We start from the raw sequence: 115,343 nt of genomic DNA, 5'->3' as shown, positions 1-115,343 counted from the left end.
ATGCCTGGGTCAGGCGGTCTTTTTCGGTAACCGAAATATCTTTTGGGAAATTAGTTATAGGGTCGTAAAAGATACTTTTTTGAGGATCAGCGACTATGAGAGCAGCTAATTGAGGCACTACCTTTTCAGTTAAGGTCTTTGGTAATACATAACCACTGGTCATGCCCCGGCGCATATTGGCAACAGCAGTATCGGCCCATACTTGGAAACCAGCCATCCGTCCCAGAAAGTTGTCGTAATCTTTTACCGTTTTAAAAGGCTGGTTGCTGGCTCCGGACCCTAGTTGCGCCATGGTAAGCGGCAATCCCCAAAATTGGTTAACCGGCATTAGGTGTTCATTAAAACTTAAACCTTCCAGCGCCAATTGCATATCGCGTTTAAAAATAGCGTAGCTTAACTTTTCCTGCCCGGCTAAAGCAGCAGTGTCTAAATGGTTTAACTGATTTAAGTATTTGGAATAGAGTTCTTTCGTCTTGGCCCGATGTGCGGCAGATAAATCATTGGGAAGCTGGTCGTCATAACGGTTATCGGCAATAGCGGTGGCTTCTAATGGAAATAAGGGTAATCTTTCCTCGTAATAATTATCCAGGATACTGCTCAGTTTTAAGGTGGCAGTATTCTCTTTTGGTTTATTTTGGTTTTTACAACTGGTAAAGAATAGCAAGGCTAAACCAGCAGCAACTATATATTTCATAAAGATTAATTAAATATTAAAGAAATCTAATATCAGATAATTTTCCCAAAGCACCTATTCTTAAGAGACATCAATTTAGCAGGAGTGAAAGATAAATATATTACCGGGAGTTCCTGCGTAATTTCATAATAACTTATACCAAAAGCCGTTCAGTAGAATATTTAAATTATAATACCTTTATAGCTATGGTACCTGATTTGTTCAATCCCGTTAAAATTGCGTAATTTTGAGGCAATGGTATTAAGAGCGGAACACCTTATAAAAAAGTATAAGTCGCGTACGGTAGTAAACGACGTATCGGTCGAGGTTAATCAGGGTGAAATTGTTGGATTATTAGGCCCCAATGGAGCTGGCAAAACTACCTCTTTTTATATGATTACCGGGTTAGTGAAGCCTAACGCCGGTAAAATCTATTTGGATACAGAGGAAATAACAACTTTACCCATGTATCGCCGGGCTAAAAAAGGGGTAGGTTACCTGGCTCAGGAAGCTTCTGTTTTTCGCAATTTAACAGTGGAAGAAAATATTCTGGCCGTATTGGAAATGACCAATAAGCCCAAACAGGAACAGCGGGATAGGGTAGAGGCGCTCCTGGAAGAATTTTCGCTTACGCACGTTCGGAAAAATAAAGGAATGGTTTTATCGGGTGGCGAACGCCGGCGTACAGAAATTGCCCGGGCGTTGGCCGTAGATCCTAAATTTGTTTTACTAGATGAGCCTTTTGCCGGTGTTGACCCAATTGCCGTAGAAGAGATACAAACTATTGTAGCTAAACTTAAAACCAAGAATATTGGTATTCTTATTACCGACCACAACGTAAATGAAACACTTTCTATCGTAGACCGGGCTTACCTGTTGTTTGAAGGAAAAATATTAAAGTCGGGTACAGCAGAAGAATTAGCTGCCGACGAACAGGTGCGCCGCGTATACCTGGGTAAACATTTCGAACTTAAGCGTAAAGTTTAGGTTTGTTATAAAATATTCTTTTTCGGACAACCGAAAAAGGAATAATTGTGTACTAGGGACAAAACCAATCACTACGAAATAAAGCCTAATGGAAATAATTAATTCGATCATGACGTGGGTCATGAAAAAGCGTATACACCAGATTGATCTTTTTCGAAAATACCCCCACGACGTACAGAGCGAATTATTTAATAACCTCATCCAAACGGCTAAAAATACCGAATGGGGTCAAAAGCACGGCTACGCTGATATTACGTCTCCTGCTGAATACCGGCGGCGGGTTCCCATTTCTACCTATGAGGATCTTTTTCCGGAAATAGAACGGGCCATGAAAGGCGAGGCCAATGTGTTATGGCCGGGTACTATTTCCTGGTTTTCAAAATCTTCAGGTACTACCAATGCACGCAGTAAATTTATTCCGGTATCCAAAGAAGCCTTAGAAGACTGCCATTACAAAGGTGGTAAGGATATGTTATCTATCTATACCAACTTGTATCCGGAAACAAAGTTATTTACTGGCAAAGCGCTTTCTATTGGAGGTAGCTTGCGGGAAAATGAATTTAATCCCAATGCCCAATGTGGAGACGTGTCGGCTATACTCATGAATAACCTACCTATCTGGGCTGAGGTAGCACGTACTCCTCCGCTAAAAGTAGCTTTGATGGATAAGTGGGAGGAGAAGATTGAGGCTATGTTGGAAACAACCATACCAGAGAATGTAACGAGTATTTCGGGTGTGCCTACCTGGACCTATGTATTACTAAACCGCATATTAGAAGTTACCGGTAAAGATAATATTCTGGAGATTTGGCCTAACCTGGAGTTTTTTGCCCACGGGGCCGTAGCTTTTGGTCCGTACCGGGAGCTTTTCAAAAAGTTGATTCCATCTGATAACATGCACTATCTGGAAATTTATAATGCTTCTGAAGGTTTCTTTGGCATTCAGGACCAGGCAGGAACAGAAGATGAAATGCTTTTAATGCTAGACTACGGAGTTTATTACGAATTTATACCAGCCGATCAGTTCGAGGCAGAAGAGCCAAAAGCCATTGGGTTAGACGAGGTGGAGCTAAATAAAAATTATGCCTTGGTTATTTCAACCAATGCTGGTTTATGGCGGTATAAAATTGGCGATACGATTAAGTTTACCAGCTTAACTCCTTATCGCATTAAAATATCGGGCCGTACCAAACATTTTATTAATGCGTTTGGCGAAGAAGTAATTATTGAAAATGCCGAGGCTGCCATTATTAAAGCCTGTCAGGAAACAAATGCCATTATAAGTAATTTTACCGCAGCTCCCTTATACTTTGAAGGTAAGAATAGGGGCGGACACGAGTGGGTAATTGAATTTGCACAAGAGCCTGATAACCTGGATAAATTTAAATGGTTGTTGGATGAGACGCTACGGGAGATTAATTCTGATTATGATGCAAAACGGCAAAATGATATTGCCTTGCAGGCACCTGTTATCCATATAGCGCCTAAAGGTACTTTCCACAACTGGCTGAGCCATAAAGGTAAGCTTGGCGGGCAGCATAAAGTTCCTCGCTTGTCTAACTCCCGCGAGCATCTGGAAGAAATTCTACAGCTAATGTAAATTGAAGATTAGCTTGAAGTATTAAAAAGCAGCCTTTTCATTTATAGAAGGCTGCTTTTTATTTTGATAGAATATTCTATTCTAAGAAGCTACTTAAAAGGCCGCCTTCTTTTTGTGAATTTTGGCCACGCGGCATTAATGCTTCTATCAGTTTTTTCACCGGCATTGATTGAATCCAAACCCGGCCAGTACCGCTTAAGGTAGCTAATAATAAGCCTTCACCACCAAATATCATGGATTTTAAGCCTCCTGCCCGCTGAATATTAAAATCAATTCCATTTTCAAAAGCTACAACGCAACCCGTATCTACCCGAAGTGTTTCGTTATTAAGCCTTTTTTCTATAACCGTACCACCTGCATGAATAAAAGCTAAGCCATCGCCGGTTAAACGTTGTAAAATAAATCCCTCGCCACCAAAGAAACCGGCGCCCAAACGCTGGTTGAAATGAACGTTAATTTTTGTGCCTAAGGCGGCGGCTAAAAAGCCATCTTTTTGTACTACCAGCCCCTGTGGAATCTGGCTTAAATCAATAGGCATAATAGTGCCTGGGTACGGCGCAGAAAAGGCAACCCGGCTTTTGGGGCTATAACCACGATGGGTAAAATGGGTCATAAACAGCGACTCACCTGTAATCATGCGGGAACCCGCTGACATTAATTTGCCAAAAAAGCCTTGTTGTGGTTCCGAGCCATCGCCCATTTTTGTTTCAAAGGCAATGCCCTCTTCCATGTATACCATGGCACCGGCTTCAGCTATAACGGTTTCATGCTGGTCTAGCTCTACTTCCAGTACCTGAATATCATTGCCAAAAATCCGGTAATCTATTTCGTGCGAACGCATACGTTTCTTTAATATTAAGTTTGTTTAATATAATAGCAAGTATAAATACTTTCCAGGCAGTTCGCCACAAATGAGCCTAATTATTTTAACCTAGCTTTTTAAAGGGCGGGGTGGTGTTTCCGGATCATCATCGTCTGAACTATCCAGGAAATCTACTTCATTTTCATCACTATCTGCATTTTCTTCAATATGATACTCATCATCCTCCTCATCCCGGTTTACCAATTTTTTATCATAAACGTTTTTGTCCAGAAACTTATTTATCTGGTCAATATCGAAGTTTGAAGAAATTTCGCCTAGCGGATTTATTTTTATTTCAAAGCCTTCCAATTCTTTATGAACCCGGGCTTTTTTTTCAGATGTCTTCTTCTTTTTAGCCATTTTGTTATTCCAATTAAATCTATAAATAATAGCTTATAGGGTTGAAAGTTGAACCATAACCTCAATCTGCTTTATAAGCTAAACTGTATAAAACGAAAAAACCTGTTTCATGGATGAAACAGGTTTTCTTAATTAAGATATTCTGCAAATTTAAAATCTACTAGAATGAGGCAGGCTGTAATTTAACTTACAAAAGATTGCAGTTTGGTAGTTGCAGCTTCAATACGATGCTTGGTTTCGTCTTTGCCAATTATTTCAATAATAGCCATCAAGTCCGGGCCGGCCTCTAAACCCGTAATAGCTAAACGTAGGGCTTGCATTACCTGGCCAATTTTCATTCCTTTTTGCTCCAGAATAGTCAGCAAAAGTTGTTTTATGTTATCAGCTGTATAATCTGAGATAGTCTCTAATTGGTTCTTAAAGTCCTCAAATACAGCTACGGCAGCAGCAGTCCATTTTTTGCCAGCTACTTTCTCATCGTATTGTTCTGGCGTAAGGAAGAAATAAGAAGCTTCACGCCAGAAGTCCTGAGGGAAAGTAACACGTTCTTTCATAACACCGGAAATTTTAACAGCCTTTTCTTCGGAGCAGGAAATGTTATGTTCGGCTAAAGCCTGTAGTAAATATTGAGCCAGTTCGGTATCCGGTTTAGCACGTAAATATTGTTCATTATACCAACGCGCTTTATTGATATCAAAACGGGTTCCAGATTTACCAATTCGTTCTATGGAGAAAGCTTCTGCTAATTCATCCATGGTAAATAATTCTTGCTGCGTACCTGGGTTCCAGCCTAAAAAGGCTAAAAAGTTGATGAAAGCTTCGGGTAAGTAGCCACTTTCGCGGTATCCGCTCGATTTTTCGCCCGTAAATGGATCACTCCACTGTAATGGAAATACCGGGAAGCCTAATTTATCGCCGTCGCGTTTGCTCAGTTTACCATTACCATCTGGCTTTAATAATAAAGGTAAGTGGGCAAATTCTGGCATAGTGCTTTCCCAACCTAAATAACGGTATAGCAACACGTGTAACGGCGCTGATGGCAACCATTCTTCTCCTCGGATTACGTGCGTTATACCCATTAAATGATCGTCTACAATATTTGCCAAGTGGTAAGTAGGCATACCGTCCGATTTCATGAGTACTTTATCATCAATGGAGGAAGAATGTACCAGTACCCATCCCCGGATTAAATCTTTTAACCGGATTTCTTCTTTACGCGGTACTTTTAATCGGATTACATACGGCGTCCCGCTTTCCAGTAATTTCTTTACGTCGTCTTCTGGTAGCGTAAGCGAGTTTCGCATGGTGTTACGAGTAATGGAGTTGTATTGAGGAGTGGCTACCTTAGCAGCTTTCAAACGCTCCCGCATGGCATCCAATTCTTCAGCTGTATCAAAGGCATAATACGCATGACCATCCTGCACTAGTTTTTGTGCGTAGTCCATGTACATAGGCTTGCGCTCTGACTGGCGATAGGGCGCGTGCGGACCACCATGCACAGGGCTCTCATCCAATTTTATTCCACACCATTCCAACGATTCAAAAATGTATTGTTCGGCACCTGGTACAAATCTATTCTGATCGGTATCTTCAATGCGGAGCAACATTTTGCCGCCCATTTTTTTGGCAAATAAATAATTATATAAAGCAGTACGTACACCGCCAATATGTAAAGGCCCGGTAGGGCTAGGAGCAAATCTTACTCTTACTTCTCTTTCCATAATAAATAAGGTGCAGCCTTTGTAAATACTTGGCTGCTTTCAAATTTGGTGCAAAGGTACTAAACCAAATGGTTTTTTTCACGGATTTTAATATTCCTGCGGTTGCGACAAATATTGTTTAGGCTTAGGGAGTGGCAATAACCTATTATCTGGTTTACGTATCATGAGTAAAAACTCCGAAATTACTAGTTTTCAAAAAGATAATGTTATTTATAACCCCCAGAATATTCAAAGCTATATGGCACTTGTTCCGCGAAACGGTGCTTGAATTTTTAGAGAATAATGCTTTGGATAAAGGAGCAGCGCTATCTTATTATACCATTTTTGCCTTACCACCTATTTTAATCATTATTATTAATACCATCGGAATAATTTTTGGTCAAAAAGCTGTTTCAGGCGAAATTTATTATCAAATAAAAGGACTTATAGGGGCAGAAGGGGCCTATGAGGTGCAAAAGATGGTAGAAAATATTAGTAAGTTCAGTGGGTTAACTTTTGCCACCCTAATAGGAATTGCAACTTTACTAGTAACTGCTACCGGTTTATTTGTTACCATGCAAACCTCACTGAACGCTATTTGGGGAGTTAAACCAAAACCTAAGCGGGAATACCTTAAGTTAATTACCGACCGGCTTTTATCGTTTGCTATGATTTTAAGTATAACTTTCTTATTGTTGGTTTCCTTGATAGTGCATGCTTTGCTGGCCCGGGTAGGTAATTATTTACTTAACAATATTGGTGAAACGGCTATTATTCTGATTCACTTTTTTAATTCAGTTTTTTCGCTCGCCGTTGTTACCTTTTTATTCGCTGCCATATATAAGTTTTTACCTGATGCTAAAATACAATGGCGCGATGTATGGGTAGGGTCTATTGTGACGGCACTGCTTTTTACTTTTGGTAAGTATCTGATAGGTCTTTATTTGGGCAATAGTAATCTAGCTACCGTATATGGCGCAGCTGGTACGGTAGTAGTTATTTTAACCTGGGTGTATTACTCTTCTCAAATACTTTACTTTGGCTCTATTTTTACATTAATTTATTCCCGCAAATATGGCTCTAATATTTACCCGTCTGAATATGCGGTTCGGGTAAAAGTAGAGGAGATAGAGGCTGGTAAAACTGCTGTAAACAAAGAGCCAGGTAAATTTGAACAACCCGAGGAGTAACTTATTGTACCGCTATGCAGGAAATTTCTACATTAACATCTTTGGGTAAGCGGCTCACTTCCACTGTTTCGCGGGCAGGCGCATTTTCTTCTTTAAAGTAGCTACCATAAATTGTGTTAATTCTAACAAAGTTGTTTAGGTCTTTTACAAAAATAGTACACTTTACTACTTGCTCAAATCCCAAGCCTGCTTCTTGCAGAATAGCTTCTAAGTTCTTCATTACCTGATGCGTTTCTGTTTCAATGTCACCTTGTACTAAATCTCCGGAAGCTGGATCTAAAGCAATCTGACCAGATACATATAAAACACCATTGGCTAACACAGCCTGATTATAAGGGCCAATAGGAGCTGGCGCATTGGCAGAAGTAATAATTGTAGACATAGTATAATTGAAGGTTGATATAGGAATCCAAATGTACAAATAAAAGCTTGTGGTAACTCAAATTAAACAAATCACCAAGTAGAATTTTGAGGTAAGCCTACGGCTATAAAAGAAAAAGAGGAAGCAATTGCCTCCTCTTTACTGGTTTTTTATTTGATAACAGCTTATTCTACAGTTACCGATTTTGCTAAGTTCCGGGGCTGGTCTACATTACATCCACGCATAACGGCTATGTGATAAGAGAGGAGTTGTAACGGAATAACTGATAACAGAGGTACCAAGTATTCGCTGGTTGCAGGTACTTCTATAACATGTTCGGCCATTGCCGGAATTACCTTATCCCCCTCCGTTACAATTGCAATGATTCTGCCTTTTCTGGCCTTTACTTCCTGTATGTTAGAAACAATTTTTTCATAAGAACTATCTTTGGTAGCAATTACAATAACTGGCATGTTTTCGTCAATCAAAGCAATTGGACCATGTTTCATTTCAGCAGCCGGGTAGCCTTCTGCATGAATATAGGAGATTTCTTTTAGCTTTAGGGCTCCCTCTAACGCTACCGGAAAATTATAGCCTCTTCCCAAATACAGAGCATTGGTTGCGTCTTTTAGTTCTTCAGCAATTTCAATTACCTTATCATGCATTTCCAAAGCTTGCTCTACTTTCGAAGGAATATTCTCCAACTCAATCATAAGCGAACGCAGTTTACTTGTTTCGATAGTACCACGTTTGCTGCCAATAATCATGGCTAATAAAGTCAGAACCGTAACCTGAGCAGTAAAGGCTTTGGTACTTGCAACGCCAATTTCCGGACCGGCGTGTGTATAAGCACCGGCATGAGATGCCCGGGCAATAGAAGAACCAACCACATTGCAAATGCCAAATATGGTTGCACCTTTTTGTTTTGCTAATTCAATGGCTGCTAATGTATCTGCTGTTTCGCCGGATTGAGAGATGGCAATGACTATATCATCTTCCGTAATTATTGGGTTCCGGTAACGAAACTCAGAAGCATATTCTACCTCAACGGGTATACGAGCCAGATCTTCTATCAGGTATTCCGCTACCAGACCCGCATGCCACGATGTGCCGCAAGCTACAATAATGATGCGTTTGGCATTAACAAACTTATTTTCAAATTCACGGAAGCCACCCATAATTAAATGGTTTTGGGCAGCAATTAAGCGGCCACGCATGCTATCATGAATTGAACGGGGTTGTTCAAAAATTTCTTTTAGCATAAAGTGGTCGTAACCACCTTTCTCAATAGAATCAAGTTCTAACGCTAAAGTTTGAACATAAGGCGTAGTTGGAATATCTTCACGGGTTTTGATGTTAAGCTCCCCATCTTTGATGATGGCAATCTCATAATCATTAACATACACCACATTGTTTGTGTATTCAATAATAGGTGTTGCATCCGAAGCTAAAAAATACTCATCTTGTCCTACACCAATAACCAATGGGCTCCCTTTACGGGCAGCAATTAGTTGATTTGGTTCGTCTTTGGAAAGCACCACAATGGCATAGGCTCCCACAACTTCATGTAAGGCAAGTCTTACTGCTTCGTCTAATTTACAGTTATTCTCATCCTGGATATTTTCTATCAGGTTAATAAAAACTTCTGTATCTGTATCGCTATAAAAAGTGTAGCCCTTAGATTGGAGTAAAGTTTTTAACGTGCTGTAATTTTCAATAATGCCATTATGAATAATAGCAATGCGGCTAGAGTTTGAATAATGTGGATGAGCATTAGAATCATTAGGTTCTCCGTGGGTAGCCCAACGGGTATGGCCCATGCCTATAGTGCTGTGGGTATCTTTATCCGAAAGGAAATTTTCTAAGTCAGAAACTTTTCCCTTTTTTTTATAAACATTTAAGTTGCCGTTAAGTAAGGCTACGCCGGCGCTATCGTATCCCCGATATTCCAATCTCCGCAAACCTTTTAAAATTATTGGGCATGCTTCTCTATGTCCAATATATGCTACAATGCCACACATATTTTATTCCCGAATTATAAATAAATGGTAGATAAGTTATTGTTTCTCCGCTGAGTAATAAATTCGCAGCTTTAGTTGGTTAGGGGCAGTATTCAAAATAGTCTGCCGTAAGGTCTGATATGCTAAGATATCAATGGTTAATACTGAATTTCGATCGTAAGCCAATGAGCTAGGAGAAAGAATAAGTCCGGTATTTGATCTGGTTCCATTAACTAAAGCTTGTACATAATTCGTAATAGTGAACGTAAAGGTTTTAGTTTCGGAGTTATATGTAGCAGGGAATTGGGGAACAGCATTATTACCTCCAATAATTCTATTGCTTTTGCTGGTATTAAACAAATATGCAAAAGTAGAAGGTGTATTGGTTGAACTATTAACTACAGGTACTATTAGCTCAGCCCGATTTATTACAGCTTTATTGCCTATGGTTTGTTTTAATTTATTGAAATAAGGTAAGGTTAACTTTACCTTAAGCCCCACCGACTCTTGTAGGAACGCAAGATTATTGGTGTTAACTGCTCGTACAGAATCGCCTGGACGTTGTAGAGTAGCCAATGGAGTACCCGTCCGATTAACCGTTACCTGATTAAAATAATTGTTATTACTATTTAGTCCTAATTGATACCTGCCTTTAGTTGTACCTGTCTTATAGTAAATTTTAAGATAAGTGCTATCCGAATTTTGTCTGAAAACTAATGCGGCTTTTGCATTATTATCCGAGGTGATGGCTATTCCGGAAAGAAAGTTCACAAATGCTGCCTGGTTTGCAAATCCGCCTGTTCCGGCTTTAGTTATAACTTCTTTACCAAAATTATTATCTAAACGAACTCGGGCTGGGAAAGAACGTGCGACCACACTAGATGAACCAGAAGTGGTTACAGTAACTTTCTTACTAGCTTTGGGTGTAGGTTTAAAAGTAAGTGACCCTACAGGAGCAGATTCATGGTTAAGCTTACTATTGGTATAGTAAGTTTTAGTTTCCTCAAATCTTTCCTGTAACTTATGAATGTTTACGGTCAGGTTCTGGGTAGTATCGCCAAAATACTCATCATAATCCAAGGCTAATACTACTGAGTCTACAGTAGCATTGGCGGCATCTGGAATACCTACTCCCGGTAATACACCTAACTCTACAAATGTTTTAGATGATACAGTTCCAAAGTTTGCGTTAGAGAATTGACCAACATTAAAGCTTCCGCGCTTATAAGCCAGAACAGAATCAGTATCTAGAACAGTAGCTGCTCTAATGGTAAGCGTATCGATATGGGTGGTACCCAGCAATACATCTTGTCCGGCACCGTCTAAGCCAATATTATTGGGTTCTTCGCAAGCAAAAAAGGTAAATAAAATAAAAGTAAAAAGAACAGGAGTTCTAGTTAGCCAATTCATTATATAAATCGTAGTGCGCATCTAAAAAGTTTTCGTCAGAATCATTACTTATCTGCCGTGTTTTGGTATATTTTGTAAATAAAGCCGCAATATTTTCACTGAAGTTTTCTTCTTGCGGACGTACTACAATATCAGCATATTCCATGCCCATTTTTACGAAGCCTTCGAAGTCAGCAGTTTTTAAATGCGTTAACATGCTGTCTTCAATGTCCAGCATTTTTACCTTTTCTAATAGGTCACCTTCAAATTTGTGATCAAATCCATTGTTATAAACTGTAAACATAGATTTTGCATCTTTAAAAATAGGGTCCTTCTTGTAAGTAGTTTTTAAATACATTGGAATCAGGCCAGTCATCCAGTCGTTGCAATGTACAATATCTGGCTGCCAACCTAATTTCTTAACTGTTTCTAAAACGCCTTTGCAGAAAAATATTGCCCGTTCATCGTTATCCGCGTGAAATTTATTGTCTTTATCCACCAAAACGGATTTCCGATGGAAATAGTCTTCGTTGTCGATAAAATAAACCTGAAGTTTAGCATTAGGAATGGAAGCAACCTTTATTATTAAAGGTTTTTCTTCTTCTCCTACTGCTATGTTGATACCTGATAATCTTACTACTTCATGCAACCGGTTCTTACGTTCATTAATCAATCCAAACCGGGGAACAAAAATCCGGATTTCCATGCCGCGCTCCTGCATGCCTTGAGGTAACATTCTCAGGAATTCCGCTACCTTTGTAGTTTGTAAGAATGGATTAATTTCGGTTGCAGCGTATAAGATTCTTAGCTTTGACATAGGCTTGAAAAGTGTTGGTTGAAATATGCACAAAATTCGGCAGCACAAAATTACATAATTTTTATCATATTTTCAATTTTATTTGTTAGAATATACATTTGTGCTCTTTTCTAACAAATATTTTTAATCCGAGGCATGCAGATAATTACATCTCTCCGAGATATTAAAGAACAAACCGAGAAGCTGCGTAGTTCCGGTAAAACAATAGGTTTTGTACCTACCATGGGAGCATTGCACCAGGGACACTTAACTTTGCTGGAAACAGCGGCTGAACAGAACGATCTGAGTATCTGTAGTATATTTGTAAATCCGACGCAGTTTAACAATGCGGAAGATTTTAAGTTGTACCCTAGAATTTTAGAGAACGATATCGAAGCCTTAAAAAAGAGTAGATGCGCTATGCTGTTTGCCCCTTCTGTAGCCGATATGTACCCGGAAACATTGCAGCTGAAATTTGACTTTGGTGAGTTGGAAACTGTAATGGAAGGAAAGTTCAGGCCAGGCCACTTTACTGGGGTGGCCGCAATTGTAAGTAAATTATTTCATGCAGTTAGGCCCCATAAAGCTTACTTTGGTCAAAAAGATTTGCAGCAATACGCAGTTATTAACCGCTTAGTAACAGATTTAAGTTTCGATCTGGAACTAGTTTGTCATCCTATAATCCGGGAGGCAGATGGTTTGGCTATGTCGTCGCGCAACCGGCGTCTTTCAGAAGAGCAGCGGGAGCAGGCAACTCAACTGTATAAGGCTTTGCAATTAGCATCCGGATTGAGTAAAGCACATACGGTTGCAGAAGTAAAAGAGGCGGTAAGTAAGCACTTGCAGCCCTTTGCAGCAATTAAGCTGGAATATTTTGAGGTCGCCGACGTTAATTCTTTACAGCCCCTGGCGGAATTTGATGCTTCTGATAGGGTGGCCCTTTGTATTGCGGCTTACGTAGGAGAAGTAAGGTTAATTGATAATGTTATTATTTAATTAAGGTAAAAGGTTCATAAGCTAACATTAAATATGGCTGAATAATCTATCTTAAAAATACATACCTTTGCATTTTATTATAAAATAAATCAATGTTAATTGAGGTTTTAAAATCTAAAATACACCGGGTTAAAGTTACGCAGGCGGAGTTGCATTATGTAGGAAGCGTAACCATCGATGAAGATTTAATTGATGCGGCCAATATGGTGGAGAATGAAAAGGTAACCATTGTGAATATAAACAATGGGGAGCGTTTTGAAACGTATATTATAAAAGGTGAACGGGGTACGGGTACGGTTTGCCTGAACGGACCAGCTGCCCGAAAAGTGCAGGTAGGCGATGTGGTAATTATTTTCTCTTATGGCCAAATCGATTTTAGTAAAGCAAAAGAGCATAAGCCAACCCTAGTATTCCCAGACCAGCACAACCGGTTGGTTTAAATAAGCAAGAATGAAAAAGTTACTGGATATTCTGAAATACGTTTTCTTATTCGGAATGTCATTTTTTTTAATGTGGTATGCTTTGAAAGGTATCGACCTGAAGCTGCTGCAAAATCACCTGCAGGAAATAAACTATTTCTGGTTAGGTATTTCCCTTTTAGTAGCGTTGGCTGGTTTTGCCAGTAGGGCCTATCGCTGGAAGATGCAGCTTGCGCCTATTAGCACCAAAGTTTCATTTAAAGATACTTACCATGCTACCATGATTGGTTATTTAGCTAATCTGGTATTGCCCCGTATGGGAGAAGTTTTTCGGTGTACAATTTTAAAGCGAAGTAGCGATATACCTGTACAAGCCTCCTTTGGTACTGTAATTACAGAGCGCCTGCTGGATATGGTTATGCTGCTGTTGTTAATGGGCTTAGCCTTTCTGGTTGAATTCGAACATATAAACACTTATTTCCTAAGCCTGCTTTCCGATAAATATTATTCTATTCAGGAAAATAAAACCTTGCTTTATTTATTAGTAGGTTTTGGTATAGGCGGATTACTGGTAGTAATTTTCTTAGCAGTTTTTTATTTGAACCAACTACGGGAAATCAGGTTTTTTCAGAAAGCAATAACGCTTATAAAGGGTTTCCTGGAAGGTGTTTTTAGTTTAAGTAAAGTTAAAAATAAGCCGGCTTTTGTGGCGCATACTATCTTTATTTGGTTCTCTTATTATTTAATGGGGTATTTGTCTTTTTTTGCTTTGCCCGCTACCGCCCATTTAAGTCCATTTGCTGCTCTGTCGGTACTGGTTATTGGTAGTTTGGGTATGAGTGTACCGGTGCAAGGGGGAATAGGCGTATTTCATATAATGGTAAGAAGTACTCTATTATTATATGGAATATCAAAAGAAGCTGGTATGGCCTTTGCGCTAATCAATCATACTTCTCAAACTTTAATGGTAGTTCTGTTAGGGGGAATCAGTTTTTTATTAAGTTTAATAAAATCTGGTAAATCCAGTAAGGTTGTAGCAGTGCCCACCGATTCTATTTCTAATGAAATCACTGTCTAAAATATTTGCCCGGGAAGATCTAGTAAAGCAGGTAAAAGATTGGAAAGCGCAGGATAAAAAAATTGTTTTTACAAACGGCTGCTTTGATCTGCTTCATTTAGGGCACGTAGATTATCTGGAGAAGGCGCGTTCTTTAGGTGACAAATTGATAGTAGGCGTAAATACAGATGCCTCAGTAAGTCGTTTAAAAGGCCCCCACCGCCCATTGCAAGACGAATTGTCACGTGCTCGTATCATGGCATCCTTATTGTTTATAGATGCAGTAGTATTATTTGATGAAGATACTCCGTATGAGCTGATAAAAAGTTTGCTGCCGGATATTTTAGTAAAAGGTGATGATTATAATATTCAAAATATTGTTGGTCATGATATCGTTTTACAAAATGGCGGCGACGTTAAAACCATTAGACTCGTAAAAGGGTATTCAACATCAGGTATCGTTGAAAAGATAAAAGCACAAATAAAAGCATAAAGAAAATGGGTGGAATATATTTAATCATGATCGTCTTCATGTTAGCTAGCATGGCAGTTAGCTGGACCTTGAAGAGTAAGTTTCGGAAATATTCGGAAATTGGTTTGCGTTCAGGCCTAAGTGGCCGGGAAGTAGCCGAGATGATGTTGGCAGATAATAACATTACTGATGTTCGGGTTATTTCAACCGAAGGAATGTTAACAGATCATTATGATCCAGGTAAAAAAACTGTAAACTTAAGTGAGGGGGTTTATGCCTCCCGTAGCGCGGCCGCGGCGGCAGTAGCTGCTCACGAATGCGGACATGCGGTGCAGCACGCTACTGCTTATAGCATGCTTAAGTTTAGATCGGCAATGGTGCCAGCCTTAAGTGTAGCTTCGCGGTATATGCAGTGGATTCTGTTAATTGGTATTTTCATGATCCAAACAACAATAATTCCTTTGGCAATTGGGGTAGCTTTATTTTCACTTACTACTATATTTAGTTTTGTTACTTTGCCAGTGGAGTTTGATGCCAGCCGTAGGGCTTTGGCCTGGATGGACAGCAGAGGAATTGTAACAGCTCAGGAACATGCTATGGCGAAAGATTCTTTAAAATGGGCTGCTATGACGTACGTAGTTGCCGCTTTAGGTTCCTTAGCTACGCTGCTGTACTATGTGTCTATATTGTTAAGTGGTAGTCGCCGAAGCTAATTATCGTATATCATAAAATAAAAAAGCTGCCTTAAATCTTAAGGCAGCTTTTTTATTTTATACAATTGTGTAAAACAATAAAACTTTGGTATGGGCGAACTAGTAGATATAATATATAATTAATTTAATATTTTGGTGTAAGCCTAATCTCAAAAGCCTGTTTTATGCTATTTGACCTAACAGAAGAACACATGGCTGTACAAGCAGCAGCCCGTGATTTTGCTCAAAGTGAATTATTGCCAGGAGTAATTGAGCGCGATGAGCAGCAAAAATTTCCAACTGACCAAATTAAAAAAATGGGGGAGCTAGGCTTTTTGGGCATGATGGTCGATCCTAAATATAATGGGGGAGGCATGGATAGTATTGCCTATGTGCTGGCAATGGAAGAAATTTCAAAAGTAGATGCCTCGGCTTCGGTGGTGATGTCGGTAAATAATTCTTTGGTCTGTTGGGGATTGGAAAAATACGGCACAGAAGAGCAAAAGCAGAAGTATTTAACCCGGTTAGCTGCCGGCGAGGTAATAGGGGCTTTTTGTTTATCAGAGCCGGAGGCAGGCTCAGACGCTACCAGTCAGCATACTACTGCTGAAGATAAAGGCGAATATTACCTGCTTAATGGCACCAAGAACTGGATAACTAATGGTAACTCCGCTTCGGTTTATTTGGTTATGGCGCAAACCCATCCGGAGCTGAAACACAAGGGGATCAATGCTTTTATTGTAGACCGCGATACGCCCGGTTTTGAAGTGGGACCCAAAGAAAATAAATTAGGTATTAGAGGTTCAGATACCCATTCTTTAATGTTTACGGATGTAAAGGTACCCAAGGAAAACCGTATTGGCGAAGATGGATTTGGATTTAAGTTTGCCATGAGTGTTCTGGCTGGCGGACGGATAGGGATTGCGGCTCAGGCCTTAGGGATTGCGTCTGGCGCCTATGAGTTAGCGCTTAGATATGCCAAAGAACGCAAAGCCTTTGGAACTGAAATTGCGAAGCACCAAGCCATACAATTTAAACTGGCCGATATGGCTACCAATATAGAAGCAGCCCGTTTGCTGTGCTTTCAGGCAGCTGCCGATAAAGATGCCGGAAGAGACTATACAAAATCGGGTGCAATGGCCAAATTGTTCGCTTCGCAAGTAGCTATGGATACAGCCGTAGAGGCTGTGCAAATACACGGAGGATACGGCTATGTGAAAGAATACCATGTAGAGAGGCTTATGCGCGATGCAAAAATTACCCAAATTTATGAAGGTACCTCAGAAATACAGAAAATAGTAATATCAAGAGAGATACTAAAATAGTAGAATTTGATGATGTTGAAATAGTCCTGTAAAAGGTTGAAAAAAAATATGCTTAATTTTATAAAAATCATGCAATAAATTTTGAAATATTAAAAGATTTATTTTAGATTTAAGCTTCAAAATATAACTTTACAGCAAAATAATTAAAATAGATACATCATGGAAGATTACAATAAGGTTATTGAATCGTTAGGCGTTCGATATATCAAATCTAAGAACCTGATATTGCAGCAACCATTTACGGTGCGTAATTACTATGATGTAGGAAATAATATTATATTACTACATAAAGGTACCATTGCATTTGGTGACGAGAAACATGTTGTAGAAGAAGGTGAAATGCTTTTTGTTCCTGGCGGACGAAGTACTAAAATTTATTACGGTGATTTGGAAAGCCGTACCATCTCTAACGATGATTTGATTTCCAACCGGGATAAGTTCTTTAAAAGTAATGCTGATCTAGACTTAATCGGGGATGCAGAAGAAAGCCATAGCTTTGTTTCCTTTGAAGCTAAAGTATTTGATTCGGTAAACTTTTTTGCTTCTCTGGATGTGCCGGCATTTCTTATTTCTCATAACTCTAAATTAGCTAACTTAGTAATTAAAGTTATTGAAGAAAGTTTGCAGGACTTACCTGGTAAAGAGCGGTTGATTAATATTTATACTGAGAATATTGTTGTAGAAATTGTACGCTACATACTACGTAACCGTATGTTTGTGGAGCAATTAGCTACTAACAGTACTTATTTCAAAGATCCACGCCTGATTGATTTATTCAACTATATCAAAGAAAATATTGGCGGAGACTTATCTAATAAGGTATTATCCAATGTGGCTAATGTTTCGGAAGATTATGTAGGCCAGTATTTTAAAATGTTAACGGGTATTAATCCGCAGGATTACATTGAATACCAGCGGATGGAGCGGGCAGTATTTTTGCTTCGTACGACGAAGAAAAGTATTCGGGAAATTGGGAAAGAAGTTGGGTATAAAGATACCGCTTATTTCTGCCGCCGTTTTAAGATGATGTTTGGTATTCCAGCCGGTAAAATGCGTCGCCGCGAATCAGCTACGAATATCTAATTCAGCATTAAAAGTTTTTACTACTTCAGAAACCTCGGCTATAAAGTCGGGGTTTTTTTCTATCTGGGTACCTACCACAATAATGTCGGCACCGGCGGCTAAGGCCGTACTCGCTTTTTGTACGGTATTTATACCGCCTCCCACCAATAAGGGGACATCAATAGCTTTTCTCACGGCCTGAATCATTTCGGCAGACACAGCATGTAAGGCACCGCTGCCCCCATCCAGGTAAATTAACTGCATCCCTAATAATTCGCCGGCTAAGGCGGTGCTGGCAGCTATTGCTGGTTTGTTGTGCGGCAAAGGTGTAGTGCCACTCATATAAGAAGCGGTAGTCTGTCTTCCGGAATCAACCAGGATATAACCCGTAGGAAGCACGGCTAATTTACTGGCCTTAAGCATAGGTGCAGCAATGACGTGTTGGCCGATTAAGTATTCCGGATTGCGGCCGGAAATCAAGGAAAGTAATAAGATGCCATCGGCCTGAGTATCTATGTGTAAGCTGCTGCTTGGAAATAAAATAACCGGGATAGAGGTTTCCTGCTTTATTTGCTTAATTAAAGATGCTTGGGTATTCTGGGTAATTAAGCTGCCGCCCACCAGAATATAATCAACCTGATGGGTATTACAAAGTTTAATAACATCCGAACAGCCTTGGCTATCAAGGTTGTCCGGATCTAAAAGAACAGCTAAAGCTTTCTGTCCTGATGTGTATTTCTTAATTTGTTCTAAATAAAGTTTGCTAAATGGCATTCTCTTGCGGATGGGAGAAATCAGTTTCTTTTACTCCCGCTTCTGTTGATGTGGCAATATCGGCATTTTTTGGCTCCTGCAGGTACTCTTCGAGTTTTTTGGTAAGGTAAATTAAAACAAATGCAGTTACCTGCTGCGATATTGCCTTTCCCATTTCTGATTGGAAGAAACCTTTGGCTGTTTCTTTGACCACTGATGGTTCCTCGGCAACGGGCTGATGAAAACCTGTGGAGCTGACAACCGGATCGTGGAAAACATCGGCATAATTAATGCTTCCATCTTCATTCACAATATGAGCATCAGAAATATGAGCAGCATTCAAGGGTAAGGTTTTATAGGTGGGAGCCGCCTTTAAACCTTTAGAAGCTTTTCTTTTTTTTTTGCCCTTAAACATAGAGGTAATCAGCCACACCCCTGCTAAAGCACCTCCTGCCATTAGAACCGTTTTTCCTACTTGCTGGGACTGATTCTTTATTTCTGATACATCGCTTAGCAATGCATTTCTATATTCTTCTTTTTGCCTTTCCAGAAATTCTTTCTGGCTTTCAAAAAGTGGGTTATGTATTTCACTCATAACGGCTCGTTTCTTTTATCCTGTTTATAAATTGTATTATCGAAAGTTTTATCAGCTACACCCTGGAATACTTTCTTGTCTACTCCCATAAAGAAAATAATAAATAAGATAATGTAGAATAAGGTTACTATTCCAAATCCCCAAAAATGGCTATCTAATAAGTCATTCAATAAAAGAGCAATAAAAATATTTAAGAAAATAAGTGCCATAAAGGCAGCAAATCCTAACATAATAGCATGTAGTAAACCTACAAAGCTATTCTTCAGTTTCATCTGAATTTCCAGCTTTATTAAATCTATACGTGTATCAATATAGCCCATCAGGTTACTGATCATGCTATCAGTGCGAGAATTTTTTTCTTCACCCATCATAGTTTTATTTTATTTACAATTAAGCAAATGGTCAGATCGTTTTTCGGTCATATTATAATTGTCTGTAATATATTAGAGAAACCCTATTATATTCAAAACCTGTATTACGAATTTTGGCATAGATTGTCTGAAATTTTGCGTAAATTAAGTAATTCAACTAAATCTGGCTTTTCGCTTGAATAATAATTATTATAAAATATTAAATGTGCCGGCCACAGCCACTGCTCAGGAAATTAAACTGGCTTATAAAAAGCTGGCTATTCAATATCATCCTGATAAACACCAGGGAAACCCTTATTTTGAGGAAAGGTTTAAACTAGTTAACGAAGCATACCAGGTATTATCAAATCCGCAGAAACGCGCTACCTACGATCTCCGGCTACAGTATTTAATTCAGGTAAAGCTGCAGGAGCAGTTTCAGCAACAACAGCGGTACCGATACCAGGGGCCTATCAGGCAACCTGCCTCGGTTTCAGAACGATATTACCGGAACATTCCCAAAGCAGGCTTTATTAAGAAAGATTATTATATCCTGGCAGGTATCTTTGCCGGCATATTACTTTTTTGTGCGCTCCTAAAATTTGTGATGGATCATATTGCGGCTAAAGATAATTACCAGGAGGCGCTATCGTATATAGAGCAGGAGAAGTGGAGTACTGCCCACGCTTATTTATCGGAAGCCATTCATTTTAAACCTTCCTATAGCGAAGCCTATTTTAAAAGGGCTTACATAGAGATGGAAGTAAGAAAAGACTATAAAGCAGCCTTGTCTGATTTAGATGCCGCCATTACTTATGCTCATGATAAGTTGCCGCAGATGTATTACCTCCGGGGTAAGTGCCACGAAGAATTAAGGCATAATTTAGTTGCTGAGCTGGATTTGGGTCAGGCAATTGCACAAGATAAAAAATTTGCGTTGGCATATTACGATCGTGGCATGCTGAGGGCGAGTGCCTTAAATAAATATCCGGAGGCTATTCAGGATCTAACTAATTTCCTTAAATTAGAAATGGCAGATGCAGAAATGCAAAATAAAGCCTTGTTTTACCGCGGGTTTTGCTACTATTTAACGCAGCAAAACAAAGCAGCAATTAAAGATTACCGGGTTGCCCTGAAACAAGAGCCCAAGAATGCCCGCTTATATTTCCTGTTAGGTAAAGCTCAGGCCGAAACCGATAGTACTGCAGCAGCCTGCCAAAATTTTTATCAGGCATTTAATTTGGGTTATCAGGCTGCCTACGGCGATATTCAACAATATTGTGTTCAATAATTAATCCTCCCAAATTGCAATATAAGGAGCCTCATCACCTTTGCGGTAGCCTCTAAACATTAGTTCGGTCTCAAACTCCATTGCAATGTCGCCGTTTGGCGTTAAGGCAATCAAATTCCGGTCTTTTTCTATTTTATCTTTATATAACCGAATAGCTTGGGCTGCCGCTTCTGTAATAGATAGTCCTTTGTATTTTACCAGTGCATATACTTCATGCGCCACGGTGCCTCTTATAATGCTTTCACCGTCGCCGGTACAGGAAACAGCACACACTTCATTGTTTGCGTAAGTGCCGCAGCCAATAATCGGGCTGTCTCCTATGCGCCCTTCATGTTGGCCGGTAAGGCCACCGGTAGAGGTAGCAGCAGCTAAATTGCCATGTATATCTAAGGCTACAGCACCTACTGTATCTTTACTGGTGTGTTTTAGTTGGTTCTGTTTTTGTTTTTTTACATCTTCTAATTTTTCTTCGGTGGTAAAATAAGCCTCTGGCACTATTTGCAAGTTGTGTTCTTTGGCAAACGCAGTTGCTCCATCGCCACCAATTAAAACATGCTCACTTTTTTCCATAATAGTGCGGGCAAGTTTTATAGGATTTTTAACTGATTTAACTCCTGCTACTCCTCCGGCATGTAAGGTTTTACCGTCCATAATGGCGGCATCAAACTCATGGCTTTCTTTTATGGTTAAGGCGCCACCCTTACCGGCATTAAATAATGGATTGTTTTCCATAGATATAACAGCCGCTTCCACGGCATCTATAGCTGAACCACCAGCTTTTAAAATTTGATAACCGGCATCTAAAGCTTCTTCCAGCCCTTTTCTATATCCTGCCTCTTTTTCCGGGCTTATATCTTCGCGGGTTTTATCTTCTGCTCCGCCATGTATAACAAGTACAAAGTTTTGGGCCATAGTTTTACTTTTAGGGTAAAGTGGTAAAAAATGCTTAATACAAATGAACCTAATACGCGGAGTATTATTGGACGTTCCCGGATAAGTACGGAATTACATCCGTATAGCCACTTAAATACCTTGAAAGGAGAAGAAGTAAGATCAACTGACATATTCTTTTTTGCTTATTGGGGTTGAAAGGCTGGGAATTAAAGTAAAGGAAAAATAGGTAGTAAATTTTAGATAAAATTAGCTGGTTCTATTATTAGAATAAGAAATAAGGGGTGAAATGCCAGCAATTAAATTTTTAGATTCAGTTTTAAAGGTGAATTATAAACTAACTATTGAGAAGGTTGTCTGGGAAAAAAGGGCATAAAAAAACCTCCCAGTTTTTACTAGGAGGTTTTTTTCAGTTGGTGGTGATGATTGGAATCGAACCAACGACACAAGGATTTTCAGTCCTTTGCTCTACCAACTGGAAACCCTATTTGCAGTAAATAGAGGTCTATTTTCGGCGAGTATCAAAGCCGTGCGCCAACACATGCGACAGAAACCTAAAAACCTGTCACATGTTCACAGATCCAAAGATTGTCAACCTGCATGATCTAAGTCAGCGGGCTTACATCACCTTTTACTACTCCGGTAAGCGTTACCGGTTCTACAACGGGAAAGCAATAGGAATCAATTGTATGCCCAATAACTGCGATACACTGGCAGCACGAGAGCGGTTGTTAAAGCAGCTAGTCCGAGGCTATATCAAAGCGCTCCTTTCGGGATGGACCCCGGAGGAGGTTAAAACCCCAGTACAGAAGCAACCACTTATTCAATTGCTCAACCAGGTTGCTCAGGATATTGAAGGTGGTTCATACAGCAGCGTTTATCGCCGGGATATCCTGAAGGTGGTTGAAAGTTTCTCTGATTTCCTGGTGGCTGAGGACCGGAAAGGTGCGCTACCGGATGAGATCGTTACCGCAGATATAGAGCGCTTCTTAAAACGGTTTTCCTCTTCCGGGACTTATTACCAGAACAAACGTCGAACCCTTGGGGCGGTTTTTTCTCGGCTTCTAAAACAAGGATATTGTAAGACTAATCCAGTGCTGGAAACGACAAAGCGTAGAGCGAAAGCGGTGCTGCATCAGGCTTATACTCCCGAGCAACTTGCACCGGTATTGCAGTATTTAAAGGAAAATTTTCCGCACTTGTACTTGTGCGCTTTATTGATGTACGGGACTTTATTGCGGCCCCACCGGGAGATCAGGTTGCTTAAGCGCAAACATTTCGATGAACACTTTACCTGCTTCTCTCTTGACGGGAAAGAGAACAAGAGCGGCAGGATCAGAAGTTTGCCGATACCGGATTTTGTCCGACAAGAATTGGTGGAAAGATGTATTGGCGATCTCTTGCCGGATGAGAATATATTCACCAGGTGCTTGGAGCCATTCAACGAGTGCTATTTTAATACCATGTGGTCACGTGCGAAGACGAAGATGCTAGATCTTGGATTACTACAACCGAAGCAGACGTTATATAGCTTCCGCCATGCAGCATCGGTAAACGTGTTTACGAGAACCCAAAACCTGAAGCTGCTCCAGCAACTGCTCGGGCACTCCAATCTGAATACCAGCTTGATCTATTTGCGAAGTATCGGCGCAATACAGGTAGAAAGCTCAATGATGCCGGAGTTGTAGAAAAGTATTCGCCGGCACTGTGAATTGGATTTTGCACCCGGGGGTTTGCGATTCCTGCCAAATTTGAGCCATCAATTGCTAGCGCGATCAGGGGCAGGCAGGCAGATGGTGATGAAGGTGTCTTTACCGGGGGTGGAGTCAACCTCCACAGTCCCGTCAAGGAGTTTGACCCGGTCCTGGATGGTGCGAATGCCTATGCCCCTGCTTTGGCTACCGTCTTCGGTACTTCCCCAATCCATGCCTTTGCCGTTGTCCCGGGCCTCCAGGTAAATATGTTCCTGGTCCCTGCTCAACTCCAGGTTCGCCTGGGTGGCGCCCGAATGCCGTACAATGTTATTGATCAGTTCCTGACCCATGCGGTAGATGGCCTTCTCCAGATGGTCCGGCAGTCGATCTGGGAAGCAGTGGCAATCAAGCTTAATCCCGGATACGGAAAAGTGCTTGCAGAATTCCTCAATCGCATGCTGCAGGCCAAATTCTTTGAGCAGGATGGGTACCAGTTCATGCGATACCTTCCTGGTCTCCACAATTGCCTCGGTAAGCAGGGACTCTGCCTTCTGGAGGGCTTCTGCCACCGCGGGTTCCTGCGCCTTGGGCGCATCTAAATCTACTCTTGCCAGGCTGAGTTTGGCGGCGTAGAGGATTTGCCCCACCCCATTGTGGAGGGATTCCGAGATACGCCTACTTTCTTCTTCCTGGGCCTCCAGGATGGCTTTCAGGAGTTGCTGCTGCTGCTGAAGGCGCATAGAGAGGTTCTCCTGCTCCAGCCGCTTCAACTCCGATGTATCCATGTCTACCCCCAGTACTTTTTCGGCTCCGCCCGAAAGATTCTCCTGTACGATTGCTTTGATTTTAAGCGTCACCTCCTGCCCGTCCACTGAGATCCGAATTGTTTCTTCAAAAGATTGCAGGGGCTTTACTATATCCTTAACAATCTTTTCAGCCTTTGGCAGGTCTTCTGAAATGACAAAATCCAGATAGATTTGCGGCCTCACCGGTTGGCCTGTTGGTAGATTGAACAGGTGGTACATGCCCTCGCTCCAGTCGAAACCGCCCGTGGCCACGTCGTACTCCCAGCTGCCCATGCGAGAAACCTGCTCGGCTTGTCGGAGCAGCGTATGATTTTTGGCCAGTTCCTTTTCGGCCTGTTTCCGGGAGGTAATATTCAGGGTGGTCATCACCAGCCCGTCATCAAGCTTGACTAATGTACTGGAATACCACTTATCCAGACCTTCGTACCGGTAAGGGTGCTCACAGCCGGCCGGTTCGCCAGATTCCACTACCCTGAGCATCAACTCAAACATTTCTGTCTGTTTGATGCCGGGAAACTCCTCTGCAAAGTGTTTCCCTTCCAGATCAGGGCGGTTGGTTTCCCGTTGCAGCTTTTTATTGGCCAGCTGGATGCTGAAATCCTGAATTTCCCCGTTTCCGTCCCGCACGGCCTTCAGCACCGACATACCTATTAAAGAAGTGTCAAATACGGATTGCAGCAGGGCGGTGCTTTCCATTAATTCAATTGTGCGTTGGGCTACTTTCTGCTCAAGCTGGGTACGGTGTTTCTCCTCAGCTACGCGCAGGGCTTCCTCGGTGCGTTTTCGCTCGGTGATTTCGCTGAAAACAATGGCGACTTGGCGGCTTTCCTTGCCGCCGAGGCGAAAAGCATAGCCGTCATACCACCTGTCATGGAGTCCTGCGACGCGGTTGCTGTAACGGGTGGGCTCGCCGGTCAAAGCCACTTGGCCGTGTGTCTCTATCCAGAATTGTTCAATTTCGGGCACGAGTTCCCGCGCTGTTTTTCCGGCGGCGTTTTGGAGTCCGGTCAGTTTTCCGAATGCGGGATTGCATTCAAGGATGCGAAAATCAACGGGTTTATTTTGCGTGTCAAAAAGCATCTCTATAACGGCATAGGCCTCATCCATGGTCTCAAACAGCGTGCGGTAACGTTCTTCGGAATGGCGCAGCGCTGCATCTGCCCGGTGGCGCTCCAGGAATTCCGCGGCTGTCCAAGCCAGCATGTCCATCAGGCGCAGCTCGTGGTCGCTTGGCCGGTGCGGCTGGCGGAACTGGGTGCTGATGACGCCTATTGTCTCATCAGAGCGGCTCGTCATGGGAGTGGACTGTGCGGCCCGGATTTCGTCTGCGTAGGTGGCGGCGCCAGCATCAGTGCCTGCCAATCCTTCAAAACCAACGGTTTCTTCTATGATCAGGCGCTGCCGCTGAACACGCGTCACCTCGCATCCATTTTTCAGGCCCTCGTAGCGGAAGAAGGAGATAAAGGGGCTGTCATCTGGGTACCCTTGCCAGACGAACATCTCCATTCGCTTCCTGTCATCGCTGAGGAACTGCACGCAGCCCCGGTCGGTACCGGTGAACACGCAGGCCAGGGCAAGCACTTCCTGGAAGGCCACCTTTACGTCCGTTTGCTGTGCCAGTTTGGACTGCAGCTCATAGAGCCGGCGCATCCCCGTGAGGTCTGCCGCCAGGCTTGTCTCGCTTACTTCCAGCCTTTTCCCGGGCACCACCTGTTCGGCTGCGTCCTGGGCTGGACCGGCTGCACTGCCTGGGCCATTCTGTTCACTAAAGTATTCTGTAATCACTTTTTTGTTATGAAGGTTCTTTTTACAATAGGCGCCCTGGGAGTGGGGCCACTGGCACTAACATCCGGGGGAAATAGTCCCTCCGGATAAGGCCCTATCTGGGTAGCTCTATGAAGAAGGTGCTGCCCTTCCCCTCCGCGCTCTTAAACCATATCCTGCCGCCGTGCCACTCTACAATGGTTTTGATGATGGACATGCCAAGTCCCACCGAGGGCTCCCCCTTGATGCCGGGCCTTCTGGCGCGGGTGAACTTGTCGAATAGGGTGGCGTGGTATCTCTCGGGGATGCCCACCCCCGTGTCGGCCACCGTCACCAGCACCGTCTCTCCTTTGTCCTCCAGGGCTACGGTGATCTGGCCTCCGTCAGGGGTGAACTTGATGGCGTTAGAGATGAGGTTGTTAATGACCTGCATGAACTTGTTGTCGTCCACCTCCAGGAACACCGGCTCCCCGGAGGCGTGGAGCCGGAACGTCTTGCCCGTCAGCTGCTGGGTGGCCAAGTACTCCTCCATGGACTCCCGGATGGCCTGCGCCAAGTCCACCCGGCGCCGGATGAGCTTCACCTCGGAGGACTCCAGGAACTCCTGCTTGATGAAGTCCTGGATCAGCTGCACGCCCTGGCGGCTGCTTTTCTCAATGATGCCGATGATCTCCCGGGCGCCCTCCTCCTTGCCGTCGCCCAGCATCTGGGAGAGGCTGTGGATCATGCCCAGGGGGCCGGCCAGGTCGTGGGAGAGGATGTTGAGGATGGAGTTCTTCTTGTCGGAGTACTTCTTGAGGGTGTCGTTGTAGTGCTTCTGGGCGGTGACGTCGCTGACGTAGCCCATGACGTAGGAATGGTCCTCCGACAGGTGTGGGCAGACGCAGACCCACCTCTCCCTGCCGCCGTGGGTACGGATACGGAACTCTGCGTCCTTGATTATCCTTCCATTAAGCACATTGCGGTATATTTTCCGGACGTAGGCCAGGTCCTCGGGGTGAACCGTCTCCAGCAGGCCTTGGGGGTTGTCCACGGCGCTCCGGCGGGTCTGGGACCAGACCTCCTCGAAGGCAGGGTTGAGGTAGGAGAGCCGCTGGCTGGCCACCTCAAAGGAGAAAATCACTTGGTCACTGCCCTCGGCCAGTGACTCCAGGAAGCCGGGTGCGGGGTTACTTGATAGCATGCGTTCTTGGAAACGCTGTTATCCCGTGGGCCGCCTCTGCCGAATATACAACTATCTACCTAGAATAGTTCGCTTTTCATTATTCTTTTAAGCCTAGGGCGAAGCACGCACCATATGGGAAGTAGTATATACTGCTGTTTCATATCAATTCGGAAGTCAGTGGTTTGTGATAGAGCCTTTGGAGGCTCACCCATGAGCCTATCCTTCCTTACACCATATGATGTAAAAAGCCGGTTTTGCTGTAATGTTCAGAAAACCGGCAAAAGAGACACGCAAGGGTTTAAATTTCTAGCGTTTAAACTCTCTCAGTTTAGGAACCAACTGGCACGGCCTCCGTCCAGTGCATGCTGCACCTGTGAGGCGAAATCCAGCGCGTTCACTGAGCGGTCTAGGAACTGATCAATGTAGGTCGACTTATTTGCCCCGGTAAACAGGTTGTATAAGCGCCACAGGTTAATATTCCCATCTTCCTGTCGGCAAAAGCTTGCATCCTTGTAGTAGTCCTGGCATACCGAATTCAGCTGGGAATCACCGTACAGGAGTGCCGGGATTGCTTTCTTTTCTTCCGATGGGAGATATTGGTACATGCGGCAACGGCCCAGCAAATGAGCGAACTGCTGCTCCGTGATAGAGTAACCGGTCAGCGCCTGCATCTGTCTAAGGTGCCGGTGCTGGTCATATTGATCCATTAAGCGGTAGATGGCACTTCGTAATTGATCCAGGCTCGCTACCTTCAAATCTGCCTTGTACCCATCAGTACGCACACAGAGGTTGGTGCAAACCAGGTTCTTAAAACCAATGAATATCTTGAAATGCTCGGCCGCCCCTTTTTTATTATAGAGGTTGTCCAGGTTATAGGCTTTCACACCGCCTACCATCAAGGTTAGCCGGTTGCCATCAATATCATCCATAATGGTTGGTATTTCGATGCAGAACATAGCCCGCTCATAATAGATGGTGCGTTCCCATTCCAGTAGCTGACTGGCTGGTTTATCTTTGGCTTCCGGTATGCGGCCCTTAATAGGGTGCGATACCCGTATCTGTGGCTGGAGAATGGTCTCTCCCCGGAAAAGATCCTGTACCGCATCCTGAGTAGCCAGGATAAAATCCGACTGGCTAATGAGCGGCTCATTATCCTTAACAAACACCGGGATAATGTGGTTATGCTGTATATCCTGGAAGGGAACAGCTGTCGTATTGGCCTCTATAAAAGCAGAAGAGCTGGATTGTTGGTCCAGCTCTTGATTAATTGTTCTAATCGAATGATTTTGTGTTCTAGCTAGGGCGTGTATTAGTTCCATGGTTGTTGATTGTTTGGTTTAGTAATTGATTGGTTAGTGCCGTTGATTGCATGATATATTGTTTCTGCTGCTGGAATACCGGCATGAGCGCTTCTTTTTGCTCCTCATTGCACCGGTAATAGATTGCCGTTAGCTCCGGGAGGCTGGCGCATTGGCTAACCTGCTGCTGGATGGCCTCATCGTCTAAAGGCGCTGTTTCAGAGTGGCCGCTTGTGCACCATGCTAGAATTTGCTTGCCGGTATCTTCATTTAGCCGGAAAGGAGGTTTATCCATAAACAGGCGGGTACGGTCTTTGGATGCACTGGCATTATGCTTGAGATCCAGCTCCAGCACCACCGTGAATTCGTAGTCAATGCCATCCCGCTGGATAGATTTCATGCCTAACTTCTCAGGAACCTGTTTACCATTCTTCTCCGAAAGGGCATATTCTGTTTTCGACCGCACCGTAGCAATGATGTGACAAGTTGATTGAAGGATCCTTTCGATGAAAGCTGAGTGGCGTGGTGTGACTTTGCTCCAGGCGGTAAACGAGTTTCCTGGAAGACTGGCATGGTAGTCCAATAGGTATTCCCATTCGTGGGTAATACTGTCCAAAATGATAACCTCCATGCCCGCGCTTTCACAGGTTTCTATTGCCTGAATGAAGCGCTCTGGTGTACACGGTGGTGAAAGGTGTAATACATTATACGCTCCTAAGTCGGAATAAAGATCCGCTGACCGGTTCTCGGTATCAACGATGGCGACCTTTGACCATGAACCCGCTATGCCGTTAGCTATTAATAAGGCACTCATAGTTTTTCCTCCGCCGGCAGGAGATTGTAAGAGCAACCGGATCTTGGACCGCTTGCGATTGGCTGGTTGTAATTGCATACGCTGTGGTTTAAGGTTGAAAAATGAACAGACTGGATTATTTGGGGTGTGGCAGGTTCCGTTTGCTAGGAAAATACATGGCTACAGGGCGCCAGAATTAGATTGTGCCATTGAAACACCGGGGGGGTAGGCGTCGGGCGAGCGAAGGGGCGGGGTGTTTGGCTAGGTACCATACACGCGAATGCGCGTAGTAGATTTCACTTGTCGGATAAATAAGCCGTTCTTTCCGACAGGATTAAAGGAACACGGTAGCTATTACATATATTACCAGTCAGTCGGGTTGTTCCTGACTTGTGGGATTGGAATATTAGCCCGTATAGGGAGAGCATACTCGTGAGCGCGCAACTCGAAATTGGGTACCCGTACGTAGGTAATGACCACTTATCCCCCTAATAAAAAATAGATAAGTGGTCAAAGTGGTAAAGCTGCGGCTGCGCTGCATATCTAGGAAAGTGTGAAGTTCTTGTGTGTTTATGTTTAAGGTGAGAATGAGCAGGCAGCATGGGCAGGCAGCTGGATTTTATTATACGTTTTATTTAAGGGGGTTTTATCCAAGGAAACGGGCAGGATCAAATGTGGTAAGGTCTTTTATGGTCATGGTTACCGTTACCTTCCTGGGATTGTCGGATATTACTTCCTGTGCCCTTTTGCCACTCTTTCTTTTTACAACGGTAGCATAAAAGAGCTTAAACATCCGGACTGCAATTACTGGGCTGTCTAGCTTGGTACCCAGGTGGGCTTCTTCAAAAACAGCGTTAAGCCTTTTTAGAATTTGCTCTGGGGTATACCTATCACCAACCTTGAAGTGGCGGTTCATTCTTTGTTTAAAAGGATGACTTTCATCGTAAGCGGCGAATATAGCGGCACTTTTAAAGGTGTTCCATGCTCTGGCGTCACCCGGGTTATAATGGTTTTTTAAGGATTCTAGCAGCTGTTCCCCGTCTATAAATTGGTAGAGGGCCTCATATTCCCTGATAATCTTCTTTTGTTGTTCTGGTAAGGTTGGGTCAGTCAGTAAGAGGGAAAGCTGCGCGCTAGAGTTCGTGGTTCTGAGTAGGTTGATGGCTTCTTCTGCATTTCGTTTCCTGATCTCGCCATCCTTCTTTAGGTCATGCTTGATGGCGGTTTTTGAATGAGAAACGTGGAAGCCTATTATATTATTATTTTTGCCCAAAAGGTCCTTTAGCGACACCGCGTCCTGGTAAACTTCCTTGTTTACCCTTATGGTTTCTAGGCAAGCATCTACGTTGAAGTAGGATATTTGAGGTTTACCATCCGCGTCTAACCGTACCAAGGAATACTTTAAATGGCGGGTCCTTTCTACCACCAGTTCTCTGATCTTTTTTATACTATTTTTAAGTACGGGGTTATTTCGGAAATTCATTTCGAAGCACTCGATCGCTTTGATCTCGTCAACCGCGGCACTTATTAAAGATTTTTCATCTACGGCAGTGATCTCTTCCGGAAGCTCTTTGCTTGTTCCATAAATCACAGTTTCCGAAAGTAGGCCTGGCCTTGATCTTCCGGCAATTTGCTTAAGTTTATGGTCGGATAATGCGGTTATCGGGGATGTTGGGTCTGAGATAGACACCAGGTGATAACGCTCATCCAGGTCGAATCCATTGAAATAGGCGGAGGTAAAGAAGGTTACCTGGCCCGGGAGCTGCTCATTTGTGAGCTCAGCGAAGTATTTCCCTACCCTTTCCTCGCTACTTGTGCTGCATAATATTTTAATTTCGGCAGGAGAAACAACGCGGTCCTTTTCTAACTTCTGCGCTAACCCACGGCAACCTGTTACAGAATTGAAGGCGATGGCAATTTTTTGGCCCGGGTTTGTTTGAAGTTGTTCTTTGATATGGTCGAATGCTGAGCCAGAAACATTATCGGTGTAAATAAGCGCGATATCCCGGCCAACCGGGGTTTCATACTGTATAATAGTTTGATGTTCATGCTCAAGTTCTGGATCGGAGAACCCAAGCGGCGTGGCGGTAACCAATGCTCGATTGGTTTGGGGAAACTTCTTGTAATAGTCCAGGCTCTTTTCCATACTACCCCTGAACGCTGCGTCGTTTTGGAACGCGTCGATTTCATCAATCATCAGGAAGTAATCGCGGTATACGTTTTCACCAATCGCTTCAATAACGCGCGGAAGGCTATCAGCCACTACTATCAGCTTCTTATGTTTACCTCCGGGGCTATCAATATACGCTTTAATCTTGTCGTTGGTAACCTTTTGATTAAATTCTGGGGTAGGACTACCAACATACAAGGAACCCGGCGTTTTCTTTGCTTTTCGGGACGCAGTTACCCTAATCGGTTCAACAATAATGGAGTTCCGCTCGGAATTCAATTCCAGAGTGGTAGCGCCTATTCCGGTTTCTGTTTTATTTACTATGCCAGCGGGTAGGAAGTCAAAAACTTCGCCCAATTTAGCGCCATTTTGCAATATATAGGTTGAGGTGCTTTCTCCTCGGCTAACTTCAATGATCTTTGGATTACGTTCGTCCATGTTTTACTTCTTCCTACGCAAGGGGTCTCATATTATCTTGACGTTCGATAAATTCTGTTGGCCGGAATGCTTCCTATACCTTGTCAATCTTGCCACTTAATTCTTCGGTAATTAAATCGTTGGGGCTGGTTTGATCAACCCTAAATTACACAGTTGGGCTGTGATTTGCTATACCCGACAGGTGATTTTTATTGCGTCGTTTTGCACCAGCCTGAAAGATAGCGAATTGCCTTAGAGGTAGCATTAATGGAGAATCGTTAACGGGTATTGTGCGCCAAAATATGCGCCAAATTGCTCCAGCGGTTATGCTTTATTGGGGGGATAACGTATATTACATACGTCTCATGTGTAATGTCGCACGAACACTCATGCGGTCGTAAAAAGGGCATAAAAAAACCTCCCAGTTTTCACTAGGAGGTTTTTTTCAGTTGGTGGTGATGATTGGAATCGAACCAACGACACAAGGATTTTCAGTCCTTTGCTCTACCAACTGAGCTACATCACCAACTGCTTTCGTTAAAAAGTATGCAAAAGTAAGAAGTAGGAATATACTGTGCAATAGTATCGCAAAATAAATTTTTAATCAGAGCAAAAACATGGCGGTTTTCTTTACCTTACGTACTGCAAAAATATAACTGTAAAAGGCCTATGATCAGCAATATACTCTTTGGTGTTATTACCTTTTTTGCAGCATTTTTTTTTATTTGGCAAACCAAAAAAATTTCTAAAAATATTAAGTTGGGCCGTGATTTAGCTATTGGAGGCAATAGATCGGAGCGGGTTAATAAGTTATTGCTGGTTGCTTTTGGTCAGCAGAAAATGTTTAAGCGGCCATTCCCGGCCATCTTGCATGCTTTGGTTTATGTAGGTTTCCTGGTTATTAATATCGAAGTATTGGAAATACTTATTGATGGAATATCTGGTACCCACCGGGCTTTAAGTTTTTTAGGGCCAGCTTATGATGTGCTTATGGCTGTTAATGAAATACTGGCCTTTCTGGTAATAGTGGCCTGCGTTATTTTTTTAGCCCGTCGCAATCTGGTAAAAGTGCCCCGCTTAACTTGGGGGGCAGAGATGCGCGCTTGGCCCAGGTTAGATGCCAACATTATTCTAATAATTGAAATAGTATTGATGAAAGCCTTATTTGCTTTTAATATTGCCGATCTGAAATTGCATCAATTGGCCGGGCAGGAGTTAGCTGGTAGTTTTCCTATTAGCGGTTTATTGGTTGATATTTATGGCAATGATATCGATTATCTGGAAGTTGTACGAAGTGTTGGTTGGTGGCTGCACATTTTAGGCATTTTTGCTTTCTTAAATTACCTGCCCAGCTCCAAGCATTTCCATATTATTATGGCTTTTCCTAATGTGTATTACTCGCGGTTAGAGCCCAAAGGAAAATTTTCTACAAATGAGAGCATTACCCACGAAATAAAAGCTATGTTAGATCCGGGTTACCAAATGCCAGCTTTACCTGAAGGAGCCGAACCAGCCAAGTTCGGAGCCAGGGATGTGGAAGACCTTACCTGGAAAAACTTAATGGATGCCTATACCTGTACGGAATGTGGCCGCTGTACCAATATGTGCCCGGCTAACATTACCGGTAAATTATTATCGCCGCGTAAAATTATAATGGATACCCGCGACCGGATGGAAGAAAAAGGCGAACACCCGGCTATTTTCCGGCCCAACCATTACCGGGAATTGGGCGAAGAGGGGGTGAAGGTAACGGAGGAGAAAACGTTGCTGCGTGGCTATGTTACGCCGGAAGAACTATGGGCCTGCACTACCTGCAATGCCTGCGTAGAAGCGTGCCCCGTGAACATAGATCCGTTATCATCCATTGTAGAAATGCGCCGGTATTTGGTTTTAGAGGAATCGGCCGCGCCACCAGCGTTAAATGCCATGTTTACCAACATCGAAAATAATGGGGCGCCTTGGGCTTTCTCGCCCTCCGACCGCCTGAACTGGGCTGATAATTTATTTATCCAGGAGAAAGCCGATACAAAGGCAGGCTAAAGCAATGCCAGAAAGCTAAATAAGTTAATAAACAAAGGAAGAATGGTGCAGTTGTTTTAAGTAGCGTAAGCTTACTTAATTTAAAACAAGTTATAATGAAAGCTATTCAATACCTTTTTTGTTTAAGCCTGCTTATGGTTGGTGTACTACTTTTTCCGGGCTGTACTACCGATCAGGAGGATGGTGTTTTGCCCAACATCGATACGTTAACTGAACTGACGGTTAAACCCAGTAAAGGAAAGGTTAACGAATTAGTAACGGTAAGTGGTAAGCATTTTGGGAATAGACCGGCTAATATAACAGTACGTTTTAACGGTGCGGTAGCCGAGGTAATGGAAATGAATGACAGCACCATTATTACAAAAGTACCGGTAAATGGCAGTACCGGTAAAGTATCGGTGACTAGAGAAAGCGTAACACTTACCAGTACCCAGGATTTTATCGTACTTACCGGCACCTGGACCCGCAAAAAGGATTTTCTGGGAGAAGCCCGTGGTAACGCCTTAACCATCTCGGGCGTAAATTCCGGTTTTCTTACTTTAGGCGGTTCGGGTGATTTTACTGAAAAGGATTTTTGGGAATACCTTCCTGCTTCCGATGTGTGGATTCAAAAGAATGATTTTCCAGGCCTGAAAAGGTTAGGCGGAGTTAGTTTTACCATTGGTAATAAAATTTACATTACGACCGGGTTTACGTATTGGCCTTTAGGTTTCAAGAACGATTTTTGGGAATATAATACCGAAACCGGAACCTGGACAAAAAAAGCCGACTTTCCGGGAAGTGGACGCATACATGCCGCAGCTTTTGTTTTAGATAACAAAGGTTATATTGCCGTTGGCAGGGGTGAATATTTTGACCCGGAAGTGAAAGATATGTGGGAATACGATCCAGCAACGGATAAATGGACCCAGAAAAAGGATATTCCGTTTAATACCTTAGAAAGCGCAATAAGTTTCAAGCTCGGCGACAAAGCTTATGTAGGAGGAGGTTATTATTTTGCTGGTACTGAGAGCATCAAAGAGTCTTATGCGTTCTGGCAATATGAACCCAATAAAGATTTATGGACTGCGTTACCAGATTTCAATAAAGAAAAGAAAAAATTTTCGCTGGCCTTCGTCCTGAATAATACGCCTTACCTAATGGAAGAAAATGGAAACTGCTGGCAATATAATGTAACCGCTAATCAGTGGCTAGAGAAAGCGCCCTACCCGGGTGGTACCGGGCGGAATACTTTTGTAGTAAATAACAAAGCTTATGTAATTGAGCTAAACAGCCGTAGCTTGTATGAGTTCAATCCTGAATAAAAGAAGAGCGATTCGGTATTAGAAAATAGGCTTAAACTTTCTACTTTTAGGATTGGGCTTTGAGCTAAACTTAATGGAAAACAAACGACAGATTACCGTACCTACTATGGCTGATTACATGGCCAGAGGCGAAATGCCGGAGATATTATTCTGGGTAGGCTGTGCGGGGGCTTTTGACGATAGGTATAAAAATGTAACCCGGGCATTTGTGCGTATCCTGGAACACGTAGGAATTAAATATGCTGTTTTGGGTTTAGAAGAAAGTTGTACCGGCGATCCGGCAAAACGGGCTGGAAATGAGTTTTTGTTCCAGATGCAGGCGCTAACCAATATTCAGGTGCTGGATGGGTATGGCATAAAGAAAATAGTGACGGCCTGCCCACATTGTTTTAATACGTTACTAAATGAGTATCCGGCTTTAGGTGGTAATTATGAGGTAATACATCACAGTACCTTTTTACAACAACTTATTGATGAAGGCAAAGTACGATTAGCGGAGGGCGGTGAATTTAAGGGCAAGCGCATTACATTTCATGATTCCTGTTATCTGGGGCGGGCTAATGGCATCTATGAGGCTCCCAGAGCGGTGTTGGCAGCTCTGGATGCCGATTTGGTAGAAATGAAGCGTAGCCGGGCGAGTGGCTTATGTTGTGGTGCCGGCGGGGCACAAATGTGGAAGGAACCTGAGCCAGGCTTGAAAGATATCAATATAGAGAGAACCGAAGAGGCCCTGGGAACCGAAGCTGCAATAATTGCTTCGGCTTGTCCGTTTTGTATGACGATGTTATCGGATGGCGTAAAAAATAAGGAAAAAGAGCAGGAGGTTAAAGTCTTTGATATTGCCGAACTAATTGCCTCAGCCGAGGGTATTAATACCTAATTACCTTTAGCAGAAACGGCCAGTTTTAAATAAAATTTTGTAATTGCGGTAATTAACTTTTGCTTTGAGTATATTTTCTATAAACTTTCGCTTACATTAAAATTTAAAATAAAGCCGTGGGTTTTCAGTCATCGGCAATTAAACATATGTATATTCCTTTTCAGCAATTACCAGCCAATTCCCGGGTTTGGATATACCAGGCCAGCCGTAGTTTAACCGATGCCGAAATAGAAAGCTTACAGCCAGCTTTACAAATATTTTCGGTGGAGTGGACCAGTCATGGCCAAAAACTTCAGGCATCTGCCCAAATATTTCATAACCGCTTCCTGGTTATTGGCAATAATGAAGATGTAAATAGCCCGAGTGGTTGCTCAATTGATGCCTCCGTTCGGTTTGTAAAGCAACTGGAGGAATTATTAAACGTATCGTTCTTTGACCGTACGCAATTAGCTTTTTTACAAGGCAATACCGTAGCCGTAGTTCCGTTAAAAGAAGTAAAAGAAGGCGTAAATGCAGGTGTCATCAAGCCAGATTCGCTATACTTTGACAGTACTATAAACACAGCCGGACAAGTATTGCAGGAATGGCCAAAGCCCGCAAAAGAAACCTGGCTTTCCCGGTACTTCTAAATGTATTAATAACTGAGTATATACTATAAATAGTAATAATATTGAAGCTTAATTATACACTAAATATCTCTACTGCTAAATTAATGGTATCCAAAATTTATTTAGTATTGGTAGTGCTATCCTTAACTGCAATGGTAGGCTGCAGCTCCCTCTCCAATGTGGGCCGGGCCGATAAATACTTTGCGCGTGAGGAATTTGAACCAGCCGTAAGGTTTTACCTGAAGGCAGTAAAAAATAAACAACGCGATGGTATTTTAAACCTTAAGCTGGCAGAAGCTTACCGCCGATCAAACCGCATCCAGTTGGCAGAACCTTATTACAAGGCAGCTTTGGATAACGGCGTTAAAAGAGAAGATACCAACTTTTACTATGGCATGGCGCTGCGGGCGAACGGGAAATACGATGAGGCTGCTACCCACCTGGCCCAATACCTGCAGATAGGTGCCAACCAAAAATTTTTAGATCAGGCAAAACTAGAAATTCAGAATTTAAAAGCCTTACCTACGGTATTAAAAAACAAGCTTAACTACGAAGTTATTCCTTTGGATCACATAAATTCCGAAGCGGCAGATTTTGGGGTAAGTATGGCCGAAGGAGAAATAATATTTGCTTCATCGCGGGGAGCAGGACCAACCTTTAAAGGTAATGGTCAGGGATTTACGGATTTATATGGTTTTAAACCAAGTATCTCTACTGATTTTCTGGGAACCGGCTCGGTACGTAAGTTGGATAATATGCTTAACCTTTCGGGTATACATGATGCGGTGGCTACCTTTTCGGCAGATGGTAAAACGGTGATTTTTGCCCGGGGCAATGAAGGAACTCGAAAAGGCCGTCAGAACGTAGATTTATTTGTCTCCCGTTTCCGGTCTGGAGCCTGGACAGAACCTCGTGCCCCTCGCCTTAATAGTCCGGATGCCTGGGATTCTACTCCTTTTTTAGCGCCTGATGGCAAGACCTTGTATTTTGCTTCGAACCGGAAGGGCGGACAAGGCGGAACTGATATTTACAGATCTGTTTTAGATGCCAGTGGTAATTTTTCTGCTCCCGAAAATGTGGGAGCGCCCATAAACACACCCGGTAACGAAAGCTTTCCGTCTGTAGGTCCGGATGGTACCTTGTATTTTGCCTCTGATGGCCATTTGGGCTTAGGTAAACTAGACCTTTATAAAGTAGAGAATAACCAGGTAGTAAATTTGGGACCCGAAATAAATTCTACAGGGGATGATTTTGCGCTTTATCCGGTAAGTGAGGATAGTGGGTATTTTTCTTCTGAAAGAGAAGGCGGCAAGGGGAGTGATGATATTTACTTCTTTAGAAAAAGTCCGATTAAACGGGTTGATTTTTGGGTGGATGTAAAAGTATTGGAGCAGTTACAAACCGGAGGCGGAACCAGGGAAATGGCTGATGTTCGGGTTACGTTATTAGATGCCCAGGGGAAACGAATAGAAGATGCCAGAACACCTGCTAACGGTTTGGTAAGTTTTGACTTAGATACAGCAAGTACCTATTCGCTGTTAGCTGAGCGAAACGGATATTTCGCTGCTCGTCAAGCTATCACAACGGTAGGTAAAACGCCATCTCAGGCTTCTTTAACAAAACCATTAACAGAAATTCGTTTATCGGCTACTTTAACCTTGAATCCTATTATCAAGAACAAAGCTATAGTGGTAGAGAATATCTTCTACGACCTGGATAAAGCTGATATTCGTCCGGATGCAGCCTTAGAGTTAGATAAATTAGTTCAAACGCTGAGAGACAATCCAAAAATCACCATAGAGCTAAGTTCCCATACTGACGTGCGTGGTAAAGATGCTTATAACATGGATTTATCAGAGCGGCGGGCAAGATCAGCGGTCGAATATATTATTTCCAAAGGTATTGAACCCGCCCGTATTACAGCCAAAGGTTACGGCGAAACCCGGTTAGTTGTTAAAAATGCAAAAACAGAAGAAGAGCATCAGCGCAACCGCCGTACAGAGTTTAAAGTAACCAAAATCGCTGAATAAGATATTACTTGTAATAATGTAAAGCCTCCCTGGGTAATTCCTGGGAGGCTTTTTTATTTATTTTTAGTCAGGGCTTTTAAGCAGGTTAATTTCTCTAATCTATTTATTATATTTCTACTATATAATTAGGTGAAGGTAAGTATCAGGCTAATTTAAATTTGCTTAAAATGGATTTATTAGGTTTTGGTAGGCTGGATACGAGCTTAAGGCTGTACTTATCTTTGATGGTGGCAATGCTGGTTGTGCCAATAGCTGCCTCTGCCCAGCATCCTATATTTAAAGGGTACGAGAATTTATTTACGCCTCCTCTTAACTATGTGGTATATCGGACTACTAGTGCAGTAAAAGTTGATGGGCATCTGAATGATAAAGCGTGGGAAGCAGCAGCCTGGACAGAAAAATTTATAGATATTGAAGGAAGCCTAAAGCCAGCCCCCAGGTTAGAAACAAAAGTGAAAATGCTATGGTCGGATAGTTGTTTGTATATAGCGGCCGAATTAAAGGAACCCCATGTTTGGGCTTCTTTGCAAAAACATGATGCCATTGTATTTCATGACAATGATTTTGAAATATTTATTGATCCGGATAACAATACCCATCAATATTTTGAGATAGAAGTTAATGCTTTAAACACCATCTTTGATCTATTTATGGCCAAGCCTTACCGTAATAAAAGCAGCGCCATGATTGGCTGGAACACGGAAGGCTTACGTTCTGCAGTACAAATACAAGGTACTCTTAATAACCCCACTGATACCGATAAAGGTTGGACAGTAGAAATGGCCATTCCTTTTCAAGCAGTTAGTTTAGGTAATAGTGCCAGTATTCCAACCGAAGGTACTCTTTGGCGCCTTAATTTTTCCCGGGTAGAATGGGATACTTCTATTGAGAATGGCCGGTATGTAATAAAGACAAATGCAAAGGGCAAAAAATTACCGGAGCATAATTGGGTGTGGTCTCCGCAAGGAGTAATAAATATGCACTTCCCGGAACGGTGGGGATATTTACAATTTAGTAAGAAAGCCTCTGGTACGGTTTCGTTTGCCTTACCTTATTCAGAAAAGCAAAAGGAATTCTTGTGGGCCATTTATTATCAACAGAAAAAACATTACCAGCAGCACAAGCGGTATGCTCCTTCTTTATCAGAGTTGGGGTTAGAGTCACTGGTCCAAGTGGGAGGGCAGGCAAATAAGTTAACCTTAGAGGTCAGTTCCCGTCAGTTTTTAGCCACTATAAAAGGTCAGGCAGCAGGTAAATGCTGGCAAATTGATCAGGACGGCTTGGTGCAGGTATGTGAGGAGTAACGTTAATCTAAAAATATAGCTTGTTGTTATGCCAGGATTGCTGCTTAAGATTCTTTTAGGTTTTCTTATGTTTCTAAACGTAGGTTCTGGATTTGGTCAGGCTACCAAGAACCGTGCTCAGAAGGGTAATAAGGCTTCATCACCTTCTATGCCTCAACTGGTTTCCCAAAATGGAAAACATACTTTTTATGTAGACGGAAAGCCATACCTGATATTAGGAGCCCAGATGTGGAATTCCAGTGGCTGGCCCGCCATATTGGATAAAACGTGGCCGCAATTGCGGGAGTTAAATTGCAATACCCTAGAAGTGCCTGTTTACTGGGAGCAAATAGAGCCACAGCGGGGGAAATTTGATTTTGCTAATCTGGATAAGTTAATTCTGGATGCGCGCCGGGAAGGGTTGAGGTTAGTATTGCTATGGTTCGGTTCCTATAAAAACGGGCAGTCGCAGTATGTACCAGCTTGGGTGAAGGAAAATCCGCAGGAATATCCGCGCATGGTAGATGGTACTGGTCGGTCAATAGGGGTTTTATCTAGTTTATCGGAGAAGAACAGAAATGCCGATGCCCAAGCTTTTACCGCTATGATGCGGCATATACGACAAGTGGATGAGCGTTATAAGACAGTTATCATGGTTCAACCTGAGAATGAGCCCGGCTCACTAGGCACGGATCGGGATTACTCAACTCAGGCTACTCAATTATTTAAAGAACAGGTACCAGCTAAACTGGTTTCAGCTCTTAAAAAACAACCTGGTAGCTGGGAGCAGGTATTTGGTCCGGAAGCGGCCGAGGCCTTCTCTGCTTATCATATGGCTGTTTATATCAATTACATTGCCGAGGCTGGTAAAAAAGAATATCCTTTACCCATGTATGTAAATGCCTGGATTAAAGAAAATCGTTTTGGCCGGGCAGGTGAGCATCCCAGCGGCGGACCTACCTCTAATATGCTGGATATTTATAAAGCCGCCGCGCCCGGCATAGATTTATTAGCCGTTGATATTTACCACCGAAATTATATGCAGTTCCGGGAGCTTTGTGAAAAGTATGGCCGGCCTGATAATGCGTTGTTTATTCCCGAAACCGGGCGGGGTATTGCTTTTGCCCGTTTCCATTTTTATGCCATTGGCGATTATAATGCTATAGGTGTGGCGCCTTACGGCATCGATCCTTTCCATGCTGATCCGAATGATAAACGGGATAAAGAAAAGCTGGATAATAAATTTTCGGGCATAGCTGCCAACTACCGGCTTTTACGTCCGGCTATTCCGTTGATAACTTCTTTGCAAGGAACTGGTAAATTGCAAGCCGCGGCTGAAGAAGATGGGTTAGGCGACGAATTACTGCATTTCAGTAATTACGATCTGCTGCTAACCTATGGATTTCCGACATATAAAGAACCTAAAGAAATGACCGGTCGGGTACTGGTTGGGGAGATAGGCCCAGATGAATTTATACTGATTGGATTCGATACAAAATTTCAGTTCCGGCCTAAATTGGGTTCAGGTTTTTCTACAGCTGAGTTTATATCGGTAGAAGAAGGCACCTTCAAAGATGGGGTTTGGCAGAAAATTCGAAATTGGAATGGCGATGAAGTATACCACTCTACACTGACACCGGAAGGCGTGATGTTAAAAATAAAACTCAAAGGCTTACAATCTGATAAATTTGATAACAAACCAAACTTTGAACGATAACTTATATGGGCACCAGTAATCATCAAAGTTTGGCCGGAAAGCATGTATAAAGCTGTTTTGTTCTTACCCGTATTATACGCCCTAATTTTCCTGCTTAACCTGGTTGTTAGTAGCCTTAAAATTATAATCAAATAGTTATCCCAGTTCAGTGATAGCACCACTTCACTATCTATTTTCTATGGTTACTGTTTGTCCAGCTCTTCCTGCCGGGCTAAATACCTTTAGTTTAATAGTACCGGTAGCCGAAATAGGTTTTGAGTAGACAGCGCTCTGGGCTGTTGGTTCCAAACCGTTGGTGGTGTACCGGATAGTATAGCCGGGAAATTGCACATTGGCGGCAACCTGGTTATTGATAATTTTAGCGCCAGCAGTAGGAACCCGATATTGGAAGCCACCAGCATAAGTATCTAAACGGGCCAATTCTCTTTTGCCCACTCTGTTAATAAATTCTGACCAGGCCTGAGCATACAAGGTTGTACTTTTAGCGGCATTTTGTTCGGTAGCCCATTGTGGGTCTTTGGCCCAGGCACGTTCGGCTACGCCCAACAATTTAGGCAGCATTTTGTATTCAAACTGTTCAGGCGAGCGGTTGGTCTCTGACCAGAGCGGCGCTTCCATGCCCACAATATTTGCTTTGCCTTTAGCGGTTAATGCTTCGCGACTTTTAATAGTAGCCGGATTTAGCGGATTGCCGCGATCATCTTCTTTTAAGTTTTTGAGGTAATTGTAGGGTATAAAATAAAAAGGTTTGTCTATATCAACGTAGCCGCCCCAATATTGTCCGGGCTCGGTAGAAGAGGTATTATAGGCCAGGTCTAAGTACAAATGGGTAACGCCTGTGAGAATAACTTTATAACCAGCGTTGGCCATGCGGTAAGCTAAATCTTCGGCCCCGGAACCGGGGCTGTTTTTCCAGACATTCACCCGGAAATTTTGGTTAGCAAAAGTAGGGTTGGTAACCCAGGTTACCCGTCCATTTTGTTTTACTTTCTTTAGCCCGATTTCTTCCCATCCCGATAAAAACAAATTACGCACTTTTAGCATTTGGTTGATTTTATCAAAATAATAGTACCATAAATCGTCGGTAGTTTGAACGCCGGCATTTTTGCTGATTAATTGTTGCACGGATGGTGATTTTTCCCACACGCCGGCCGGCACCTCATCACCCCCAAAATGAATGGTAGTCAGTGGCGCATTGGCTTCTTTATACATAGCCCGTAATTCGTCTACCACCATTTCTAGAAAAGCGTAGGTAGATGGTTTAGCTACATCCATTACGTTGTCGTTCCAGTTTTGCACCGACCGGTAAATTGACTTGTCGTTTAAGTCGCGCAGAAGATAACGCTCAGCTTCGGCTTTTTTCCCTTCTTCAGATAAACGCTGGTAGCGGGCATCCATAGCTTTTATGGCAGCACGGGCATGTCCCGGCGATTCTATTTCGGGAATAACCTCAATGTGGCGGTCGCGGGCATATTTTAAAATATCTATAAAATCGGCTTTGCTGTAATAACCGGTACCGGTGGTGTTTTGTGCATCGGGCCCTGAGCCGTAAGAAGGGGAAATGCTGGTTTTATAATCAGTGGTGTGGGCCCGGGTGGCGCCTACGGTGGTTAGTTCGGGTAAAGAAGGTATTTCAATACGCCAGCCTTCATCGTCGCTGAAATGGAAATGAAAAACATTCATTTTATACAAAGCCATTACATCCAGTACCTTTAACACCTCTTCTTTTGTTTGGAAATTCCGGGCTACATCCATCATAAAACCACGGTAACTAAAACGAGGAGCATCTTTAACCTCTACGCCACTTATTTGCACTGAATTTTCTTTTCCGGAGAAGGCTGCTGGCGATAGCATGGTTTTAAGTGATTGAATGCCGTAAAAAGCGCCGGCTGCGGAAGAAGCAGAAATAAGGATTTGATTGGGATTAACAGTTAGTTCGTATCCTTCTCTGGCTAAACTTTCTTTTCTTTTTAAAACAATTGCCTTATCTGTTGCCTGGCTTTGGACAGTAGGTTTATTGCCTGTAACTCCTGCAAGACTTTCTGCCAACAAATCTGCTTCCTGCCTGAATTCCTTATCCGCTACAATTACTACTTCTTTAGTAAAAGTAAACGCATTGCCTTTTTCTACATAAGAAATAGGGGTTGGAAATACTTTAGGAAGCTGCTCGGCCGGAATATCTTTTATTTTGGCATTTTGATCGTAAATTTTAGCGGCCAGAATCTGGTCAGATTTAAGAAAATAATTACCAGTTTTAACTTCCAGAGCTACAGGTATGCCTTTATTGGGTGTTTTATCATAAACTAAATAAAAGCCAGATGGGAAATCCGTTATGTTCTTTACCCGACGGCTTGTTACTGCTATTTGGGTAGACTGACCGGCGGCTAAAGGTTTAAAGTTAGTGCTGGGCGTTAAATAATGCAGATCGCCGTTAAAATGCTTAATGGTACCTACCTGCTCGTCATCAGTTTTGATGCTGTGGCCATTATAAAACAGTTTCCAGCCGGTGGCGGGCAAAGTTTCTGTGGTACCATTGGTTAAAGTAAAAATAGCCTTAGTATTTCCCTGACTCTGAGAAATAGACGCGGGCAGTTCTATGGTTAAAGTAAAGCCTTTCGCTTCTGTTGCGAGATTAGTACTTGCCTCGGTTTCGGTATTAGCATCTATTTCCCTAGCAGCTTCGGAGCAGCCAATAAAGGCCATCTGACAGATTAATATAGCAATGAAAACTACTTTTTTCATGTAGAAAGGTTAAATAGATAATTTTTTACAAAAAGAGAACAGGCGCAGCTTTAAACCCGAATGTATACTTTCCTTTTATCCAAGTAATAGCCGATAACCCAAAGCAGTATAACAAAACAAATTGCAAAAAATAGCGATCCATTTTCGGGCGGACCGGGCACTTTAGCGGCAATGTTTTCGTAAAACCAACTCCAAACCGAAATAGTCCTGGGCTCACCCGCCGTATTTACTCCGTTACTGATGCGGATAAGACTAATAATATTGGGAATTAACCCGCTCAAAGCATAAATAAATAAGGGGTTCTTTCCAAACACATCAAAAAAGCGCGTCCACCAACTCCGCCTACTTCTTACTTCTATAAAGTAAATAAGAGTGGCTAGTAAGGCAATGGCTAGTCCGGATGTACAAACTACAAAAGAACTCGTCCAGATTTTTTTATTTATCGGGAAGCTTAAATTCCAGAAATAACTTAGGATCATTAAAATAACGGCAGAAACAAATAAAACAGTAATAGTTTTGTAAACTGGCTGAAACGAATTTTCGCTTACTTCTTCATTATTTATATCTTGGTCTCCTCTGCTGCGGATATAATCCCCAACCAAAAAGCCAATAATTACCTGAACAATGGCGGGCAAAGTACTCATTATTCCTTCCGGGTCAAAAGCTATTCCTTCGCCGTGGTACATGTGGGGTTCTCCCAATATATGTTTATCTAAAGCAGTTCCAAACCATCCTTCCAGGCTGTACGGATCAGTAGGATTACCAAGCCAGCATAAAATCCAATAAAGCAGCAATAAAGCAGCGCCAATATAAAAGGCTCCTCTGGCTTTGGCATAATATATAATTATAGAGGCGAAGAAATAACAAAGTGCAATCCGTTGCAGCACCCCAAGAATACGTACCCCACCTAAGTCACCATCCTTTTGCAGGTAAGTCCATTGCTCAAATACCAGTTGCCCGTCTTCCCAGCGCACAAACGGAAACCAATTCAAGAACAAACCTATCAAAAAAATGAAAGCGGTTCTGGTAATTACTTTCCGCCAGAAAACAGCATCCCCGGCTTGTTCCAGGCGCGGCATTACAAAAGCCAGGGCGTTGCCTACCGCAAATAAGAAGAAAGGAAAAACTAAATCGGTAGGAGTAAGGCCGTGCCAGGAGGCATGCTCCAAAGGAGAGTAAATATGAGACCAGGTACCTGGGTTATTTACCAGAATCATAAAAGCTACGGTAGCTCCCCTAAAAACATCAAGGGAATAATAGCGCTGTTTCAGCATATATTTAAGAGTGAAGAAGAAAAGATAAAGTCATTGTTTTACAATATATATAAATGAAATAATTTGCCTTTTAAATTTTAATACTTCTGTTTTAAATTGGCAAATAGATTTGTTTGTCTCCTGAGTTTTAGCTAGATCCATAAGATCTACACCTAAATACAATTTTCGTAATTCAGATTCATGTAATTAGGAGAAATAGTAAATTAAGAATAATATTTAAGGAAAAACCTGCAGGAAAGCTTCATATTGATGAGGCTTTCTTATTTTTGCAGTCTAGTTAGGGTATTAGCGTCTGAATAAGCTAATTACTTTTGTCTAAAATCTCATAATGGAAAAAAATCGCTATCTCCGCCGTGGTGTATCTGCTTCGAAAGAAGATGTACATGCTGCCATCAAAAACATTGATAAAGGGATATTTCCCAAAGCATTCTGTAAGATTATTCCGGATATACTAACCGGAAATCCGGAATATTGCAACATCATGCACGCGGATGGAGCTGGTACTAAGTCTGCTTTGGCTTATTTGTATTGGAAAGAAACCGGCGATTTATCGGTGTGGAAAGGTATTGCCCAGGATGCCATTATCATGAATATAGATGACCTCCTTTGTGTAGGAGCTCTGGATAATATTTTACTTTCTTCTACCATAGGCCGAAATAAAAACTTAGTGCCCGGCGAAGTAATTGCCGCTATCATTAATGGTACCGAAGAAATACTACAAATGCTACGGGATAACGGCATTGGTATTTATAGCACTGGTGGCGAAACCGCTGATGTAGGCGATTTAGTTCGGACAATAATTGTGGATAGTACCGTTACAGCTCGTATGCGGCGCGACGAAGTAATTTCGAACCATACCATACAGCCTGGAGACGTGATCGTAGGCTTTGCCTCTTATGGACAAGCTACTTATGAAACGGAGTATAACGGCGGCATGGGCAGCAATGGCTTAACTTCAGCCCGGCACGATGTATTTGCAAAATATTTAGCGGCTAATTATCCGGAAAGTTTTGATCCGGGAGTGCCCCAAGATTTAGTTTACTCCGGTAAATATAAGTTAACAGATGTAGTAGAAGAAGTAGGCGTAGATGTAGGTAAATTAGTGTTGTCGCCTACCCGTACGTATGCGCCGGTAGTAAAAGAAATTCTGGAAAACCATCGGGCCAATATCCATGGCATGGTGCATTGCAGTGGTGGTGCTCAAACCAAAGTACTACACTTCACCGAAAAGGTACATATCATTAAAGACAACCTGTTCGCGGTGCCGCCTTTATTCCGGATCATTCAGGAAGAAAGCCAAACCAGTTGGCAAGAAATGTACAAAGTATTTAATATGGGGCACCGGTTAGAGATTTATATTAATGAGCAACATGCCCAAGATTTAATAGATATTGCTGCCCGCTTTAATATACCAGCCCAGATAGTGGGCAGGGTAGAAGCCAGCGATAAAAATGAATTGACCATCACAAGCCCATTTGGCGAGTTCAAATACTAGTCCTGCCAATTAAAATATAAAATTAAAAAGCCGGAAGAGCAGGGTTTTTTCCGGCTTTTTAATTTTTACCTTCACATACCCCTTTCCTGTTCAACCTGCGGGTATGTGTGTATCAGGAAAAAGCATTTTTTGTAACAGCTAGCACTCTTCTTACAATAACTTTTACCAGCATTTGCTAGTTTAAGGCCGCCACTTCCCACTGGTTTAAGATGTGTTAAATTTAAAAATTAGAAAAGGTAAATATTTGGCATAATACTTGAATTCTAAAAGCTATATGCCATAAGCTTTACACTTTTAATTTTAAATAGCATGAAATCTTTAGTGGTCTTATTCTTCGGAATGTTTCTATGGACCCAGCAAGCCTTAGCCATTCGGGCAGATGTTACGTTTGCTTCCCGTCGGGGGGAACCTTTCCAAATAATTTTTGACGGTAGATTAATCAATCCGCGGGTAACGGACCGGATTATTTTACAGGATATTCCAGCCGGATACCACGAGGCAGAAATACGGTTCCCGGACCGGTTTGGGGCGCTGGTGCATCGTACCCGTATATTTCTGGAGCCTGGTTTTCAAACTGATTTTATGGTTCAAATTACTGGTCGCAGACCCCGGGTATTCCTTAACAAAGTAGGGCTGTATCCTATCAATGGCGGAATGGTGCCGCCACCTCCTCCTGTTGCCCGGGATCCCTATCCGGTACCAGTGCCTCGTGATCCAAGACCAGGTGGGTATGACGACAGGTATGATGACCGTTACGAACGTGGCAACTATCGGGCAGAGGTAATGCGGGCGGGCGAAGTAGACCGATTACTACGGACCTTGGAAAGTAAACCTTTTGATGATGGCAAGATGCCTATTGTAAGGCAGGTATTAAGCGAAGCTACTATTTATGCGGAAGACCTGAGCAGAATTTTGAGAATATTTAGCTTTGATAAAAATAAACTGGAGCTGGCTAAAATGGCTTATAACCGGGTTCATGACCGCCGTAATTTTTACCTGGTGTACGATGCTTTTACTTATGACTCTTATGCGAGAGAACTACAAAGATTTGTAAGTGAAGTAAACCGGGAATATTAATTCAATCAGCATAAAAAAAGGTCCCCGCTAGTTAATAGCAGGGACCTTTTTTTATATTTTTTAGAAATTTTAATTTATAAAACTATCGTAACCGATCAACCGAACGAACTAAATCTTCATCCCGCTTAATAAACCGGTTGGCCAGCGAATTAACAATAAGCCCTAATATAGGTAAATAGAAGCCGGCCTGGTACTTGCCAGGAGTGTCAGTTTTGATTAATTCATCACCTATGTAAGAAGAGTAATAGAAAATAGTACCTAAGAGTGCTGCTAATAATAAGGTGTTCAATAAACCTAATTTTATTTGGGTGAAGCGGTTTTTATACTGGAATATTTCATAAAGAGCTACCAGGGCTACTAAAATAGCTAAAGCACCAATAACCATTGTATTGGTATTAATAGAGCTGGTAGCTACCGCAGTAGCACTATCCGTAACAGCAAGGGGTTCTGCTGCCAGAGAGAAAGCTCTTAGTACTACTTCCTCACCTGTTTGGGGATTAGTTTTAGCCCATAACGGTAAAAACAGAACACTAATCATGGCAATGACCAATATCAATAGGAATACACTTTGAATTCTTTGTATCATAATATTTCTGGAATAATTAACGGTGCAAAAGTAGAGAAACTGCTTTAAAAGAAAAACTTCTGGCACAACCTAAAATTTCGGTACGAAAATTCCAAAAGTGGGTTCTGATCCGGCTTTTTACCTTTTTGCGAAGGCAGTTGCTTAGAAGTTGTATCTTTGCATTAGTTATGCGCTATTTTTTGGAAATTGCTTACGACGGCACCGATTACCACGGCTGGCAAATGCAGCCAAATGCTCGTACGGTGCAGGAAGTTTTAAATAAATCCCTTTCAACTATTCTGCGTCAGCCCATTGAAACCGTTGGTAGCGGACGTACAGATACCGGCGTACATGCCGGGCAGCAGTTTGTGCATTTTGAGATAGCACAAGAGTTGCAAAATAATGCTTTTTGTCACCGTCTGAACCGGTTATTGCCAGACGATATTAGTGCGAAAAAGTTATATCAGGTTGGACCGGAAGCCCATGCCCGTTTTGATGCCATCGCCCGGACCTATGAGTATCGGATAACGCAGGTAAAAAATCCTTTTCTGCAGCGATATGCATATTATTTAAATCGTCAGGTAGATGTAGATAAGCTAAATAAGGCCGCTGCTTCGTTATTACAATTTGAAGATTTTACCACTTTTTCCAAAGTAAAAGGAGATACCTTGCATTACCGGTGTCAGATGCTGGAGGCTAATTGGCAACAGGAAGGGGAAAATTTACTATTCACCATAAAAGCCAATCGGTTTTTGCGGGGCATGGTGCGCCTGGTGGTAGGCACCTTACTGGATGTAGGTACTGGTAAAATATCGATGGATGATTTTAAGAATAAAATTGCTGCCCAGGACCGAAAGCAGGCCAGCGGAGCCGCTCCGGCAACTGGTTTATATTTAACCCAGGTAACATATCCGGAAGGTTATTTTGAACAACAGCAGGAAAAGTTTGAGCAAACCAAAGCAGCTGCTACTGAGGAATAAGCACTCGGAACCTTTAACCAGTAGAAATAAATCTGTAAAAACTTTTCTGCGGTAAGTGCGCCAAGTGGAAAAACTTATAATTTATTAAAACAAACTTACTACTTACTTAGTAGTTTTACCACCATAGTTCCTAACCAACATATTTGGTTCCGACTATTTTCAGATTAAAAGATTAAGCTCTTGGAACAATCGACGGGAAAGAAAACAGGTCAGGTTTTTGATTTGCAGACGCTGAAGCGGTTGTATGCTTTTGTACTTCCTCATAAACGTATATTTTACTTTATAATATTTCTTACTATTGCTTCGGCTATACTAGCGGCCATTCGCCCTTTCCTGATTCAGTATACCGTGGATAATGACATTATGGAAGGCGATATGGCGGGCCTGAACAAAATGTTTATCTGGCTTGCCGTTTCGCTTATTGTGCATGCCTTGGTACAATATTTACACACTTACTACTCTGGTTGGCTGGGGCAGCACATTGTACGTGATATCCGGATATTATTATACAAACATATTCTCAGACTTCGTCTTAAATTTTACGACCGGACACCTATTGGTACCCTGGTAACCCGAAATGTATCGGATGTAGAGCAGCTGTCGGATGTATTTAGTGAAGGGTTGGCGGCCATGTCCGGCGATGTGCTGCAACTGGTGTTTATTCTGGGGTATATGCTGTACCTCGACTGGAAATTAACGCTGGTAAGCCTGGCTACCTTTCCGCTGTTATTTGTTAGTACCTACATCTTTAAAGAAAAAGTAAAGTCTTCCTTTCAGGAAGTGCGTACGGCAGTAGCTAACCTCAATGCCTTTGTGCAGGAGCATATTACCGGGATGAACATTGTGCAGATATTTAACAATGAAGAACGGGAAGAAAAGAAATTTCAGAAAATAAATGCGGAACATACCCAGGCGCAAATTCGGGGAGTGTTGTATTATTCTATTTACTTTCCGGTAGCTGAAGTTATTGGCGCTACGGGTACTGGTTTATTGGTTTGGTATGGTGCCCGAGGTGTAATAGATGAACAAGTTACCTTAGGTACTCTGATTGCATTTATCATGTACATATCTATGTTCTTCAGGCCAATCCGGCAGATAGCCGATCGCTTTAATACTTTGCAACTAGGCGTTGTAAGTACAGAACGGATTATCAAACTATTAGATAGCCAGGAATTAATTTCGGATACAGGAACCCATGCGCCCGATACAATAAAGGGTGATGTGACTTTTGAGCGGGTTTGGTTTGCTTATAACGATGAAGAGTATGTGTTACGGGATATTTCATTTAATGTAAAAGCCGGTCAGACAGTTGCTTTTGTAGGGGCTACCGGTGCCGGGAAAACATCTATCATTAATTTGTTAAGTCGATTTTATGAAATTAATAAAGGGTTAATCAAGGTTGATGGGGTAGACTTAAAAGATTTTGACTTGGATGTTTTGCGCAGCCATATTGGAGTGGTATTGCAGGATGTATTTTTATTCTCAGGGTCTATTGCTGATAATATAACCTTGGGAAATCCTAAAATTACCCGGGAGCAAATATGGGAAGCTGCTGACCTGGTAGGTGCCCGTAAATTTATTGAACGGTTGCCCGAAGGGCTAGATTACAAGGTGATGGAGCGCGGGGCTACCTTGTCTGTAGGGCAGCGGCAGCTTATTTCTTTTGTACGGGCGATGGTTTATGATCCTAAAATCATTATTCTTGACGAAGCAACCTCCTCCGTTGATACCGAGACAGAAGAGCTAATTCGCTACGCCATTGATAAATTGATGCAGGGCCGAACGTCTGTTGTGATAGCGCACCGATTATCTACTATTCAGAAAGCCGATAAAATTATTGTGTTAGATAGAGGAGAGATCAAAGAAGCTGGCACCCACGAAGAATTACTACGACACGAAGGGTATTATGCTCAGCTTTATCAGATGCAGTTTATTTAACTCTATGGCCGCACCTGATAGTGGGGTAAATGTATAGGCTGGAATTGTGAAGCCTGATTTTAAATTCTTGAAAAGAAACAAAGGATAAATTTTAAATTAAGTGAGTAGAAAATTTCTAATAATTATGTTGGTCCTGACGGTGGTAGCAATTGGATGCTATGCCTATTTAGGAGGATTGAACAAGCCCGCAATACAAATAAAAACCTCTCAGAAAAGAATGGTGGCCGGTAAAGAGTATGCTGGGCCTGCCAATAGTAATGAGTTAGGTCGGCTATTTCAGGAAACTGTCCGGCTGGTGGAAGCAAAAAAGTTGCCCAATACCATGGCCAATATTTATTACAATAATCCGGAAAAACGGGAAGATAGTATAAAAGCCTTTGTAGGCGTGCTAGTAAGCGATACTACCCAGACTTTACCAGCTGGCTATAGTCTGCGCTATTTACCTGAAACCAAAAAAATTGTGCAGGCTAGTGTAAAAGCCCATTTTATATTAGCGCCCAATAAGCTTTATCCGGCTTTGTTTGAATATATTCAGGAGAATAAGCTGAAAACGAAAGATGAGTTTTTAGAATTTTTCGGTCCTGATAATCAGGCAACGCTGCAGGTAGAGATTTTACCCTAAGTCTATTATTCTATTTTATCTCCTGCTATTTACTAGCTTTATTAAGATTTAATTAAAATTTTAACCTTCAAATTTGGGGATTATATAATTATGCTATATAATTAAACTCTGACAGGAAAATTTCCTGTTTTATATTTAAATCTGCCTATTTTATTAAAGTCTTATAGCATGCTTAATATTGGAATAATAGAAGAAAAAGCAGCTTATAGACAGGAGCTAAAAAAGTATCTTAATGCTCAGGATGATCTTGTTTGCTCCGTGGCCACATCCTCTGTTGACCAATTTATTAAATTATCAACTAAAACAAGATCTGATTTTTACATTCTGCTGTATACGTCTGTTAAAAATACCATACCGCTTCAGGTTGCAACCTTAAAAAGATGTTTTCCGGAAGCTGCCGTAATAGTTCTAGCCGATGAAGAAGAAACCAATGTTATTATAGATGTCTTTCGGGCCGGAGCTTTGGCATTTTTACAAACTACTACTTCTTTTGCCGATGTTAGAAAGGTACTAACAGGTATTTCTTTAGGAGGGGCTTATATGTCGCCGTTTATAGCCCGAAAAATGGTTGATTTTTTACAAAATCCGGTTGCCGAGCAAAATTATGATCTAACTAGTAGGGAAAAGGAAATTATAACTTGCTTAACACAAGGGTTAAGCTACAAAATGATTGCCGCTCAGCTTTGTCTTTCTCTGGATACTGTCAGATTTCATCTCCGGAACATCTATAAAAAGTTACAAGTTAATAGCAAGTCAGAAGTTATTGCTAAAGTTTTAAAGAAGGACCTTCTTGTTAATTAATAGTTTAGCTTATTAAGCTAAAAAGGGTATTTTATAATTATCTAAGTATTAATTAAATATTTCAAATACCTACCCAAATATGTAGGTTGACTTAACAAAACCTTTTATTTAAATTTACTACTATTAAATTTAACTATTCAAGGAACAAAAATCCACTAAATACGTCCTTGTTTAGGCTAACTGTTTAAATTGTAATAATATGAAAACAAAAGGTACATTTTTAAGCTTCATTTCTACCGAGAAGAAAATGCGGAAAGAGCAAATGAAGGCTAAAGCGGCAAATAAAAATACTAAAGTGCCGACTGAGCCTCAGCAAGAATCGAAAGAATTAGCATTCTAATTACAGCACTTATACTATTTACTAGAAGCTGTTTGGCATACTTAATCAGGTGGTAAAGGTGGGCGAATCCTTTATTTACTTGCGTTCTCGTAAATTGCCGGTAGAAAGTAAAAAGTAAAATTTAAAGAACAGGCCTGGTATATGATATACCAAGGCTGTTCTTTTATTCCTCTTCTAATTGCCTTCCTCTAATTTTCTTGTCCCTTCATTATAGGGCCTCCGCACGTGTGCTTAATTAGCAAAAACAAATCGTCCCTAACAGCTTTTCTGGAAAGATTAATCTTCATCCTCAAAGTCTTCTTTTTCTAAGGTGGAACAGTACTTATGTTAGTAACAGTATTCCATTCCTGCTTACGCTCTCACAGACACGCCGTTGGGAATTAGCAAATTAGTTTAAGCTTATTTGTGGTAGCTCAGGAAGAAATTAATAGGAACTTTAGGTATCTTTCATAGATAATACTTATTTTTATAAGTTTCTATTTTTATAAAATGTTTCTAAAGTTAAATAACCTGCTCTTGTTAGCAGTAGCTATTTTTATCTTTTTTAGTTGTCAGAAAAAAGAATCAGCAAAAGAACAATCCGCAGAAGAGGCTCCAGTTACTACCTTATTTACTTTATTACCGCCTGCTCAAACAAACGTTCATTTTACTAACTCATTGAAGGAGTTTCCGACAGCAAACGTTTTAACCTACCAGTATTTTTATAATGGTGGTGGCGTAGCCGTTGGGGATATAAATAATGATGGATTGCAGGATCTTTATTTTTCTGGTAACATGGTGCCCAATCGGTTGTACCTGAACAAAGGGAATATGCAGTTCCAGGATATTACTGAAGCTGCCGGCGTTGCAGGTAAAGGTTATTCCTGGAAAACCGGTACTACCATGGCCGATGTTAATGGCGACGGGTTGTTAGATATATACCAATGCTACTCCGGAAATATGCCCGATGAAAGCCTGACCAATCAATTATTTATTAATCAGGGTGTGGTAGATGGTCAGATTAAGTTTGTTGATCAGGCTAAAGAATTAGGATTGGCTGATATTTCTTATAGTACTAATGCTACATTTTGGGATTATGACCGGGATAATGATTTAGATTTGTTTTTGCTTAATCATAATCCGGAATTATTCCACGGGTTGGATGATGTTTCTTTTAAAGAGTTGCTAAAAAAATCCGATCCAAAAATGCGCCTTAAGCTTTTTCAGAACCAGGATGGAAAGTTTACAGATGTTTCTGATAAGGCTGGATTTAACAAATCACCTCTTTCGTATGGCTTAGGTGCAGGAGTAGCCGATTTTAACCAGGACGGCTGGCCGGATATTTATATTTCTAATGATTATTCCGCCCCTGATTTTCTATATATTAATAATAAAAACGGCACTTTTACCGACCAATTAAAGCAAAGCATTGGTCATATTCCCATTTATTCAATGGGTAACGATGTATCAGATATTAATAATGATGCCCTGCCGGATATTTTTACACTGGATATGCTACCGGAGACTAATAAACGGCAAAAGCTGCTGTTCTCTCCGGATAATTACGAACACTTTAACCTGCTGCTTCGGGTTGGGCTCCACAACCAATACATGCGCAACATGCTGCAGGTAAATAACGGCAACGGTACTTTTAGCGAAATTGGGCAATTAGCCGGAATTTCTAACACCGACTGGAGCTGGGCGCCCTTAGTGGCTGATTATGATAACGATGGCTGGAAAGACGTTTTTGTTTCCAATGGTTTTCTTCGTGATTTTACCAACATGGACTTTATTAAGTTCAAGAGTTCATATCTGCAAAATATGAATGGGCAGATGACAGCAGAAAAAGTAATGAACCTGGTAAATAATATTCCTGCTTCTAATGTAAATAACTACATATTTAAGAACAATGGAAATTTAACTTTTACGAATAAAGGCCAAGATTGGGGGTTTAATATTCCCTCTAACAGTAATGGCGCCGCCTATGCCGATTTAGATAACGATGGCGATTTAGATATTGTAACAAATAACATCAATGAGCCAGCTTTTATTTATCAGAATAAAAGTAACGAACAACTAAAGCATCATTACCTACAGGTAAAATTAACTGGGAACGGCAAGAATACAGGCGGTGTAGGAGCAAAAGTAATGATATATGCCAATGGGAAACAACAGTACCTGGAGCAAACTCCTAGTCGGGGCTTTCAATCGGGGGTGTCGCCGGTGCTGCATTTTGGTTTAGGTCAGGAGGCAACAGCAGATTCGGTAAAGGTTATTTGGGTTACGGGAAAACAACAAGTATTACGTAATGTAAAAGCTAACCAAATTTTAGTTTTGCAGGAAAAGGGTGCAAATACCATTTATAAACCGGCTCCTAAAACTAAACCGGTATATCAGGAGGTAACTTCGCCCATTAAGTTTGTAGAGCAGAAGAATACTATCAATGATTTTAAGCGGCAGCCTTTAATGGTAAATCCTATGTCGTTTCCGGGGCCGTGTTTAGTAAAGGCAGATGTAAATGGCGATGGTTTAGAAGATGTATATGTAGGTGGCGATGAAGGACAACCGGGAGCGTTTTTCTTGCAGAGTAAAGGGGGCAAATTTACTTTAAAAGCTAACCCGGCTTTTGCCGCCGATGCTAAATGCGTGGATGCTGATGCTATTTTCCTGGATGTTAATAATGATAAAAAGCTGGATTTATATGTAGCCAGTGGCGGGTATCATAATTTTATGCCCGAAGATGCCAGGCTGCAGGATCGCCTTTATATAGGTGATGGGAAGGGTAATTTTACAAAGAGTGAGGGATCGTTACCAACTATGCTGGTAAGCAAAAGTTGTGTGCGGGCCAGTGATATCAATCAGGATGGCTTTAATGATCTTTTTGTTGGAGGAAGAGTAGTACCGGGCCGTTATCCGGAAGCGCCCAGAAGCTATGTGCTTTTAAACGATGGCGCAGGTCATTTTAAAGATATGACGGCCAATGTGGCTCCTGCTTTACAACGGGTTGGTATGGTAACAGATGCAGCCTGGCACGATTTGAATGGTGATGCTAAAGCAGAACTTATTTTAGTAGGCGAATGGATGCCAGTTACAGTTTTTTCTAATACTAACGGAAAGCTTACCAATAACACCAATGCTTATTTTAATAAAACATATAGTGGCTGGTGGAATAAAATATATTTAGGTGACTTCAATCAGGATAAGCGAACGGATATAGTTATTGGTAACCTGGGGTTAAACTCCCAATGCAAAGCTTCGGATAAAAGACCAGCAGAACTTTTTTATAAAGATTTTGACGATAATGGCTCTATAGATCCTATTTTATGTTTTTACATGCAGGGCAAAAGCTACCCGTATGTTACCCGCGACGAATTGTTTGATCAGATAAGCATGATGCGTACCCGGTTCCCGGATTATGCCAGCTATGCCGATGCCACCCTTAAAGAAATTTTTACCCCAGAGGAACTTAATGGAGCTGTAAGATTGTCAGCTAATAGCTTGCAAACAACTTATTTTGAAGGGAATACGACTGGCAAATTTAGGGAAAAAGCATTGCCCCTAGAAGCACAAGTTTCTCCGGTTTATGCCATAACTACCTTGGATTATAATCACGATGGAAAACAAGATTTATTTCTGGGCGGTAACATGAATCAAGCCAGGTTAAGGTTTGGAAAGTATGATGCTAATTATGGTGTGCTTTTGGAAGGAGATGGAAGGGGCGGATTCAAATATGTTCCCCAGGCTAAATCCGGATTTAAGTTGCAGGGAGATGTACGCAGTGTTCTAAATATTAATGATCAGTTATTGTTTGGAATTAATCAACAAGGAATAAAAGCTTATAAAAGGCTATAGTGGTGAAGAGATTTTTATTTTTTATTTTGTTGGTGCAGGTGCTGGTAGGTTGTAAAAAAGAAGCGCAAAAGCAACCAGAATTTTCCAGTATCCAAATAAGCCAAGTCTTAGCTAAAATGACTGATTTAATGGTGAATGATGTTACCAATCCTCCATTAGCCTCCCGCTTTTTCGCTTATGCTTGCCTGGCTGGTTATGAGGTGGTGGTGCAGAATGATAGTACAGCTAAAAGTATGCACGGCCTTTTAAACCGATATCCAAATATACAAAAGCCACAAATAAATAAAGCGTATTATTACCAGCTTAGCGCGTTGCTGGCCATGATGGAAACAGCAAAAAAAATGCAGCCTTCAGGTGCCTTGTTTGAGAAGTATGAACAACGGTTTCTGGACTCGCTCAAACAAAAAGGTTTTTCGGAAGAGGTAATGCAAGCCTCTCTTGTTTATGCGCAGGATGTTAGTAAACAAATATTGGCTTATGCCAAAGCCGATAAGTACAACCGGATCAGTAATTATCCGCGCTATACACCCTCGCAAAAAGAAGGCGATTGGTACCCAACCCCGCCCGGTTTTTTTGCACCGGTAGAGCCTTATTTTAATACAGTCCGATCGTTTACCTTAGATACTTGTGCACAATTTAAGCCGGAAGCACCGGTAGCTTTTTCAAAGGATAAAAATTCGGAATTCTTTAAGTTACTGCAGGCTAGTTATGAAGAAGGGGTAAACCTGCCAAAAGAACACCAGGAAATTGCTGCTTTCTGGGATTGTAACCCTTTCGCCTTACAAGATAATGGGCATTTAATGGTAGGCTTGAAGAAAATATCACCGGGAGCACATTGGTTAGGTATAACCGGAATAGCCTGTAAACAAGAAAATGTAGATTTCGCTAAAGCCATGAAGATTCATACCATGGTGGCTGTTTCCCTGATGGATGGCTTTATTTCTTGTTGGGATGAAAAGTTTCGAAGTAATCGTATTCGTCCGGAAACAGCTATCCGGCAATACATTAATCCTGATTATAAGCCCTTACTGCAAACGCCTCCTTTTCCAGAGTATTTAAGTGGTCATTCGACCATATCTTCAGCCTCTGCTGTAATTTTAACGCATTATTTTGGCGACAATTTTAAATATCAGGATACAGTTGAAGTGCGCTTTGGCTTACCTGCCCGTAGCTTTAGTTCTTTTCAGCAGGCGGCCATTGAAGCAGGCATTTCCCGGTTTTATGGAGGTATTCATTACATGGATGCTATCAATAATGGCCGGAAGCAAGGATTAGAGGTAGGAGAGTGGGTGCTTACTAAAGTAGAAGAGAAAGCTAAACCGGCTATAGTCGCTGCAAAGCAGTACTAACCTGATCCTAATTTTAAACAATAAAGGCAAACTTCAAAAAAGTTTGCCTTTATTGTTTATTGCGGAGTAATGTTATAACTTTTTAGTCAATTCGGTGATGCGATTGCGTAATTCATCTATCTGGTTTTTGTTTTTCTTTACTTTCTCAATGGCATCCAGCTTTTCCAAGAGTTGTTGCATTTCCTGCAGGTGCTTTAACCGGTTTTTTGCCATTGTAATTGGATCTGCAGCTACTGGCGCTTTGTCATCCTTAAAGATATTGCCTTCGCCGTAAATGACCCAATGAGAATTGAGTTCTGGAATATTTTTGAGTACTTCTAGTAACTCATCCATACTATAGTTTTTACCAGCAATAATATTAGAAATTAATATTGCGGAGGTATTGGTATACTCACCCAAAGCAAAGATATCCATGCCTTTTATTTTCATAAAAAACTGGAGGCGAGTTCCAATCTGTTCTAAATTAGCGGCCATGTTTTTTGTTGTAAAACTGTATGCTCATACCTTAAAAACTTATACAAGGTTTAGGCGGTTGCCTATTACCCGATTCTTTTGCAGCAGCACCTGTTTAAGTATATTAAACGGAAATATAATATCTGCAAAGTTGTTATACGTAAAGAGTTTTAAAGTAAGTTATAAGTTAGTTAAAAAGTTACTTTTATGGTAGATTATTAGCCATGCATGCTAATATTTTAATTTAATAAACTTTCCTCAACTATTTAATTAACCGCTTCATATTTTTTAGGTAAAGAGTTTAACCTGTTGCAAAAGTTATTTGAAGAAAAAATTTTATTAAGTAACGGAAGTCTGAAAGTTCACTGCTAATTTTTTCTTATTATAAAATAAAATTGTCCTGTATTGAATTTACCTGTTGCGTTTTGCAGATATAAGCTTTTTACTTTAGGTCCCATCAAGGCTAATGCCTAATCAGGAGTAATATATTCTAATAAGAGGAGGATAGTTAGTAATTTCATATAGGAACACTCATAGGCACTAGGAATGCTTCGAGGAATGGAAAGTAAGAAATTTTTAATCTAGCTTTTGAGGAGATGTTGTGCGGAAAAAAATAATCTGAAATTCTAAAAACTTCAAAAGGAACCAGCTGGTTTATTGCTAAAGCTAAGACCTATTCCATTTCTTGTAGCCGGTTTAACAGGAGTTCTTTTAAGGCCATATATTTCAAAATTTCAGAAAAGCTACCTTCACTATCCAATTTAAAATCCAGAATTAGTAACGCTTCATGAATGGCCACCTTATCATTAATGCTACCTGCAATAGCATAGCCGGAATCAGCTAATAACGACTCAAATTGCATTTTTTCAGTCATTGATATTAAATTTCTGTTTCTGAAGGTTCTTGAATTTATTAATAAAAAATTTCCTACATATAGATTGGGAAAATTTGAAGCTCAAATATAGATCTTCTTCAATATGAAATAGGATTAGAAAACTAAATAATTTCTTTTGGTACTAAATGGGCGTAATATACTGAATTTATATACTTAAACTAATAAAAAACATAAATATTTTAATCTGGTAAAAGAAGGTATTCATCGAGTAAAAAGGCATGTTCAACGAAACATGATATTAGGTTGGTATGATTCACCGAGTAATTAGGACTGTTTAACTAAAAAGTATAAAAAAACGTTGGAATAATATCAATTTTCGGGCACCAAAATAACCCGATATCCAGTGAAACAATTTTACTCCTCTCAGATTCTTCCTGCCGCATCTTACGTAATCAAAAGTTTTTTTGTTTTTACTTTGCTGGTGCTTTTTCTTTCTCCCAGTACAGCTTCTGCCTGGTGCAAGCAAGAAAATGGCTGCTACACCATTACATATTATGGCTATAAGGAGAATATCTCCGATAAAACAGTTACCTTAAGTTTCCAAGTGCAAGTGAACTCTAAGTGTTTAAGTGCCTTAAGTAATGTAAATTTTTCTTTGCCTGCAGGTGCTAAGGCCATTAGTCCCAGTAATAGCAAAACTGAATTTGAATATGTTGTTGAAAACGGAACTAATAACCCATTTTACGGCATCCAGTTTAATTTTGATCCTAGTAAAAGGAAGGGTTTTAGTTCTGAGGGGCTTTCTAATGGTCAGTCAGATGTTTTTTATTATACGCTTAAGCGGGATGATTTTAATAAACTTTCTTCTATCCAGGTAGAAGCTAAATCTGCTCTTACCATAGGTTCTTTCAAATTTGATTATCCAAGTGGTTGTAGTGGGGAAGAAGAAGATGGATCATTAACTGCTTTACCAGTAACCTTAGCTTCTTTTACAGGTGCCAATCAGGGGCAGGTAGTAGAACTGATATGGGTTACCGCTACAGAAGAGAACAACAGCTATTTCCAGGTAGAGCGCAGCACCGATGGTAAAACTTTCAGCCAGATAGGCCAAGTAGCAGGTAAAGGCACAACTAAACTGCAGCAGACCTACAGCTTTACCGATAAAGTTATAGCTTCGGCTACATACTACTACCGCTTACGCCAGGTAGACTTTAACGGTGCTGCTGAATACAGCAAAGTAATAGCCGTGAAAACAAATTCATCCGTTACTGGTTTAGTTAAAGTATATCCTAATCCGGCTTCAGCCGCTTTACAGGTAGATCTTTCCGCTTTTGCTTCTGGCAGCTATCAGGTTAAAATAGCTTCTTTAACGGGTACTATCCTAAGTCAGCAAGCAGTAGAAGCTGGTCAGGTAACTACTTTAGATATACAGGCTTTAACCTCGGGTGCTTACCTGGTACTGGTACAAGGCCAGGACCTGAATCAGACCAAACGATTTCTAAAAAATTAAAAGCAATAGTTGAGTAGATGGGGCCTTATTAAAAATTGAGGCAAATATTAAAATTGAAATAAGCTATTAACTATAAACCTTAAATAATAGACTCATGACTCTAAAAGAAATGCGTGATGCTATTGTAGCAGCAAGAAACAAGGCCGGTCTGACGCAGGAGCAAGCTTGTGAACGACTTGGTATTCATAAATCAGCATATACGCGCTGGGAATCGGGAAAGTATAGTCTGCCATTAGACACCCTAAATAAAATTGCAGAAGCTTTTGGCTATGTATTTGAAGGGCAGTTCAAGTCGAAAGAAGATTTGAATTCTTTAACATAATTAGTTCCTGTTCTTTAAAACCTGTAAGAGGCGGTTTTAAGTAAGTTAAACCAGGTTTAAGGGAGCGTGGAGAAGGTTTATCGCCTGGTGGAGGTAGTTTGTCTGGTTAAGGCATAGGTTAAACGAAATATAGTAACGGGCTATATTAGGTAGCGTATCTTTGGGTATACATAAAAACAAAAAGGATATGAAAAGCAGTCTCATCACACTAGCCCTAACCATAGTAGTAACAGTAACAGGATTTGCCCATAGCTTAACCGGTCAGCATCAGTTACAGGTTTCTATCGAGCAGGCTGCCCGTGTGCAGGTTCGGCAGATGCAGGAATCTATCCGGTTCAATGAGTTTGAGTATATCCAGATTAAGAAATTAACAGGCGCTTATTTAGCGGCCGTACAACAAGTAAAACAAACTACAGCAGCCGATCAGCAGCCGGAAAGACTAGCTCAGTTAGAAGCTGCTTATAAAGCTGCTATAGCAGGAATGCTGACAGAGGGGCAAAAGCAGGCTTTTACTACTTATGCGGCTGCCCATTCACTTCAGAGCCTGTTAGCTGCTAAGTAATAGCATACGCTGTTTCTATATAAAACAAAAGCCGGTTAATTACCGGCTTTTTTTGTTTCTATTACTGATAAAAACAATCTGCTAGCTGGCTTAAAAACCAAAATTACTATAGGTGCAGCCAGTACCGGTAAACTAAAAGTGGTTTGAAACACCAACCTGGAATTAAATATAATAATGTTGCTACTGGCGAAACCGATATAGAACTAGATTTTACAACAAGCGTCCAATAAAATGGTATAGGTAAAATTTAAGTTTACTGATTTCAAATTAATAAAAAGAGGCTTTCTTTAAAGGGCAGCCTCTTTTCTGTGGAAGGTATTGGAGTATCGAGTGAGGTTAATTTGAGCCTTCAGATACTATTCAGCTGGACTAACTAAATGTTGGCCCTTACAGTTTCGGCAAGGTCTACTGCATTAAAAGCCAGCTCCCGGGGTTTCCTTGTATAAGGACTCTATGGCATTTGCCAAATAAATAATTCCGCTTTTAATCCTATCTAAACCTGAGTCGCTGGGGCAGTAAACTAGTGGATGAAATCAAGGATAGGCAATTTGGTTTATCTCGGATGCTCATGAGAATTAATTCATAAACTTAATGCTTCATATGATTGATACCTTTGCCATGCTTGCCTAATTCATTCAACGCCGCCCGGAACCCTTGCGCCAGAGTAGTTGCGGTTCCTTGCCCGTAGTAATGCAAAAATATCATGTGGGGGTCATCACCCAGCATGTGGTGGTGAAGCGCTACTACTTCCAGGTTATTCCGACGTAGTGCCGCAATAACCTGGTTTACCTCCGCTTCCAACATGGCAATGTCCCCGGCAATATGCGCTTTCTCTTTGTTGCCGGCAAAGGAAGCCCAGGAATTTAAACCAATTGAGGCTGTCATTTCGGTTCCCATGGCCATTACCGTTAAATCATCACGGCCAATTGTATATTTATATGTTGGTCCGTTTACCACGCCTGAGTGTTTTACAATGGCATCTAAGGCCGGAATATCAAAATTTTCTTTACCAGTAGGTGCCGCAGCGGTGCCAGGGGAAGTATTTCCACTTTGCGCGGATGGGTTTGGAGCCGGAGTTGGCGGCTGGTTGGCTGGGGATAGTTTACTTTGACTGATGGTAGCCGCAAACTTTTTAGCCAGTTCGGCCGGGGTACCCATCCCGTGCAAGTGCATATAAAATATGCGGGGTTCCTCATAAAAGAAATGATTATGAATAGCGCCAATTTCCAATCCATTCGCCTGAGCAGCCGAAATAAGTGGGTTTACTTCTTCCTGCAACAAAACAGTATCACTCATGAGCATGGCTGTTTTGCCATCCACAGTTTTCTTAATAGATACCCAACCCCCGAAACCAAAAGGAATGGGCACCGGTTCACCTTTAACTTTTATTTTTAAATCGTTGCGTGGCAAAGGAGTGGTGTGGGTAGCTTCCGCCTCTTTATACGTGCCTTTTTTACCTAAACCTGATTCAATTGCAGAAATTTCGGCAGCAGAAAGTGGCGGCGTTTTTCCTTTAACTGGAGCTGCTTTTAATTCCGGCAACCCTATAATAGAGGCCGCTCCGATTAATGCACCAGCACGTAAGGCCTGACGGCGGTTAATATTCTTTTTCATAGAAGTTCTCAATAAATCTAAAGTAAATTTATTTAAAGTACCTGCGTAACTAAATAATGGATTAGGCCAGCCAAAGCACTTATTCCTATCCAGGTAATCATGCCTATTTTAAACCGGTACATGGCTACAAAAGATATAATTATCCAGGCTAAACTAAAATAATCGATGCCGGCTATGGCCAGACGGTTCGGAAAAATTACGGCCTGAGCAAAGTAGACCGTCAGGTTTAAAACCACACCTACTACAGCTGCTGTTACAACGCTTAAAATGGCTTTGATGCTTTTATTGCTCTGCGTTTTCTCAATAATTGGCGCACCAGCCAGGATAAAAAGGAAGCAAGGCAAAAAGGTATAATAGGTAGTCGTAAACAGCCCCAAAGCACCCGTTAAAACCGACCCGCCAAAATGATGATAACCAGCCAAAAATCCCACAAAGGCCAGTACCATAATGAGAGGGCCCGGAGTCGTTTCACCTAAGGCTAAACCATCTATCATTTCTAACTTGGTGAGCCAGTTAAAATCTTCTACGGCTACCTGAGCAACATAAGGTAAAACCGCATACGCTCCCCCCACGGTAACAAAGGCTGCTTTGGTAAAAAACAGGGTAAGCTTTTTCCAGAAGTCTGCCCCCTGACTAGCCGAAAAAAGTAAGAAGGGTAAAAGCCAAAGCGCGGCTATTACCAAAATTTGCTTTAGTAACCGAAAGGCATGAAAGCCGGTGCCGGGTATTTCTGTATCCATATTAAGGTAATATCCGCTTTCATTTTTGGCTATATCCTCAGCTGATTTATTTTCTTTAAAAAGGCTGGGAGTGAACTTACGGGCCAGCCAACCGATTAGAATTGCCCCCAGTATAATATATGGGAAAGGAATATCAAGAAAGAATATGCCGATAAAGGAAAGAATGGCCATGGCCACATGAAAAATGCTTAACAGGGACTTTTTGCTAATTTTAATCAAGGCCAGAATCACGATGGCAACTACCGCTGGTTTTAGTCCATAAAATAAGGCGTACACCCAAGGAATTTTACCGAACATCACGTAAATAGTGCTTAGCCCCGTTAAAATGAAAACAGAAGGTAAAACAAACAAACTACCAGCTACTATCCCGCCAATGGTGCCGTGCAATAACCAGCCAATGTATATGGCCAGCTGTTGGGCTTCGGGACCGGGTAAAAGCATGCAGTAATTTAAGGCATGCAAAAATTTGCGGTCCGAAATCCACTTTTTCTGATCTACCAGAAAGGTATGCATGATACCAATTTGCCCGGCTGGCCCCCCAAAACTGATGAAGCCTAGCTTTAACCAAAAATAAAAGGCCTCTTTGAAGCTGGGTTTGGCAATACTTGTTTCGGCAGAAGTTAATTCACCCATAGTAATTTGTTATTAAAGTACTTACTAGGTACAATACTAAAGGTAATACTTAGGGTAATATAGAATGTTCTTAACCTTTTGTAATCTTTTTACTTTTTGTCAGTTCTTTTTTGTAATCTGATGAATTCTGCCCCGTATGCTTTTTGAAAATGCGGATAAAGTGACTCCGGTCGGTAAAGCCGGTGAAGTAATAAAAGGACTGTTATGTTAGACGTTTCTATCGGATTAGCTTTCCCCACCTGTTTTATACTAGGTGCATTCAAAACATTTGATTCTTTCAATCCTGCCACTTTGTTAATGCGCCCTCATCTGAGTACTTCGTGAAGAGGAATATTTTATATAACTAGAAAAACAGCTTCCTAAGGTCAGATGACACTTAAGAAGCCGCTCAATTGGTGATTACTACTAATTTCCAAACTTAAATTAACGGCGGGGAGGAAAAAGAATATCCAGAATATCGCGCCCTACTGAACCTGGCCGACGGCGTTCTTCTTCCCGCCAGTCATAATCGGCATCATAGGCCCGGTCGCCGTGTAAAACAAAAGCTCCTGGCTCTAACCGAACGCCCCGTAGGTTGTGGCAACTGGTTGGCGGGGGTTGCTGGCCAGGCGGACGGTTCGGATACCACACCCGGCATTCACCCGGCGGTGGGTAGTGCCCTTTGGGAACACCTGCTAATTGTCTTGGCCCCGGCGAACCCACCGGCGGAAAAATCACCCGTCCCAACACACCACCTAAACCGCCATTGCGGCGTCGGCCGTTGCGGTCATAATCCCGGTCCCGGTCGTAGTCCTTATCATCATCTCTATCCCGTTTTTCCCTATTGGTATAAGGTCCGGTATTTTTATAACGTTCATCGTCTTTATACCGATCTTTGTACTCTTTTTCTCTCTTATCCTTATCCTCTTTATATTCTTTTTCCCATTTATCCCTTTCGTCTTTTTTATCATTGCCTTTACCTTGGGCAATAGCCGTTGATACCAGGGATAAGTACAAGCCGGAGCCGATTATAAACGGGATAATTTTGATCATCTTGCTACGCATGGCTTTTTTTAGTTTGTTTCTTTAAGTAAATCAAAGTTCATACCACAACTTTTCCGCTTTAATTATCGCGCCATTTACGGCCTTCCTTCCTCCACTTTTTCAAACGTTCCTCCAGCTTTTTACCGCGCTCTTCCCGCCATTTTCGGTCGTCCTCCCATTTTTTTTTATTTTCTTCTTCCTGTTTCTTTTCCCGCTCTTCCTGCCACTTTTCTTCTTCCTTCCACCGGTCTTTTTCCTCCCGTTCGTAACGGTCACGGTCGCGGCGGGCTCCCCAGCCCCGATCTTCTTCCCGGTGGTTGCCTCTGCCGGGTAAATGGTTTAATAATCTATCCAGGAAAGAGGCTTGCACCACTTGTGGTTCCGGTTCCAGGAAAGAATTACAGGTTAATTTTGCCTCCACATCCGGCGGTAAAGGACGGAACCGGGTGTATCGGTAACTAGCAAACTTAGGAGTACGCACCACTTTACTGATAAACTCTCCCCAAATCGGCAAAGCGGTATTAGAGCCCTGCCCCAGGTTAAGGGTCCGGAATCTAACCAGCGGGTTCTCAGCTCCTACCCAAACACCGGTAACCAGTCCGGGGGTAATGCCTATAAACCAGCCATCCGAATGGTTTTGGGTCGTACCAGTTTTCCCGGCAATATCCATGGCCAGCCCAAACTCCGACCGTAACCTTCGGGCTGATCCTTCGTCTACTACGCCTTTAAGTAAATGCACAATAGTAGCCGCGTGTTCTGGAGCCAATACCTGTTTGGGGTTCATATCCGGAGAAAACTGCCTAATAGCCTCGCCTTTATTATTGACAATTTTGGTGATGTAGGTGGGATTTAACCGGTAACCGAAATTAGCGAGCGTCATGTACGCCTGCACCATTTCGAATAAAGATAAATTAGCCGTACCTAAAGCTAAAGCGGGCACCTTGGGTAACGTACTTTTTATACCCAACCGGTGCGCCAGCGAAACAGTTGGTTCTATCCCTGCCTTCATGATTATCTGGGCGGAAACTGTATTTACCGAATGGGCCAGGGCATCGCGCATAGTGTATTCGCCACCGTATTTCCCATCGGCATTCCGGGGAGACCAGTTATCATAATTAGCATACGTCATGCGCTGATTAGGGAAGGGGGTGCAAGGGTCCATACCTTGCTCCAGGGCAGCCGCATACACAATCGGTTTAAAGGTGGAGCCAACCTGGCGCTTAGAACGCACGTGGTCGTATTTAAAGACATGGTGGTTAATACCGCCCACCCAGGCTTTCACAAAACCAGTATAAGGCTCAATGGCAATTAGTCCGGCATTCAGGAATTTCTGGTAATAGCGAATGGAATCCAAAGGACTCATTTCTTTTTTGCTACTCTTGTTCCAGCTAAAAACCTGCATGGAAACCGGCTCCGCAAACTCTGTTTCTATTTCGCCTTCTGATAAGCCTGCCGCTTTTAACTTCTTGTAGCGATCAGAGGCTCGCATAGCTGTTTTAATGACTTCCTGGTTACTGCCCCAAGGAGTACGCCCGCGCCAGTGCGCATCAAATTGGTTTTGCAAACGGGCTATTCTTCTCCGGACGGCCTGCTCGGCCAGCTGTTGCATTTTGGAGTCTAGGGTAGTGTAAATTCTTAAGCCATCGGTATAAAGGTTATAGGATGTGCCATCCGGCTTCTTTTGATCCGCGCACCATTTTACCAGTTCCAGACGCAGTTGTTCCCGGAAGTATGGTGCCAGCCCATCATTGTGGGTTTGGTAGCGGTACTCCAACCTTATAGGCTTTTCTTTAAGTGTGGAGGCTTTTTCTGGGGAGAGGTAGCCATATTTTACCATCTGGTTCAGGACCACATTGCGACGGGTCCGGGACTTTTCCAGGTTCAGCCGGGGATTATAGGTGGTAGTGGCTTTTAGCATCCCGATTAACACGGCAGCTTCTTCTATTTTAAGCGAATCGGCGGAAGTATTAAAAAACCGGCGGGAGGCCCGTTCTATCCCGTACAAATCGCCACCCATGGGCACGGTATTCAGATAGAGTTCCAAGATTTCTTGCTTGGAATATACCTTTTCTAAGCGTCGGGCTATAATAAACTCCCGGAATTTATTGATGGGGGTACTAAAAAACCAGTAATGCTTTCGAGGGTACAGGTTTTTGGCTAACTGCTGACTTAAAGTACTTCCGCCACCAGAACTTTCTTTCTGGAACAAAATGGACTTAAAGAATACCCGCAGCAAACTCCTGTGGTCTACGCCGGCATGTTCGTAAAACCGGGCATCTTCCGTGGCAATCAACGCCTCAACGGCATGCGGGGCTATGTCCTGGTACTTTACGTTGGTTCGGTCCTGAATGTAGTAGCGGCCCAGTAAAACGCTGTCGGCGGAATAAACTTCCGAGGCCGTATTGTTTTGCCGGGCTTTTAAATCATTGCGGGAAGGAAGGCTCCCGAAGAATCCAATATAAGTGGCCAGGTAGAAGAGAAAAAAAACTAAAACAAAGATCAGGCTTAGCCGAAGTACGCCTTTAAAGAAAAAGGAAAAATCCGAGACTTTGGCTTTGCGCCAGTTATAAGTTTGTACTTGCCGGTATTTGTGCTGCCAATATGGAGCAGTTAAGCGGTGTTTATGTAATTGGTAATAGGCTACACTTTTGCGTTTGCCAAAGGTATACAAAGGCTGAGCGATGTATTTCCAGCAGAACTTCAGTAGAGCCAGCAGCGTGTGCCACAAACGATGTAAAATTATTTTCAACGGCAAAACTTAATTATTTTTACTAGTATACTATCGGGACAAGGCTTCGTTACAAATATCATTATTAAGGGCGAAGCACATCCAACCTTATTCTTTAAACCACTTCCAAGCAGGTTTTACTTCCGGAAAGTTTTTAATCTAACTAATAACTACTTTATCCTTAAATATTCTTTGGATGGTATTCCTCCGGGCTTCTGAATAACGTATTTTAATTGGTTACTTAACCTTGCTAATAATATACATTATTAAAAGCAATGGTAATACCTTAGCAGATCGCTTTAGAAAATCTAAATTGTCATCATGAAAAATTTAGTTAAAATACTGATTGTTATATACATGGTGTTTTCAATACATGAGCTTTTTGCACAAACAATAAACCCGCACTATAAAAAGATGCTGGAGGTTATGTACCGGAAAACGGTTCCACTCATAACCGTATCTGAAGCTGCACAATTAACTGCTGAAGCCGTTTTCCTGGACACTCGGGAAAGAGCAGAATATGAGGTAAGCCACATTAAAGGAGCAAGGTGGGTTGGTTACAAAGATTTTAGTCTGAGCCGGATACAAAGTCTGCCAAAACAAACTCTTATAATAGTATATTGTTCGGTGGGTTATAGAAGCGAAAAAGTGGGCGAAAGACTTTTAAAAGCTGGCTTCACTAATGTCCGGAATTTGTACGGTAGCATCTTTGAGTGGGTAAACCAAGACCAGCCGGTTTATAAAAAACAACTGGAACCTACCACAGAAGTACATACTTATTCCAGAAGCTGGGGCAAGTGGCTGCACAAAGGAACAAAGGTTTTCTAGATAATGGAGAGATGGAAAAGTACTGGAATATATTCTTAAAGTCGTTTTCTGACTACGGCAGCTATTTACTGAACGAGTTATTATACCCCTCATGGGGCAACTACTTCTATTGGTTATTAGGTTTGTCGCTATTATTCTGGTCATTGGAAATAATTACGCCTTGGCGCCAGCACCAAGCTAAAATCCGGCAGGATTTCTGGCTCGATGGCTTTTACATGTTTTTTAATTTCTTTTTGTTTTCACTGGTAGGTTTTAATGCTTTTTCTAACATTGGGGTGCAGGCTTTTAATGATTTCCTGGCTCTTTTTGGCTTGAAGAATATTGTGGCTTTTGAAATAAATACCTGGCCGGTTGGGGGCCAGCTCCTGACCTTATTTCTGGTTCGCGATTTTATTCAATGGAACGTACACCGTTTATTGCACCGTGTAGAATTTTTGTGGGAATTTCATAAAGTACACCACTCCGTACAGCAAATGGGGTTTGCCGCACACCTGCGGTTTCACTGGATGGAAACGATGGTATACCGTACCCTTGAATACATCCCGCTTGCTATGATTGGCTTTGGCATCCAGGACTTCTTCCTGGTTCACATTTTTGCTACTGCTATCGGGCATTTTAACCATTCCAATTTTCGGGTGCCATTAGGCCCCTTGCGCTATTTAATTAATAATCCGCAGATGCACATCTGGCACCACGCCAAACAAATGCCGCACCGTTACGGCGCCAATTATGGCATTAGCCTAAGTATCTGGGACTATATTTTCAAAACAGCTTATATTCCTGAAGATGGTCGGGATATTGAATTGGGTTTTGATGAAGTGGAAAAATATCCGGGTTCTTTTTTACAGCAACAAGCTTTTCCTTTCAAGAGAAAAACCAATTAATAATAGCCTAAACTTTTTTTCATTAAGCTGTACCTTCATTGCATCCTATAAATAAATATCCTCCTTAGATTTTATAATATCGACAACCTCCGCTTTTTGTATCGCAAGTTTAGTTTGCGTAAAATGAATTTGAATAATACAACTGAAGTTACTGAATTAATGACAGGCGCTGTAGCTTATAGCAATTTCGCATTAACCCTTTTTTTATTTAATTCGGTTAATAGTTAAATGCATTTATAAGCTTCGGTAATGCGATGCAAAAAAAAAGTTTTAAGAAATGATCGATTTGCCTATCACTCCTTAACCAGCTCAAACAATTCATCTTTAGTCTTCTGATAAATTGCCTAATATAGGGCTCTTGTAAATGTTGGTAATTACTACTATAAGATAACTTTGATTCAGGCTAGTTTGCAATGCAGAAGCTAGTTTATTTGAGTCAGGCTCAGCCAAATTATACTGCTCTTCAATTTTTCCGACTTATTGAAAGGTCATGTGCTTTTTCAGCTTTCAACGGATAAATGATTTTGTCAAATTTACAGATTCAACATCAAACTTATCAGCAATTCGGTTCTGTAACCATGTCCAACGGCAAATGATGTTATTATTGTTGGTTCCCTATAGCCTAAGCCTTAGACTTGTCTGGTAACGGTGATTGAGACATAATCCATTTCAAACCTTCAAACTTTATAAAGCTAAGATATAGATTGGATTTAGGTTATTGGGGAAGGGGATATGGGCAATTGTGTATAAATAAAAAAAGCACTTACATCAGTATGTCGATATAAGTGCTTTTTTATTAGTGTGGGGCGTACTGGATTCGAACCAGTGACCCCCTGCTTGTAAGGCAGGTGCTCTGAACCAGCTGAGCTAACACCCCTTTTTTTTACTTTCTGATAACCTGTTGTTATCGTTTTGGTGATGCAAATGTCGGCTTTTTTTTTGAATGTGCAAATGTTTTTGCAAAAAAAAGTAAAAAAAAATCTTGATGGGCATTATCTAAATCTTGGCGATCTTCCGGCTTACCCGTATCTTTATAAAGCAGGAAACTAGTTTTAAAACCTATTGCCTTGAAAAGCAGAACTATAGTAAGAATTGTGTTGTGGGGTGTCGTAAGCCTTCTTTCTTTTTTTATTTTGGCAGGTTCCTTTCTTTTTTTTTATCAGGATAAAATAATTCAGCTTTTTATTTCTGAAGCCAACAAACATATTGCTACCAAAGTAGAGGTAAAGCAAATATCCCTGTCGTTTATAGATAAATTTCCGCAGGTTTCTGTTAAACTGGATCAGGTACGGGTAATAGAAAGCCTGCCTAATAGTGATAAACGCCTGGCAGACTTGAAAAAAATTTATTGCACCTTTAGTTTATATGATATCTGGCGCAAAAATTATAAGGTTAAAGAGCTTTTTTTAGAGGAAGGAGAAGTAAAGATAAATGTTTTACCTAACGGGGAAAGGAACTATAATATATTTAAAAAAAGTACTCCGGCTAACGCAAATGAAGCCTTCGCTTTTCAATTAGAGAAAATAATTTTAAAAAAAGTGGCTGTTTCTTATTCTGATCAAAGGCTGAAGCAGTTTTATGAAATAGTAGCTCAGGATTGGGTGGCAGCTTTAAATGTGCAGCCAGACAATATTGAAATTAATACAACTGGAAATACCTGGGTAGAAAAAGTACTTATAGACAAGAATAATTACTTTAGCCACAAACAAATTTACCTTAACACCCAGTTAGTAATAAATCCAACAGGAAAAAGTATAAGAATAGCGCCCTCTCTTATTCAGATAGGTAAAGCCGATTATCAGGTTAATGGTACTATTGATTATGCAAGCATTACCAAGCTTAATTTAGACTTCTCCGGAAAAAATACAACAGTGCAGTCCATTCTGGCCTTATTGCCACAAAAGTACAATAAACCGTTTAGTCAATATCAAAGTAATGGGGTGGTATATTTTAACGGAAAAATTAATGGATTAATGGACGGAAAGCAAAATCCTCTTGTAACCATTGATTTTGGCGCCAAACAAGCTTCTTTTTACCATCCGCAATACAAACAAAAGCTTCGGAATATTAACTTAAAAGGCTTTTTTACTAATGGTGCCAGGCGTAATGCCTCTACTTCGGAAATAACTTTAAAAGATATAAGTGGTACCCTGGAAAACCGTGCTTTTGCAGGCAATTTAATTTATAGTAATTTTAATGATCCTGGTATAAAGCTAAACTTAAAGGCCGATATTGATCTGGCTCATTTCTTTGGTTTGTTTCCCATGGAAGAAGTAAAAAGGGCCAACGGATTAGCCAATGTCGCTATAAATCTCTCCGCGAAAATAAGTGCTTTAAAATCGAGCACCCACCGCACCGGAATTACTGCTTCCGGCGATGTAACATTGCACCAGGTTGGTCTTCAGCTAAAAAAGCATCAGCAGCCTTTTCATCAGTTAAACGGAACCTTCTTAATTCGAAAGAATGATGTTGCAGTAACTAATTTTACCGGATTTCTGGGAAGTTCAGATTTTAAGTTAAACGGCTATTTTAAGAATATGCTGGGATGGACCTTTTTAAAGAAGCAGCAATTATTCATAGAAGCTGATCTACAATCTAGATTTGTTAATTTTGATGAATTATTAAGCAGTACCGTAGAAAAAAACGGAGCTGGAGTGGCAAAAGCACCTGGTAAGCCCGCAAGTAAAAGTAAAGCTTATAACGATTATCGCCTTGTTTTATCTCCCTATTTTGATTTTAATATAAATGCCCATATAGGTAAGATGCGGTTTAGGAGATTTACAGGTACTAATGCCCGCGGGCAAGTAAGGCTTAAAGATCAAATTGTTTCCTCACCGCATATTTCGCTTCAGGTTATGGGAGGTAAGTTTGGAATACAAGGTAATTTAGATGCGCGTTCAGCCAATAGAATAAAAGTAAATACCAAGGCTCGTCTTGATCAGATTCAGGTAGATAGCTTGTTTTACGTGTTTGAAAACTTTGGTCAGAATTTTATTGTGCAACGTCATTTAAAAGGAGAATTAACAGCCACTGTAGACTCGGATTTGTATTTTGACAACCAGTTAAATGCCATAACAGATAAAATGGAAGCAGAAGTGAAAGCCACCATTCGTAATGGGCAATTAATTAATTTTGAGCCCATGCAGAAGTTATCAGTTTTTGCGCACCGGCGGGAGCTCGCCAATATTCGGTTCTCCGAGCTTAGCAATAGCATTTTTATTCAAAGCCGGACAGTTTACATTCCTGAAATGGAGATCCGGTCTAATGTTTCCAGAGTTCCGGTTATTGGTATTCAGGGCACGCATACCTTTGATCAGCAAATGGACTATAAATTCCGGATTCCGCTGACTATGGGAAAAGCACGAGGTCAACATGAGGGCTACGGGAGCCTGACAGGCACGAATACGGGTACTCCTAATTTATTTCTAACCCTTAAAGGAAACGAAACAAACTATAAATTTGCCTTTGATAAAGAGCGGGTTAAAAATAAAATAGTGCAGGATTTAAAGCGTGAAAAACAAATAGTTACCAATATTTTAAGAGGTAAAAAAACAGAAGAGAAAAAAGAGGTGCAGTTGGAAGAAGACGAGTACTTTAATTTTTAAACAGGATAATGTTGTTATTGGATTAACTTACTAGAAAGAATAACTAATAGATCAAATATATAAATTTGATTAGAACCTTAATAAAGCTCTTATTAGTCCAATACAAATTTATTCTTCACCTTTACCTGAAGCTCAGGAGCTTTTTGTCCAATCATCTCCAGTAAACTTTTTTCAACGGTGTAGCTCATTGCATTTAAGGCAAGATCGTTGGGTTCCTGACCAAAAGGATCTTCAATTTCCGCTACTATGGCATCCAGTGCAATAAAAGTAAACCCAATAAATACTACCATAAAAGGTGTCATCCAGCCAATGCTATCTACTAGCCCGAATGGTAGCAGAAAGCCATATACATAAACAGTGCGGTGTAGCATTACACTATAGGTATATGGTATTGGTGTATTGGCAATGCGCTCGCAACCGGCCACAATGCCCGATAGTTGATTTAAATTCTGATCAAAGGCGGTGAGGGTTATAGAGTCCAAATTGCCTTCTTTACGCCGGTTTTGCAACCATAACCCCATCTCTGTTAGAAGTATTACCGGCTTAAAGGTTTTTGTCTGTAATAGTTGTACTAAATCAGGGGGTAAAAGCCTTTGTAGGTCAGCGGTAGCATCTGTTTGCCGGAGTTGGTGCTTCAGGGCATAAGTATAAGCTATAAGCAGCTGCACAAAGTGTTGGATATGCTCGGAGTTAGCAGGTAAGTGGGTTAGGGTTAGCGCCTGGCGGCACAATGAGCGGGTTTCTAAAATTAAAGCACCCCATAGTTTGCGAGCTTCCCACCACCGGTCATAACTGGCACTGTTGCGGAAGCCCATAAAAATAGCCAATGCTACCCCTAACAAAGTAAACGGAGCCGGATTTAAAGGAACTTTATAATTGAAAAGCGTTCCATGGAAATGAACTACCGTAGCAGAAAATAAAAATAAAACAACTAAACGAGGCCAGATTTCAGGCATAACTGAGCCATGCCAGACAAAAAGCATTTTAAACCAATTATGTTTTTTTCTTATAATCATGTAAGTATTGTATAAGTGTTGCTTACCTGAATAAGTAGCAGTTAGCATAAAACTCCACATTGCCTTAATGGGCAATGACTAAGTAAGCTGGCATGTTAACTAAACTGACCCTGATTCTGTTTACGAAATTAGTTAGTAATTTTTGTTTCTGCCGAATTAGCTTCACAGGATTTAGGAGCGGCATTATTATTGGCCAGATATACCATTGTGCTGGGGAAAGCAAATGAGGCGCCGTATTTCTCCACTATTTCCACAATTTTATAATTTATTTCTTCTTTAATATTAATGTATTCGTTCCAGTCCATGGTGTCGACAAAATACTGTACCAGTACATCTTTGGAAGAAGGGGCAAGGGCATTGAATCGGATTTTGCCATCCTGGTTAGTTCTGGGATGGGCGTCAACAAATTCCTGAATGTCGTTCGTTATTTTCCTTAATTGTTCAGAGGTAGTACTATAGGTTAAGTTGATATCAAACCGTGCCCGCCGGAAGGTACGCAGGGTAAAATTGTCAAGTGGTTTGTCAATCATAAATTTGTTAGGTACTGTTACGTAGCTTTTATCCATGGTGCGGATACGGGTGCTTCGGAAACCAATCTTTTCAATTACACCATTTATTTCGCCTACTTGTACCAAGTCGCCTACTACAAAAGGCTGATCCAGGAAAATAGTGAAAGACGCTAAGAGGTTTTCCAGGCTTTCCTTGGCAGCAAATGCTAATGCCAAACCACCCACTCCCAAGCCAGCTACCAGTTTAGTAACATTTACCTGAAATACCGTGCCCAGAATTACAAAAAAGCTGATAATAACTACAATTACTTTAGCAAAATCAGTAAAGAAAGGGACCAGCTGGTCGTCCATTTTGGATAAGGTTTTGCCAGCGCGCTTTATAAATATGAGGCTAAAGAAATCAACTATTCGCAGCCCAACCCAGGTAATAGATACAATTAAGAAGATGTTGTAAATCCGTACTAAAAGCGCCTGGAGACCAAGCTCCCCCCTGCGGGGCAGCCCAATAATTTCGATTGGGTAATGTAGCCGGTCAAAAGCAATGTAAAGAAATACCAGGAAAGTAAGAAAGGCCAGCGGGCTTACCAGTAAATGTTCAAAATGAGCCTTGGTAACGTCTACTGCAAACCGCTCCAGGCCCCGGAACATAATAGTAGAAAGCAGCCGGGACAAGATCTTTTTAGAAATATACCCAAATAAAATAATGCCTAAAAACCAGGCATAACTTTCAATGGAATTGCCAAGGAATTCTAAATTTAATACTTCCTGTATCGTCATAAATAGCTAAACACACTTGCTTCTTTACATATATCTACCCCATGTATCAGGTACCAATATAAATGGCGCCACCAATATTATTGCGGCGGGCTCCTGTAACACTGCGTAGGGAATTAGGCTGCTGCTCCCAGCGGAGTACGCCTAAAAAAGCAAATATAAGGGCTTCTTTATAATTAACTAGTTCTGGCTCCGGTACTACTACCTGATAATGAGTTCCTGCTTTTTCTTGTAATAATTGAATCAGGTATTTGTTTAAAGCGCCGCCACCTGTTGTCAATACTTTGGCATTGGCTGGCTGAGGAGTTTGCTTAATGGCTGCCGCAATTTGTGTGGCAATGTGTTCACAAGCGGTTTGTAATTTATCTGGAATAGTGGCAGCGGATTCTGCTAACCATTTCAGGCTATTAGCATCTACCCATTCTTTACCCAACGATTTAGGATAGGGGGCCAGAAGGAAATCAGCAGTATTTAGTTTTTGCAAAAGGTTGGCGTCTGTTTTTCCAGTGCTGGCAATATGACCATCCTGGTCATAGGCAAGGTTTAGCTCGCTAGCTAAGGTGTTCAGCAGGATATTGCAGGCACAAATATCGTAAGCTACCTGTCCGCTAGTCCCGGCAAATGAAATATTGGCGATACCACCCAGATTTAAGCAAAATTCATAATCAGAAAATAAAAGCTGATCGCCAATGGGTACCAGAGGCGCACCCTGGCCTCCTAAAGCAACATCCAGCGTCCGGAAATCACAAACCACCGGAAGGCCTGTGGCAGCAGCTAGATAAGCCCCGTTGCCTATTTGTAAGGTAAGGTGTTCGCCTGGCTGGTGATAAACTGTATGGCCGTGCGAAGAAATAAAATCTACATCTAAATTATGCGCACGAATAAAAGTATTTATAAGCTCCCCCAGATATTGGCCGTACGCGTGGTCCAGTGAAATTAGTTCTGCCCCCGAAACCTGCATTAGGTCTCTCAGACGCTGTTCCCAAGCAACCGTATATGGAAATGTAGTAGTATTTAGTATTTTATATATCCAATTTTTATTTTCATACGTAAACACGCAGTATGCTAAGTCGACTCCATCCAGTGAGGTGCCCGACATTAGACCGATAACTTTATAAGTTGTCCCATTTATCATAAATAAATTAACTGATTTATTATGAATTGGACAAATGAAGGTTGTAGGAACGAGGCACTTGTTTCATTTGACGTGTAAGTAGTATGTGTTGTATGTAAAGATGTGTTTTAATTTTAAATTATGAGTATGCGAAATTTGTTGTCCAGGGTTGAAACCAAGAAGATTGACAAAGCAGCTTCTATGTTGAAAGTGCTGGCGCACCCAAAACGTTTAGCTATTGTTGATCTGTTGGGTAAGGAGGAAAAAATGACTGTGACGGAGATTTATCAATACCTGGACCTGCCTCAGGCAATTGCTTCTCAGCATCTGATTACACTCAAAGATAAGGGGGTACTTTCCTCGTTTAAAGTAGGAACAAAGATTTATTATTCTTTGTCTATTCCGAAACTCATTGATGTGATTGATTGCCTGGAAGAGTGTTGTTCCGACATGTAACTTGAATCTACGTAAACTAAGAATAGAAAAGGGTTGTAATTATTACAACCCTTTTTTGTTTATGGCTATTATTGCCAGTATTTATTTAAGCAGCAGCTTTAGTTTGAATAACACTTATTAAGCGAGTAAGCTCTTCTTCTGTAAAATCTAAATTTCCTAATCCGTTACGAGCCTCTTCAATTTTACCTCGTTTGTATAAATTTACTAAATCCTGAGCCTGCCGGGTAACATGAACATTTAACCGTTCTAATTCCCGAATTTCCGGGATATAACTATATTTATTTAAAGCTGATGTATAAAGCCACTGTCCCAAAGCATTATCCCGGGGAGATAATAAGGTATCATCCAAAGTGCCTCCATACAGAATAGAGCGTAGCTTGGACTTAAATAAAATAAATTTAATCCGGGCCTGCTGGATGTCTAAGCTGTTAAGATTAACTTGGGAATTTAACATGTTTTGGTTTTAAACCAGAATAACATTATGGGTGCAAAAGTAGTTTATTCTGCAGAATTATTTTTATTAATATCAGAAGATTGTTTAGCCAGTACCAATTCTGTTACATCGAAGGCAAATGTAACAATTCCAGCTATTTTTCCTTCTTCTTTAAAAGCCTGGTAAACAAAGTTATAATAAGTGTCTTCTAAGTTACCGGTATTAAAACGATCTATTTTGGCTAATAGTTCTTTGCCATAGTAGGGCTCGCCTGTTTTATATACTTGGTCTAATAAGTCAAAAAAGCCTTGTGATTTTAGTTCCGGCCAGGTTTCTTCTACTGTTTTGCCTACGAAGGTTCTGCCGGGGGCCAGGCGTTGGTAATGCGGGTTAACCAATTCGTATACATGTTCCGGGCCCCGTTGAATAGCAATCATGGCTGGTGCCTGCATAAACAAGTCGTGCAACATTTGCCGTTGCGATTCTACCTTTTGATAAGCAGCCTGCTCCCGTTCAAAAGCTGCTGCCATTTCCTCATTAGCAGAAAGCAATTCCTGAGCTAAAGATTTGTGTTCGTGAATATCAGTAGTGCTTCCTACCCACATGCTAATAACTCCGTTCTCATCCACCCGGGGAAGGCCTCGGGTTAAATGCCACCGGTATTTACCATCATGTCTCCTTACCCGGTATTCAACCTGGTAATCGCCTGATGTTTCTACGGCTGTACGCCAGGCCAGGCTAGCTTTCTCTTTATCGTCTGGGTGCAACGTCTCTAACCAGCCAAAGCCCAATAACTGCTCCATTGGTATCCCGGTAAATTCTACCCACCGCTGGTTATAATACGTGCAATAGCCATCAGGACGGGTAATCCAGAACATTTGGGGTAGGGTCTCAGCCATAAACCTAAACATCTCTTCACTGTCCCTTAAGGCTTTCTCTGCTCTTTTTTCTTCTGTTAAATCTTTTACCTCAATAACGGTTGCTACCGGTACACCATCCTCGAATATCGGACTGGCAGCACAACTTACCGGGAAAAAGGTGCCATCTCTCCGGATAAAGGTGTCTTGATGAGCACGTACGCTATTATTGGTTGGCAATGCCTTATCGATAGGGCATTCTTCCATGGGGAAGGGCGTGCCATCCGGGTGATGGTGATGAATAATATAATGCAGTGGTTGATCCTGAACTTCTTCTAATTTAAAACCAATCATCTGCTCTGCGGCCGGGTTCATAAATGTACAGAAGCCCTTATCATTCATCATGAACATGGCTACTGTGGCATTATTGGTTATGGTAGTAGAAACTTTATGCTGGTTTTCCAGCGCTTTTACTATATCACTTAAATTATTGAAGCCCGGTTGTAAAGAATTATTCATGTACGCCGTTAGGTTTAACTTATTTTTTTATTCTTAAAAAAATATACTTTACTTACTGTTCCAGTTTTCTTTCAGCAACATAATTTCCTGCTTGAGCTCATCTATTACCGATTACTGCTCTTGTATGGCGCCAACCAAAATAGGAACTAGCTTTTCCATATCTACCGCCGGTATAATAGCAGCCTGCTGCGTTTTTTTCCCGACAGAGAAGGATCTAGATTCATGTTTAACCAGATGGAGGCATTACTTTTTTGAATTCTTCAGTAATAAACCCATAATGGCCGCCATGTGGCAATTGTAAATTATGATAATCCCTGGTTTTATAATCAAATCGTTTAGGTTCTAATTTATTGATGAACTCAAGTGAGTTATGTATGGTAGATACATTCACTTTTAATTTATCATCAGAAATTACATTTTGTGCAAAAGAATGTTGATGCCGCAAAATAAAGAACGCAGCCACACAAAAATAAATCAGGACATATTTCTTTTGAAATGACATAACAGATTTATTTATAAGGTTGCAGACGAAACAAATTTAGAAATAAAAGCTTATCCTTTCGTATCTATTATAAAAATAAAGGCCGGACTTTATTGGTCCGGCCTTTTATACGTTTAATAAAATGTCTTGTTTATTTGTTAATGCTCTCTACCTGATTTTCCAGATTAAATAAATCATTCAGAACATCAATAAGGGTTTCCGCTTCGCCCCGTTTGCAGGCCGCTTTTAATTGCAATACCGGCAGCTTAATTATTTTCTGCATAATGTTGCGGGTAATATCATCAACAAGTTTGGTTTCTTCCGGACCTAACTTTTTAAGATATCGGGATATTTCTTCCTGCCGGATATTTTCCAGCGCATTTTTTAGTTTATGGATGGTAGGAGAGACCATCATTTCTTTTGACCAGTCATTAAACTGATCAATGGACTCCGTAATAATTTGTTTTACCTTAGGAATTGATGCTATACGTTGGTCCAGCGCTTCAGTAGCTTTATTCTGAATAGTGTCAATGTTATAAACCAACACACCTGGCACATTTTCTACGTCGGCTTCAATGCTACGGGGTACTGATAGGTCAATGAAGAACTTGTAAGATAGCACATCCAAACGTTTTACCATCTCAGTGGTAAAGAATGGCGTTTCACGCGAAATAGATGAAATGATAACATCAGCATCTTTCATTCCCTGTACCAAATTCTCAAAGGGTAATACCTCAAACCCACATTCGTCGGCTAATACTTTAGCCTTGGCATTTGTCCGGTTAGCTATTACTACATTGTTTAGTACAGTGTTGTCCCTTAAGTTTCGGCACACATCCGCTCCAATCTCGCCAATGCCTACAACTAAAATACGTGGGTTATCCAAGTCGTGCGTTAGTTCTTCTACCAGTTCTACAGTAGCATAAGAGGTAGAGGCAGCGCCATCGCGGAAAGAAGTTTCCTGCACTACGCGTTTATTAGTAAAAAAAATAGTATGTAATAAACGGTGCAGGAATGGACCGGCAGCTTCGTTATCGGCCGACCATTGGTATGCTTGTTTTACCTGATTAGATATTTGAATGTCGCCGATAACCTGCGCATCTAAACCCATTGATACTTCAAATAAATGCTGAACAGCATCCTGATGGGTATTAATAATGGTGAAGTAATCCAGGTATTGAGTTATGTTAAGGCCTTTGGTGATACCCAGGAGCTTTATAATGTCCTGGCTGTAGTCAACGTCTGCGGTATAATAAACTTCTGTACGATTACAGGTAGAAAGTACCAGCAGATCTGTGGCCTGAATAAAGTCTTTAAGCGTTTGCAAAAATTGCTTGCACGACGTTTCATCGAGCGCAATAAGTTCGCGTATATCTAAAGGCGCTTTTTTATGTGATAAGGTTACTGCCTTAAAATTATGAAGCATATTTATAGTTGCAAAAACTAAGCCTGCAAAATTAACAGGTAGATATTGTAAAAAGAAACGATATCTGGTTTAATTTTTAATTTAGATATTATTTAAATAGATCAAGGCCAAGGAAATTTGTTCTTTAGGTTTAATACGAAGAATCTTAAAACTAAAGCTTACAAAATAAAAGCTGGTTCTGAGGCTATTTATCTATGTATACTACATCAAAAATGCTGCCATCAGTTCCAAAATTATTACTTTTTATTCGTTAATGTGTATATTAATTTATTTAAAACATCTACTTCAGCATTTAATAGAATATGCTTTAAACTTTTTTCTGATTTTAGTAAAATATTAGGTGCCAATGTAAGTATCCCTAAAATCGAGACAGTTTAAAAGTAGACAAAAAGTGTTTATTTTTAAACTAGAAAAGATGAAAAAGAGCAGAATTAGTGAAAGTCAGATAGTAAAATCTATCAAAGAAAATGAAGCTGGTCGGAAGACCGAGGACATTTGTCGTGAGCTGGAAATAAGTCGGGCGACGTTTTACAAATGGAAGAGCCGGTATGGGGGATTAGAAGCCTCGGATGTAAAGCGGCTGAAAGAACTGGAAGAAGAGAATGCCCGGCTAAAGAAAATGTTTGCTGATTTAAGCCTGGACCACAGCATTTTGAAAGAGGTTATCACAAAAAAAGGCTGGGGCCCTGGGGGAAAAAGCAACTAGCTGAAGAATTAATTTCGGACTATGGCTTACCTGTTACCAGGGCTTGCGGGTTAAGCAGCCTGGCCCGTTCCCAGTTTTATTATCAGAGCTGTAAAGATGATACCGAGGTCATCAGTGCATTACAAGCATTAGCCGATAAGCATCCGGTTTATGGGTTTCGTAAGCTGCTAGCCTACCTGAAAAGGGCAGGCAAGACGTGGAATCACAAGCGGGTGTACCGGGTTTATAAACTCTTAAAGCTAAACAAAAAGAAAAGGGGGAAAAGAAGATTGCCGGCCCGGGTCAAGCAGCCATTGCAAGCGCAAGCAGTGCTGAATAGTAGCTGGAGTATGGATTTCATGAGTGACAGCTTAGCTTCGGGTAATAAATTCAGGACACTGAACATTATAGATGATTGTAATAGAGAAGCATTAGTTATCGAAATTGCCACTTCTATTACAGCTAAAAGAGTGGTACGCACCTTGGAGCAACTAATTGACTGGCGCGGCAAGCCAGCGACAATCCGGGTAGATAATGGCCCGGAATTTACCAGTGCTGATTTCAGTAGTTGGTGTAAAAAGGAGGAAATTCAAATACAATATACCCAGCCCGGAAAACCGATGCAGAATGGATATATTGAACGCTTTAACGGCAGTTATCGCCGGGAGATACTCGATGCTTATCTGTTTTTTGACCTGGAAGAAGTCCGGCAATTAACGGGGCAGTGGGTAGAAGAATATAATACCAGAAGGCCGCATGAAGCATTAGGCAACTTAACTCCCAGCCAATGGCCAGCAAAAAATGAAAGTGGAAATATGGAAAACTTACCCCGGTACCTTATCCCACCGCCGAAAGTTTACCACATTCCTACTTCCTGATTATAGTAGTAGTTAAGATAGAAAAGTCTACTTTAGGCTGTCCGAAAAAGGGGGTACTTACACCAAAACTGGAAATACTAGTAAAGTTTACTTTTTAGGTAAGGCATTAGGTAATTAGAGGCTTAAATGTATACTCTAATCAGTTTTTAGTAAGTTGTTTCTTGTGGGTTTGCAATAGCTGAAAATAAAAATGGCAAGTATTTATACTTGCCATTTTTATTGTTAACCTAAAATTAGGAGGATGTTATTTTGTAATATTTACTATACGCATGTTATCAATAGCAATAGTGGCTGGTACATCAGCTGCATTAGTGTTAACAATAACTGCACGGTAGTGTCTGATACCAGTTTTATTACCTTTTAAAAAGTCACCGTATTTAGCCAGTTTAGTGCTCCCGTTAGCCAAATTTGCTAAAGGCACAGCAACAGTATACCATTTGCCATCAGTGCTACGTACAAAGTCTGCTAAATTAACGTTGGCAGTAAGTTCTTTATCAGTAGCTTCCTGCGTCATTACCTGTAATTGCAGTCCTTTTAAATCTGTATTAGAAACGGCAACTTCCATTCTGGCTTCGTAGTTGGCAATCGGGTCATTAGCGTTATAATGAGATGCTGGCTCAGTAGGGAAAATCTGGCCGCCGCTATAGTCTGCTAAGTTAATAACCTTTTCGTTGGCCCAGCCCCAATTACCTGGCAGTGCCATGCTAATTAAACCAAATTTGCCATCCAGGGCAGTGATGCCTGGCGCTGAAGTAGTAATGTTAGCAGCAGCAGGAATACCCCAACCAAATGGGTTTTTATCATCGAAGTTACCAACCATACCATAGCTATAAAGCTTAGTTTTGGCTGAAGCTACTGATCTACCACTCTCAGAAGTTACAATTACATCTCCTTTAGTAGGATCTACACCAGCTGGAACAGTAACGTTTAATGATAAACCGTTTGCCGCCGCTGAAACGTTAGTTCCTTTAACACCGCCTGGGAAAGTTACATCTTTTACAAAGTAGAAGTATTGGCCATAAAGCGTTATGGTTTGCCCAGGTTTTGCTGATTCATTGCTGATAGCTTGAACAACTGGAGCAGGAGGTAGTACTTTAAACTTATAAGTTGCTTCCCCTTTAGAGTTTCCTACTTTCAGTTCATCCGGAACGCTGCTTGCAGTAGCAACAGTTGGTGTTTGTTCCGGAATACGGATTATCAGGTAGTTATTAGAAGCATATACCGGGTTTAAAGAAGCCTTTTGTCCGTTGAAAGACACGTATTGGGCTTCTGCCAGGTTCTGACCTTTGATGACAATAGTTGATCCTAAGGTAGATTGTGTAAAAGTACTATCGGCCTTGTCTGGGTTAGTAGTACGAATAGCTTCTATAACTGGAGCTGCTTTGGCTTCAAGCGGGGCAGTAGGATCTTCCTCCTTACAAGCATATAGCGATCCTACTACTAAAGCTAGTAGCAGAAAGCTTTTTTGTTTTATTGAGTTAAAAGTATTTTTCTTCATAAAATATTTTTTTATCTGTCTGTCCGGATTTACTCCGGACAGACAGGTAATTGAACCTTAATTAAAACTTATAGGGAACCGGAGCTTTTCTCAGGTTAGGAGCACGGCTAAGTTCTGCGGCCGGATAAGGCACATAGAAGCTGTTTTTATCAACCGTATAATAAGCTGGCGCTACAGATTCTATTGTCCAGGAAGTAGCATTTACTTTTTTATCCGGATAAATCCGGTAAGTTCCTCTATCCTGAGCTTTTAACTTATCATAAGCCAGTTGCGGGTTATAATAGTGTAAGCGAACAATGTCGTACCATGCCTGGCCTTCCATAGCTAACTCGGTACGTCTCTCTTTGTAAATATCTTCCCAGGTAATGGAAGATTTCGTTGGTAAACCAGCTCTTACACGTACGGCATTGAATGCTGCCAACGCTTCTGGATCTGAAGTAGAAGCAGCGTTGCCTAATTTAGCTTCAGCATAAATTAGAAGTATTTCAGCATAACGCATCAAGTAAGTCTGGATTTCGGTACCCATTTGTACTACGCGACCATCGTTATCTTCCGGACGACCAACTACGTATTTTTTAATGTTAGCCCGTGATTTAAAATCCTCTGTACCGTTATTATCAGTAACTACCTGAAGCGGTCTCTTGATTTTTGCACCTGCTCTGGTCGGATCATTTACTTCTTCTGTAATATAAGAGTAAGTATCGCCTGGGAACATGAAGGTAGCTTTTCTGCGTTTGTCACCTGGCTCGTAAGTCTGTAAGATGTCCATGGTAGCACCATGATCTTGTCCCCAGCCATCACCGAAACCAGTGATGCTTGCACTGAAAGCCATATAAGCCTGCTGGGTATTTTGAGCACCCCAGTACGTGTTACCACCATTGTATACCCATTGTAAAGCAGCTACTGTTTCATCATTAAAGTTGTTCTTCGTTAAGAACAGGTCTTCGTAGTTAGGCAATAGTCTGTAAGGACCAGTCATGGCTGTCTTAGCATAATAAGCAGCACTATCCAGGTCTGACTGACGACGCGTTCCTGGAGAACCTACCCCAGCCCGGGTTAAAAACATTCTGGCCAACATAGCTTGCGCAGAAGTTTTAGTTAAACGACCTTTTTGTACCGGAGCCGCAGGTAAAACTTTAGTTGCGAATCTTAAATCCCGGATAACGAATTCCCATACATCAGGAATATTGTTACGGGTAACTGAAGTATCAGTAAGTAAAGCCTGGTTGTTAGCAATAATAGGCACTTCGCCCCAGTTTTGTACTAAATAAGAATAAGCCAAGCCTCTGAAGAACCGGGCTTCGCCCATGGCATGCTGCTTAATATTTTCTGGTACAGCAGGTCCGGCATGCTTTTCTACGTTGATAAGAACCGCATTTGCTTGACCAACAATGTTGAAGAAAGACTGCCAGGCACCGTTTACAGATTCCTGAGTAGATGAACTAGCCAAACGAACGTGTTCCATTTCGTAAGAAGGTGAGAAGAATACCCCACCCCGGCCATCACCAATACCTACAGCAGCTTTGTCGTTGTATCCAAACCAAACTGCGCTGTATAAAGGCGCTGTAGCCATTAATACCTGGTCAGTTGTTTTATAGTAGTTCGCATCCACGATCAGGTCCTGAGGCGGACGATCCAGGAATTCCTCTTTGCAGCTTGAGAACAGGCCTAATAACATTAGACCAGCCGCATATTTTTTATAATTAATTTTTATCATCTTAAGAAACTATTAATAATTAGAAATCAACTCCTAAACTGAAAGTGTACATTGGAGTAAGTGGGTAACGACCATAGTCAGCACCAATAGTTTGAGAATTTACTTGTGCGTCACGACCAACATAAGCACCTACTTCTGGATCGTATCCGGAGTATTTAGTGAAGGTATAAATGTTCTGAACACCTACCGCTAAACGAACACCTTGTACAGCTTTTTGTCTGGCTAAAAGTGTGTTTGGTAAATTATAACCTAACTGGATGTTTTTAACTCTTAAGTAAGAGCCATCTTCCACAAATTTGCTGGTAATCCGTTGTCCGTTACCGTTAACGTTTGTGCTGCTGATCCGAGGAACGTCTGTACCAGGGTTTAATAATTGTGGGTTATTAGCATCACCACCTACTCTGGCATAATCAAAAGTAGATTTCATTAAGTTCCGTCCTAAGTTAATATTATTAGGCTGGCTGTTTGCGAAACGTACGTAGTTAAACACGTCGTTGCCATAAGAACCAGTTAACAATAAAGTAAAGTCAAAACCTTTGTAAGCTAAAGAGTTGGTCATACCGAAAGTGGCTTTTGGCCAAGGGTTACCAATAAATGATTGGTCTCTTTCGTCAATTACACCATCGCCGTTAATGTCTTTGTATTTGGTATCACCTACCCAAACACCATTAGCCTGATCGATTGGTAATCTAACACCATTACGGGTTGGTACTGGGCTGTTCTGAATTTCTTCAATACTCTTGAAAATACCATCTTCTGTGTAGCCATAGAATAACCATGGCGTTTGACCAACTACTGAACGTTGTGTGAAGTAGCTCATGAACCAGGCAGAACGTTCAACCATGGCCGTTTCAGTGAAGAACTTAGTTACTTTAGCTCTGAAACCAGAAACGTTAAAGTTGGTATTCCATTTAAAGCCATCGCGGTCCATGTTTACCGTGTTAATGCTAAAGGCATAACCCTTGTTTTGTAAAGCACCAATGTTTACAGTTGGTTTACCAATACTACCATTACCTGTAGCACCCATGTAATCCGGTAGCGGGGCCTGCATTAAAAGGTTGTCGGTTTTCTTGATGTATAAATCACCTTCTAACTGAATGCGGTTTTGTAATAAGCTAATGTTAAAACCTATGTTATTAGTTAAAGTAGATTCCCACTGTAAGTTCGGGTTACCATATTGGTTAACTACGAAACCTGAACCCCAGGTAGTAGGGATAGCTCTCATTGGTGCGTAAATACCACCAGTACCTTGGTTACCGGTTAAACCAGTCTCATAACGAATTTTGAAATCGTTGATTACCGGAATGTTCTTCATGAACGGCTCCTGAGAAACACGCCATGCAGCAGATACAGAAGGGAAATAACCCCATTTGTTTTCCGGACCAAAGTTTGCAGAACCATCAGCTCTGATAGCACCTTGTAAGATATATTTCTCGTTGAATGAATAAATAGCACGTCCTAAATAAGACTCCATAGCCCATGCACCTTGGCCACTATTGTTAGTCTGGCCAATAGCATTACCTAAAGAAAGAACTGGTAAATCGTTAGATAAGAAACCTTGTCTTCTACCAGAAATGTTGTAGTAATTAGAAGCTTGAGATTCATGGCTAGCCATTACATCAATATCGTGCTTACCAACTTTTCTATTGTATTGTAATAATTGGTTCCAGTTCCAGTAAGTATTGTTGCTGGAGCCTTGTTGTAAATCAGCAGTAGGGTTTGTACGGCCACCAATAGTATAAGAAGGCGTGAAATAATGTGAGTTAGAGAAGTTCACGTTACCACTTAAGGAAGTACGGGCAACTAAACCTTTCATAATATTTACTTCAGCATTTAAACCACCAATAACACCTCTTCTGGTTAAGTTGTTTTGTACAATGTTAGCTAATGCAATTGGGTTTAATGGCGCAAACTGAACTGCGGCACCATTCGACTCATCTGCACCACCCCAAGAACCGTTTGGATTTACTACGGCAATGTTAGGAGCCATTTGTAAAGCGGTAATAATTACGTTCTCCTGAGTAGAAGATAACCGGTCTTTCGTTTGGTTTACGGCTAAGTTAGTAGATAATTTTAACCACTTACGGGCTTGGTTATCCACGTTTATCCGGAAAGAGTATCGGTCGAATTTAGAACCTATGGCTACACCTTCCTGGTTGAAATATTCACCAGACAAATAAACCTGGCTTTTTTCGTTACCGCCGCTTAAGCTTAACTGATGCTTTTGTAAAGGAGCTCTTTTAAATAAAGCATTTTGCCAGTTGGTTCCTTCGCCCAGGATAGATGGATCCTGGAAATCAGCATTTGGAGTAGCACCGGTTAATGCTCTCATTTCATTGGTCATGGTTGCATATTCCCGCAGGCTCATTACCGGTAAAGTTTTTGGCTTGTCCTGTAAGGTATACAGGTAGCCATAATTAACTTTCATTTCACCAGATTTACCTCTTTTGGTAGAAATTACAACTACCCCGTTAGTACCTCTGGAACCGTAAATAGCCGTTGCAGAAGGACCTTGCAAAATTTCCATTGATTCAATATCAGCTGGGTTTAAACCGGCTAATGGGTTGCTGGAGCTGGTAGCACCAAAACCAACGTTACCTGGCTGCATTTGCACACCGTCAATTACATAAAGCGGCTCATTGGTTCCGTTGATAGAGTTGATACCCCGGATATTTACCGAAATACCACCACCTGGCTGACCAGTGTTCTGCGTTACGTACACACCAGCTGCACGGCCCTGAATAGCCTGCTCAATGGTGGTGTTAACAGTTTTCTGCATTTCCTCAGCTTTGATAGTAGTTTGCGCGCTGGAAACATTAGCCCGTTTGATTTCACCGTAACCGGTTACTACTACTTCGCTCAGTACTTTTTGATCTTCTTTTAAGGAAACATTGAAGTTGGTCCGGGTACCTACTGTAATTTCCTGGCTTAAGTAACCAATGTAGGAAATTGCCAATATATCCGTATTCTTGGCCTGGATGGAGAATTTACCATCAACGTCTGACACGGTACCGCTATTAGTACCTTTTATCTGGATGCTTACTCCTGGAAGCCCCTCGTTATTAGAGCCGGTTACCCTTCCGGTAACGCTCTTAACCTGACCATAAACCGTACTCTGCACGGCGATCAGTATAAGAATGATTAACTGTAAATATTTTTTCATGTAAAATAATAGAAGGTTGAAAAATTAAATAGAACTAAATAAAGCTTTTGTTTCATTATTAGTTGTGTTCGTTTAAGTGTTAAGGAAAAAGGGCCGTTATTTCTTCATAGTCAAATGGTTTAGTTAAAAATTTATTTAAGTTAATTTTAGGCTGAAATGACCATGGCGCTATAATTACTAGCACGGTTTGGTAGCTGCTTCAGAATATTAGAATTTAAATGTTTACTTGAATTTAATTGGTACTAATGGGTTTGAAATTTATAAATATTGTAAAAATTGAATATTGGGATATTAATTTTGCAAGCTTATCTTATTGATATTCTCCATCACTAGTGCAACCAATCCAATCATGCTTGCATTTTCCCCTAAATCGGAAATAACCACTTGTGTTTTTTCCTGAAGCTTTGACATACAATAAATATTTAATGAATGTTGAATAGGTGTAGTAAGGTAATGCTGCACCTCTGTTAATTTTTCTGTTAATGGGCCGGCTATAACAACTAATTCCGGGTTAAAAATTTGAACAAGCGTAGCAATACCTTTGCCCAAATTGGTACCAACCTCCGATATAATGTTTATTGCATACTGATCGCCTTGAATAGCAGCATCAATAATTAATTGTGGGGTAATCAATCCCCCTTCCTGGTCCTTTAATTGGTTTAAAATAGTGTTTTGGCCAGATTTGATACCCTTTAAAGCCATACGAACCATGGCTCCGCCGGAAGCCACTGTTTCCAGGCAGCCGCGTTTGCCGCAATGGCATAACTGACCTTCCGGAATAAGTGGAATATGACCAAATTCGCCAGCGAACCCGCAGGAGCCCCGGCGTAAGGTGCCATCTATGATGATACCTAAGCCGGTACCTGTAAACATAGCTATTACCAGTACATTATTCTTTTTTTGTGCTACACCAAACTGGTGTTCGGCCAGGCTTACTACTTTTGTGTCGTTTTCAATAAAAACAGGCTTTTGAAACCGGGCTTCCAAAATTTGTTTAAGCGATTCCCGCTCCGGAATAAGATAGGTATAACTTCTTCCCTCGGTAGTATCTACTAAACCCGGCATGCTTACGCCAATACCAATAATTCTTTCCTGATTTATGCCAGATGATTTTATTACCTCACTCGCAAACTGACAAATATCCTCTATAGAAGTTTTTACCTTGTTCAGCTCAATAATATGGCTGTTCATGCCTGTAATGTTGCAGTTGTTGTTGTTAAACAAGCCAACTTTAACACAATATCGGTCAATGTTTATGCAAAGAATAAAGAATGAATTCTTTTGCAGGCCAAAAAGATCAGGCCGGCGCCCTCCTATAGAAAGACCTCTGCCTTCTTTTTGAACCAAGCCCTCTGAAATGAGCTCATTAATAAGCCCTACAGATTTGGGTGCACTAATATTAAAACGGGTGCATATGTCAGCATTTGACATGGCGCCTTCAATATATAGGTGTTTAATAATATTGACTTTTTGTAAATACTTCTTCTTCTCTATATTATTCATCACCTCTAGGGCGGTGTCTTTAAAGAACAATAAGCTCATTACTATAGGATTATTATAGTTTAAAGATAAAATAAAATTTGATTCAACTACAAGTACTTTGCTAAAAAAATTGCAAAAGTGGTCTAAAATTGTAATTTCTTATTGGCAAATTTACAATAAGCCCCCCTGCTGATTTTAAAAAGTCCAATGATTTTCAAAATGTTTTAAATTTTTAATATCTATAAGTGCAAAAAAATAAAAAAATAAACTTTTTACTGTTTTACTCTTAATAAATGTCTAATTGACAAATATTTAAATAATGTACCTACATTAATATGGTGTATTTAGAAGAAGGAACAGGAAATTAATGGGAGGGAAGAGGAGCAGAACTCTTTATGATCTTTAGGATAAAGCTTTATATTTTAAAATTTTCGAATACTTTTATACCTAAGTCCGTTATTAAGTAAAATTAAAAAAGCCCTTATACAGTAGCTTCTTTGCTATTGTTCTCTGATATACATGCTGCCAATATATTCGCAAAAATCCCGGGTAAAATTGCTTATTTTAGTTGTCGCCTTAATTATAGGTGCAGCAACTGTTATCTATACTAATATATTGGTAGGAAAACTTGCCGAGCGGGAAGAGCAATTAATAGATATTTATGCTGATGGCTTGCGGTACATGATTAATTCCAAAAGCGATGATAACCTGGTTTTTATACAGGAAGAAATTATTGGAGCAAATAAATCTGTACCTGTTATTCAGACTGATGCCAATGAAAATGTAGAGAGTTACAGTAATCTGAATTTACCGGCAAATATTTCTGAACGGCGAAAAAAGATATTGCTCCGGCGGGAGATTGAAGAAATGAAGGAGCAGCATACGCCCATTGTCGTTAATTACGGTAAAAATGCAAAGAGCTATATTTTCTATAAAGATTCTGATTTGCTAGCGCAATTACGATACTATCCTTATGTGCAGCTTATGGTGATGGCCTGCTTTTCTTTGATGGCTTATTTTGCTTTTAGTTATTCTCGTAAAGCAGAGCAAAACCGGGTTTGGGTAGGGCTGGCCAAAGAAACTGCCCATCAGTTAGGTACGCCTTTGTCATCTTTAATGGCCTGGTACGAGTATTTGAAAGTAAGCCCCAAATTTACCAATGAGCCTATTGTGGAAGAACTTGGTAAGGATGTAAGGCGCCTGGAAATTATAACTGAACGTTTTTCAAATATTGGCTCAGTGCCAGCGCTTAAAGATGAAAACATTCTGCAGGTGACAGAGAATGCCATTGGCTACTTGCAAAATAGAGTTTCTAAAAAAGTGGCATTTAGTGTAAAAGCAGAATTTCCACCTGATACAAAGGCTAAAGTAAATATTCCGCTGTTTGAATGGGTGATTGAGAATATTTGTAAGAATGCTATAGATGCTATGGAGGGCAGAGGAAGTATAGATGTGACCTTATGTTCTGCCGGGAAAAATAACATAGCTATTGATATAAAAGATACCGGTAAAGGGATTCCGAAAACTAAAGTAAACGATGTTTTCTTACCTGGTTATACTACTAAAAAGCGGGGTTGGGGTTTAGGCTTAGCGCTAGCAAAACGAATTATAGAAAATTATCATCGTGGCCGTTTATTTGTGAAATGGTCTGAAGTAGGGAAGGGAACCACTTTTCGCCTGGTCTTAAATCGGTAATTAATTATTGCTTTTGTTTTGTTTTCCTGCCTTGTTGATTCCTCTTTTTCAAATATAGAAGACCAGCTATTTTTGGCAAACCTCATTTTATTTACTATTATTGAAGTAGCTGTAATTCTAATTTGCACCAATTTACCCTACAAAGTAAGCAGGTGAGGAAGTAAGAATTAAAGCCTTATTTAATATCCAGTATATCCACCAGAATAAAAAGGACAAAAGGAATGAACAAAGAGGAACAGCAAGTACAAGAGAGTCGTCGGGAGCTGCTGAAGAAGCTGGGCTTGGGCGCCGGGGCCGGCGTATTAGGCTTGTTTAACAGCAGCAGCGCCCAGGCAGAGCAAGCAGTGCCAAGCTATGCCAAAGGCATGAAGCCCATCCGCATCAAGAGCGTACGGGCCATTGGCACCGCTCCGCAAGGTTCTAACTTAGTAGTCGTACGGGTAGATACTACCGAGCCGGGCCTGTATGGCTTAGGCTGCGCTACCTTTACCCAGCGGGCCGAAGTGGTGGTGACCGCCATCAACCGCTACTTAAATGATTTGTGTACCGGCAAAGATGCCGATAACATAGAAGATGCCTGGCATAGTGTCTATACCAGTTCTTACTGGCGCAACGGGCCGGTGCTCAACAATGCCCTGAGCGGGCTGGACCAGGCTTTGTGGGACATCAAAGGCAAACGAGCCGGCATGCCGGTGTATCAGCTGCTGGGCGGGAAGGTACGCTTTGCCGTGCCTTGCTATACCCACGCCAATGGCCGAAGCCCGGAAGAAACGGCCGAAGATGCCAAGCGGATCATGGAGCGGGGCTTCCGTTATGTACGGGTGCAGCAGGGCGGTTATGGGGCAACGGCCATATCGAGTAAACCAGATTTTAAAACCGCTGGTTTTGCCAATGAAAAAGACCAGTACATGGACCAGGTCGCTTACCGCAAGTCAGTGCCGAAGCTGTTTGAAGTAGCCCGGAAAGTATGCGGCGAGGAAGTAGAGCTGCTGCATGATATTCATGAGCGGCTGGATCCCATGGATGCTATTCACCTGATCAAGTCAGTGGAAGAGTACCGGCCCTTCTTTATTGAAGATCCCTTCTCGCCGGAGAACCCCAAGTGGTTCCAGATGCTTAGGCAGAACACCACGGTGCCGATTGCCATGGGCGAGCTGTTCAACAACCAGAACGAGTGGAAAGAGGCCATGGTGAACCAGTGGTTTGACTACATCCGCATCCACGTCTCGCAGATAGGTGGTATAACACCAGCCATGAAAGTAGCCCGTTTGGGGGAGTGGTTTAACATCAAGACGGCCTGGCACGGACCGGGAGATGTCTCGCCGGTAGGGCACGCGGCGCAGTGTCACATGGACCTGGCCACCTGGAACTTTGGTATTCAGGAGGCGGTGAGCTTTAATGAGAAGATGCTGGAGGTGTTCCAGGGCTGCCCCACCATGAACAAGGGCTACATGAGCGTGAATGAGGTGCCGGGATTGGGGGTGGAGATAAATGAAAAAGCAGCCGCTAAATATCCTATCACCAATAATGCAGGTAACTGGCAGGTGCGCAAGTTCGATGGTACCCTCGTCAGACCGTAAGCAAGCTTAAATTTTCTTTCGGAAGAGGCTGAATAATTAATTTTATTCAGCCTCTTCCTGTTACAATTGGCGGGTAAGGTCATTTTAGAAAAGTTCGTAATTATTCCCTACCTTTTGACTTTAAACTACAATTACATGAATTTTAAAAGTCTTTTTCGGAAGAAGGATATTACAACCATGTTGGCAGAAATCCATGCTGATCCTGAAACAGGACATGGAATAAGTTTAGTTAAAAATCTTACTCTTCGCGATTTAACTGCTTTAGGCATTGCTGCTGTTATTGGAGCCGGCATTTTTAGTACTATTGGTAATGCCAGTGCATCTGGTGGCCCCGCAGTTTCCTTGCTTTTTGTTTTTACAGCTATTGCCTGCGCTTTTTCTGCTTTATGTTATGCCCAGTTTGCTTCTACCTTGCCAGTAGCCGGCAGCGCTTATACTTACGCCTATACTTCTTTTGGGGAACTGGTTGCCTGGATTATTGGCTGGGATTTACTGATGGAGTATGCCATCGGTAATATTGCGGTTGCTATCTCCTGGTCAGATTATTTCACCAGTTTGCTAGAGGGTATAGGAATGCATATTCCGGCTTATTTAACCATGGATTTCCTGAGTGCTTCCCGCGGTTTTACCGAAGCCAATGCTCTGGTGGCGGCTGGCACACCTTTAAACCAATTAACACCTAATTTGCAGGCAGCCTATGAGGCCTGGCAATATGCTCCTCGTTTAGGTAGCCTGCATTTGGTAGCTGATTTGCCGGCTTTATTAATTGTAGTAGTCATTACTTATTTAGTTTATGTTGGTATCAAAGAATCGAAACGTACTGCTAATTTACTGGTATTACTTAAGTTGCTGGTAATTGTATTAGTAGTAGGAGTGGGTATATTCTATGTGTCACCAACTAACTGGAGTCCTTTTGCGCCTAATGGCGTTACTGGTATATTAAAAGGTGTTTCGGCGGTATTTTTTGCTTATATTGGTTTTGATGCTATTTCTACCACGGCAGAAGAATGTCAGGACCCCCAGCGCGATTTGCCTAAGGCCATGATTTATTCATTGGTTATTTGCACAGTTCTTTACATTTTAGTAGCCTTAATTTTAACCGGTATTGTGCCTTACTCCGAGTTGGCAGTTGGCGATCCGTTAGCTTATGTATTTGGCCGCATTGGCCTTAATTTTATTTCGGGAGTAGTAGCGGTAAGCGCGGTAGTAGCCATGGCTAGTGTTTTACTGGTGTTTCAAATTGGCCAGCCCCGCATTTGGATGTCGATGAGCCGGGATGGATTATTACCTAAAGTATTTTCCAGGCTGCACCCACGTCACAAAACACCTTCGTTCTCTACCATTGTAACAGGTTTTGTAGTGGCCATACCCGCCTTGTTTATGAACCTGACCGAAGTTACGGATTTAACCAGTATAGGAACTTTATTTGCTTTTGTGCTGGTATGTGGCGGAATATTATTAGCTGATAATTCCGGTGATCATGTGGGGCGTTCCGGGTTCAAAGTGCCTTACTACAATGGGAAATATTTAGTGCCTTTATTAATGGTTTTAATAGTAGTTATTCTCTTGTTTTTTAACCAAAGCGGAATACAAAGCTTCTTTAGTTTTAGTGATGGAAATGAGCAGGGCTGGGAGGTATTTAAACACAAAATACCTTTAATAGGGTTTATTTTATTCTGTATAGTAATTACTGTTTTATCTTATCTTAAGAATCTTTCGCTTATCCCGGTATTGGGCCTGATTACTAACTTGTACCTGATGACAGAGTTGGGAATAACTAATTGGAGCCGCTTTTTAGCCTGGTTAGCTTTAGGGTTGCTTATTTATTTCTTGTACGGACAAAAAAACAGTAAATTAAATATAGCTAAATAGCCTTACCGTATTCTATTATCAGGGTCCTTAATTGAAGTTTTTATTTACCTAAAATTAACACAGGAGGTATTCCAAGAGTATTATATTAGCTTTTACTTTTTACCTTAATAGAGTTTGATCAAAATAAGAAGGTCGAGGTAAAGTATTTGTTTTCTTACTTGTATATTAATTGCTTAATCTATCTAAATCTGCAACCCTATGGCACGGTTAAATTTATTAGAAGAGACGAGATACGAGAAGTTACCGGTGCGGATATATCCGGATCAGCATATAGCTTCTAAACAGGTAGCTGGTCGGATTGCCCAGCTCATCCAGAAGAAGCAGGCCCAGGGGCAGCCGGCTGTCTTAGGTTTAGCCACCGGCGCTACGCCCGTGGGCGTGTATGCCGAACTGGTGCGTTTGCACCAGGAAGAAGGTTTAAGCTTTCACAACGTCATCACCTTTAACCTGGATGAATACTACCCCATGCAGCCCACTGCTAAGCAAAGCTATGTGCGCTTTATGCACGAGAACCTGTTCGACCACATTGATATCGATCCGGCTAACATTCATATACCCGATGGTACCCTACCCCTGGAAGCCATACCCGCTTTCTGCCTGGCCTACGAACACAAGATAGAAGCTCTGGGTGGACTGGATTTGCAGATCCTGGGCATTGGCCGCACCGGCCACATTGGCTTCAACGAACCCGGCTCGGCACCTAACTCCGGCACCCGCCTGGTAACGCTGGATGATCTGACCAGAAGAGATGCCGCACGTGACTTTGGCGGCAAGGAAAACGTACCCACCAAAGCCATAACCATGGGCATCGGCACCATCTTCAAAGCCCGGGAAATCATCCTGATGGCCTGGAACGGCAAGAAAGCACCTATTGTGAAGAAAGCTGTGGAAGGAGAGATCTCCAGCGAAGTCCCCGCTACCTACCTGCAGCTTTCCGAGCAGGTAGAGTTTGTGCTGGACCAGGATGCGGCTTCCCTGCTGACCCGCTTTGATACTCCCTGGCTGGTGAAAGACTGCCTTTGGGAGGAACAGCTGATCAAAAAAGCCATCATCTGGTTATCAGCAGAAGTAAACAAGCCTATCCTGAAGCTCACCGACGAAGACTATAACAACCATGGCATGGCGCAGCTGGCAGTAGAGAAAGGACCCGCCTACAACATCAATATCCATGTGTTTAACCAGCTCCAGCGAACCATTACCGGCTGGCCCGGTGGTAAACCAAATGCTGATGATTCCCAGCGGCCGGAGCGGGCCCAGCCAGCGCAGAAAAGAGCCCTTATCTTCTCGCCCCATCCCGATGATGATGTCATTTCCATGGGCGGCACGTTTATCCGGCTGGTAGACCAGGGGCATCAGGTGCACGTGGCGTACCAGACTTCGGGCAATACCGCCGTGTGGGACGATGATGTGCTGCGGTATGTGGAGTTTGCCATTGACTTCAACGAAAGTATGAGCCAGGATACAGGCCAGCTCAAAAGTATCTACGAAGACATGCGCCAGTTCTTTCAGGACAAGCAGCCCAACCAGGTAGATACGCCGGAGGTGCGCAACGTGAAAGGCTTTATCCGCAAGACCGAAGCCATTGCCGGAGCCCGTTATGCCGGCTTACCCGATGAGCAGATCCACTTCATGGCTTTGCCATTTTACGAAACCGGTAAAACCAAAAAGAATGCGGTTTCGGAAGTAGATGTGCAGCTAACCATGGAGCTATTGCAACAGGTAAAGCCTCATCAAATATTTGCGGCCGGTGATTTTGCCGATCCGCATGGCACGCACGTGGTGTGCTTTAACATTATCCTGGAAGCCTTAACGCGCCTGCGGCAAACAGAGGAATGGACACAGGATTGCTGGCTGTGGCTCTACCGGGGCGCCTGGCATGAGTTTGAGATCCATGAGATTGAGATGGCTGTGCCGCTCTCCCCGCAGGAGGTTATCCGCAAACGCAACGCCATCTTCAAGCACCAGTCACAGAAGGATACACCCGTGTTTCCAGGTGAAGACTCCCGCGAGTTCTGGGTTAGAGCAGCGGAACGTAACCGTGAAACCGCTAAGCTCTACGACCAGCTCGGCTTAGCGGATTATGAAGCTATGGAAGCCTTTGTCAAATGGAAGTTTACGGAAGGAGAGATATAATAAATATAGGAAGTATAACTTCTTGCATTTCTGAAGGAGCTCAAAGCAACCTTTTAAAAGCTGGTGCTAACCTTATTTATTCCGATTAACTATAAATACCCCTGCGAGAATAATCGCCATACCGGCATAATGAATCAGGTGGATTTGTTCGCCATCTAGGAGTCCCCAAAGTAAGGCAACAATGGGCATCAGGTAAGTAGATGAGCTGGCAAAAAGGGTGGTTGTTAAATGGATTAACTTACTGTACAGAATCAGGCCAATAGCCGTGCTTAAGATTGCTAACACACCAATATAGGCCAGTGCTTCTAAACCACCGGAAGCGGAGGTTAACTTATGAAAGAACGAGGTAGAACATAAATAAGTAAAAGCTACCGGACCTACCGAAAATAAAGCTAAACTGGCCATTGTTAGAGCCGGAATGCCTTGCAGACGAAATTTGATAATATTTAAGCTACCGCCATACATAATGGTTGCCAGTACCACGTAAAGCCCAAAATAAGCGTTATCTGAATTTTCTTTTTCGCTTCCGCCTAAAATAAGTACGGTTGTACCCATAATACCGATGAGTATACCAACCAATCGCAATGATGTAATGCGCTGCCGGAAGAAAATGGCTCCAATAAGTAAAGTAAAAAGAGAAGTTAAGGAATTTAGTACACCAGCTAAACCGCTTGCCAGTCGGGTTTCAGCATAAGCAAACAGGAAAGCCGGAAATAAATTGCCAATCAGGCCGCAGGCAACGAGGTATTTCCATTTAGCAGACTCTACTTTACGAATGTTGTTAAGGGCAAAAGGTAATAAAACCAGGCAAGCTATGGTAATGCGGGCGGCTCCTAATTCATCGGAGGTATAAACTTCTAAACCTTTCTTCATTAAAATGAAGGAAGAACCCCACACCAAAGAAAGAAATAACAATAATAGCCAGGCCAGCTTACTAAAAGAATGCTGGCCTTGTGTATTTAAGGTTTCAATAATAATCTTTAAGAATTATAGGGCGGCAGAGGTAATTTTTCTGCCGCATTAGGTTGTCGAAAATTAGCGTATGATTCAGCAGCTTTTAAGCATAAGCCATTGTGCCGGCAACCTCATCCAGAATATCATAAATTTCCTGTGGATTTTCGGTTTGCACCAACCGCATGCGGTAAGGCTTAAAGTGAGGTAATCCGCGGAAGTAATTGGTGTAATGCCGGCGCATTTCAAAGATGCCTAATCGTTCGCCTTTCCATTCTATTGATTTAGTAAAATGAGATTTACAGGCTTCCATCCGTTCCTGCAATGTTGGCGGCGCCAATAACTCTCCGGTTTTAGCAAAATGTTTTACTTCCCTAAAAATCCAGGGATAGCCAATAGCTGCCCGGCCAATCATAACGCCATCTACACCATAATGGTCTTTGTAGGCTACAGCCTTCTCCGGGCAATCAATATCTCCGTTACCAAATATAGGTATCTGGATGCGGGAATTATTCTTGACTTCGGCAATTAAGCGCCAATCAGCTTCGCCTTTATACATTTGAACCCGGGTACGGCCATGAATGGTTAAGGCTTTTATGCCAATATCCTGTAAGCGTTCAGCTACTTCTATAATGTTTTTAGTAGAATCGTCCCAACCTAAACGGGTTTTAACAGTAACCGGCAAATGGGTGGCTTTTACTACAGCTTCCGTCATGGCCACCATTTTAGGAATGTCCCGTAATAATGCCGCTCCGGCTCCTTTACAAGCTACATTCTTTACCGGACAACCATAATTTATATCAATTAAATCTGGTCCGGCTTCGGTAGAAATAGCTGCAGATTCGCGCATTGATTCTATATCGGAACCAAATATCTGGATGCCGATTGGTCTTTCGTAATCAAAAACGTCCAGCTTCTGACGGCTCTTGGCTGCCGCCCGTATCAATCCCTCCGACGAAATAAATTCCGTATACATCAGGTCAGCACCATTTTCTTTGCAGACTGCCCGAAAAGGAGGATCACTTACATCTTCCATAGGGGCCAGTAACAAAGGAAAATCAGGTAGCGAAATATTGCCAATTTGTACCACGCTTAGCGAAATTTAAAATTTAGGGTAAATTTACGTCTTTATTAACTTAAATGCACACATGAAAGGTTTCATTCCGAGAAATACTCATCCGGTTAATTATATTTTACTATTACTGGTATTTATACTAGGTGGCTTTTTCGTAGGAAACTTCTTTTCCATGGCGGTGCTGTTTCTTCGCTATCATTTGGGTATATCCGAACTGGCCATGATGGTACAAAATCCGGCAGGATACCCCCAAGGCAAAGAAGCAATGAGTATTTTTCAGGGAATTTCTCATTTTTGTGCTTTTACCCTAGGTCCCGTAATCATGATGCTAAGCTTTGGGTTTAATCTCGATAAATATTTTTCTCCTAAAACAGCTATCCCCTTTTCAGCAGTAGTATTGGCTGCTATTTTGTGCTTTATTATTATGCCCGTAAACTCCTGGTTTATTGATATTAATAGCAAAATGAACTTGCCAGGTTTCATGCAGGGCCTTGAGCAGTGGGCTAAAGAAAAGGAAGAAACCTTGCGCAAGCTTACGCAATACTTAACTCAGTTTGATACCGTGGGGCAATTTTTGTTAGGCCTGGTGGTATTTGCTTTAATACCGGCCATTGGCGAGGAACTGGTTTTTAGAGGAATAATTCAGCAGCAACTCCTTAGGTGGTTTAAAAAACCGCATCTGGCAATATGGGTAACGGCTATCATATTCGGAGCCATTCATTTGCAATTTTACGGTATGTTGCCCCGCACGCTTTTAGGAGCCTTGTTCGGTTATTTGTATTGGTGGTCAGGAAACATCTGGATACCTATCATCGGACATTTTATAAACAATGGTTTTGTGGTAGTATTATCGTATATGGTAAGGCAGAAAATGGTAGATTATGATGTTGATTCCGTAGAAGCCATGTCCTGGCAAAGCATCTTGTTTTCTGTGGTACTTTCAATTGTTTTATTAATTCTTTTGCAGAAACAACTAAAAGCGGTTCCGGCCCGGGTCCCAGAAGTAAAATATGATGATACCTGGTAAAACTACTGCTGCTAAATAGCTATCTTTAAAAAATCTAATCAACCTTTTTTATTTGTTTATGGCCGCTGAACCCGCCAATTTATCTAATCTGCAACAACGTGTAATTACTGGTATTCTGGGCGGTCTGGTGTTTATAGGAGCTATCTGGTTCAGTCAATGGACCTTTGGAGCTTTATTCTTAAGCCTGACGGTTTTAGGTTTAATGGAATTCTACAAGCTGGTTTCGTTTAAAGGTTTTGAACCTAACCGAAGTTTTGGCATTTTAATGGGAAGCGGTTTATTTTTATTAGTTTTTCTCATTCAAACAGGGTTTTTAGAAAATCGTTACTTGTTTCTGCTGCCTCCCTTATTTATGGTTTCGCTGGTTGCAGAGCTTTACCGTAAGAAAGCGCAGCCATTTACCAATATTGCTTTTACTTTTTTAGGCGTCTTGTATGTTGCAGGTCCTTTCTCCGGAGTAATTTTATTAGGTTTTCCAGCAGATGCAACTACTTATAGCTGGCATGTTATTTTAGGTACTTTGCTCTTAATCTGGGCAGCTGATACCGGAGCTTATTTCTTCGGGAAAAGTTTTGGGCGCCATAAATTGTTCGAGCGAATATCACCGGGCAAAACCTGGGAAGGCTGGGTAGGAGGTACTTTACTCTGCTTGGGGGCATCGTATGTGCTATCCTTATATTTTACTGATTTAGATGTGTTTCACTGGTTGGGTGTAGCTGTTTTGGTTTCGATATTTGGAGTTTTAGGGGATTTGGTAGAATCTATGTTAAAGCGGAGCTTGGGCGTAAAAGATTCCGGCTCTTTGTTGCCCGGCCATGGCGGTATATTAGACCGATTTGATAGTTTGATAATGGTAGTACCTTTTATTATTGCTTTTTTAAAAATTTTTTAACAGTGCTTTGGTATCGTATTTTCTGGCTTTTAACCAGTTTTATTAGTAATTAGGTAAGGTTGGAGGGTATTCATGTTTTTAAAATTCATATTTTCAGTGTTAATTTGTTCGCTGGTATCGTAAATTCCTAACTTTTTAGGTATACTCTTACGTTTGATAAAAGCCGGTTAACATTTTAGTACATGAAAATTCATAAGGAAGGGCGTAGGATTTTATTTTTTACTCTGCTGGGGCTTTTAATTATAAATGTAGCATTACATATATTTAATGCATCTCATCCCACTTTCAATAAAATATTTTCGGTTATTTCTGGAATCATATTTCTGCTTATCCTGCAGTTCTTTAGAAGTCCTTTCCGAAATTTAATTACTCACGAGGATTTGATTATTGCACCTGCCGATGGGAAAGTAGTAGTAATTGAGGATGTGCATGAACCCGAGTTTTTCAACGACGTGCGAAAGCAGATTTCCATTTTCATGTCGCCCATAAATGTGCACATTACCCGTAATCCGGTTTCCGGCACAGTTAAATATTTTAAATATCATCCGGGTAACTATTTAGTGGCCTGGCATCCAAAATCCAGTACTAAAAACGAACGCACCACAGTAGTAGTAACCGCTGATGTAGGTCCGGATATTTTATTCCGCCAGATTGCCGGAGCTATGGCCCGCCGGATTGTATGGTATGTAAAAGAAGGTGATGAAGTAAGCCAGGGGGAAGAATTTGGATTTATCAAATTTGGATCGCGTGTTGATATATTTGTACCCGTTGATACTGAAGTAAAAGTGAAGATAGGCCAGAAAACAAAAGGTGGCCAAACCGTAATAGCCCAGCTTAAAACAGGGGGAGGTTCTTTCTTTGGTTAGACTATATGCCTTCAAAAGTTTATAAAAAGCAGAAGCGCCATTCAATAATTGAATGGCGCTTCTGCTTTTTATGTAGTACTTTGTTAAATTACAAGTAATAATTTAAAACCAATTAGTCATTAGGGTTGCCAACTGTTCTAAATAATATTTATCAGTCTCGTCAAAATCATCAAGTTTATTGCTGTCTACGTCCAATACCATTACCACTTGTTCATTTTTGAAAACAGGTACTACAATTTCTGATTTAGAATCGCTGCTGCAGGCGATATGGCCAGGAAATGCGTCTACATCTGGAACAATAATGGTTTCCTGGCGGGAATAACTGGCTCCGCATACGCCTCTGGTAAAAGCAATGCGGGTGCAGGCTACCGGCCCCTGAAACGGCCCCAAAACAAGTTCTCCGTCTTTTACCAGGTAAGCACCTACCCAAAAGAAGTTAAATCCTTGTTTAAGTGCGGCCATAGTATTGGCAAGGTTTGCAATTAAATCGTTTTCGCCGGTAACTAATGCTTCTATTTGCGGAAGCAATGCTTTATATTTTTCTGCTTTTTCTAAAGTAGAGTCTATTATTAGCGATTCAGCCATGGTTTAGGTACTGATTAATGAAAGTAAGTTTTAAGTTGAACAAGTAATAAGAAGTATTAATTCTTATACAGAAGTAATTTATCAGTGGCGATGTGGTTTGTAAATTTTAAATTAGCTAAAGGCAAATTGGGAGCTGCTATGCCCGGTTCATTTAAATAAAAGGAGCTTTTAAACACAAAGGCCTCATCCCATAAATTTGCTTTAATAAAGCTATTTAATAAAGCGGCCCCACCTTCCACTAATACAGATTGAATATTACGTTGATACAAGTCGGCTAAAATATTTTCCACCAAAGGCTCATCTTCTTTCAGTTTTACCCACTCCCGGTTTACCTCGGCTTCCTGCTTAATATAATTATAGATAACAGTTGGTTGACTTTGGTTAAATATTTGGAGATGTTCTGGCAGTCTTAGGTTTTTATCTAAAATAACTCGGAGTGGGTTTTTTCCGGTCCATTCCCGGGTATTAAGATGTGGATTATCTACTAAAGCGGTACGGGTGCCCACCATAATGGCTTGTTTCTCGGCACGCCATTTATGAACTACCTTTTTAGATAATTTATTAGAAATCCAAAGAGGGCTGTTGTTCTGGCGGCCGATAAAACCGTCCGCTGTTTCAGCCCATTTTAAAGTAATATAAGGCCTCTTATGCGTGTGGTAAGTAAAAAAATATTTATTTAGTTCTAGCCCTTCTTCTTCCAACAATCCTACATGCACCTGGCAATCAGCTTCCAATAATTTACGTATACCATTTCCTTTTACCATGGGGTTAGGATCTGTATTACAAATAACTACATCCTTAATGCCATGATTAATTAAAAAGTCGGCACAGGGAGGTGTTTTGCCGTAATGCGAACAAGGTTCTAAGGTTACAAATAAACGGCTAGCTGGCAGTAGTGATTTATCTTCAACAGAGTTAATGGCATTAACTTCGGCATGTGGACCACCGTATTGCTGGTGCCAGCCTTCGCCAATAATTTTACCTTCGTGTACAATTACACAACCAACCATAGGGTTGGGACTGGTCGTTCCCCGGCCAAGGGCAGCTAACTCTAAAGCACGGCGCATAAATATTTGGTCGGTAGTTGTCATAAGGGCTGCTATTTTTGCAAAAGTATTAAAAGGAATAGCGTTACTGAACTGTGGCTGAGAAAAATATTCAAGAATTAATAAATTACATCCGAACATCAATAGGAACTATATACGAAACCTATGAAGCGGATGCTATTGCTATGCAGGTAACAGAACATGTGCTGCAGCTAACCCGATTACAGCTTAGTTTACAGCGGCAAAGCCCGGTATCTGAAAGTTCATGGGTAAATGCAAAGCAAATTATTCAGCGGCTTCAGCAACACGAACCTTTGCAATATGTATTGGGTTGTGCCCACTTTTATGGTTTGGAATTAGATGTGAATCCATCGGTATTAATTCCCCGACCAGAAACTGAAGAATTGGTAGATATTATAATTCGGGAAAATAAGGCTAAACAAGACCTGCGTATATTAGATATCTGTACTGGTAGCGGCTGTATTCCTATTGCATTATCAGTACATTTAAAAACAGAAAAAGTATTTGGTTTAGATATTTCAGAACCTGCGTTGGCTGTAGCCCGTAATAATGCCCTAAAATATAAGCAGGATATTACCTGGCTGCAGCAGAACATACTGGAAGAAAATATTAATCTGGAGCCAGGCAGCTTAGACATCATTGTTAGTAATCCGCCATACGTTTTAAATCAGGAAAAAAAATTAATGCGCAAGAACGTATTAGACTTTGAACCGCATTTGGCTTTATTTGTGCCAGATACAAATCCCTTATTATTTTACAGGCGCATTGCACAACTTAGTTTTTCACTGTTAAAGCCTAACGGCGCTTTATATTTCGAAATAAATGAAGGACAAGCTACTAATTTAATGCCTCTGCTTAAAGAACTTGGTTATACTACCACCCAAATAATAAAAGATTTATTTAGTAAAGATCGGTTTGTTAAGGCAATGCATTAAGTAAATGTTAATTAACTATTCATTTAAGAAGAAAAGTCTATTTTTGTGCATCTTCCAGTTAAAAAATCTTAGTTAGAAAATGTGTAAAAGAGCTGGAATTATGCTTAGATATTAGTTTTGCATGTCTTTTTTATGTCTAGCCAAAAGTATAAGTAGTAAAAAATAATATAAAAATGTAAATAATTAGCATTAGTCCATTAATGCTATAATCATATACAATGAGACATGAGCTTGTTTGAGTTTAAAGTTAGTCTTATAAGCTAAACAAAATCAGGTATACAAGCTATTTTAAAATAAAACTATGTATAATAAGATACTGAATAGAGAAGCCACCTTGGCTGTAATTGGATTAGGTTATGTGGGCTTGCCAATCGCGCTAGAATTTGCAAAGAAGGTAAAAGTTATCGGTTTTGATATCAATGCTGCCCGGGTTGAAATGATGCGCCAACAAATTGATCCGAGCGGAGAATTGGAGGCAGATGCTTTTGTGGGCTGCGATATTGTTTTCACCAATGATATCGAAGTTTTGAGAGAAGCTTCTTTTTTTATTGTAGCAGTACCTACTCCAATTGATGAGCATGCCATGCCCGATTTGAAACCACTGATTGGGGCATCTAATACTGTTGGGAAAGTACTTAAAAAGGGCGATTACGTTGTTTACGAATCCACTGTTTATCCGGGTTGTACGGAAGAAGACTGTGTACCTATTTTAGAAAAGCTTTCAGGGTTAAAATTTTGTGAGGACTTTAAAGTAGGATACTCACCGGAACGAATAAACCCTGGTGATAAGGAGCATACGCTTACCCGAATAGTTAAGGTGGTTTCGGGCTGTGATGAAGAATCTTTGGAGAATATAGCTAAAACGTATGAGTTAGTGGTAGAGGCAGGAATACACCGGGCATCTTCTATTAAAGTAGCAGAAGCAGCCAAGATTATTGAAAATACGCAGCGTGATGTAAATATAGCCCTGATGAATGAGCTTTCCCTCATTTTTGACCGCTTAAACATTAACACCTATGAAGTATTAGAAGCAGCCGGAACTAAGTGGAATTTCCTGAAATTTTTTCCTGGTCTGGTGGGGGGGCATTGTATTGGCGTAGATCCCTATTATTTAACCTATAAAGCAAAAGAATTAGGTTATGATGCCAAAGTAATTTTAAGCGGCCGCACTACCAACGATAGTATGGGTGCTTACATCGCTAAAAAAACCGTACAGCTTATTATAAAAGCGGGTAAAGATATTTCTAAATCGAAAGTTTTAGTAATGGGAGCTACCTTTAAAGAGAATGTGGAAGATATCCGAAACTCTAAAGTAGCAGATGTTATTAATGAGCTAAAAGGGTTTTCTGTAAATGTGGATGTGGTAGATCCATTTGCCAATTCAGAAGAATTAAAGCATGAATATGGTTTTAGTTTAACAGAGGAGCCAGCCCAAGACTATGATGCGGTAATTGTAGCTGTAAACCACCGGCAATATGTTGGTTTGGATGAGGAATACTTTAAAGGTATTGTATCTGACAGAGCTATCTTGGTAGACATAAAGGGTATATTCCGGAATAAAATAAATGATTTAACTTACTGGAGTTTATAATAACTTATAGGTATCTAAACAAACTAAACGTTGGAAACAAAAGGTAAAATATTAGTAACTGGTGGCGCTGGTTATATTGGCTCACATGCCGTAGTTGAATTATTTGAAGCAGGATATGAACCTGTTATTGTTGATAATTTTGTAAACTCAAAAGAAACAGCTTTAAAAGGAATAGCAGCCATTACCCAGCAGGAATTCCCTTGTTATAGGATTGACTGCACAGATAAACAAGCTTTGCAGGATGTTTTCCGGAAAGAACAAGATATAACGGGCGTTATTCATTTTGCGGCCTACAAAGCAGTAGGTGAATCTGTTAAAGAACCACTAAAATACTACCATAACAATGTAGGGTCATTGATAACCTTATTACAGGTAATGGAAGAATTTGGAGTAAATAACCTGGTATTTTCTTCTTCCTGTACAGTTTATGGCATTCCGGATACGTTACCGGTTACGGAAGAAACACCCGTTAAAAAAGCGAACTCTCCTTATGGTAATACAAAGCAAATTTGTGAAGATATTTTAACAGATTTAGCTAATAGCGGGAGTAGCCAGGTAAAAACCATCGCTTTACGTTACTTTAACCCAATTGGAGCACACTCTTCTGCTCAGATCGGTGAATTGCCTCTTGGTGTTCCTAACAATTTGGTGCCTTTTATTACCCAAACTGCTATTGGTATCAGAGAAAAGCTTACGGTATTTGGCAATGATTATGATACACCGGATGGTAGCAATATCCGGGATTATATCCATGTTGTGGATTTAGCGAAAGCACACGTAGTTGCCATTGATCGTTTAATCCAAGGTAAGGCCAAAGCAATTGAAATGTTTAACATAGGTACAGGCCGTGGTAACACAGTTTTGGAAGTAGTAAATACTTTTGAAAAAGTTACCGGGCAGAAGCTGAATTATGAAATAGGTCCCAGACGTCTTGGTGATGTTCCTGCTATTTACGCAGACGTTACTAAATCAACGCAGGAGCTTGGTTTTAAAACCGAATTAGGCTTAGAAGAAGCCTTGTCTAGTGCTTGGCAGTGGGAAGTAAATTTAAAAAACAGTTTATAATGAAAATTTTAATTACTGGTGGTGCCGGTTTTATTGGGTCTCATGTGGTTCGGCTATTTGTAACCAAGTATCCGGAGTATCAAATCTTTAACCTGGATAAATTAACATATGCAGGTAACTTAGAAAACCTGCGTGATATTGAAAATGCGTCCAACTATAATTTTATTAAAGGAGATATAGTAGACGCGGAATTCATAAATAGTATATTCCAGCAAGAAGCATTTGATGCTGTTATTCACCTAGCCGCAGAATCTCATGTTGATCGGTCTATTACAGATCCTTTAGCTTTTGTGTTTACCAATGTTATAGGTACAGTAAACTTACTGAATGCAGCCAAAGAACAATGGAAAGGAAACTTTGATGGTCACCTTTTCTACCATGTTTCTACAGATGAGGTTTATGGATCATTGGGAGAAGAAGGAATGTTTACAGAAGAAACGCCCTACGATCCCCGGTCTCCCTATTCTGCTTCTAAAGCCAGTTCCGACCATTTTGTAAGAGCTTACCACGAAACCTATGGATTGCCGGTAAAAGTATCTAACTGTTCTAATAACTACGGGCCAAATCACTTTCCGGAGAAGCTCATTCCGCTAGCTATTAATAATATTAAGAATGGTAAGCCAGTGCCTGTTTATGGAAAAGGAGAAAACGTACGGGATTGGTTATTTGTAAAAGACCACGCTACTGCTATTGATGCTGTTTTTCATAAAGGTAAAATTGGCGATACTTATAATATTGGAGGCGTAAACGAGTGGAAAAACATAGATCTGATTCGGTTGCTATGCGATATTATGGATGAGAAAACTGGCGAACCCCAAGGGACTTCTCAGCAATTAATAACGTTTGTTACTGACCGGGCAGGACATGACTTACGTTATGCCATTGATTCGTCTAAGATAATGCACGAATTGGACTGGAAACCTTCCGTGACTTTTGAAGAAGGTCTTTCTAAAACAGTAGACTGGTATTTAGAAAACAAAGAATGGCTGCAACATGTAACAAGTGGCAGCTACCAAGATTATTATCAGACCCAATATACAAGATAATTGTGCTGGCAAAGCTAATGCTTAGCTTAATGCAATAAAAATCCAATCTGCAAAAATATACAAATTTATATAAAAGCTGTGTACGAAAAACCCTTTCATAATCAATCATTAGAAAACCTATCGTTTTTAATTACAGGCGGAGCTGGATTTATAGGCTCTAATCTGGTTGAGTATTTGCTAAAATATGGCGCCGGTAAGGTTCGGGTGTTGGATAATTTATCTAATGGTTTCCGGAAAAATATTAAATTCTTTTTAGATAACCCGGCATTTGAAGTAGTGGAGGGAGATATCAGAGAGGTAGATACGTGTATGGCAGCCTGTGAGGGCATAGATATTGTGTTGCACCAAGCGGCTTTAGGATCGGTGCCCCGTAGTATAAAAGACCCGGTTACTACCAATAATGTAAATATTGGTGGTTTTGTAAATATGTTGTTGGCTGCAAAAGAAAAGCAGGTAAAACGTTTTGTTTATGCCGCATCTTCCTCTACTTACGGTGATAGTAAAGCCCTGCCTAAAGTAGAAGATAAAATAGGCAAGCCCTTATCACCGTACGCCGTTACCAAATATGCAAATGAGTTATATGCCGATGTTTTTGGTAAAACTTACGGCATGGAGATTATTGGTTTGCGTTACTTTAATATATTCGGTCCGCGTCAGGACCCGAATGGGGCCTATGCAGCAGTTATTCCTTTGTTTATTGATGCCGTTTTACAAGGTAAATCGCCGCGTATAAACGGCGATGGTGGCCAGACTCGTGATTTTACATTTGTAGAAAATTGTGTTGAAGCTAATATCCGGGCAGCATTGGTTCAGGATCCGCAGGCCGTCAATCAGGTTTATAATATTGCGGTAGGAGACAGAACATCGTTAAATGATTTGTTTAATATTTTAAAAGAAGAAGCCGGAGCTACTATTGAGCCAGAATACGGGCCCGATCGGGCAGGGGATATCCGGGATAGTTTAGCAGATATTTCTAAAGCTAAGCAATTATTGGGCTATGAACCCCAGGTAAGAATTAAGGAAGGATTGCAACGCACGTTGGAATGGTTTAAGAATAATCAGGAATTTATTTATCAGGAAAAGTAAGGTAAGCTATATTTTCCTTGATTAGATGATACCTATAGTTTAACATAATCTATTAATAAAAAGCTGCTCCTGAAGCAGCTTTTTATTTTATAAATATCCCAGCTACTAAGCCAAATAAAATCAAAATGTAAGGAGGAGTTTTAGTCCAGAGTAATAAAGAAAAAGTTATTACTACAATACTAAAGTTTAGCAATGAGTTCTCAATAGGATGATACAGAAGTATAGCAGCTGCGCACACCATGCCAGAACTAACCGCATTGATACCTTCCAGTGATGCTTTTATAATGCGGTACTTTTTTAGTTCATCCCAAAATCGGATTATAAAAAATATTAAAAAAGTGCCTGGTAAAAAAATGCCAACTGTTGCCACAAAAGCGCCTAACAACTGCCCCCAAATGCCATAGCCGCGCATAGCTAGGGTGCCAATGTAGGTGCAAAAGATAAAGGTGGGGCCTGGTATGGCCTGCGATAATGCAAAACCAGAAAGAAATTCCTTAGAAGTAAGGTAGCCTTTAAATTGAACAAATTCTGTATACATGAAAGGTATGAGCACTTGCCCGCCACCAAATATCAGGCTGCCGTTGCGGTAAAAATTTTCAAACAAACGGATTGGTAATAAGCGGGTGGTGCCCCCTAAAATTGCGGCTGTTATCAATACCGCAATAAAAAGGATGAAATTGCTCCATTCTATTTTTATTTTTTTATTCTGTTCCTGAGGGTGGCTCTTAAACCTGAGAGCCGTGACAGAAGCTCCGGATATTAGTAAAATTGGAAAAACCCACGGCGATTTAAAGAAGTAAGAAATAATAGCCGCTAAAACCATCAGAATAACTCCAATCTTAGTTTCTACAACTTTAAAGCTTATTTTATAAGCAGCAAAGGCTACGAAACCAACTGCCATGGGCTGAATAAAACGCATAAAGCTTAAAGGTATGTTGTTGCGGTGCAAATAAGCCATGGCTATTCCGGCAATAGTCATGAGAATGGCTGTTGGAGTAATCCAGACTAGTAAAGTTAAATATGCTAAGTTAGGCCCCCCCACCCGAAAGCCAATAGCCGTAAGGGTCTGGGTAGAAGTTGGCCCGGGGAGTATCTGGCAAAGCGCGTTTAGTTCTATTAATTCTTTTTCGGTTAGGTACCGGCGCTTGTCTACCATTAAACTTAGCATCATAGCAATATGTGCTTGTGGGCCGCCAAAAGCAGTTAAGGCTAGCTTTAGCACATCTTTTAGGAAGATATAATGCCTAAGACTCAAATTAAATTAGGTGGGGTTTAAACTATATTTAACTGATTTCAAAATTAGTTTAAAAGTCTTGCTGCTTTTATCTAATTTATTTATCTAAATATAGTAAGATATTGATTAACAGCAGGAATATAGATGTGCCTATATTTCCTGCTGTTAATTTTTACTTACCAATGTTATTTCTTTTTTAATAAACCCAATTCAATTAAGCGTTCAGTTAAAAAGTCGCCGGCAGTTATATCTGTATAAGCTTTAGGGTTTTCTTCGTCTATGCAGCTCTCTAAACAGGTAAGGTCCATTTCTGAACGTGGGTGCATAAAGAAAGGAATGGAGAAACGCGATGTGTGCATTAATTCTCGGGGCGGATTTACTACCCGGTGAATTGTAGATTTTAATTTATTGTTGGTGTGGCGCGAAAGCATATCACCTACATTAACAATTATTTGTTCTGGCAGAGCGGTTATAGGAATCCATTTGCCATCGCGGCGCAATACCTGTAACCCATCGGCGCTGGCACCCATAAGTAAAGTTATCAGGTTTATATCGCCGTGTTCAGCCGCTCGTACGGCATCAGCTGGTACGCTATCCGGATCCTCAATCGGGAAATAATGGATTTGTCGCAAAATGCTGTTGCCATGGTATACTTTATCATCGAAATAGCTTTCATTTAAACCTAAATAAAGCGCAATGGCTCGTAGCATATTATGTCCAGCCTTTTCCAGTGCCCGGTAAGCCTGTAAAGCCGTTTCTTTAAATTCAGGTACTTCTTCTGGCCAAATATTAGCCGGATAATTTTCTGCTTTTAGTTCCTCATCCGGTAGCTCCTGACCTACGTGATAAAATTCTTTTAAATCACCGGTATTGCGGCCTTTGGCATGTTCTTTTCCTTTGCCTATATAACCACGCTGCCCTGCCAGTTCTGGGCGCTCGTATTTTTGTTTTACTTCATCAGGTAAGGAAAAAAAATTCTTGGCGGCATCGTATAAATCCTGAGTTAAGGTATCGCTCAAACCATGATTACGAATGGCAACAAAGCCAATGTTTTGGAAAGCTTCGCCTAAATTCTGTACAAACTGGTTTTTTTTATCGGCATCTCCGGATGTAAAATCAGCTAAATCCAAAGAGGGTATTTTGTCTAGTAATTGCTCACTCATACTCTTTTCTCGTTTATTGGTAAATATACCGTTTTATAGACTGCAATTTATGGATAATTTATATTTTTGATGTAAATTAGAAACACTCATAACCTCTAAAACCGTATCAGAACTATGAAAAAATCTATAGTATTAGCTGCAACGATTGCTAGTTTGGGCTTTAATGCCTGTAGCCCGTCCAGTCATCAGTCTGCCAGTTCCCAAAGCACCAGCTCCAGTAGTGCCGCAATGGAAAAGGGTGGTTTAAAAGTTTATGCTTTTAACGATTCTCCTAAATTTCCGGATGCTAAATTAAAACTTTCAGAACCAGGAACGGCTAGTTCGGTGCCTGCCGGCGAGGTAACCTTTAATTATCAGTTAGAAAACTACCAATTAACAGCTCAGACAGATGGTTCTGCGCATCACGATCATGCAAATTCGGCCCAGGGGCAGCATATTCATAATATTGTAGATAACGAGCCTTACACAGCTCATTATACTACCACTTTTGCCAAGCCTATGCAGGAGGGCAGCCATGTAGTTTTGTCTTTCTTATCCCGCTCTTATCATGAAAGCTTAAAACATAAAAATGCTTATGATTTACGTATTGTAAATGTGGGAAACAGCACATCAGGCCCGGGAGCTGGTTTTGATGTAAAAGGCAAACATATGTTTTACAGCCGACCAAAAGGAGAGTATGTAGGCAATGACACAAAAAAAATAATGCTGGACTTTTACTTGGTTAATACTGACCTGGCTCGTAGTGGCAATAAAGTACGCGCTACTATAAATGGTACCGAATTTTTAATTGATAAATGGCAACCACATACCATTGAAGGTTTACCAATGGGAGAGAGCACCATTAAACTTGAACTACTAGATAAAAATGGTAACGTTGTACCTGGGCCTTTCAATACTGTGGAAAGAAAAATTACTTTGAAAGCTTCCTAAATAATTCTATCTATAAAGATATTTATATCCGCTTGGATCTATTAAATAGATTTAAGCGGATTCTTTTTTTATTAAAAATTTAAAACTTAATTCATAAATCAGAGTAGAACATATCACTTTATTAATATATAGGAAAATTAATCTGGATGCGAATGAGAAACACGTTTACTCTTATTTTTATTCTTCTTTCCTGGTTTTCTGTATATGCCCAACAAGCTGAACGGACAGCTGTTGCTTATGATTCTGTGTGGCATAACCTTGGGCCTTCTGTAAATTCTAAATACACAGAAGTTAGACCCGTAATTTCCCCGGATGGTAAAACCTTGTTCTTTGCCAGGCAATTTCATCCCCAGAATAAGGGTGGTGCCCGGGATGACCAAGATGTATGGTACGCAACACTGCAAGATGCCAGCGCAAATACTTGGTCTAAAGCGGTTAACCTAGGGTCTCCTATAAACAACCGTGCTCCCAATGGGGTTTGTGCCGTTACTGCAGATGGGAATTCTCTTTTAGTAATAAATACATATAACGCTGATGGTAGTTTGGAAGGAGATGGCGTTTCCATTTCAACCCGAACGGCCAATGGCTGGTCGTTACCGGTAAAAGTAAATATTGATAATTATTATAATAATAACCCAGATAACGTAGATTACTTTCTGTCTTACTCCGGCAAAATATTATTAATGGCGGTAGAAAGAAGAGACGGCTTAGGGGACCAAGATTTGTTTGTGAGTTTTCTACAGGCATCAGGAAATTGGTCTAAGCCTCTAAACCTTGGGAAGCAAGTAAACTCCAGAAAAGCTGATTTTGCCCCCTTTTTAGCAGCAGACGAAAAAACCTTATATTTTGCTTCTGAAGGGCATAAAGGTTATGGCAAAAGCGATATTTTTTATACCAAGCGGTTAGATGATACCTGGCAAAACTGGACGGTGCCGGTAAATATGGGCCGTTCTGTTAATACCTCTGATTGGGATGCTTATTTTACCACTACTGCTTCTGGG

94 protein-coding genes and 3 tRNA genes (2 of these 97 only partly in view) are annotated in these 115,343 nt (G+C 41.2%); 51 read left to right on the top strand and 46 right to left on the bottom strand.

The genetic code is table 11. The features are described 5' to 3' along the window. Positions 1–694, bottom strand: partial view of a DUF885 domain-containing protein gene (locus ADHAQ_RS0106790; protein WP_026462298.1) — the beginning only. The gene continues 1,082 nt to the left of window position 1, outside the view; the window shows 694 of its 1,776 coding nt (coding positions 1–694); the start codon lies at positions 692–694; its stop codon lies beyond the left edge, outside the window. 234 nt (positions 695–928) lie between these two features. Between ADHAQ_RS0106790 and lptB the strand changes: the two genes are divergently transcribed. Continuing rightward, a complete protein-coding gene (gene lptB / locus ADHAQ_RS0106785; protein ID WP_026462297.1) occupies positions 929–1,660 on the top strand; it encodes an LPS export ABC transporter ATP-binding protein in 732 nt (243 codons plus the stop codon). 88 nt (positions 1,661–1,748) lie between these two features. Next, complete coding sequence (locus ADHAQ_RS0106780; RefSeq protein ID WP_034256639.1) at positions 1,749–3,260, top strand: GH3 auxin-responsive promoter family protein; 1,512 nt, start codon at positions 1,749–1,751, stop codon at positions 3,258–3,260. 76 nt (positions 3,261–3,336) lie between these two features. On the opposite strand, the gene ADHAQ_RS0106775 is transcribed toward ADHAQ_RS0106780, so the two are convergent. The 3 genes from ADHAQ_RS0106775 to gltX form a co-directional block, all read right to left on the bottom strand. After that, complete coding sequence (locus ADHAQ_RS0106775; RefSeq protein ID WP_026462295.1) at positions 3,337–4,101, bottom strand: TIGR00266 family protein; 765 nt, start codon at positions 4,099–4,101, stop codon at positions 3,337–3,339. A 90-nt stretch (positions 4,102–4,191) separates the two neighbouring features. After that, the gene (locus tag ADHAQ_RS0106770; RefSeq protein WP_026462294.1) at positions 4,192–4,482 is read right to left on the bottom strand and encodes a hypothetical protein; all 291 of its coding nucleotides are present in this window, start codon (positions 4,480–4,482) and stop codon (positions 4,192–4,194) included. A gap of 182 nt (positions 4,483–4,664) precedes the next feature. Beyond that, positions 4,665–6,203, bottom strand: a complete 1,539-nt coding sequence (gene gltX / locus ADHAQ_RS0106765) for a glutamate--tRNA ligase (RefSeq protein WP_026462293.1) — start codon at positions 6,201–6,203, stop codon at positions 4,665–4,667. Between the two features lie 203 nt (positions 6,204–6,406). On the opposite strand from gltX, the gene ADHAQ_RS24780 reads away from it, so the two are divergent. Continuing rightward, positions 6,407–7,372 carry a YihY/virulence factor BrkB family protein gene (locus tag ADHAQ_RS24780; protein WP_034256637.1) on the top strand — a complete coding sequence of 322 codons (966 nt, stop codon included), beginning with the start codon at positions 6,407–6,409 and terminating at the stop codon, positions 7,370–7,372. Between the two features lies 1 nt (position 7,373). Here ADHAQ_RS24780 and ADHAQ_RS0106755 read toward each other — a convergent pair whose 3' ends face one another. The 4 genes from ADHAQ_RS0106755 to ADHAQ_RS0106740 all read right to left on the bottom strand — a co-directional run bounded on the left by ADHAQ_RS0106755 (position 7,374) and on the right by ADHAQ_RS0106740 (position 11,939). Then, on the bottom strand, positions 7,374–7,754 hold the full coding sequence (locus tag ADHAQ_RS0106755; RefSeq protein ID WP_026462292.1) for a RidA family protein: 381 nt from the start codon (positions 7,752–7,754) through the stop codon (positions 7,374–7,376). Positions 7,755–7,918: 164 nt separating this feature from the next. Continuing rightward, positions 7,919–9,754 (bottom strand): glutamine--fructose-6-phosphate transaminase (isomerizing), encoded by a 1,836-nt coding sequence (gene glmS, locus ADHAQ_RS0106750; protein ID WP_026462291.1) that lies wholly within the window; start codon positions 9,752–9,754, stop codon positions 7,919–7,921. Positions 9,755–9,790: 36 nt separating this feature from the next. Further along, positions 9,791–11,143: a DUF4270 family protein gene (locus ADHAQ_RS0106745; RefSeq protein WP_026462290.1), complete on the bottom strand. Its 1,353-nt coding sequence runs from the start codon at positions 11,141–11,143 to the stop codon at positions 9,791–9,793. After that, positions 11,127–11,939 carry a glycogen/starch synthase gene (locus tag ADHAQ_RS0106740; RefSeq protein ID WP_026462289.1) on the bottom strand — a complete coding sequence of 271 codons (813 nt, stop codon included), beginning with the start codon at positions 11,937–11,939 and terminating at the stop codon, positions 11,127–11,129. Before ADHAQ_RS0106740 ends, ADHAQ_RS0106745 begins: the two co-directional genes overlap by 17 nt. A gap of 135 nt (positions 11,940–12,074) precedes the next feature. Here ADHAQ_RS0106740 and panC point away from each other — a divergent pair, with 135 nt between their 5' ends. The 7 genes from panC to ADHAQ_RS0106705 all read left to right on the top strand — a co-directional run bounded on the left by panC (position 12,075) and on the right by ADHAQ_RS0106705 (position 17,962). After that, the gene (panC, locus tag ADHAQ_RS0106735) at positions 12,075–12,914 is read left to right on the top strand and encodes a pantoate--beta-alanine ligase (protein WP_026462288.1); all 840 of its coding nucleotides are present in this window, start codon (positions 12,075–12,077) and stop codon (positions 12,912–12,914) included. A 92-nt stretch (positions 12,915–13,006) separates the two neighbouring features. After that, the gene (gene panD / locus ADHAQ_RS0106730) at positions 13,007–13,354 is read left to right on the top strand and encodes an aspartate 1-decarboxylase (protein ID WP_026462287.1); all 348 of its coding nucleotides are present in this window, start codon (positions 13,007–13,009) and stop codon (positions 13,352–13,354) included. A gap of 10 nt (positions 13,355–13,364) precedes the next feature. Then, complete coding sequence (locus ADHAQ_RS24775; RefSeq protein WP_051359761.1) at positions 13,365–14,411, top strand: lysylphosphatidylglycerol synthase transmembrane domain-containing protein; 1,047 nt, start codon at positions 13,365–13,367, stop codon at positions 14,409–14,411. Next, the gene (gene rfaE2 / locus ADHAQ_RS0106720) at positions 14,395–14,883 is read left to right on the top strand and encodes a D-glycero-beta-D-manno-heptose 1-phosphate adenylyltransferase (protein WP_026462286.1); all 489 of its coding nucleotides are present in this window, start codon (positions 14,395–14,397) and stop codon (positions 14,881–14,883) included. The genes ADHAQ_RS24775 and rfaE2 overlap by 17 nt, the downstream gene beginning before the upstream one ends. Positions 14,884–14,888: 5 nt before the next feature. After that, positions 14,889–15,575 carry a zinc metallopeptidase gene (locus tag ADHAQ_RS0106715; protein WP_026462285.1) on the top strand — a complete coding sequence of 229 codons (687 nt, stop codon included), beginning with the start codon at positions 14,889–14,891 and terminating at the stop codon, positions 15,573–15,575. Between the two features lie 164 nt (positions 15,576–15,739). Then, a complete protein-coding gene (locus tag ADHAQ_RS0106710; RefSeq protein ID WP_026462284.1) occupies positions 15,740–16,879 on the top strand; it encodes an acyl-CoA dehydrogenase in 1,140 nt (379 codons plus the stop codon). Between the two features lie 159 nt (positions 16,880–17,038). Then, complete coding sequence (locus tag ADHAQ_RS0106705; protein WP_026462283.1) at positions 17,039–17,962, top strand: AraC family transcriptional regulator; 924 nt, start codon at positions 17,039–17,041, stop codon at positions 17,960–17,962. Here the strand turns inward: ADHAQ_RS0106705 and ADHAQ_RS0106700 are convergent. The 3 genes from ADHAQ_RS0106700 to ADHAQ_RS0106690 are packed head-to-tail and all read right to left on the bottom strand — an operon-like array spanning position 17,945 to position 19,660. Beyond that, the gene (locus ADHAQ_RS0106700; RefSeq protein WP_026462282.1) at positions 17,945–18,715 is read right to left on the bottom strand and encodes a phosphoglycerol geranylgeranyltransferase; all 771 of its coding nucleotides are present in this window, start codon (positions 18,713–18,715) and stop codon (positions 17,945–17,947) included. The two genes, ADHAQ_RS0106705 and ADHAQ_RS0106700, sit on opposite strands and share 18 nt — an antisense overlap. Further along, positions 18,705–19,289, bottom strand: coding sequence for a hypothetical protein (locus tag ADHAQ_RS0106695; protein ID WP_026462281.1), 585 nt, complete (start codon positions 19,287–19,289; stop codon positions 18,705–18,707). Before ADHAQ_RS0106695 ends, ADHAQ_RS0106700 begins: the two co-directional genes overlap by 11 nt. Beyond that, positions 19,286–19,660: a phage holin family protein gene (locus tag ADHAQ_RS0106690; protein ID WP_245590583.1), complete on the bottom strand. Its 375-nt coding sequence runs from the start codon at positions 19,658–19,660 to the stop codon at positions 19,286–19,288. Before ADHAQ_RS0106690 ends, ADHAQ_RS0106695 begins: the two co-directional genes overlap by 4 nt. Before the next feature lie 175 nt (positions 19,661–19,835). On the opposite strand from ADHAQ_RS0106690, the gene ADHAQ_RS28830 reads away from it, so the two are divergent. Beyond that, positions 19,836–20,930, top strand: a complete 1,095-nt coding sequence (locus ADHAQ_RS28830; protein WP_026462279.1) for a tetratricopeptide repeat protein — start codon at positions 19,836–19,838, stop codon at positions 20,928–20,930. Here the strand turns inward: ADHAQ_RS28830 and ADHAQ_RS24770 are convergent, their stop codons facing one another. Continuing rightward, entirely contained in the window at positions 20,931–21,842 is a 912-nt protein-coding gene (locus ADHAQ_RS24770) for an isoaspartyl peptidase/L-asparaginase family protein (protein WP_034256634.1), read from the bottom strand. It lies immediately after the preceding gene. A gap of 30 nt (positions 21,843–21,872) precedes the next feature. On the opposite strand from ADHAQ_RS24770, the gene ADHAQ_RS28005 reads away from it, so the two are divergent. Continuing rightward, positions 21,873–22,019 (top strand): hypothetical protein, encoded by a 147-nt coding sequence (locus ADHAQ_RS28005; RefSeq protein ID WP_157433360.1) that lies wholly within the window; start codon positions 21,873–21,875, stop codon positions 22,017–22,019. 216 nt (positions 22,020–22,235) lie between these two features. Here the strand turns inward: ADHAQ_RS28005 and ADHAQ_RS28000 are convergent. Next, positions 22,236–22,305 (bottom strand) — tRNA-Phe (locus ADHAQ_RS28000). 85 nt (positions 22,306–22,390) lie between these two features. On the opposite strand from ADHAQ_RS28000, the gene ADHAQ_RS0106675 reads away from it, so the two are divergent. Then, positions 22,391–23,509, top strand: a complete 1,119-nt coding sequence (locus tag ADHAQ_RS0106675; protein WP_026462278.1) for a tyrosine-type recombinase/integrase — start codon at positions 22,391–22,393, stop codon at positions 23,507–23,509. A 71-nt stretch (positions 23,510–23,580) separates the two neighbouring features. Here ADHAQ_RS0106675 and ADHAQ_RS0106670 read toward each other — a convergent pair whose 3' ends face one another. The 6 genes from ADHAQ_RS0106670 to ADHAQ_RS0106640 form a co-directional block, all read right to left on the bottom strand. Beyond that, positions 23,581–26,106: a PAS domain S-box protein gene (locus ADHAQ_RS0106670; RefSeq protein ID WP_026462277.1), complete on the bottom strand. Its 2,526-nt coding sequence runs from the start codon at positions 26,104–26,106 to the stop codon at positions 23,581–23,583. Positions 26,107–26,200: 94 nt separating this feature from the next. Continuing rightward, positions 26,201–27,268, bottom strand: coding sequence for a PAS domain-containing sensor histidine kinase (locus tag ADHAQ_RS24765; protein WP_034256633.1), 1,068 nt, complete (start codon positions 27,266–27,268; stop codon positions 26,201–26,203). A gap of 305 nt (positions 27,269–27,573) precedes the next feature. Next, entirely contained in the window at positions 27,574–28,569 is a 996-nt protein-coding gene (locus ADHAQ_RS0106655; protein WP_026462274.1) for a DUF3871 family protein, read from the bottom strand. After that, positions 28,544–29,440, bottom strand: a complete 897-nt coding sequence (locus ADHAQ_RS0106650) for an AAA family ATPase (RefSeq protein ID WP_026462273.1) — start codon at positions 29,438–29,440, stop codon at positions 28,544–28,546. The genes ADHAQ_RS0106655 and ADHAQ_RS0106650 overlap by 26 nt, the downstream gene beginning before the upstream one ends. Positions 29,441–29,987: 547 nt before the next feature. Then, positions 29,988–31,949: a hypothetical protein gene (locus ADHAQ_RS0106645; RefSeq protein ID WP_026462272.1), complete on the bottom strand. Its 1,962-nt coding sequence runs from the start codon at positions 31,947–31,949 to the stop codon at positions 29,988–29,990. A gap of 429 nt (positions 31,950–32,378) precedes the next feature. Next, a tRNA-Phe gene (locus ADHAQ_RS0106640) sits at positions 32,379–32,454 on the bottom strand. Positions 32,455–32,597: 143 nt separating this feature from the next. Between ADHAQ_RS0106640 and ADHAQ_RS0106635 the strand changes: the two genes are divergently transcribed. From ADHAQ_RS0106635 to ADHAQ_RS24755, 7 genes are all read left to right on the top strand, one after another. Beyond that, positions 32,598–33,968 carry a 4Fe-4S dicluster domain-containing protein gene (locus tag ADHAQ_RS0106635; RefSeq protein ID WP_026462271.1) on the top strand — a complete coding sequence of 457 codons (1,371 nt, stop codon included), beginning with the start codon at positions 32,598–32,600 and terminating at the stop codon, positions 33,966–33,968. Between the two features lie 95 nt (positions 33,969–34,063). Continuing rightward, entirely contained in the window at positions 34,064–35,272 is a 1,209-nt protein-coding gene (locus ADHAQ_RS27125; RefSeq protein ID WP_051359760.1) for an IPT/TIG domain-containing protein, read from the top strand. A gap of 73 nt (positions 35,273–35,345) precedes the next feature. Continuing rightward, on the top strand, positions 35,346–36,152 hold the full coding sequence (locus tag ADHAQ_RS0106625) for a (Fe-S)-binding protein (RefSeq protein ID WP_026462270.1): 807 nt from the start codon (positions 35,346–35,348) through the stop codon (positions 36,150–36,152). A gap of 146 nt (positions 36,153–36,298) precedes the next feature. Next, the gene (locus ADHAQ_RS0106620) at positions 36,299–36,781 is read left to right on the top strand and encodes a hypothetical protein (protein ID WP_026462269.1); all 483 of its coding nucleotides are present in this window, start codon (positions 36,299–36,301) and stop codon (positions 36,779–36,781) included. Positions 36,782–36,864: 83 nt separating this feature from the next. Next, positions 36,865–38,790: a CHU_0125 family OmpA-like outer membrane integrity protein gene (locus ADHAQ_RS0106615; protein ID WP_034256631.1), complete on the top strand. Its 1,926-nt coding sequence runs from the start codon at positions 36,865–36,867 to the stop codon at positions 38,788–38,790. Positions 38,791–38,957: 167 nt separating this feature from the next. After that, positions 38,958–40,094 carry a carbohydrate-binding family 9-like protein gene (locus ADHAQ_RS0106610; RefSeq protein WP_051359759.1) on the top strand — a complete coding sequence of 379 codons (1,137 nt, stop codon included), beginning with the start codon at positions 38,958–38,960 and terminating at the stop codon, positions 40,092–40,094. A 67-nt stretch (positions 40,095–40,161) separates the two neighbouring features. Further along, positions 40,162–41,790: a GH35 family beta-galactosidase gene (locus ADHAQ_RS24755; protein WP_169727984.1), complete on the top strand. Its 1,629-nt coding sequence runs from the start codon at positions 40,162–40,164 to the stop codon at positions 41,788–41,790. A 165-nt stretch (positions 41,791–41,955) separates the two neighbouring features. Here the strand turns inward: ADHAQ_RS24755 and ADHAQ_RS0106600 are convergent, their stop codons facing one another. Then, the gene (locus tag ADHAQ_RS0106600; protein WP_026462266.1) at positions 41,956–44,532 is read right to left on the bottom strand and encodes a family 20 glycosylhydrolase; all 2,577 of its coding nucleotides are present in this window, start codon (positions 44,530–44,532) and stop codon (positions 41,956–41,958) included. 50 nt (positions 44,533–44,582) lie between these two features. Then, positions 44,583–45,806: an acyltransferase family protein gene (locus tag ADHAQ_RS0106595; RefSeq protein WP_211240576.1), complete on the bottom strand. Its 1,224-nt coding sequence runs from the start codon at positions 45,804–45,806 to the stop codon at positions 44,583–44,585. A 328-nt stretch (positions 45,807–46,134) separates the two neighbouring features. Between ADHAQ_RS0106595 and ADHAQ_RS0106590 the strand changes: the two genes are divergently transcribed. Both ADHAQ_RS0106590 and ADHAQ_RS0106585 read left to right on the top strand, forming a co-directional pair. Further along, complete coding sequence (locus tag ADHAQ_RS0106590; RefSeq protein ID WP_026462264.1) at positions 46,135–47,301, top strand: AIR synthase related protein; 1,167 nt, start codon at positions 46,135–46,137, stop codon at positions 47,299–47,301. Between the two features lie 309 nt (positions 47,302–47,610). Continuing rightward, complete coding sequence (locus ADHAQ_RS0106585; RefSeq protein WP_084523771.1) at positions 47,611–48,378, top strand: proline and serine-rich protein 1 family protein; 768 nt, start codon at positions 47,611–47,613, stop codon at positions 48,376–48,378. A gap of 82 nt (positions 48,379–48,460) precedes the next feature. On the opposite strand, the gene ADHAQ_RS0106580 is transcribed toward ADHAQ_RS0106585, so the two are convergent. After that, positions 48,461–48,964 (bottom strand): DUF4293 domain-containing protein, encoded by a 504-nt coding sequence (locus tag ADHAQ_RS0106580; RefSeq protein WP_026462262.1) that lies wholly within the window; start codon positions 48,962–48,964, stop codon positions 48,461–48,463. A 167-nt stretch (positions 48,965–49,131) separates the two neighbouring features. On the opposite strand from ADHAQ_RS0106580, the gene truA reads away from it, so the two are divergent. From truA to ADHAQ_RS0106545, 7 genes are all read left to right on the top strand, one after another. Beyond that, positions 49,132–49,923: a tRNA pseudouridine(38-40) synthase TruA gene (gene truA / locus ADHAQ_RS24750; RefSeq protein ID WP_051359757.1), complete on the top strand. Its 792-nt coding sequence runs from the start codon at positions 49,132–49,134 to the stop codon at positions 49,921–49,923. 180 nt (positions 49,924–50,103) lie between these two features. Continuing rightward, the gene (locus ADHAQ_RS0106570; protein ID WP_026462261.1) at positions 50,104–51,861 is read left to right on the top strand and encodes an ABC transporter ATP-binding protein; all 1,758 of its coding nucleotides are present in this window, start codon (positions 50,104–50,106) and stop codon (positions 51,859–51,861) included. A 124-nt stretch (positions 51,862–51,985) separates the two neighbouring features. Beyond that, the gene (locus ADHAQ_RS0106565; RefSeq protein WP_026462260.1) at positions 51,986–52,483 is read left to right on the top strand and encodes a GyrI-like domain-containing protein; all 498 of its coding nucleotides are present in this window, start codon (positions 51,986–51,988) and stop codon (positions 52,481–52,483) included. Positions 52,484–52,651: 168 nt separating this feature from the next. Then, positions 52,652–53,284 carry a response regulator transcription factor gene (locus ADHAQ_RS0106560; RefSeq protein WP_026462259.1) on the top strand — a complete coding sequence of 211 codons (633 nt, stop codon included), beginning with the start codon at positions 52,652–52,654 and terminating at the stop codon, positions 53,282–53,284. A gap of 199 nt (positions 53,285–53,483) precedes the next feature. Continuing rightward, positions 53,484–53,624, top strand: a complete 141-nt coding sequence (locus ADHAQ_RS27995; protein ID WP_157433358.1) for a hypothetical protein — start codon at positions 53,484–53,486, stop codon at positions 53,622–53,624. A 489-nt stretch (positions 53,625–54,113) separates the two neighbouring features. Further along, positions 54,114–57,455 (top strand): VCBS repeat-containing protein, encoded by a 3,342-nt coding sequence (locus ADHAQ_RS0106550; RefSeq protein ID WP_026462258.1) that lies wholly within the window; start codon positions 54,114–54,116, stop codon positions 57,453–57,455. 2 nt (positions 57,456–57,457) lie between these two features. Further along, positions 57,458–58,804 (top strand): vanadium-dependent haloperoxidase, encoded by a 1,347-nt coding sequence (locus ADHAQ_RS0106545; RefSeq protein ID WP_026462257.1) that lies wholly within the window; start codon positions 57,458–57,460, stop codon positions 58,802–58,804. Positions 58,805–58,876: 72 nt separating this feature from the next. Here the strand turns inward: ADHAQ_RS0106545 and ADHAQ_RS0106540 are convergent, their stop codons facing one another. Together ADHAQ_RS0106540 and ADHAQ_RS0106530 are read right to left on the bottom strand one after the other, a co-directional pair. After that, complete coding sequence (locus tag ADHAQ_RS0106540) at positions 58,877–59,278, bottom strand: hypothetical protein (RefSeq protein ID WP_026462256.1); 402 nt, start codon at positions 59,276–59,278, stop codon at positions 58,877–58,879. A 652-nt stretch (positions 59,279–59,930) separates the two neighbouring features. Beyond that, positions 59,931–60,131, bottom strand: coding sequence for a hypothetical protein (locus ADHAQ_RS0106530; RefSeq protein WP_026462254.1), 201 nt, complete (start codon positions 60,129–60,131; stop codon positions 59,931–59,933). A 364-nt stretch (positions 60,132–60,495) separates the two neighbouring features. On the opposite strand from ADHAQ_RS0106530, the gene ADHAQ_RS27120 reads away from it, so the two are divergent. The 3 genes from ADHAQ_RS27120 (at position 60,496) to ADHAQ_RS0106515 (ending at position 62,486) form a co-directional block, all read left to right on the top strand. Further along, positions 60,496–61,602 (top strand): T9SS type A sorting domain-containing protein, encoded by a 1,107-nt coding sequence (locus ADHAQ_RS27120; protein WP_051359756.1) that lies wholly within the window; start codon positions 60,496–60,498, stop codon positions 61,600–61,602. 94 nt (positions 61,603–61,696) lie between these two features. Then, entirely contained in the window at positions 61,697–61,924 is a 228-nt protein-coding gene (locus tag ADHAQ_RS0106520) for a helix-turn-helix transcriptional regulator (RefSeq protein ID WP_034256629.1), read from the top strand. 187 nt (positions 61,925–62,111) lie between these two features. Continuing rightward, complete coding sequence (locus tag ADHAQ_RS0106515) at positions 62,112–62,486, top strand: hypothetical protein (protein ID WP_026462252.1); 375 nt, start codon at positions 62,112–62,114, stop codon at positions 62,484–62,486. A 588-nt stretch (positions 62,487–63,074) separates the two neighbouring features. On the opposite strand, the gene ADHAQ_RS0106505 is transcribed toward ADHAQ_RS0106515, so the two are convergent. The 4 genes from ADHAQ_RS0106505 to ADHAQ_RS24740 form a co-directional block, all read right to left on the bottom strand. After that, positions 63,075–64,100 (bottom strand): DUF1259 domain-containing protein, encoded by a 1,026-nt coding sequence (locus tag ADHAQ_RS0106505; RefSeq protein ID WP_026462251.1) that lies wholly within the window; start codon positions 64,098–64,100, stop codon positions 63,075–63,077. Positions 64,101–64,132: 32 nt separating this feature from the next. Beyond that, positions 64,133–65,473, bottom strand: coding sequence for a chromate efflux transporter (gene chrA, locus ADHAQ_RS0106500; protein ID WP_026462250.1), 1,341 nt, complete (start codon positions 65,471–65,473; stop codon positions 64,133–64,135). Positions 65,474–65,896: 423 nt separating this feature from the next. Next, entirely contained in the window at positions 65,897–66,505 is a 609-nt protein-coding gene (locus ADHAQ_RS0106495; RefSeq protein WP_026462249.1) for a hypothetical protein, read from the bottom strand. Between the two features lie 70 nt (positions 66,506–66,575). After that, entirely contained in the window at positions 66,576–69,245 is a 2,670-nt protein-coding gene (locus tag ADHAQ_RS24740) for a penicillin-binding protein 1A (protein ID WP_245590582.1), read from the bottom strand. A gap of 300 nt (positions 69,246–69,545) precedes the next feature. On the opposite strand from ADHAQ_RS24740, the gene ADHAQ_RS0106485 reads away from it, so the two are divergent. Together ADHAQ_RS0106485 and ADHAQ_RS0106480 are read left to right on the top strand one after the other, a co-directional pair. Then, positions 69,546–70,052: a rhodanese-like domain-containing protein gene (locus ADHAQ_RS0106485; protein ID WP_026462248.1), complete on the top strand. Its 507-nt coding sequence runs from the start codon at positions 69,546–69,548 to the stop codon at positions 70,050–70,052. An 11-nt stretch (positions 70,053–70,063) separates the two neighbouring features. Continuing rightward, positions 70,064–70,936 (top strand): sterol desaturase family protein, encoded by an 873-nt coding sequence (locus tag ADHAQ_RS0106480; RefSeq protein ID WP_026462247.1) that lies wholly within the window; start codon positions 70,064–70,066, stop codon positions 70,934–70,936. 802 nt (positions 70,937–71,738) lie between these two features. On the opposite strand, the gene ADHAQ_RS0106475 is transcribed toward ADHAQ_RS0106480, so the two are convergent. Next, positions 71,739–71,813: transfer RNA gene (locus ADHAQ_RS0106475), tRNA-Val, on the bottom strand. A gap of 190 nt (positions 71,814–72,003) precedes the next feature. On the opposite strand from ADHAQ_RS0106475, the gene ADHAQ_RS0106465 reads away from it, so the two are divergent. Next, positions 72,004–74,541 carry an AsmA-like C-terminal region-containing protein gene (locus tag ADHAQ_RS0106465; RefSeq protein WP_157433357.1) on the top strand — a complete coding sequence of 846 codons (2,538 nt, stop codon included), beginning with the start codon at positions 72,004–72,006 and terminating at the stop codon, positions 74,539–74,541. Between the two features lie 92 nt (positions 74,542–74,633). On the opposite strand, the gene ADHAQ_RS0106460 is transcribed toward ADHAQ_RS0106465, so the two are convergent. The 3 genes from ADHAQ_RS0106460 to ADHAQ_RS0106450 all read right to left on the bottom strand — a co-directional run bounded on the left by ADHAQ_RS0106460 (position 74,634) and on the right by ADHAQ_RS0106450 (position 77,975). Continuing rightward, the gene (locus tag ADHAQ_RS0106460) at positions 74,634–75,557 is read right to left on the bottom strand and encodes a bestrophin family protein (RefSeq protein WP_026462245.1); all 924 of its coding nucleotides are present in this window, start codon (positions 75,555–75,557) and stop codon (positions 74,634–74,636) included. Between the two features lie 128 nt (positions 75,558–75,685). After that, positions 75,686–76,843 (bottom strand): mechanosensitive ion channel family protein, encoded by a 1,158-nt coding sequence (locus ADHAQ_RS24735; RefSeq protein ID WP_051359753.1) that lies wholly within the window; start codon positions 76,841–76,843, stop codon positions 75,686–75,688. A gap of 46 nt (positions 76,844–76,889) precedes the next feature. Further along, on the bottom strand, positions 76,890–77,975 hold the full coding sequence (locus ADHAQ_RS0106450) for an anhydro-N-acetylmuramic acid kinase (protein WP_026462244.1): 1,086 nt from the start codon (positions 77,973–77,975) through the stop codon (positions 76,890–76,892). Between the two features lie 120 nt (positions 77,976–78,095). Here ADHAQ_RS0106450 and ADHAQ_RS0106445 point away from each other — a divergent pair, with 120 nt between their 5' ends. Then, positions 78,096–78,410 (top strand): ArsR/SmtB family transcription factor, encoded by a 315-nt coding sequence (locus ADHAQ_RS0106445; RefSeq protein WP_034256628.1) that lies wholly within the window; start codon positions 78,096–78,098, stop codon positions 78,408–78,410. Positions 78,411–78,495: 85 nt separating this feature from the next. Here the strand turns inward: ADHAQ_RS0106445 and ADHAQ_RS0106440 are convergent, their stop codons facing one another. The 4 genes from ADHAQ_RS0106440 to hemA all read right to left on the bottom strand — a co-directional run bounded on the left by ADHAQ_RS0106440 (position 78,496) and on the right by hemA (position 82,126). Next, positions 78,496–78,864, bottom strand: coding sequence for a CZB domain-containing protein (locus ADHAQ_RS0106440; protein ID WP_026462242.1), 369 nt, complete (start codon positions 78,862–78,864; stop codon positions 78,496–78,498). Between the two features lie 44 nt (positions 78,865–78,908). After that, a complete protein-coding gene (locus ADHAQ_RS24730) occupies positions 78,909–80,219 on the bottom strand; it encodes a PAS domain-containing protein (RefSeq protein ID WP_051359752.1) in 1,311 nt (436 codons plus the stop codon). A gap of 226 nt (positions 80,220–80,445) precedes the next feature. Next, the gene (locus ADHAQ_RS0106430; RefSeq protein ID WP_026462241.1) at positions 80,446–80,721 is read right to left on the bottom strand and encodes a tail fiber domain-containing protein; all 276 of its coding nucleotides are present in this window, start codon (positions 80,719–80,721) and stop codon (positions 80,446–80,448) included. Between the two features lie 130 nt (positions 80,722–80,851). Continuing rightward, a complete protein-coding gene (gene hemA / locus ADHAQ_RS0106425; protein WP_026462240.1) occupies positions 80,852–82,126 on the bottom strand; it encodes a glutamyl-tRNA reductase in 1,275 nt (424 codons plus the stop codon). Positions 82,127–82,541: 415 nt separating this feature from the next. Between hemA and ADHAQ_RS27805 the strand changes: the two genes are divergently transcribed. Next, positions 82,542–83,689, top strand: a protein-coding gene (locus ADHAQ_RS27805) for an IS3 family transposase (RefSeq protein WP_157433295.1) whose coding sequence is annotated in 2 segments (ribosomal slippage) — positions 82,542–82,794 and positions 82,794–83,689 — 1,149 coding nt in all. Because the reading frame shifts where the segments join, the coding sequence is not laid out codon by codon here. 244 nt (positions 83,690–83,933) lie between these two features. On the opposite strand, the gene ADHAQ_RS0106410 is transcribed toward ADHAQ_RS27805, so the two are convergent. The 4 genes from ADHAQ_RS0106410 to ADHAQ_RS0106395 all read right to left on the bottom strand — a co-directional run bounded on the left by ADHAQ_RS0106410 (position 83,934) and on the right by ADHAQ_RS0106395 (position 91,609). Beyond that, positions 83,934–85,187 (bottom strand): glycan-binding surface protein, encoded by a 1,254-nt coding sequence (locus ADHAQ_RS0106410; RefSeq protein ID WP_034256626.1) that lies wholly within the window; start codon positions 85,185–85,187, stop codon positions 83,934–83,936. A gap of 61 nt (positions 85,188–85,248) precedes the next feature. Beyond that, positions 85,249–86,904: a RagB/SusD family nutrient uptake outer membrane protein gene (locus tag ADHAQ_RS0106405; RefSeq protein WP_026462238.1), complete on the bottom strand. Its 1,656-nt coding sequence runs from the start codon at positions 86,902–86,904 to the stop codon at positions 85,249–85,251. A 19-nt stretch (positions 86,905–86,923) separates the two neighbouring features. Beyond that, on the bottom strand, positions 86,924–90,067 hold the full coding sequence (locus ADHAQ_RS0106400; RefSeq protein WP_026462237.1) for a SusC/RagA family TonB-linked outer membrane protein: 3,144 nt from the start codon (positions 90,065–90,067) through the stop codon (positions 86,924–86,926). A gap of 291 nt (positions 90,068–90,358) precedes the next feature. Beyond that, positions 90,359–91,609 carry an ROK family protein gene (locus ADHAQ_RS0106395; protein ID WP_026462236.1) on the bottom strand — a complete coding sequence of 417 codons (1,251 nt, stop codon included), beginning with the start codon at positions 91,607–91,609 and terminating at the stop codon, positions 90,359–90,361. Positions 91,610–92,068: 459 nt separating this feature from the next. Between ADHAQ_RS0106395 and ADHAQ_RS0106390 the strand changes: the two genes are divergently transcribed. The 4 genes from ADHAQ_RS0106390 to nagB all read left to right on the top strand — a co-directional run bounded on the left by ADHAQ_RS0106390 (position 92,069) and on the right by nagB (position 98,829). Then, positions 92,069–93,244 (top strand): sensor histidine kinase, encoded by a 1,176-nt coding sequence (locus ADHAQ_RS0106390; RefSeq protein ID WP_026462235.1) that lies wholly within the window; start codon positions 92,069–92,071, stop codon positions 93,242–93,244. 221 nt (positions 93,245–93,465) lie between these two features. Continuing rightward, positions 93,466–94,824 (top strand): enolase C-terminal domain-like protein, encoded by a 1,359-nt coding sequence (locus tag ADHAQ_RS0106385; protein ID WP_026462234.1) that lies wholly within the window; start codon positions 93,466–93,468, stop codon positions 94,822–94,824. Between the two features lie 135 nt (positions 94,825–94,959). After that, positions 94,960–96,696 (top strand): amino acid permease, encoded by a 1,737-nt coding sequence (locus ADHAQ_RS0106380; RefSeq protein ID WP_026462233.1) that lies wholly within the window; start codon positions 94,960–94,962, stop codon positions 96,694–96,696. Positions 96,697–96,894: 198 nt separating this feature from the next. Further along, positions 96,895–98,829 (top strand): glucosamine-6-phosphate deaminase, encoded by a 1,935-nt coding sequence (gene nagB / locus ADHAQ_RS0106375; protein WP_026462232.1) that lies wholly within the window; start codon positions 96,895–96,897, stop codon positions 98,827–98,829. Positions 98,830–98,901: 72 nt separating this feature from the next. Here the strand turns inward: nagB and ADHAQ_RS0106370 are convergent, their stop codons facing one another. After that, on the bottom strand, positions 98,902–99,744 hold the full coding sequence (locus ADHAQ_RS0106370) for a DMT family transporter (RefSeq protein WP_483756937.1): 843 nt from the start codon (positions 99,742–99,744) through the stop codon (positions 98,902–98,904). A gap of 142 nt (positions 99,745–99,886) precedes the next feature. Next, positions 99,887–100,870 (bottom strand): tRNA dihydrouridine synthase DusB, encoded by a 984-nt coding sequence (gene dusB / locus ADHAQ_RS0106365; RefSeq protein ID WP_026462230.1) that lies wholly within the window; start codon positions 100,868–100,870, stop codon positions 99,887–99,889. 58 nt (positions 100,871–100,928) lie between these two features. Here dusB and ADHAQ_RS0106360 point away from each other — a divergent pair, with 58 nt between their 5' ends. The 3 genes from ADHAQ_RS0106360 to ADHAQ_RS0106350 all read left to right on the top strand — a co-directional run bounded on the left by ADHAQ_RS0106360 (position 100,929) and on the right by ADHAQ_RS0106350 (position 103,640). Next, positions 100,929–101,882 (top strand): CPBP family intramembrane glutamic endopeptidase, encoded by a 954-nt coding sequence (locus ADHAQ_RS0106360; protein ID WP_026462229.1) that lies wholly within the window; start codon positions 100,929–100,931, stop codon positions 101,880–101,882. A 58-nt stretch (positions 101,883–101,940) separates the two neighbouring features. After that, positions 101,941–102,774 (top strand): phosphatidate cytidylyltransferase, encoded by an 834-nt coding sequence (locus tag ADHAQ_RS0106355; protein WP_026462228.1) that lies wholly within the window; start codon positions 101,941–101,943, stop codon positions 102,772–102,774. Positions 102,775–102,956: 182 nt separating this feature from the next. Next, positions 102,957–103,640: a phosphatidylserine decarboxylase family protein gene (locus ADHAQ_RS0106350; RefSeq protein WP_026462227.1), complete on the top strand. Its 684-nt coding sequence runs from the start codon at positions 102,957–102,959 to the stop codon at positions 103,638–103,640. A 102-nt stretch (positions 103,641–103,742) separates the two neighbouring features. On the opposite strand, the gene ADHAQ_RS0106345 is transcribed toward ADHAQ_RS0106350, so the two are convergent. After that, complete coding sequence (locus tag ADHAQ_RS0106345) at positions 103,743–104,225, bottom strand: GAF domain-containing protein (protein ID WP_026462226.1); 483 nt, start codon at positions 104,223–104,225, stop codon at positions 103,743–103,745. 56 nt (positions 104,226–104,281) lie between these two features. Beyond that, on the bottom strand, positions 104,282–105,316 hold the full coding sequence (ribD, locus tag ADHAQ_RS0106340) for a bifunctional diaminohydroxyphosphoribosylaminopyrimidine deaminase/5-amino-6-(5-phosphoribosylamino)uracil reductase RibD (protein WP_034257159.1): 1,035 nt from the start codon (positions 105,314–105,316) through the stop codon (positions 104,282–104,284). A 50-nt stretch (positions 105,317–105,366) separates the two neighbouring features. Here ribD and prmC point away from each other — a divergent pair, with 50 nt between their 5' ends. The 5 genes from prmC (at position 105,367) to ADHAQ_RS0106315 (ending at position 111,015) form a co-directional block, all read left to right on the top strand. Next, entirely contained in the window at positions 105,367–106,227 is an 861-nt protein-coding gene (gene prmC / locus ADHAQ_RS0106335) for a peptide chain release factor N(5)-glutamine methyltransferase (protein WP_245590580.1), read from the top strand. 301 nt (positions 106,228–106,528) lie between these two features. Continuing rightward, positions 106,529–107,818, top strand: a complete 1,290-nt coding sequence (locus ADHAQ_RS0106330) for a nucleotide sugar dehydrogenase (protein WP_026462223.1) — start codon at positions 106,529–106,531, stop codon at positions 107,816–107,818. A 30-nt stretch (positions 107,819–107,848) separates the two neighbouring features. Next, positions 107,849–108,883, top strand: a complete 1,035-nt coding sequence (gene galE, locus ADHAQ_RS0106325; RefSeq protein WP_026462222.1) for a UDP-glucose 4-epimerase GalE — start codon at positions 107,849–107,851, stop codon at positions 108,881–108,883. After that, complete coding sequence (gene rfbB / locus ADHAQ_RS0106320; protein ID WP_211240575.1) at positions 108,883–109,929, top strand: dTDP-glucose 4,6-dehydratase; 1,047 nt, start codon at positions 108,883–108,885, stop codon at positions 109,927–109,929. The genes galE and rfbB overlap by 1 nt, the downstream gene beginning before the upstream one ends. Positions 109,930–110,007: 78 nt before the next feature. After that, positions 110,008–111,015 carry an SDR family oxidoreductase gene (locus tag ADHAQ_RS0106315; protein ID WP_026462220.1) on the top strand — a complete coding sequence of 336 codons (1,008 nt, stop codon included), beginning with the start codon at positions 110,008–110,010 and terminating at the stop codon, positions 111,013–111,015. An 82-nt stretch (positions 111,016–111,097) separates the two neighbouring features. Here the strand turns inward: ADHAQ_RS0106315 and chrA (ADHAQ_RS0106310) are convergent, their stop codons facing one another. Then, positions 111,098–112,270 (bottom strand): chromate efflux transporter, encoded by a 1,173-nt coding sequence (gene chrA, locus ADHAQ_RS0106310; protein WP_026462219.1) that lies wholly within the window; start codon positions 112,268–112,270, stop codon positions 111,098–111,100. A gap of 164 nt (positions 112,271–112,434) precedes the next feature. Continuing rightward, the gene (locus ADHAQ_RS0106305) at positions 112,435–113,412 is read right to left on the bottom strand and encodes an isopenicillin N synthase family dioxygenase (RefSeq protein WP_026462218.1); all 978 of its coding nucleotides are present in this window, start codon (positions 113,410–113,412) and stop codon (positions 112,435–112,437) included. A gap of 114 nt (positions 113,413–113,526) precedes the next feature. Between ADHAQ_RS0106305 and ADHAQ_RS0106300 the strand changes: the two genes are divergently transcribed. Both ADHAQ_RS0106300 and ADHAQ_RS27115 read left to right on the top strand, forming a co-directional pair. Continuing rightward, the gene (locus ADHAQ_RS0106300; RefSeq protein WP_026462217.1) at positions 113,527–114,342 is read left to right on the top strand and encodes a hypothetical protein; all 816 of its coding nucleotides are present in this window, start codon (positions 113,527–113,529) and stop codon (positions 114,340–114,342) included. Positions 114,343–114,494: 152 nt separating this feature from the next. Beyond that, positions 114,495–115,343, top strand: partial view of an OmpA family protein gene (locus ADHAQ_RS27115; protein ID WP_051359751.1) — the start only. The gene runs 1,122 nt beyond the window's last position; 849 of the gene's 1,971 nt are visible here — the first part of the coding sequence; its start codon is at positions 114,495–114,497; its stop codon lies beyond the right edge, outside the window.

The sequence above is a fragment of the Adhaeribacter aquaticus DSM 16391 genome, assembly GCF_000473365.1.
GTDB lineage: Bacteria > Bacteroidota > Bacteroidia > Cytophagales > Hymenobacteraceae > Adhaeribacter > Adhaeribacter aquaticus.
The sequence above is the reverse complement of the archived record's forward strand: the minus strand, read 5'-3'. Positions and strand labels throughout refer to the sequence as shown.

Bases quoted from the DNA above. Each gene is read 5' to 3' on its own strand.
- lptB (WP_026462297.1), top strand. From the start codon at position 929: ATGGTATTAAGAGCGGAACACCTTATAAAAAAGTATAAGTCGCGTACG.
- ADHAQ_RS0106780 (WP_034256639.1), top strand. From the start codon at position 1,749: ATGGAAATAATTAATTCGATCATGACGTGGGTCATGAAAAAGCGTATA.
- ADHAQ_RS0106775 (WP_026462295.1), bottom strand. From the start codon at position 4,101: ATGCGTTCGCACGAAATAGATTACCGGATTTTTGGCAATGATATTCAG.
- ADHAQ_RS0106770 (WP_026462294.1), bottom strand. From the start codon at position 4,482: ATGGCTAAAAAGAAGAAGACATCTGAAAAAAAAGCCCGGGTTCATAAA.
- gltX (WP_026462293.1), bottom strand. From the start codon at position 6,203: ATGGAAAGAGAAGTAAGAGTAAGATTTGCTCCTAGCCCTACCGGGCCT.
- ADHAQ_RS24780 (WP_034256637.1), top strand. From the start codon at position 6,407: ATGTTATTTATAACCCCCAGAATATTCAAAGCTATATGGCACTTGTTC.
- ADHAQ_RS0106755 (WP_026462292.1), bottom strand. From the start codon at position 7,754: ATGTCTACAATTATTACTTCTGCCAATGCGCCAGCTCCTATTGGCCCT.
- glmS (WP_026462291.1), bottom strand. From the start codon at position 9,754: ATGTGTGGCATTGTAGCATATATTGGACATAGAGAAGCATGCCCAATA.
- ADHAQ_RS0106745 (WP_026462290.1), bottom strand. From the start codon at position 11,143: ATGAATTGGCTAACTAGAACTCCTGTTCTTTTTACTTTTATTTTATTT.
- ADHAQ_RS0106740 (WP_026462289.1), bottom strand. From the start codon at position 11,939: ATGTCAAAGCTAAGAATCTTATACGCTGCAACCGAAATTAATCCATTC.
- panC (WP_026462288.1), top strand. From the start codon at position 12,075: ATGCAGATAATTACATCTCTCCGAGATATTAAAGAACAAACCGAGAAG.
- panD (WP_026462287.1), top strand. From the start codon at position 13,007: ATGTTAATTGAGGTTTTAAAATCTAAAATACACCGGGTTAAAGTTACG.
- ADHAQ_RS24775 (WP_051359761.1), top strand. From the start codon at position 13,365: ATGAAAAAGTTACTGGATATTCTGAAATACGTTTTCTTATTCGGAATG.
- rfaE2 (WP_026462286.1), top strand. From the start codon at position 14,395: ATGAAATCACTGTCTAAAATATTTGCCCGGGAAGATCTAGTAAAGCAG.
- ADHAQ_RS0106715 (WP_026462285.1), top strand. From the start codon at position 14,889: ATGGGTGGAATATATTTAATCATGATCGTCTTCATGTTAGCTAGCATG.
- ADHAQ_RS0106710 (WP_026462284.1), top strand. From the start codon at position 15,740: ATGCTATTTGACCTAACAGAAGAACACATGGCTGTACAAGCAGCAGCC.
- ADHAQ_RS0106705 (WP_026462283.1), top strand. From the start codon at position 17,039: ATGGAAGATTACAATAAGGTTATTGAATCGTTAGGCGTTCGATATATC.
- ADHAQ_RS0106700 (WP_026462282.1), bottom strand. From the start codon at position 18,715: ATGCCATTTAGCAAACTTTATTTAGAACAAATTAAGAAATACACATCA.
- ADHAQ_RS0106695 (WP_026462281.1), bottom strand. From the start codon at position 19,289: ATGAGTGAAATACATAACCCACTTTTTGAAAGCCAGAAAGAATTTCTG.
- ADHAQ_RS0106690 (WP_245590583.1), bottom strand. From the start codon at position 19,660: ATGATGGGTGAAGAAAAAAATTCTCGCACTGATAGCATGATCAGTAAC.
- ADHAQ_RS24770 (WP_034256634.1), bottom strand. From the start codon at position 21,842: ATGGCCCAAAACTTTGTACTTGTTATACATGGCGGAGCAGAAGATAAA.
- ADHAQ_RS28005 (WP_157433360.1), top strand. From the start codon at position 21,873: ATGCTTAATACAAATGAACCTAATACGCGGAGTATTATTGGACGTTCC.
- ADHAQ_RS0106675 (WP_026462278.1), top strand. From the start codon at position 22,391: ATGTTCACAGATCCAAAGATTGTCAACCTGCATGATCTAAGTCAGCGG.
- ADHAQ_RS24765 (WP_034256633.1), bottom strand. From the start codon at position 27,268: ATGCTATCAAGTAACCCCGCACCCGGCTTCCTGGAGTCACTGGCCGAG.
- ADHAQ_RS0106655 (WP_026462274.1), bottom strand. From the start codon at position 28,569: ATGGAACTAATACACGCCCTAGCTAGAACACAAAATCATTCGATTAGA.
- ADHAQ_RS0106650 (WP_026462273.1), bottom strand. From the start codon at position 29,440: ATGCAATTACAACCAGCCAATCGCAAGCGGTCCAAGATCCGGTTGCTC.
- ADHAQ_RS0106645 (WP_026462272.1), bottom strand. From the start codon at position 31,949: ATGGACGAACGTAATCCAAAGATCATTGAAGTTAGCCGAGGAGAAAGC.
- ADHAQ_RS0106635 (WP_026462271.1), top strand. From the start codon at position 32,598: ATGATCAGCAATATACTCTTTGGTGTTATTACCTTTTTTGCAGCATTT.
- ADHAQ_RS27125 (WP_051359760.1), top strand. From the start codon at position 34,064: ATGAAAGCTATTCAATACCTTTTTTGTTTAAGCCTGCTTATGGTTGGT.
- ADHAQ_RS0106625 (WP_026462270.1), top strand. From the start codon at position 35,346: ATGGAAAACAAACGACAGATTACCGTACCTACTATGGCTGATTACATG.
- ADHAQ_RS0106620 (WP_026462269.1), top strand. From the start codon at position 36,299: ATGTATATTCCTTTTCAGCAATTACCAGCCAATTCCCGGGTTTGGATA.
- ADHAQ_RS0106615 (WP_034256631.1), top strand. From the start codon at position 36,865: ATGGTATCCAAAATTTATTTAGTATTGGTAGTGCTATCCTTAACTGCA.
- ADHAQ_RS0106610 (WP_051359759.1), top strand. From the start codon at position 38,958: ATGGATTTATTAGGTTTTGGTAGGCTGGATACGAGCTTAAGGCTGTAC.
- ADHAQ_RS24755 (WP_169727984.1), top strand. From the start codon at position 40,162: ATGTTTCTAAACGTAGGTTCTGGATTTGGTCAGGCTACCAAGAACCGT.
- ADHAQ_RS0106600 (WP_026462266.1), bottom strand. From the start codon at position 44,532: ATGAAAAAAGTAGTTTTCATTGCTATATTAATCTGTCAGATGGCCTTT.
- ADHAQ_RS0106595 (WP_211240576.1), bottom strand. From the start codon at position 45,806: ATGCTGAAACAGCGCTATTATTCCCTTGATGTTTTTAGGGGAGCTACC.
- ADHAQ_RS0106590 (WP_026462264.1), top strand. From the start codon at position 46,135: ATGGAAAAAAATCGCTATCTCCGCCGTGGTGTATCTGCTTCGAAAGAA.
- ADHAQ_RS0106585 (WP_084523771.1), top strand. From the start codon at position 47,611: ATGAAATCTTTAGTGGTCTTATTCTTCGGAATGTTTCTATGGACCCAG.
- ADHAQ_RS0106580 (WP_026462262.1), bottom strand. From the start codon at position 48,964: ATGATACAAAGAATTCAAAGTGTATTCCTATTGATATTGGTCATTGCC.
- truA (WP_051359757.1), top strand. From the start codon at position 49,132: ATGCGCTATTTTTTGGAAATTGCTTACGACGGCACCGATTACCACGGC.
- ADHAQ_RS0106565 (WP_026462260.1), top strand. From the start codon at position 51,986: ATGTTGGTCCTGACGGTGGTAGCAATTGGATGCTATGCCTATTTAGGA.
- ADHAQ_RS0106560 (WP_026462259.1), top strand. From the start codon at position 52,652: ATGCTTAATATTGGAATAATAGAAGAAAAAGCAGCTTATAGACAGGAG.
- ADHAQ_RS27995 (WP_157433358.1), top strand. From the start codon at position 53,484: ATGAAAACAAAAGGTACATTTTTAAGCTTCATTTCTACCGAGAAGAAA.
- ADHAQ_RS0106550 (WP_026462258.1), top strand. From the start codon at position 54,114: ATGTTTCTAAAGTTAAATAACCTGCTCTTGTTAGCAGTAGCTATTTTT.
- ADHAQ_RS0106540 (WP_026462256.1), bottom strand. From the start codon at position 59,278: ATGGCCGCTAATTTAGAACAGATTGGAACTCGCCTCCAGTTTTTTATG.
- ADHAQ_RS0106530 (WP_026462254.1), bottom strand. From the start codon at position 60,131: ATGACTGAAAAAATGCAATTTGAGTCGTTATTAGCTGATTCCGGCTAT.
- ADHAQ_RS0106520 (WP_034256629.1), top strand. From the start codon at position 61,697: ATGACTCTAAAAGAAATGCGTGATGCTATTGTAGCAGCAAGAAACAAG.
- ADHAQ_RS0106515 (WP_026462252.1), top strand. From the start codon at position 62,112: ATGAAAAGCAGTCTCATCACACTAGCCCTAACCATAGTAGTAACAGTA.
- ADHAQ_RS0106505 (WP_026462251.1), bottom strand. From the start codon at position 64,100: ATGAAAAAGAATATTAACCGCCGTCAGGCCTTACGTGCTGGTGCATTA.
- chrA (WP_026462250.1), bottom strand. From the start codon at position 65,473: ATGGGTGAATTAACTTCTGCCGAAACAAGTATTGCCAAACCCAGCTTC.
- ADHAQ_RS0106495 (WP_026462249.1), bottom strand. From the start codon at position 66,505: ATGATCAAAATTATCCCGTTTATAATCGGCTCCGGCTTGTACTTATCC.
- ADHAQ_RS0106485 (WP_026462248.1), top strand. From the start codon at position 69,546: ATGAAAAATTTAGTTAAAATACTGATTGTTATATACATGGTGTTTTCA.
- ADHAQ_RS0106480 (WP_026462247.1), top strand. From the start codon at position 70,064: ATGGAAAAGTACTGGAATATATTCTTAAAGTCGTTTTCTGACTACGGC.
- ADHAQ_RS0106460 (WP_026462245.1), bottom strand. From the start codon at position 75,557: ATGATTATAAGAAAAAAACATAATTGGTTTAAAATGCTTTTTGTCTGG.
- ADHAQ_RS24735 (WP_051359753.1), bottom strand. From the start codon at position 76,843: ATGACGATACAGGAAGTATTAAATTTAGAATTCCTTGGCAATTCCATT.
- ADHAQ_RS0106450 (WP_026462244.1), bottom strand. From the start codon at position 77,975: ATGATAAATGGGACAACTTATAAAGTTATCGGTCTAATGTCGGGCACC.
- ADHAQ_RS0106445 (WP_034256628.1), top strand. From the start codon at position 78,096: ATGAGTATGCGAAATTTGTTGTCCAGGGTTGAAACCAAGAAGATTGAC.
- ADHAQ_RS0106440 (WP_026462242.1), bottom strand. From the start codon at position 78,864: ATGTTAAATTCCCAAGTTAATCTTAACAGCTTAGACATCCAGCAGGCC.
- ADHAQ_RS24730 (WP_051359752.1), bottom strand. From the start codon at position 80,219: ATGAATAATTCTTTACAACCGGGCTTCAATAATTTAAGTGATATAGTA.
- ADHAQ_RS0106430 (WP_026462241.1), bottom strand. From the start codon at position 80,721: ATGTCATTTCAAAAGAAATATGTCCTGATTTATTTTTGTGTGGCTGCG.
- hemA (WP_026462240.1), bottom strand. From the start codon at position 82,126: ATGCTTCATAATTTTAAGGCAGTAACCTTATCACATAAAAAAGCGCCT.
- ADHAQ_RS0106410 (WP_034256626.1), bottom strand. From the start codon at position 85,187: ATGAAGAAAAATACTTTTAACTCAATAAAACAAAAAAGCTTTCTGCTA.
- ADHAQ_RS0106405 (WP_026462238.1), bottom strand. From the start codon at position 86,904: ATGATAAAAATTAATTATAAAAAATATGCGGCTGGTCTAATGTTATTA.
- ADHAQ_RS0106400 (WP_026462237.1), bottom strand. From the start codon at position 90,067: ATGAAAAAATATTTACAGTTAATCATTCTTATACTGATCGCCGTGCAG.
- ADHAQ_RS0106395 (WP_026462236.1), bottom strand. From the start codon at position 91,609: ATGAGCTTATTGTTCTTTAAAGACACCGCCCTAGAGGTGATGAATAAT.
- ADHAQ_RS0106390 (WP_026462235.1), top strand. From the start codon at position 92,069: ATGCTGCCAATATATTCGCAAAAATCCCGGGTAAAATTGCTTATTTTA.
- ADHAQ_RS0106385 (WP_026462234.1), top strand. From the start codon at position 93,466: ATGAACAAAGAGGAACAGCAAGTACAAGAGAGTCGTCGGGAGCTGCTG.
- ADHAQ_RS0106380 (WP_026462233.1), top strand. From the start codon at position 94,960: ATGAATTTTAAAAGTCTTTTTCGGAAGAAGGATATTACAACCATGTTG.
- nagB (WP_026462232.1), top strand. From the start codon at position 96,895: ATGGCACGGTTAAATTTATTAGAAGAGACGAGATACGAGAAGTTACCG.
- ADHAQ_RS0106360 (WP_026462229.1), top strand. From the start codon at position 100,929: ATGAAAGGTTTCATTCCGAGAAATACTCATCCGGTTAATTATATTTTA.
- ADHAQ_RS0106355 (WP_026462228.1), top strand. From the start codon at position 101,941: ATGGCCGCTGAACCCGCCAATTTATCTAATCTGCAACAACGTGTAATT.
- ADHAQ_RS0106350 (WP_026462227.1), top strand. From the start codon at position 102,957: ATGAAAATTCATAAGGAAGGGCGTAGGATTTTATTTTTTACTCTGCTG.
- ADHAQ_RS0106345 (WP_026462226.1), bottom strand. From the start codon at position 104,225: ATGGCTGAATCGCTAATAATAGACTCTACTTTAGAAAAAGCAGAAAAA.
- ribD (WP_034257159.1), bottom strand. From the start codon at position 105,316: ATGACAACTACCGACCAAATATTTATGCGCCGTGCTTTAGAGTTAGCT.
- ADHAQ_RS0106330 (WP_026462223.1), top strand. From the start codon at position 106,529: ATGTATAATAAGATACTGAATAGAGAAGCCACCTTGGCTGTAATTGGA.
- rfbB (WP_211240575.1), top strand. From the start codon at position 108,883: ATGAAAATTTTAATTACTGGTGGTGCCGGTTTTATTGGGTCTCATGTG.
- ADHAQ_RS0106305 (WP_026462218.1), bottom strand. From the start codon at position 113,412: ATGAGTGAGCAATTACTAGACAAAATACCCTCTTTGGATTTAGCTGAT.
- ADHAQ_RS0106300 (WP_026462217.1), top strand. From the start codon at position 113,527: ATGAAAAAATCTATAGTATTAGCTGCAACGATTGCTAGTTTGGGCTTT.